Annotated in this window: 127 protein-coding genes (2 of these 127 running past the window's edge); 120 read left to right on the top strand and 7 right to left on the bottom strand. The window is 27.0% G+C overall.

The window, feature by feature from the left end:
- The 51 genes from AC07E4_RS16655 to AC07E4_RS16405 all read left to right on the top strand — a co-directional run.
- Window positions 1–1,533, top strand: partial view of a DUF342 domain-containing protein gene (locus tag AC07E4_RS16655; RefSeq protein ID WP_040329485.1) — the 3' portion only. The gene continues 234 nt to the left of window position 1, outside the view; 1,533 of the gene's 1,767 nt are visible here — the last part of the coding sequence; the start codon falls outside the window, past its left edge; it ends in the stop codon at window positions 1,531–1,533.
- 11 nt (window positions 1,534–1,544) lie between these two features.
- Window positions 1,545–1,991 (top strand): chemotaxis protein CheW, encoded by a 447-nt coding sequence (locus tag AC07E4_RS16650; protein WP_040329512.1) that lies wholly within the window; start codon window positions 1,545–1,547, stop codon window positions 1,989–1,991.
- Window positions 1,992–2,000: 9 nt separating this feature from the next.
- A complete protein-coding gene (locus AC07E4_RS16645; protein ID WP_040329484.1) occupies window positions 2,001–2,489 on the top strand; it encodes a chemotaxis protein CheD in 489 nt (162 codons plus the stop codon).
- A gap of 30 nt (window positions 2,490–2,519) precedes the next feature.
- Window positions 2,520–3,575, top strand: a complete 1,056-nt coding sequence (locus AC07E4_RS16640; RefSeq protein WP_040329483.1) for a protein-glutamate methylesterase/protein-glutamine glutaminase — start codon at window positions 2,520–2,522, stop codon at window positions 3,573–3,575.
- Window positions 3,576–3,580: 5 nt separating this feature from the next.
- Window positions 3,581–4,345, top strand: a complete 765-nt coding sequence (locus tag AC07E4_RS16635) for a CheR family methyltransferase (RefSeq protein WP_040329482.1) — start codon at window positions 3,581–3,583, stop codon at window positions 4,343–4,345.
- 11 nt (window positions 4,346–4,356) lie between these two features.
- A complete protein-coding gene (locus tag AC07E4_RS16630) occupies window positions 4,357–6,774 on the top strand; it encodes a chemotaxis protein CheA (RefSeq protein WP_040329480.1) in 2,418 nt (805 codons plus the stop codon).
- 14 nt (window positions 6,775–6,788) lie between these two features.
- A complete protein-coding gene (locus AC07E4_RS16625) occupies window positions 6,789–7,403 on the top strand; it encodes a chemotaxis protein CheC (protein ID WP_040329479.1) in 615 nt (204 codons plus the stop codon).
- Window positions 7,396–7,755 carry a response regulator gene (locus AC07E4_RS16620; protein WP_040329478.1) on the top strand — a complete coding sequence of 120 codons (360 nt, stop codon included), beginning with the start codon at window positions 7,396–7,398 and terminating at the stop codon, window positions 7,753–7,755. The genes AC07E4_RS16625 and AC07E4_RS16620 overlap by 8 nt, the downstream gene beginning before the upstream one ends.
- 11 nt (window positions 7,756–7,766) lie before the next feature.
- The gene (locus AC07E4_RS16615) at window positions 7,767–8,165 is read left to right on the top strand and encodes a chemotaxis protein CheW (protein WP_040329476.1); all 399 of its coding nucleotides are present in this window, start codon (window positions 7,767–7,769) and stop codon (window positions 8,163–8,165) included.
- A 31-nt stretch (window positions 8,166–8,196) separates the two neighbouring features.
- On the top strand, window positions 8,197–9,192 hold the full coding sequence (fliM, locus tag AC07E4_RS16610) for a flagellar motor switch protein FliM (RefSeq protein WP_040329474.1): 996 nt from the start codon (window positions 8,197–8,199) through the stop codon (window positions 9,190–9,192).
- Window positions 9,185–10,351 (top strand): flagellar motor switch phosphatase FliY, encoded by a 1,167-nt coding sequence (gene fliY / locus AC07E4_RS16605; RefSeq protein WP_478217010.1) that lies wholly within the window; start codon window positions 9,185–9,187, stop codon window positions 10,349–10,351. Before fliM ends, fliY begins: the two co-directional genes overlap by 8 nt.
- A 757-nt stretch (window positions 10,352–11,108) precedes the next feature.
- On the top strand, window positions 11,109–11,378 hold the full coding sequence (gene flgM / locus AC07E4_RS16600) for a flagellar biosynthesis anti-sigma factor FlgM (RefSeq protein WP_040329471.1): 270 nt from the start codon (window positions 11,109–11,111) through the stop codon (window positions 11,376–11,378).
- An 8-nt stretch (window positions 11,379–11,386) separates the two neighbouring features.
- On the top strand, window positions 11,387–11,803 hold the full coding sequence (locus tag AC07E4_RS16595) for a flagellar protein FlgN (protein ID WP_478217009.1): 417 nt from the start codon (window positions 11,387–11,389) through the stop codon (window positions 11,801–11,803).
- Window positions 11,804–11,815: 12 nt separating this feature from the next.
- The gene (gene flgK / locus AC07E4_RS16590; RefSeq protein ID WP_040329467.1) at window positions 11,816–13,339 is read left to right on the top strand and encodes a flagellar hook-associated protein FlgK; all 1,524 of its coding nucleotides are present in this window, start codon (window positions 11,816–11,818) and stop codon (window positions 13,337–13,339) included.
- Between the two features lie 12 nt (window positions 13,340–13,351).
- Window positions 13,352–14,542, top strand: coding sequence for a flagellar hook-associated protein FlgL (gene flgL / locus AC07E4_RS16585; RefSeq protein WP_478217008.1), 1,191 nt, complete (start codon window positions 13,352–13,354; stop codon window positions 14,540–14,542).
- A 23-nt stretch (window positions 14,543–14,565) separates the two neighbouring features.
- Window positions 14,566–14,994 carry a flagellar assembly protein FliW gene (gene fliW / locus AC07E4_RS16580; RefSeq protein WP_478217007.1) on the top strand — a complete coding sequence of 143 codons (429 nt, stop codon included), beginning with the start codon at window positions 14,566–14,568 and terminating at the stop codon, window positions 14,992–14,994.
- A gap of 2 nt (window positions 14,995–14,996) precedes the next feature.
- Window positions 14,997–15,212: a carbon storage regulator CsrA gene (csrA, locus tag AC07E4_RS16575; protein ID WP_040329463.1), complete on the top strand. Its 216-nt coding sequence runs from the start codon at window positions 14,997–14,999 to the stop codon at window positions 15,210–15,212.
- 17 nt (window positions 15,213–15,229) lie between these two features.
- The gene (locus AC07E4_RS16570) at window positions 15,230–15,625 is read left to right on the top strand and encodes a flagellar protein FlaG (RefSeq protein ID WP_478217006.1); all 396 of its coding nucleotides are present in this window, start codon (window positions 15,230–15,232) and stop codon (window positions 15,623–15,625) included.
- A gap of 17 nt (window positions 15,626–15,642) precedes the next feature.
- A complete protein-coding gene (fliS, locus tag AC07E4_RS16565) occupies window positions 15,643–16,032 on the top strand; it encodes a flagellar export chaperone FliS (protein ID WP_478217005.1) in 390 nt (129 codons plus the stop codon).
- A gap of 442 nt (window positions 16,033–16,474) precedes the next feature.
- Complete coding sequence (gene fliD / locus AC07E4_RS16560; RefSeq protein WP_478217004.1) at window positions 16,475–17,959, top strand: flagellar filament capping protein FliD; 1,485 nt, start codon at window positions 16,475–16,477, stop codon at window positions 17,957–17,959.
- A 5-nt stretch (window positions 17,960–17,964) separates the two neighbouring features.
- A complete protein-coding gene (gene fliT, locus AC07E4_RS16555) occupies window positions 17,965–18,315 on the top strand; it encodes a flagellar protein FliT (RefSeq protein WP_040329457.1) in 351 nt (116 codons plus the stop codon).
- A gap of 552 nt (window positions 18,316–18,867) precedes the next feature.
- Window positions 18,868–19,695 carry a flagellin N-terminal helical domain-containing protein gene (locus tag AC07E4_RS16550; RefSeq protein ID WP_478217003.1) on the top strand — a complete coding sequence of 276 codons (828 nt, stop codon included), beginning with the start codon at window positions 18,868–18,870 and terminating at the stop codon, window positions 19,693–19,695.
- A gap of 85 nt (window positions 19,696–19,780) precedes the next feature.
- Window positions 19,781–20,167, top strand: a complete 387-nt coding sequence (gene flgB, locus AC07E4_RS16545; RefSeq protein WP_478217002.1) for a flagellar basal body rod protein FlgB — start codon at window positions 19,781–19,783, stop codon at window positions 20,165–20,167.
- Window positions 20,168–20,171: 4 nt separating this feature from the next.
- Window positions 20,172–20,603, top strand: a complete 432-nt coding sequence (gene flgC, locus AC07E4_RS16540; protein WP_040329454.1) for a flagellar basal body rod protein FlgC — start codon at window positions 20,172–20,174, stop codon at window positions 20,601–20,603.
- A 10-nt stretch (window positions 20,604–20,613) separates the two neighbouring features.
- Window positions 20,614–20,934 carry a flagellar hook-basal body complex protein FliE gene (fliE, locus tag AC07E4_RS16535; RefSeq protein ID WP_040329452.1) on the top strand — a complete coding sequence of 107 codons (321 nt, stop codon included), beginning with the start codon at window positions 20,614–20,616 and terminating at the stop codon, window positions 20,932–20,934.
- A 15-nt stretch (window positions 20,935–20,949) separates the two neighbouring features.
- Complete coding sequence (gene fliF / locus AC07E4_RS16530) at window positions 20,950–22,524, top strand: flagellar basal-body MS-ring/collar protein FliF (RefSeq protein ID WP_040329451.1); 1,575 nt, start codon at window positions 20,950–20,952, stop codon at window positions 22,522–22,524.
- 6 nt (window positions 22,525–22,530) lie between these two features.
- The gene (fliG, locus tag AC07E4_RS16525; RefSeq protein ID WP_040329449.1) at window positions 22,531–23,547 is read left to right on the top strand and encodes a flagellar motor switch protein FliG; all 1,017 of its coding nucleotides are present in this window, start codon (window positions 22,531–22,533) and stop codon (window positions 23,545–23,547) included.
- Window positions 23,531–24,286, top strand: coding sequence for a DivIVA domain-containing protein (locus tag AC07E4_RS16520; protein WP_040329447.1), 756 nt, complete (start codon window positions 23,531–23,533; stop codon window positions 24,284–24,286). Before fliG ends, AC07E4_RS16520 begins: the two co-directional genes overlap by 17 nt.
- A gap of 18 nt (window positions 24,287–24,304) precedes the next feature.
- Window positions 24,305–25,618, top strand: a complete 1,314-nt coding sequence (gene fliI / locus AC07E4_RS16515; protein ID WP_478217001.1) for a flagellar protein export ATPase FliI — start codon at window positions 24,305–24,307, stop codon at window positions 25,616–25,618.
- A 12-nt stretch (window positions 25,619–25,630) separates the two neighbouring features.
- Window positions 25,631–26,059: a flagellar export protein FliJ gene (gene fliJ / locus AC07E4_RS16510; protein ID WP_040329445.1), complete on the top strand. Its 429-nt coding sequence runs from the start codon at window positions 25,631–25,633 to the stop codon at window positions 26,057–26,059.
- A 13-nt stretch (window positions 26,060–26,072) separates the two neighbouring features.
- The gene (locus AC07E4_RS16505; RefSeq protein ID WP_478217000.1) at window positions 26,073–27,335 is read left to right on the top strand and encodes a flagellar hook-length control protein FliK; all 1,263 of its coding nucleotides are present in this window, start codon (window positions 26,073–26,075) and stop codon (window positions 27,333–27,335) included.
- Between the two features lie 22 nt (window positions 27,336–27,357).
- The gene (locus AC07E4_RS16500; protein WP_478216999.1) at window positions 27,358–28,188 is read left to right on the top strand and encodes a flagellar hook assembly protein FlgD; all 831 of its coding nucleotides are present in this window, start codon (window positions 27,358–27,360) and stop codon (window positions 28,186–28,188) included.
- Window positions 28,189–28,217: 29 nt separating this feature from the next.
- On the top strand, window positions 28,218–28,610 hold the full coding sequence (locus AC07E4_RS16495) for a TIGR02530 family flagellar biosynthesis protein (protein WP_478216998.1): 393 nt from the start codon (window positions 28,218–28,220) through the stop codon (window positions 28,608–28,610).
- An 80-nt stretch (window positions 28,611–28,690) separates the two neighbouring features.
- Window positions 28,691–29,704, top strand: a complete 1,014-nt coding sequence (locus tag AC07E4_RS16490) for a flagellar hook-basal body complex protein (protein ID WP_478216997.1) — start codon at window positions 28,691–28,693, stop codon at window positions 29,702–29,704.
- Window positions 29,705–29,921: 217 nt separating this feature from the next.
- Window positions 29,922–30,113, top strand: coding sequence for a flagellar FlbD family protein (locus AC07E4_RS16485; RefSeq protein ID WP_040329440.1), 192 nt, complete (start codon window positions 29,922–29,924; stop codon window positions 30,111–30,113).
- Between the two features lie 12 nt (window positions 30,114–30,125).
- Entirely contained in the window at window positions 30,126–30,926 is an 801-nt protein-coding gene (locus tag AC07E4_RS16480; protein ID WP_478216996.1) for a motility protein A, read from the top strand.
- On the top strand, window positions 30,926–31,654 hold the full coding sequence (locus AC07E4_RS16475) for an OmpA/MotB family protein (protein ID WP_040329438.1): 729 nt from the start codon (window positions 30,926–30,928) through the stop codon (window positions 31,652–31,654). The genes AC07E4_RS16480 and AC07E4_RS16475 overlap by 1 nt, the downstream gene beginning before the upstream one ends.
- 4 nt (window positions 31,655–31,658) lie before the next feature.
- The gene (locus AC07E4_RS16470) at window positions 31,659–32,171 is read left to right on the top strand and encodes a flagellar basal body-associated FliL family protein (RefSeq protein ID WP_430829722.1); all 513 of its coding nucleotides are present in this window, start codon (window positions 31,659–31,661) and stop codon (window positions 32,169–32,171) included.
- 9 nt (window positions 32,172–32,180) lie between these two features.
- Window positions 32,181–32,525 carry a flagellar biosynthetic protein FliO gene (gene fliO / locus AC07E4_RS16465; protein ID WP_040329437.1) on the top strand — a complete coding sequence of 115 codons (345 nt, stop codon included), beginning with the start codon at window positions 32,181–32,183 and terminating at the stop codon, window positions 32,523–32,525.
- Window positions 32,526–32,546: 21 nt separating this feature from the next.
- Window positions 32,547–33,371 carry a flagellar type III secretion system pore protein FliP gene (gene fliP, locus AC07E4_RS16460; protein WP_040329436.1) on the top strand — a complete coding sequence of 275 codons (825 nt, stop codon included), beginning with the start codon at window positions 32,547–32,549 and terminating at the stop codon, window positions 33,369–33,371.
- Window positions 33,372–33,387: 16 nt separating this feature from the next.
- A complete protein-coding gene (gene fliQ, locus AC07E4_RS16455) occupies window positions 33,388–33,651 on the top strand; it encodes a flagellar biosynthesis protein FliQ (RefSeq protein WP_040329434.1) in 264 nt (87 codons plus the stop codon).
- Between the two features lie 17 nt (window positions 33,652–33,668).
- Window positions 33,669–35,510 (top strand): fused FliR family export protein/FlhB family type III secretion system protein, encoded by a 1,842-nt coding sequence (locus AC07E4_RS16450; protein ID WP_074432717.1) that lies wholly within the window; start codon window positions 33,669–33,671, stop codon window positions 35,508–35,510.
- 123 nt (window positions 35,511–35,633) lie between these two features.
- A complete protein-coding gene (flhA, locus tag AC07E4_RS16445; RefSeq protein ID WP_040329432.1) occupies window positions 35,634–37,700 on the top strand; it encodes a flagellar biosynthesis protein FlhA in 2,067 nt (688 codons plus the stop codon).
- A complete protein-coding gene (flhF, locus tag AC07E4_RS16440) occupies window positions 37,697–38,875 on the top strand; it encodes a flagellar biosynthesis GTPase FlhF (RefSeq protein ID WP_040329431.1) in 1,179 nt (392 codons plus the stop codon). Before flhA ends, flhF begins: the two co-directional genes overlap by 4 nt.
- Window positions 38,869–39,738: a MinD/ParA family protein gene (locus AC07E4_RS16435; RefSeq protein ID WP_040329429.1), complete on the top strand. Its 870-nt coding sequence runs from the start codon at window positions 38,869–38,871 to the stop codon at window positions 39,736–39,738. The genes flhF and AC07E4_RS16435 overlap by 7 nt, the downstream gene beginning before the upstream one ends.
- 11 nt (window positions 39,739–39,749) lie before the next feature.
- Window positions 39,750–40,409 carry a flagellar brake protein gene (locus AC07E4_RS16430; protein ID WP_040329427.1) on the top strand — a complete coding sequence of 220 codons (660 nt, stop codon included), beginning with the start codon at window positions 39,750–39,752 and terminating at the stop codon, window positions 40,407–40,409.
- Window positions 40,406–41,131 (top strand): FliA/WhiG family RNA polymerase sigma factor, encoded by a 726-nt coding sequence (locus AC07E4_RS16425; RefSeq protein WP_040329425.1) that lies wholly within the window; start codon window positions 40,406–40,408, stop codon window positions 41,129–41,131. Before AC07E4_RS16430 ends, AC07E4_RS16425 begins: the two co-directional genes overlap by 4 nt.
- Before the next feature lie 11 nt (window positions 41,132–41,142).
- Window positions 41,143–41,646, top strand: coding sequence for a hypothetical protein (locus tag AC07E4_RS16420; RefSeq protein ID WP_051540423.1), 504 nt, complete (start codon window positions 41,143–41,145; stop codon window positions 41,644–41,646).
- A gap of 77 nt (window positions 41,647–41,723) precedes the next feature.
- A complete protein-coding gene (locus tag AC07E4_RS16415) occupies window positions 41,724–41,849 on the top strand; it encodes a hypothetical protein (RefSeq protein ID WP_278245519.1) in 126 nt (41 codons plus the stop codon).
- Complete coding sequence (locus AC07E4_RS16410; protein WP_040329423.1) at window positions 41,846–42,619, top strand: flagellar hook-basal body complex protein; 774 nt, start codon at window positions 41,846–41,848, stop codon at window positions 42,617–42,619. The genes AC07E4_RS16415 and AC07E4_RS16410 overlap by 4 nt, the downstream gene beginning before the upstream one ends.
- 13 nt (window positions 42,620–42,632) lie before the next feature.
- Complete coding sequence (locus AC07E4_RS16405; RefSeq protein WP_430829726.1) at window positions 42,633–43,418, top strand: flagellar hook-basal body complex protein; 786 nt, start codon at window positions 42,633–42,635, stop codon at window positions 43,416–43,418.
- Window positions 43,419–43,467: 49 nt separating this feature from the next.
- On the opposite strand, the gene AC07E4_RS16400 is transcribed toward AC07E4_RS16405, so the two are convergent.
- Window positions 43,468–45,102 (bottom strand): putative manganese-dependent inorganic diphosphatase, encoded by a 1,635-nt coding sequence (locus AC07E4_RS16400; RefSeq protein WP_040329420.1) that lies wholly within the window; start codon window positions 45,100–45,102, stop codon window positions 43,468–43,470.
- A gap of 737 nt (window positions 45,103–45,839) precedes the next feature.
- On the opposite strand from AC07E4_RS16400, the gene AC07E4_RS16395 reads away from it, so the two are divergent.
- Window positions 45,840–48,386 (top strand): cation-translocating P-type ATPase, encoded by a 2,547-nt coding sequence (locus AC07E4_RS16395; RefSeq protein ID WP_430829727.1) that lies wholly within the window; start codon window positions 45,840–45,842, stop codon window positions 48,384–48,386.
- A 41-nt stretch (window positions 48,387–48,427) separates the two neighbouring features.
- Here AC07E4_RS16395 and AC07E4_RS16390 read toward each other — a convergent pair whose 3' ends face one another.
- Complete coding sequence (locus AC07E4_RS16390) at window positions 48,428–48,856, bottom strand: hypothetical protein (protein WP_478216995.1); 429 nt, start codon at window positions 48,854–48,856, stop codon at window positions 48,428–48,430.
- A gap of 661 nt (window positions 48,857–49,517) precedes the next feature.
- On the opposite strand from AC07E4_RS16390, the gene AC07E4_RS16385 reads away from it, so the two are divergent.
- Together AC07E4_RS16385 and AC07E4_RS16380 are read left to right on the top strand one after the other, a co-directional pair.
- A complete protein-coding gene (locus tag AC07E4_RS16385; RefSeq protein WP_478216994.1) occupies window positions 49,518–51,809 on the top strand; it encodes an AAA family ATPase in 2,292 nt (763 codons plus the stop codon).
- Entirely contained in the window at window positions 51,799–51,972 is a 174-nt protein-coding gene (locus tag AC07E4_RS16380) for a hypothetical protein (protein ID WP_158644498.1), read from the top strand. The genes AC07E4_RS16385 and AC07E4_RS16380 overlap by 11 nt, the downstream gene beginning before the upstream one ends.
- Before the next feature lie 68 nt (window positions 51,973–52,040).
- Here the strand turns inward: AC07E4_RS16380 and ychF are convergent, their stop codons facing one another.
- Entirely contained in the window at window positions 52,041–53,138 is a 1,098-nt protein-coding gene (gene ychF / locus AC07E4_RS16375) for a redox-regulated ATPase YchF (RefSeq protein ID WP_478216993.1), read from the bottom strand.
- Between the two features lie 828 nt (window positions 53,139–53,966).
- Here ychF and rsmH point away from each other — a divergent pair.
- The 25 genes from rsmH to AC07E4_RS16250 all read left to right on the top strand — a co-directional run bounded on the left by rsmH (window position 53,967) and on the right by AC07E4_RS16250 (window position 77,023).
- Window positions 53,967–54,890 (top strand): 16S rRNA (cytosine(1402)-N(4))-methyltransferase RsmH, encoded by a 924-nt coding sequence (rsmH, locus tag AC07E4_RS16370; protein ID WP_040329412.1) that lies wholly within the window; start codon window positions 53,967–53,969, stop codon window positions 54,888–54,890.
- 27 nt (window positions 54,891–54,917) lie between these two features.
- The gene (locus AC07E4_RS16365; protein ID WP_051540422.1) at window positions 54,918–55,418 is read left to right on the top strand and encodes an FtsB family cell division protein; all 501 of its coding nucleotides are present in this window, start codon (window positions 54,918–54,920) and stop codon (window positions 55,416–55,418) included.
- A 238-nt stretch (window positions 55,419–55,656) separates the two neighbouring features.
- Window positions 55,657–57,846 carry a stage V sporulation protein D gene (locus AC07E4_RS16360; RefSeq protein WP_478216992.1) on the top strand — a complete coding sequence of 730 codons (2,190 nt, stop codon included), beginning with the start codon at window positions 55,657–55,659 and terminating at the stop codon, window positions 57,844–57,846.
- A 249-nt stretch (window positions 57,847–58,095) separates the two neighbouring features.
- Window positions 58,096–59,544: a UDP-N-acetylmuramoyl-L-alanyl-D-glutamate--2,6-diaminopimelate ligase gene (locus AC07E4_RS16355; RefSeq protein ID WP_478216991.1), complete on the top strand. Its 1,449-nt coding sequence runs from the start codon at window positions 58,096–58,098 to the stop codon at window positions 59,542–59,544.
- Window positions 59,545–59,547: 3 nt separating this feature from the next.
- Complete coding sequence (locus AC07E4_RS16350; RefSeq protein WP_478216990.1) at window positions 59,548–60,936, top strand: UDP-N-acetylmuramoyl-tripeptide--D-alanyl-D-alanine ligase; 1,389 nt, start codon at window positions 59,548–59,550, stop codon at window positions 60,934–60,936.
- Complete coding sequence (gene mraY, locus AC07E4_RS16345) at window positions 60,937–61,890, top strand: phospho-N-acetylmuramoyl-pentapeptide-transferase (protein WP_040329408.1); 954 nt, start codon at window positions 60,937–60,939, stop codon at window positions 61,888–61,890.
- A gap of 113 nt (window positions 61,891–62,003) precedes the next feature.
- Window positions 62,004–63,116 carry a stage V sporulation protein E gene (gene spoVE / locus AC07E4_RS16340; RefSeq protein ID WP_040329407.1) on the top strand — a complete coding sequence of 371 codons (1,113 nt, stop codon included), beginning with the start codon at window positions 62,004–62,006 and terminating at the stop codon, window positions 63,114–63,116.
- 436 nt (window positions 63,117–63,552) lie between these two features.
- Window positions 63,553–64,341 (top strand): cell division protein FtsQ/DivIB, encoded by a 789-nt coding sequence (locus tag AC07E4_RS16335; RefSeq protein WP_040329406.1) that lies wholly within the window; start codon window positions 63,553–63,555, stop codon window positions 64,339–64,341.
- A gap of 19 nt (window positions 64,342–64,360) precedes the next feature.
- Window positions 64,361–65,077: a DUF881 domain-containing protein gene (locus tag AC07E4_RS16330; RefSeq protein ID WP_040329404.1), complete on the top strand. Its 717-nt coding sequence runs from the start codon at window positions 64,361–64,363 to the stop codon at window positions 65,075–65,077.
- A gap of 21 nt (window positions 65,078–65,098) precedes the next feature.
- Window positions 65,099–65,440 (top strand): small basic family protein, encoded by a 342-nt coding sequence (locus AC07E4_RS16325; protein ID WP_040329403.1) that lies wholly within the window; start codon window positions 65,099–65,101, stop codon window positions 65,438–65,440.
- Window positions 65,441–65,450: 10 nt separating this feature from the next.
- Complete coding sequence (locus AC07E4_RS16320; RefSeq protein ID WP_478216989.1) at window positions 65,451–66,152, top strand: DUF881 domain-containing protein; 702 nt, start codon at window positions 65,451–65,453, stop codon at window positions 66,150–66,152.
- Window positions 66,153–66,265: 113 nt separating this feature from the next.
- Window positions 66,266–66,937, top strand: a complete 672-nt coding sequence (locus tag AC07E4_RS16315) for a YggS family pyridoxal phosphate-dependent enzyme (RefSeq protein WP_478216988.1) — start codon at window positions 66,266–66,268, stop codon at window positions 66,935–66,937.
- A gap of 15 nt (window positions 66,938–66,952) precedes the next feature.
- Entirely contained in the window at window positions 66,953–67,420 is a 468-nt protein-coding gene (locus tag AC07E4_RS16310) for a cell division protein SepF (protein WP_040329400.1), read from the top strand.
- 11 nt (window positions 67,421–67,431) lie between these two features.
- Complete coding sequence (locus tag AC07E4_RS16305; RefSeq protein ID WP_040329398.1) at window positions 67,432–67,707, top strand: YggT family protein; 276 nt, start codon at window positions 67,432–67,434, stop codon at window positions 67,705–67,707.
- A 3-nt stretch (window positions 67,708–67,710) separates the two neighbouring features.
- Window positions 67,711–68,487, top strand: coding sequence for a YlmH family RNA-binding protein (locus tag AC07E4_RS16300; protein WP_430829735.1), 777 nt, complete (start codon window positions 67,711–67,713; stop codon window positions 68,485–68,487).
- Window positions 68,488–68,502: 15 nt separating this feature from the next.
- Window positions 68,503–69,090 carry a DivIVA domain-containing protein gene (locus AC07E4_RS16295; protein WP_040329395.1) on the top strand — a complete coding sequence of 196 codons (588 nt, stop codon included), beginning with the start codon at window positions 68,503–68,505 and terminating at the stop codon, window positions 69,088–69,090.
- Window positions 69,091–69,269: 179 nt separating this feature from the next.
- Window positions 69,270–70,358 (top strand): 3-dehydroquinate synthase, encoded by a 1,089-nt coding sequence (gene aroB / locus AC07E4_RS16290; RefSeq protein WP_040329394.1) that lies wholly within the window; start codon window positions 69,270–69,272, stop codon window positions 70,356–70,358.
- Complete coding sequence (locus tag AC07E4_RS16285) at window positions 70,359–71,051, top strand: 5'-methylthioadenosine/adenosylhomocysteine nucleosidase (protein ID WP_040329393.1); 693 nt, start codon at window positions 70,359–70,361, stop codon at window positions 71,049–71,051.
- A 10-nt stretch (window positions 71,052–71,061) separates the two neighbouring features.
- Window positions 71,062–71,853: a 3-deoxy-7-phosphoheptulonate synthase gene (gene aroF, locus AC07E4_RS16280; RefSeq protein WP_040329392.1), complete on the top strand. Its 792-nt coding sequence runs from the start codon at window positions 71,062–71,064 to the stop codon at window positions 71,851–71,853.
- 9 nt (window positions 71,854–71,862) lie between these two features.
- Window positions 71,863–73,176 carry a 3-phosphoshikimate 1-carboxyvinyltransferase gene (gene aroA, locus AC07E4_RS16275; protein ID WP_040329390.1) on the top strand — a complete coding sequence of 438 codons (1,314 nt, stop codon included), beginning with the start codon at window positions 71,863–71,865 and terminating at the stop codon, window positions 73,174–73,176.
- Window positions 73,177–73,260: 84 nt separating this feature from the next.
- Window positions 73,261–73,872, top strand: a complete 612-nt coding sequence (locus AC07E4_RS16270; RefSeq protein ID WP_040329388.1) for a TraR/DksA C4-type zinc finger protein — start codon at window positions 73,261–73,263, stop codon at window positions 73,870–73,872.
- A gap of 79 nt (window positions 73,873–73,951) precedes the next feature.
- Window positions 73,952–74,404 (top strand): signal peptidase II, encoded by a 453-nt coding sequence (gene lspA, locus AC07E4_RS16265; protein WP_040329386.1) that lies wholly within the window; start codon window positions 73,952–73,954, stop codon window positions 74,402–74,404.
- A complete protein-coding gene (locus AC07E4_RS16260) occupies window positions 74,404–75,321 on the top strand; it encodes an RluA family pseudouridine synthase (protein WP_040329385.1) in 918 nt (305 codons plus the stop codon). The genes lspA and AC07E4_RS16260 overlap by 1 nt, the downstream gene beginning before the upstream one ends.
- A 21-nt stretch (window positions 75,322–75,342) precedes the next feature.
- A complete protein-coding gene (gene pyrR, locus AC07E4_RS16255; protein ID WP_040329384.1) occupies window positions 75,343–75,879 on the top strand; it encodes a bifunctional pyr operon transcriptional regulator/uracil phosphoribosyltransferase PyrR in 537 nt (178 codons plus the stop codon).
- A 28-nt stretch (window positions 75,880–75,907) separates the two neighbouring features.
- Window positions 75,908–77,023, top strand: coding sequence for a THUMP domain-containing class I SAM-dependent RNA methyltransferase (locus tag AC07E4_RS16250; RefSeq protein WP_040329383.1), 1,116 nt, complete (start codon window positions 75,908–75,910; stop codon window positions 77,021–77,023).
- Window positions 77,024–77,051: 28 nt separating this feature from the next.
- Here the strand turns inward: AC07E4_RS16250 and AC07E4_RS16245 are convergent, their stop codons facing one another.
- Complete coding sequence (locus tag AC07E4_RS16245) at window positions 77,052–78,800, bottom strand: Rqc2 family fibronectin-binding protein (RefSeq protein ID WP_430829737.1); 1,749 nt, start codon at window positions 78,798–78,800, stop codon at window positions 77,052–77,054.
- A 387-nt stretch (window positions 78,801–79,187) separates the two neighbouring features.
- On the opposite strand from AC07E4_RS16245, the gene dapF reads away from it, so the two are divergent.
- A complete protein-coding gene (dapF, locus tag AC07E4_RS16240) occupies window positions 79,188–80,009 on the top strand; it encodes a diaminopimelate epimerase (protein WP_040329380.1) in 822 nt (273 codons plus the stop codon).
- A 180-nt stretch (window positions 80,010–80,189) separates the two neighbouring features.
- Here the strand turns inward: dapF and AC07E4_RS16235 are convergent, their stop codons facing one another.
- Window positions 80,190–80,828 (bottom strand): SdpI family protein, encoded by a 639-nt coding sequence (locus tag AC07E4_RS16235; RefSeq protein WP_430829738.1) that lies wholly within the window; start codon window positions 80,826–80,828, stop codon window positions 80,190–80,192.
- Entirely contained in the window at window positions 80,825–81,103 is a 279-nt protein-coding gene (locus AC07E4_RS16230) for an autorepressor SdpR family transcription factor (RefSeq protein WP_040329378.1), read from the bottom strand. Before AC07E4_RS16230 ends, AC07E4_RS16235 begins: the two co-directional genes overlap by 4 nt.
- A gap of 351 nt (window positions 81,104–81,454) precedes the next feature.
- Here AC07E4_RS16230 and AC07E4_RS16225 point away from each other — a divergent pair, with 351 nt between their 5' ends.
- From AC07E4_RS16225 to AC07E4_RS16045, 37 genes are all read left to right on the top strand, one after another.
- Window positions 81,455–82,957: a GspE/PulE family protein gene (locus tag AC07E4_RS16225; protein WP_430829739.1), complete on the top strand. Its 1,503-nt coding sequence runs from the start codon at window positions 81,455–81,457 to the stop codon at window positions 82,955–82,957.
- 4 nt (window positions 82,958–82,961) lie between these two features.
- Window positions 82,962–84,161 (top strand): type II secretion system F family protein, encoded by a 1,200-nt coding sequence (locus AC07E4_RS16220; protein ID WP_040329376.1) that lies wholly within the window; start codon window positions 82,962–82,964, stop codon window positions 84,159–84,161.
- Between the two features lie 32 nt (window positions 84,162–84,193).
- Window positions 84,194–84,640, top strand: a complete 447-nt coding sequence (locus AC07E4_RS16215; RefSeq protein ID WP_430829741.1) for a hypothetical protein — start codon at window positions 84,194–84,196, stop codon at window positions 84,638–84,640.
- A complete protein-coding gene (locus tag AC07E4_RS16210; RefSeq protein WP_040329373.1) occupies window positions 84,621–85,061 on the top strand; it encodes a hypothetical protein in 441 nt (146 codons plus the stop codon). Before AC07E4_RS16215 ends, AC07E4_RS16210 begins: the two co-directional genes overlap by 20 nt.
- Window positions 85,009–85,554 carry a hypothetical protein gene (locus AC07E4_RS16205; protein ID WP_478216987.1) on the top strand — a complete coding sequence of 182 codons (546 nt, stop codon included), beginning with the start codon at window positions 85,009–85,011 and terminating at the stop codon, window positions 85,552–85,554. The genes AC07E4_RS16210 and AC07E4_RS16205 overlap by 53 nt, the downstream gene beginning before the upstream one ends.
- 20 nt (window positions 85,555–85,574) lie before the next feature.
- Entirely contained in the window at window positions 85,575–85,922 is a 348-nt protein-coding gene (locus AC07E4_RS16200) for a hypothetical protein (protein ID WP_478216986.1), read from the top strand.
- Between the two features lie 36 nt (window positions 85,923–85,958).
- Window positions 85,959–86,666 carry a hypothetical protein gene (locus AC07E4_RS16195; protein WP_040329369.1) on the top strand — a complete coding sequence of 236 codons (708 nt, stop codon included), beginning with the start codon at window positions 85,959–85,961 and terminating at the stop codon, window positions 86,664–86,666.
- Between the two features lie 16 nt (window positions 86,667–86,682).
- A complete protein-coding gene (locus AC07E4_RS16190) occupies window positions 86,683–87,117 on the top strand; it encodes a hypothetical protein (protein WP_430829744.1) in 435 nt (144 codons plus the stop codon).
- On the top strand, window positions 87,111–87,491 hold the full coding sequence (locus tag AC07E4_RS16185; RefSeq protein WP_040329366.1) for a hypothetical protein: 381 nt from the start codon (window positions 87,111–87,113) through the stop codon (window positions 87,489–87,491). Before AC07E4_RS16190 ends, AC07E4_RS16185 begins: the two co-directional genes overlap by 7 nt.
- Window positions 87,492–87,503: 12 nt before the next feature.
- The gene (locus AC07E4_RS16180; protein WP_040329364.1) at window positions 87,504–88,010 is read left to right on the top strand and encodes a shikimate kinase; all 507 of its coding nucleotides are present in this window, start codon (window positions 87,504–87,506) and stop codon (window positions 88,008–88,010) included.
- A 113-nt stretch (window positions 88,011–88,123) separates the two neighbouring features.
- The gene (gene aroQ, locus AC07E4_RS16175; RefSeq protein WP_040329362.1) at window positions 88,124–88,561 is read left to right on the top strand and encodes a type II 3-dehydroquinate dehydratase; all 438 of its coding nucleotides are present in this window, start codon (window positions 88,124–88,126) and stop codon (window positions 88,559–88,561) included.
- 117 nt (window positions 88,562–88,678) lie between these two features.
- On the top strand, window positions 88,679–89,749 hold the full coding sequence (locus tag AC07E4_RS16170; protein WP_430829745.1) for a M24 family metallopeptidase: 1,071 nt from the start codon (window positions 88,679–88,681) through the stop codon (window positions 89,747–89,749).
- Window positions 89,750–89,829: 80 nt separating this feature from the next.
- Window positions 89,830–90,387 (top strand): elongation factor P, encoded by a 558-nt coding sequence (efp, locus tag AC07E4_RS16165; protein ID WP_040329360.1) that lies wholly within the window; start codon window positions 89,830–89,832, stop codon window positions 90,385–90,387.
- Window positions 90,388–90,561: 174 nt separating this feature from the next.
- Window positions 90,562–91,479 carry a stage III sporulation protein AA gene (spoIIIAA, locus tag AC07E4_RS16160; RefSeq protein WP_423219654.1) on the top strand — a complete coding sequence of 306 codons (918 nt, stop codon included), beginning with the start codon at window positions 90,562–90,564 and terminating at the stop codon, window positions 91,477–91,479.
- Entirely contained in the window at window positions 91,476–91,994 is a 519-nt protein-coding gene (gene spoIIIAB / locus AC07E4_RS16155) for a stage III sporulation protein SpoIIIAB (RefSeq protein WP_040329357.1), read from the top strand. Before spoIIIAA ends, spoIIIAB begins: the two co-directional genes overlap by 4 nt.
- 12 nt (window positions 91,995–92,006) lie before the next feature.
- A complete protein-coding gene (spoIIIAC, locus tag AC07E4_RS16150; RefSeq protein ID WP_040329355.1) occupies window positions 92,007–92,204 on the top strand; it encodes a stage III sporulation protein AC in 198 nt (65 codons plus the stop codon).
- Window positions 92,205–92,215: 11 nt separating this feature from the next.
- Window positions 92,216–92,599, top strand: coding sequence for a stage III sporulation protein AD (gene spoIIIAD / locus AC07E4_RS16145; RefSeq protein ID WP_040329353.1), 384 nt, complete (start codon window positions 92,216–92,218; stop codon window positions 92,597–92,599).
- Window positions 92,600–92,621: 22 nt separating this feature from the next.
- Entirely contained in the window at window positions 92,622–93,794 is a 1,173-nt protein-coding gene (gene spoIIIAE / locus AC07E4_RS16140; protein ID WP_040329352.1) for a stage III sporulation protein AE, read from the top strand.
- A 77-nt stretch (window positions 93,795–93,871) separates the two neighbouring features.
- A complete protein-coding gene (gene spoIIIAF / locus AC07E4_RS16135; RefSeq protein WP_040329351.1) occupies window positions 93,872–94,453 on the top strand; it encodes a stage III sporulation protein AF in 582 nt (193 codons plus the stop codon).
- 39 nt (window positions 94,454–94,492) lie between these two features.
- On the top strand, window positions 94,493–95,194 hold the full coding sequence (gene spoIIIAG, locus AC07E4_RS16130; protein WP_040329349.1) for a stage III sporulation protein AG: 702 nt from the start codon (window positions 94,493–94,495) through the stop codon (window positions 95,192–95,194).
- A 41-nt stretch (window positions 95,195–95,235) separates the two neighbouring features.
- Window positions 95,236–95,763: a SpoIIIAH-like family protein gene (locus AC07E4_RS16125; protein ID WP_040329347.1), complete on the top strand. Its 528-nt coding sequence runs from the start codon at window positions 95,236–95,238 to the stop codon at window positions 95,761–95,763.
- A gap of 75 nt (window positions 95,764–95,838) precedes the next feature.
- Window positions 95,839–96,240 (top strand): Asp23/Gls24 family envelope stress response protein, encoded by a 402-nt coding sequence (locus tag AC07E4_RS16120; RefSeq protein ID WP_040329346.1) that lies wholly within the window; start codon window positions 95,839–95,841, stop codon window positions 96,238–96,240.
- Between the two features lie 285 nt (window positions 96,241–96,525).
- Complete coding sequence (gene nusB / locus AC07E4_RS16115; RefSeq protein WP_040329344.1) at window positions 96,526–96,930, top strand: transcription antitermination factor NusB; 405 nt, start codon at window positions 96,526–96,528, stop codon at window positions 96,928–96,930.
- Between the two features lie 32 nt (window positions 96,931–96,962).
- Window positions 96,963–97,808: a bifunctional 5,10-methylenetetrahydrofolate dehydrogenase/5,10-methenyltetrahydrofolate cyclohydrolase gene (locus tag AC07E4_RS16110; protein WP_430829746.1), complete on the top strand. Its 846-nt coding sequence runs from the start codon at window positions 96,963–96,965 to the stop codon at window positions 97,806–97,808.
- Entirely contained in the window at window positions 97,801–99,006 is a 1,206-nt protein-coding gene (xseA, locus tag AC07E4_RS16105) for an exodeoxyribonuclease VII large subunit (RefSeq protein ID WP_430829747.1), read from the top strand. The genes AC07E4_RS16110 and xseA overlap by 8 nt, the downstream gene beginning before the upstream one ends.
- A complete protein-coding gene (locus tag AC07E4_RS16100) occupies window positions 99,006–99,224 on the top strand; it encodes an exodeoxyribonuclease VII small subunit (RefSeq protein WP_040329340.1) in 219 nt (72 codons plus the stop codon). Before xseA ends, AC07E4_RS16100 begins: the two co-directional genes overlap by 1 nt.
- A gap of 24 nt (window positions 99,225–99,248) precedes the next feature.
- Window positions 99,249–100,115 (top strand): polyprenyl synthetase family protein, encoded by an 867-nt coding sequence (locus AC07E4_RS16095; protein ID WP_478216985.1) that lies wholly within the window; start codon window positions 99,249–99,251, stop codon window positions 100,113–100,115.
- Between the two features lie 373 nt (window positions 100,116–100,488).
- Complete coding sequence (dxs, locus tag AC07E4_RS16090; protein WP_040329337.1) at window positions 100,489–102,357, top strand: 1-deoxy-D-xylulose-5-phosphate synthase; 1,869 nt, start codon at window positions 100,489–100,491, stop codon at window positions 102,355–102,357.
- 414 nt (window positions 102,358–102,771) lie between these two features.
- Window positions 102,772–103,599, top strand: a complete 828-nt coding sequence (locus AC07E4_RS16085; RefSeq protein ID WP_040329336.1) for a TlyA family RNA methyltransferase — start codon at window positions 102,772–102,774, stop codon at window positions 103,597–103,599.
- Complete coding sequence (locus AC07E4_RS16080; RefSeq protein WP_040329335.1) at window positions 103,596–104,450, top strand: NAD(+)/NADH kinase; 855 nt, start codon at window positions 103,596–103,598, stop codon at window positions 104,448–104,450. The genes AC07E4_RS16085 and AC07E4_RS16080 overlap by 4 nt, the downstream gene beginning before the upstream one ends.
- Window positions 104,447–104,899, top strand: coding sequence for an arginine repressor (locus AC07E4_RS16075; protein ID WP_040329334.1), 453 nt, complete (start codon window positions 104,447–104,449; stop codon window positions 104,897–104,899). The genes AC07E4_RS16080 and AC07E4_RS16075 overlap by 4 nt, the downstream gene beginning before the upstream one ends.
- A gap of 12 nt (window positions 104,900–104,911) precedes the next feature.
- Window positions 104,912–106,606 (top strand): DNA repair protein RecN, encoded by a 1,695-nt coding sequence (gene recN / locus AC07E4_RS16070; RefSeq protein ID WP_040329333.1) that lies wholly within the window; start codon window positions 104,912–104,914, stop codon window positions 106,604–106,606.
- 409 nt (window positions 106,607–107,015) lie between these two features.
- A complete protein-coding gene (gene spoIVB / locus AC07E4_RS16065; protein ID WP_081771021.1) occupies window positions 107,016–108,203 on the top strand; it encodes a SpoIVB peptidase in 1,188 nt (395 codons plus the stop codon).
- Window positions 108,204–108,385: 182 nt separating this feature from the next.
- Complete coding sequence (spo0A, locus tag AC07E4_RS16060; protein ID WP_040329330.1) at window positions 108,386–109,201, top strand: sporulation transcription factor Spo0A; 816 nt, start codon at window positions 108,386–108,388, stop codon at window positions 109,199–109,201.
- A gap of 220 nt (window positions 109,202–109,421) precedes the next feature.
- Complete coding sequence (locus AC07E4_RS16055) at window positions 109,422–110,411, top strand: tyrosine-type recombinase/integrase (protein ID WP_478216984.1); 990 nt, start codon at window positions 109,422–109,424, stop codon at window positions 110,409–110,411.
- A gap of 825 nt (window positions 110,412–111,236) precedes the next feature.
- Window positions 111,237–111,437: a hypothetical protein gene (locus AC07E4_RS16050; RefSeq protein WP_478216983.1), complete on the top strand. Its 201-nt coding sequence runs from the start codon at window positions 111,237–111,239 to the stop codon at window positions 111,435–111,437.
- Between the two features lie 86 nt (window positions 111,438–111,523).
- The gene (locus tag AC07E4_RS16045; RefSeq protein WP_478216982.1) at window positions 111,524–113,140 is read left to right on the top strand and encodes a GmrSD restriction endonuclease domain-containing protein; all 1,617 of its coding nucleotides are present in this window, start codon (window positions 111,524–111,526) and stop codon (window positions 113,138–113,140) included.
- Between the two features lie 96 nt (window positions 113,141–113,236).
- Here the strand turns inward: AC07E4_RS16045 and AC07E4_RS16040 are convergent, their stop codons facing one another.
- Window positions 113,237–113,449, bottom strand: coding sequence for a helix-turn-helix domain-containing protein (locus tag AC07E4_RS16040; protein WP_478216981.1), 213 nt, complete (start codon window positions 113,447–113,449; stop codon window positions 113,237–113,239).
- Window positions 113,450–113,752: 303 nt separating this feature from the next.
- Here AC07E4_RS16040 and AC07E4_RS16035 point away from each other — a divergent pair, with 303 nt between their 5' ends.
- The 3 genes from AC07E4_RS16035 to AC07E4_RS16025 all read left to right on the top strand — a co-directional run.
- Window positions 113,753–114,130, top strand: coding sequence for a hypothetical protein (locus AC07E4_RS16035; RefSeq protein WP_478216980.1), 378 nt, complete (start codon window positions 113,753–113,755; stop codon window positions 114,128–114,130).
- A gap of 416 nt (window positions 114,131–114,546) precedes the next feature.
- On the top strand, window positions 114,547–114,894 hold the full coding sequence (locus AC07E4_RS16030; protein ID WP_478216979.1) for a hypothetical protein: 348 nt from the start codon (window positions 114,547–114,549) through the stop codon (window positions 114,892–114,894).
- A gap of 206 nt (window positions 114,895–115,100) precedes the next feature.
- Window positions 115,101–115,343, top strand: partial view of a hypothetical protein gene (locus AC07E4_RS16025; protein WP_478216978.1) — the start only. The gene runs 3,144 nt beyond the window's last position; 243 of the gene's 3,387 nt are visible here — the first part of the coding sequence; the start codon lies at window positions 115,101–115,103; its stop codon lies off the right edge, out of view.

Genomic DNA, 115,343 nt, shown 5'->3' with positions numbered 1-115,343 from the left:
TCAGAAGATAAAATGGAAGCATGTATAACTATTAAAGAAGAAAAATCTTATAAATATAAGATAAGAGAGTCTTCATTTGCTCCTGTTTTTGTTCCAGCTCTTGAAATAGAAGCAGAAGTTACAGCACCTAGATATACAGAAATCGAATTATTGTCACAATTATCTAAAATGGGAATCATTTATGGTCTTGACAATGATAATATAAGATGGTGTTGTAACAATGATATGGTTGAAAATGTAATCATAGCAAAGGGAAAGAAATGTGTGGAGCCAATAGATGATAAAGTAACATTATTTTTTGACGACAATAAAGAAGGAAAGCTTATAGAAGATGAACAAGGTAATGTGGATTTCAAATCTATAGGTAATGTTGCAAATGTTAAGACGGGTGAACTAATAGGTCAATTAGAAATTGGTAAAAATGGAGAAATTGGATTTAATGTTTATGGACAAGTAGTGAAGCCACATAGAAAAAAGGAAAAAAGAATATTTGCAAAAGATGGATGTAGAATACTTGACAATAAAGTTTATGCAACAATTGATGGTAGACCTAATATTAGAGGAACTGTATTTTCGGTAGAAAAAGTATTAAAAATATCTGGAGATGTAGATATATCGAAAGGCAATGTAAGTTTTATAGGTGATGTTATAGTAAGTGGTGATGTAAAAGAAGATATGAAAGTAGAAAGTGGAAACAATATATTAGTTAATGGTAACACTTTGATTGCAACTTTGATTGCAGAAGGTGACATAGAAATAAATGGTAATGTTATATCGACTAATATATGTGGTGGAAATTTTAGTGCTGAATATATAATTTATGTTGATAAGTTAGAAAAATTTTATCAAGTTATAAGTAATATTTATGAAAATTTAATAAAAATAAATCACAGAAATCTTTTAACAACACATATAAATGAAAAAGAATTAATAAATGCAATTATAGATTCTAGATTTAAGAATTTTAACATGGATTTAAAAATTTTAATAAATATGATGGAAAAACAATATGATGTTGAGAATGAGTTTTATAGATTAATTAAATCAAAGATGTACACCACATATTTTTCAAGTTTTGAAAGTATTGATGAAATAAAAAAAGCAGTTTCACTATTAGAAAAAAGGCTATATGATATAAAATCAAAGAATAAAAGAAAATCTGATTTGTATGTAAATTATGTTCAAAATAGCACCATTAGTATGTCAGGGTCAATATATGTTAATGGACAAGGTATTTATAAATCAGAAGTCACTGCACTTGATAGTATCTACTTTTTAAAGAACAGTAGCATAATGAGAGGTGGAGTATTAGTTGCAGAAAATGAAATAAAGGCTAAAATAGTTGGAACACCTAATGCTGTTCAAAATATATTAAAGGTGAAAAAACATGGACATATATATGTTGATAATGCATACTATAATACAAAATTTATTGTAGGTAATAAAATTTATGTGCTTGAAGAAAATAGCAGAGATGTCCACGTTTATTTGGATAAAGATGGTGAAATATGTGTAGAAAAATTAAAAATATAGAGGGTGAATGCATGAGTAATGAAATAAAGATGTTGGTCTTTATGATAGGAGATCAATTTTATTCTGGAGATATTATGGAAGTGGAAAGAATATTAAATTATGAAGAATTAGCAGAATTGCCAGATTCTCCACAGTTTTTAAAAGGAATAATGAATTATGAAGGAAATATTCTACCAGTTATATCACTATCAGAAAAATTTAATAGATTTACAAATGAGAAAAGTAATGACTCAAAAATAATAGTAACAAGAGATGGCGATAGAAAGATAGGAATTATAGTTGATTCTGTGTCAGAAGTAAAGTCAGTTAAAGAAGAAGTGATAGAAGAATCACCAGAAATGGTAGCAGATATTTCAAAAAGATATATAAAGGGATTTATAAAGGAAAAAGATAGAATAATAATATTTTTATCACTTTCAACTATATTATCAGAAGATGAAAAAGAACTTGTGTATTAAGGTGAAAATATGGAATGTAAAAATATAAAAATTGGTATAGGCGATTTAAATATAGCAAAAGATCCAGACACGTTAATGACTATTGGACTTGGTTCTTGTATTGGGATAGCTTTATTTGATAAACGTACTAAAATAGGTGGACTTGCACATATAATGCTACCAGACAGTACTAAGTTTACAAAAGTGACAAATGAACTAAAATTTGCTGATTTAGCAATACCTATTCTTATAAAGAAAATGACACAAGCAGGAGCAAATAAAAGCTTAATAAAAGCTAAAATTGCTGGTGGAGCATCTATGTTTAGTTTTTCAGATAAAAGCATGAATATGGATGTAGGAGAAAGAAATATAAAAGCCGTAAGAGAAGTTTTAAAACAGAACAATATATCTATAGAAGCAGAAGATGTAGGTGGAAATAAAGGTAGGACAATTACATTAAGTACTGTAAATGGTATGTTACAGATTAAAACTATTGGGCTAGGCATTAAAGAAATTTAAACTATAATTTTTTATGGAGAGTGATGCTTTATGAATACTAAGTTGAAAGTTATAGTTGTTGATGATTCCGCACTTATGAGAAAAATAATATCTGACATGATAAATTCAGAAAGTGATATGGAAGTTGTAGCAACTGCTAGAAATGGACAAGATCTTTTAAAAAAACTAGATGAAGTAAATGCAGATATTATAACATTAGATATTGAAATGCCTATAATGGATGGGATTACTACACTTAAGAAGTTAAAAGAAAAAAGAGTAGATTCAAAAGTCATTATGCTTAGTTCATTAACAAAAGATGGTGCGGAAATCACTATGGATTGTCTTCAATTAGGTGCTTTTGATTTTGTATGTAAGCCTTCAGGATCTATATCACTAGACATAGATATAGTAAAAGAAGATTTAATAGATAAAATTAGAAATGGAAAAAAAACATTAAAAAGTTCATTTGCAATGAAAAATAGAACAAAACCTTCGTTTGTAGAGAGAACAAAAAGAAGTGAAGTTAAAAGGATTAGTAAAATAAGTGCAGTTGCAATTGGGGCTTCTACTGGAGGACCTAAAGCGTTATACACTGTTATTACAGCATTACCTAAAAATCTTGATGTTCCAGTATTTGTCGTTCAACATATGCCAGTAGGATTTACTAAAGCATTTGCTGAAAGATTAGATAGATCAAGTGGGTTAAAGGTTGTGGAAGCAGAACATGGCATGCATATTGAAAAAAATGTTGTTTATGTAGCTAAAGCAGGATACCATATGGAAGTTGAAAGAAATAGTATTAAACTTGTTGACAGTGCTCCTGTTTGTGGAGTAAAGCCAGCAGTAGATAATTTATTTATTTCATGTGCAAAAGTATATGGAAATGGACTTTTAAGTGTGGTATTAACAGGAATGGGAAGAGATGGTTCTAATGGAACTATTGAAATTAAGAATAAAGGTGGCTATACAATATCAGAAGATGAATCTACATGCGTAATATATGGAATGCCGAAAGCTGCATTTGAAACAAACAAAGTAGATGAAGTACTGCCATTACACCATATTTCAAGTAGAATAGCTAAGATAGTTAGAGGAGTTGAATAAGAGTAATGGATTTTAAACCGTTAGAGGCATGGGTAAAAAAAGAAATAGGAATAGATTTAACAGCATATAAATCAAATCAATTGCATAGAAGAATTCAAAGTTTAATGACAAGAGTTGGAGTAAGTACAATTGATGAGTATATAAAGCTACTAAAAAGTGATTTAGGCCAAAGGGAAAAATTTATAGATTACTTAACTATAAATGTTACAGAGTTTTTTAGAAATCCTGAGATATTTAATGAATTTAAAGATGTTATAAAGAGTGATTTTCAATATAATACTCCTTTAAAAATTTGGAGTGCTGCTTGTTCCATAGGAGCTGAACCATATACTTTAGCAATGATATTAGATGAAATGTCACCAGGTGTAAATCATAAAATTTTAGCTACTGATTTAGATAATACCATACTAAATAAAGCTAAAAAGGGTCAATATAATTCTTTAGAAATAAAAACTGTGCCACAACAATTGCTTAAAAAATATTTTGCAAATGATGGTGGAGTGTACAATATAGATAATAAATTAAAAAAGAATATAACTTTTAAAAAACATGATTTAATTTTAGATAACTATGAAAATAATTTTGATATAATAGTTTGTAGAAATGTAGTTATATATTTCAATCAAGATGTAAAAGACAAAATATATGAAAAATTTAGCAAGTCCTTAAAAAAAGGAGGGATACTTTTTGTAGGTGCTACAGAGAGTATATATAATTACAAAGCATTTAACTTTGAAAAAGTATCTACTTTTATTTATAGGAAGCTTTAAGGAGGAATAATATGGATACGTCTCAATACCTTTCAATGTTTTTAGAAGAGTCAATGGATAATCTTCAAACTTTAAATGAAAGTCTCCTTATTTTAGAACAAGAGCCAAATGATAAAGAAATATTAGATCAAATATTTAGGGTGGCTCACACTATTAAAGGCATGGCTGCAACTATGGGTTATAGCACTATGGCAGAACTTACTCATAAAATGGAAGATGTATTATCTAAATTTAGAGAAGGAGAACTTAGTGTTACTCCAAAAGTTGTAACAGTATTATTTAAATGCTTGGATACCTTAGAAAATATGGTTAATACTATTTCAGATGGTGATGAGTTAGATATGGATGTATCAGAAATAGTAGAACACTTAGAAGGAATTTCACAAAGTGAAGTATCAGAAGAGGAATCTGACACTAAAGAATTTGTTGAAGATGAAGAAATTGAAAATAATGCATTAGAAGAGAATGTTGTTAATTTTAACGAATATGATTTAAATGTTATAAAACAAGCTGAAGATAGTGGGTTTAATGCATTTAATATTCATATCAAATTAGATGAGGGTACTATATTAAAGTCAGCTAGAACATTTATAATAGTACAAAAATTAGAAGAATATGGAGAGATAATAAAAGCTTATCCTACTTTAGAAGATTTAGAAAATGAAAATTTTGATTTAGATATAAATTTTGCATATGTAACTAAAGAATGTAAAGAAAAGATACAAAAATCACTGGAAGATATTTCAGAAGTTAAAAATGTAGATGTTTTTGAAATAGCTAAAAGTAGAGCAAATCTAGTATCTCAAAATTGCAATTTAAATGAATATGACTTAGATGTTATAAAACAAGCTAGACAGAACGGATATAATCCTTATAATATAAATATAGAACTAGATGAAGGAACTTTATTAAAGTCAGCTAGAGTATTCATTATAATGCAAAAACTAGAAGAATATGGAGAAATTTTAAAATCTAATCCAGTACTTGAAGATTTGGAAAATGAAAATTTTGATTTAGATATAAATTTTGTTTATTTAACTCAAAAAAGTTCTGAAGAAATTGAAAATGCAATTAAGTCAATTTCAGAAATTAGCTTAGTATCGGTAACAGAAATAGATGAAAAATCTGCAAGTAGTAAGCCAAAAGAAAACAAAATTAAAGAAAATGCTAATAATAAAGAAGTAAAAAAAGAAGAGATAAAACCTAAAGAAATAAAAAAGAATTCTAGTGAAAAACCAAAAACTGAAAAGAAAAAAGCAAATGAGAAAAATGGTTCAGAAAAACATCCAAAGGGAAGAACTGTTGGACAATCTGTTAGAGTTGATTTAGAGAGACTTGATAAATTTATGAATATGGTTTCTGAGCTAGTTATTCATAGAACAAGATTAGAACAAATAAGTTCAAATCATAAAATACCTGAACTAAATGAAACTTTGGAACAAGTGGCTAGAAGTACATCTGATTTACAAGACTTAGTAATGAAAATTAGAATGTTATCTTTAGATACTGTATTCAATAGATTCCCAAGAATGATAAGAGATTTATCTATAGAACTTGGAAAAGAATTTGATTTTGAAATACAAGGACAAGATACAGAGCTTGATAGAACCGTAATAGAAGAAATAGGTGAACCATTAATCCACTTATTAAGAAATGCTGCAGATCATGGAATTGAAAGTCCAGAAGAAAGAATTAAACAAGGAAAAGATCCTCGTGGTAAGATAAAACTTATTGCGTATTCAGAAGGTACTAAAGCGGTAATAAAAGTTGAAGATGATGGTGCTGGACTAAAAGTAGATAAAATTAGAGCTAAAGCTGAAAGAGTAGGTATAAATACTGAAGGAATGACTGAAAGTGATATTAAAAATTTAATATTTAGTCAAGGTTTTAGTACTAACGAAGTAGTTACAGACGTTTCTGGTAGAGGCGTAGGAATGGATGTTGTAAAAACAAAAATTTCTACACTAGGTGGATCGGTAGAAGCTATAAGTGAAGAAGGTAAAGGAACTAGCTTTATAATTAGACTTCCACTAACATTACAAATTATCCAAGCTTTACTAGTAAAGGTTGGAACAGAAACTATGGCTATATCTTTAGGATATATAGATAGAGTTATAGAATATAAAGATGAAATGACTAAGAAGACTAATAATAAAGAAGTAATTATATATAACGATAATATAATTAACCTTATAAGAGTAAATGAAAAATTAGGTTTAGAAGAAGTAAATCATGGAAAAAAATATGTAGTAATAGCTAAAATTGGAGAAAAAGAAGTTGGATTACTTGTAGATTCTCTATTAGGACAACAAGAGATAGTTATTAAATCTTTTGGAAAAACATTAAAGAATACTGATGAATATATAGGAGCTACAATCTTAGGAGATGGACTAGTAACACTAATATTGGATGTTGCAGCCTTAATATAAGGAGGTGTTAAGACTTGGAATATAGCAAATTTAGTGATATTGAGTTAGATGCTCTAAGAGAAGTCGGAAATATTGGAATAGGAAATTCAGCAACAGCACTATCTAAACTTTTAAATAAAAAAATCGATATAACTTTTCCTAAGGTTAATCTAATTAGATACGAAGAATTATTTGAAAGTGATTGTGAAAGTTGTGTTTATGCAGTTGTTACAAGAGTTTTAGGTGAAGCTCCTGGAAATATGCTTTTCATAATAGAAGAACAATCTCTAATAAATATAGTTGGTAGTCTTTGTGGAAGTTATAATGATGAAATAAATGAACTTGGAATTTCAGTTTTAGGCGAAATAGGAAATATAATCTCAGGTACGTATATAAATGCAATAGCATCGCTTACCAATTTACAACTATCATTGTCTGTTCCAGCAATAGCATCAGACATGATATGTGCAATTTTAACTACAACGTTTATGGAAGCTGGACAGTATGGAGATTATGTTTTAGATATTGAAACGGAATTTGTTCAAGAAAATGAAACTTTGAATGGGCATTTTTATTATGTTCCGATGCCTGGTTCACTAGAAAAAATACTAAAATCTTTAGGAATAATGGAGGGAAATTTAAATGGCTAAAGTATTAATAGTTGATGATGCAACGTTTATGAGAATGATGATAAAGGATATATTAGAAAAGAATGGATTTACAGTTGTGGGAGAAGCACCTAACGGTATTAAAGCAGTTGAAATTTATAAAGCAGAAAAACCAGATGTAGTTACTATGGATATAACAATGCCTGATATGGATGGTATTGAAGCAGTTAAAGCTATCAAAGCTTTTGATCCAGCAGCTAAAATAATAATGTGTAGTGCGATGGGTCAACAAAGCATGGTAATGGATGCCATAAAGGCAGGTGCAAAAGATTTTATAGTTAAGCCGTTCCAAGCAGATAGGGTTTTAGAAGCTATAAATAAAGTAATTGGATAGGGGGAATTGTGATGCAAGTTGTTGTATTTAAGATTGGGGATGAACAATTTGCTGTTGAAACTAGCAAAGTTCAAAGCATAAGTGATATGACTAATATTACAATGGTACCCAAAGCTCCAAGCCATATAAAAGGACTTATAAATTTAAGAGGAATAATAATAACAATATTAGATATCAATTTAATATTGGATATGAATCCTAGTTATGCAGAGGAACAAAACATTATAATCTTAAACTTAGAAGATGAATCAGTTGGCATAACTGTTGATTCTGTAGATGAAGTTTTAGACATAGAAGATAGTTCCGTAGAAAGAGCTTTAGGAGAAAAGGAAAAGATATTTATCAAAGGGGTAATAAACTTAAAAGATAGAATTATAACTTTATTAGACTTTGATAAAATTAATATATAAAAATCTACGTATATAGGAATGAGGTAGAGTAATGTCAGAAGTATTGTCTCAAAGCGAAATAGATGCTCTTTTGCTTGCTTTATCTTCTGGGGACTTAGAGGCAGAATCATTAGAAACCAAAGAAGAAAAAGTAAAGGCTAAGCCTTACGATTTCAGAAGGCCTCAAAAGTTTACTAAAGATCATATAAGAACTTTGGAGCTTGTTCATGATAATTACAGTAGAATAATTTCTAATTATTTAACTGCACAGCTTAGAAGTAATATAAAGGTTAGGGTAGAGAGTGTTCAGCAAATAACTTATGAAGAGTTCATACACTCTGTACCTAATCCGACAGTGCTTACACTTTTTAAAATGCCACCATTAAGTGGGGATATATTACTTGAAACAAATGCAGAGTTTGTTCTTAGAATGTATGATGTTTTAGCAGGAGGTTCAGGTTATAAGAAGCCTAAATTAAAAGAACTTACAGAAATAGAAAAAAATCTTATAAAGGTTTTAAATGCTGGGTTAATTTCTAATTTAAAACTTGCATGGGAAGATATATTAGATGTTGAACCAGAGATAAATGATATAGAAACAAATCCAGCGTTAAATCAAACATTAGCACCTAATGAACCAGTTGCACTTATAACATTTACTGTTGAAATGCTTAATACATCTATGCTTATGAATATATGTATTCCATATTTAAGTATAGAAAAAGTATTAGATAAATTAGTTACAAGATATTGGTTTAGTGATGAAGATGAGGATGTTAATAGAGAATCCAAAACTAAAGTAAGAAAGAATTTAGATTCAATTAATGTAGAAGTATCATCTGTTATAGGTAGAGCTGAAATTACAGTAGAAGATTTTTTAATGTTAAATGTAGGAGATGTTATAAAGCTTAATAGTGCTATAGATGATTCAGTAGAAGTTTATGTAGAAAAACAATTAACGTACATGGCTAAACCAGGATTAAGTGGAAAGCATAGAGCAGTTCAAGTATTAGAATTTATAGGTGAGGATGTGAATAAGTATGAATAACGAATTTCTATCTCAAGAAGAAATAGATTCTCTTTTAAATGGTGGAGATTCATCTTCTACAGAGGAAATAAGTGAAGATAGAGAAGTTTTTAGTGATATAGAAAAAGATCTTCTTGGTGAAGTTGGAAATATTTCAATGGGATCAGCGGCTACAGCGCTTTCTACTATTATTGGAAGAAAAGTTAACATAACTACACCAACAATACAAGTAAGTTCATTAAAAAAAGTAAAGGATAGTTTTGAAACACCTAATGTTGTTTTAGATGTTCAATATACTAGTGGTATAGTAGGCGGAAATCTACTTATTATGAAAATAAGTGATGCAGCTGTAATTGCCAATTTGATGATGGGCGGAGATGGAAAAGTTGAGGGAAGTCTAGAACTTTCTGAAATTGAAATTAGTGCAGTTTCAGAAGCGATGAATCAAATGATAGGTTCCTCAGCAACTTCTATGGCAACTATGTTTAGAAGAGAAGTAAACATATCTCCTCCAGTTTCAAGTATATGTGAAGAGAAAACTATACCAATATCGGAAGAAATAAATGATGATGAAGATGTAGCATTTATTTCTTTCAGAATGAATATAGATGAGTTGGTTGATAGTAATATAATGCAGGTTTTACCATTAGTTACTGCTCAAAAAATAGTTTCTATAATGATGGGGACAGAAGATTCAGAACCTCAAGCACCTGTGGAGGAAGCTCCAAAGGCGCAAGTGGCACAAACTACTTATGAGGAGCCAAAAACTGAACCAGCAAGAAGTATAGAATCACAAGTTTCGAACAGTAATTATGATTATCAGTATGAGCCTAAACCAATAGAAGATAGAGTGGAACCAGTTCAAGTTAAAGAGGCAAGTTTTTCACAGTTGCAACCAAAACAAACTATGAATTTACCTCATAACATAGATTTAATAATGGATGTTCCGTTAGAAGTTTCGGTAGTACTTGGTAGAACAAGAAAAAATATTAGAGATATTTTAGATTTAAGTGCAGGGTCGCTAATTGAGTTAGATTCTTTAGCAGAAGAACCGGTAGATGTACTAGTAAATGGCAAGAAAATAGCTTATGGAGAAGTTGTCGTTGTTGACGAAAATTTTGGCATAAAAATTACTGGTATAGTAAGTGGTGAAGAGAGAATTAAGAGTTTGGGAAGATAAAAAAAGGAGCATTTCAATGCTTCTTTTTTTATGAAACAGATTCAATATAAAAAAGATGGAAAATGCAATTATTCTTATCAACATTGAGAAATAGTAATTTAAAGTATAGTACAAAATGAACAATTAACAATGAATGGTAAAATTGAAGTCTCAGTTTTTTTAAAATCAATTTATATAATAAGTTGCTAAGCAAATTAGTTAAAACATATATTGAAAAATATTCCAATTAATATTTAGAATTACTATTAAAACTATGATTATTAAGAATATTATAATGGGGAATTTATTCTCCAAAATGAACTTTTTATGGATAAGTATTATATTAATTTTATTTGAAGTACAAATAAAATATTGTAGCGGGGATTTTAATCCCCGGAAAAGTTCTATAATTGGTGATTAGTTTAAAATGCAATTATGCAAATAACTTCCAAGCCTATAATTATCATTTGATAAAGAGATTGCTTTGAATTTGAACTTGGAACCCTATATGATTAATAAATATAAAATATGCATATAATTTATACAATAAGATTAAGTAGTCTTAAAAATTAAATCTTTTTTTTCTGTATGTTTTTTCTATAAACTTTTAAAAAATAGAAACGATATATTAATTAGAATAAGAGGTGTGTGGAAATATAATATTTAGATTTTTTAGCAAAATTTTCATAAGTAATGTTATTATATTATAGTAAGGAAAGTTTACAAATTTTTATATTATATTTTAAAAATATTAAAGTAAGGTAGGAGAGAGTGTGGTATGAAAGTAAATAATGTATCTAATAGAATGATGATAAATCCATATAATAATATAAATAAAAGTAGGAATATATCAAAACAAAATCCTATGAAAGACAGTTGTGAAATTTCTAATATAGGAAAGAAATTAAACAATATGTCACTAGATACGGTAGAGGGAAATTCTGAGGCAAAGGTTGAAAAAATAAAAAATCAAATTAATAATGGAACTTATAAAATTGATAGCAAATTAGTTGCAGAAAAAATGATTGAAGCTATGAAAGGAAGATAATATTATTAATGGTTGTAGAATTAAAAGAAATTTTAATAAAAGAAAAGCAAGTTACAGATGAAATGATAACATTACTAGAAAAGCAACATGAATTAATAGTTAATGAAAAAGCATTTGCATTAGAATCAATTATAGATGAAATTGAAGAAGCTAATAAAAATATTGCAATAATAGAAATGCAAAGAAGAAAACTTTGCAAGGATAAAAAAATTACAGAGGTTATAAGTGAAGTTAAAGATAAAGAATTAGAAAAATGCTATGATGATTGCATAATGAGCTTAGAAATTGCAACAATGCAAAAAGATACAAATAGCTTGCTTTTAAAACAAGCTCTTGTATATACTAATTCAATGATAAATATGATGAAACCACAAGAGAAAGCATATAGCAATACTTACAATTCATATGGAAAGGTAAGAAGATAAAGAGGTGTAAAAATGTCAGGATTATTTGGAACAATGCACGTATCGAAACTTGGAATGTTTGCACAACAATCAGCGTTAAATACAACATCACATAATATAGCAAATCAAGCAACACCAGGTTATTCAAGACAACACGTTGTGCTTAAAACTGCAAGACCAATAACACTTACAGGACCAGGACAAATTGGAACTGGTGTTAATGTTGTAGCAATAGAAAGGACACGAGACATATTTTTAGATCATCAAGTTAGAAGAGAGACAAGCAATCTTGCAAGCTCAACAGCAAAAGAAAAATATCTATCTAAACTTGAAGGCATATATAATGAACCAAGTGATAGTGGAATATCTAAACTTTTGTCAGAGTATTTTGATGCATGGCAAACATTATCATTAAATCCAGAAAAATTAGAAGCAAAACAAGTAGTTGTTCAAACAGGAAAACAACTTACAGAATTTTTAAATCATACAAGTAAGCAAATTGATGGGGCTTTTTCAAATTTAGAAGATGAGAAAAAAGATGTAGTAACTCAAGTTAACACAATATTAGATCAGTTAAATGAAGTAAATGAGCAAATAAAAAAAGTTACATTGATGGGAAATAACCCAAATGACTTGTTAGATAGTAGAGATTTACTATTAGATGAACTAAGTACTAAATTTGGAATTGATGTAAAAGCTGATGGAAATTTAAATGGAATAGAAATTAAGCCACTTGGTGGAGGGCCTAATTTAATACAAGATACAGATAAAGATAAAAAATATCATTTAGAGTATGTAAAAGATAAAGATGATGAGCAAGGTAAGTTTCAATTTGTGGAAGTGGATAAGGACGGCAAAAAAATAGGTGCTGGTATAGATTTTGAGCCAGATGGAGGTACTATAAAAGGGCTTCAGAGTGTAGAAGATACAATAAATGCTAATAAAGCAGAATTAGATAACTTGGCAAAAATGTTAGCATATTCAGTAAATGCTATACATAGTGAAGGTGGAGCTAATAAAGGTGATTTTTTTGTAACAACTGATGGTAAAGATGTAACGGCTGCCAATATAGTTGTAAATGATGCTTTACTTAAAAATCCAGCAAATGTAAATACTGCAACTGAAGATGATGTAGCAGATGGTAAAAGGGCTTTAGCAATAGCTCAATTAAGGAACATAAAGTTCTCCATTCTAAAAGATGACAATACTGTTATGAATTATAATGAATTTAAAGCAGCAAATAAATTTGGAACAAGTACAGATAAAAAGATTATTAATACTTTTGAGGGAGATAAAAAAGGGGCTACTACAGAGGGATATTTTAAAAGTAGTATGAATGGTTTAGGAGTTATAACTCAAAAGGCTAAAAAAGAAATTGAAAATCAAACCATATTACTAAGGAGCTTATTAGAGAGAAGAAGTTCTGTATCAGGAGTTTCACAAGATGAAGAAACTATAAATTTAATTCAATTCCAACATGCATATCAAGCAAATGCTAAGATGATTTCAACAGTTGATGAATTATTAGATGTAGTAATAAATGGACTAAAAAAATAGTGAGGTGATAGCATGAGAATAACTACAAGTATGATGACAAACACTTTTTTAGGTGATATGAATGTAAATTTAAATAACATGAGTAATAGACAAAAGCAATTAAATACTGGAAAAGAATTTAGTAAACCATCAGATTCTCCATATAAAGCTGCTCGTTCTATGCAAATGTATAGTGAGATATATTCTAATGAGCAATACAATACAAATATTTCACATACTGTGAATTGGCTAGATACAACAGATACGGCAATGAACAGCTTAGGAAATGCATTGACAAGAATAAGAGAACTTATGGTTTCCGCAGGAAATGGTTCTTATGGAGAAGATGAATTAAAATCTATAAAAGATGAGATAAGTGAAAAAACAAATGAAATATCACAAATTTTAAATACTTCTTTTGATGGTAAATATATATTTGGTGGAACAAAAGGAGAGAAACCCTCATCAGTAAATGATAAAGGTGAAATTGTAGCAAAGGATCAAGGTGATACATTAAAAGTTGAAATATCTCAAGGTGTCGTAATTGATTATAGTATAAATGCAGATGAAATTTTAAATTTTCAACATGAAGTTTTAAAGGAAAAGCTTCCTGATGGAACAGGTGGAAGTATAATAAAATTGGACAAGAATGGAAATACACTAAGGATAAATTCTACAACGTCTAATTTAATAGATAATGCAAATAATAATGTTTTATATGATGGTAAACCTATTAGTGTAGATAGCGAAGGAAATTTAAAGGGTCATGATGGAACTGTTTTAAAAGTAGATAAAAGCAATGGAAAATTGCAAAAAGAAGATGGAACATATATTAGTCCAGAAATTAAAATAGATAATAAAATTGAAGTGATTAAATCAAAAGAAACAGGTGAATTAGGAAAATTATTAAGTGATATTACCAATTCATTAGAATCAGGTGATGCATCTAATGTTACAGGTGAATATTTGTCAAAGCTTGATAGTGCTATTAGCAATGTTTTAAGTGTTCGTTCAAAGGTTGGTACTCTTCAAAATAGAATGGAAGGTGCTGAAACTATAAATAAATCTCAAAATACAAATTTAAAGGAAATATTATCACACAATGAAGATATAGATTGGGTAGAAAAAAGTATGGAGATGGCTACAGTGCAAACTATTTATATGGCATCACTTCAATCTTCAGCTAGAATATTACAAAATAGTCTTTTAGACTATGTAAGATAAACATAGATTAAGGAGAATAAGTTATGAAGCTTAATACAAAATATCATGGAGTTATAGATTATAATGAAGATGATGTTATAAGTTTTGAAAGTGGAATTTTAGGATTTGAAAATTTAAAAAAATATATAATATTTTCTTTAAAAGATAATGAAGATTTTAAGATTATTCATTCTATAGAAGATGAAGGTGTTGGTTTAGTACTTATGTCTCCATTTTTAATAAGAAGTGATTATGAATTTGAATTAAACGAGAACATTCTAAAAAGCTTACAAATTGAAAATGAAAGTGATGTTATGGTTTATACGACGGTGACGTTAAATTCAGATTTAAAGAAAATAACAACTAATTTAAAAGCTCCTATAATTATTAATGTATGTAAAAACACAGGGAAACAAATAATAGTAGATAATAAGGATTACCTAGTAAAAGAACAAATATTTAAGGAGAATTAATTATGTTAGTTGTAAGCAGAAAAAAAGGTGAATCTATACTTATAGGGGAAGATATTGAAGTTACTGTAGTAAAGTTAGACAATGGCTCAGTAAAGTTATCTATAAATGCACCGAAAGATGTTACAATCCTAAGAAGGGAATTGAAGGAAGAGGTAACTATAGAAAATAAAAATGCAGTTTCAAGCAATACTTTCATTTTGCCTAAATTAAAAAAATAATAGTGAGGTGAAAGTTTATGGAAGTTAAAGCAATACAACCTAAAATCAACAAGGAAGTAGATTTAGGTTACAGCCCTTCTATAAAAAATGTTTCTACAGAAAATATTGAGGGATCTTCTAGTAAAGTTATTGGGAAAACAAGTGAAAGTAAAAATGAGGGTTTTGAGAGTTCAAAGGATGAGTATAGAGAAGAGGATATAAAAAAGGCGGTAGATGAACTTAATAAAGTTTTTAATAATGACAAATCATATATAGAATATGAGCAACATAAAGTTTTTAAAAATACTTTTATAGTGAAAATAATAGATAAGGAAACTAAGGAAACTATAAAGGAAATACCGCCTAAAAAAATATTAGATATGATAGCATCACTGTGTGAAATTGCAGGAGTTATCGTAGATGAAAAAGCATAGAAGAGGTGGAGTAAAAAGTGAACAACTATATCAATGGATATAATGCTTATAAAAACAACAGTGTAAATTATGCATCGAAAGAACAATTATTATTAATGCTTTTAGATGGAGCTGTTAAATACTCTAAAATAGGTAAACAAGCTATAATAGATGGAGATGTTAAGAAGAGACATGAAAATCTAGTTAAAACTCAAGATATTTTTTATGAGCTTATAATATCTCTAGATAGAAGTACAAACTTAGAATGGATAGATGGATTAGCTGGCGTATATGAGTTTATAAACTCAAGACTAATGGAAGCTAACATAAAATGTGATGCAGCTATAATGGATGAAGTAATACCACTAATAGAAGACATTAGAAGCATGTGGTATGAAGCTCATAAAATAAGCTCAAAACAAAAATAAAATAAATTAAAATCAAATATGAACAATTAAAAATTAATTATGAACAATAAATAATAAAACTGAAGTATAAGTTTTTTAGAATGAATTTTTATAATAATTTACTTTGCAAATTATTTAGAGACTATATAGAAATTTAATTTAAAAAAATCGTCGAAGTAATAGTGATATTTAATATTAAACCTATGATTAGTAGAGGTATTATAATGGGGAATTTATTCTCCACAATTAACTTTTTATGGATAAATATTGTATTGATTTTATTTGAAATACAAATAAAATATTGTAGTGAGGATTTCAATCCCCGTGATATTCAGCATCATTGTTACTTCTTACTTGATTCAAAATACAAAAATAGGAACAACTTGTAATTCTAGAATTAGCATTTAATAAAGAAATTAAATTAAAATAGCTCTATAGATAATATTAAAGGATGGTGGTACAAATGAGATTAACAGGATTAGCTACTGGAATGGATACAGATGCTACTATAAAAGAAATGCTTAAACCACAACAAACTAAGATAGATAATATGAAAAAAGATCAAGAAATAGTTCAGTGGCAACAAGAGATATATAGAGACATAATAAAAGAAACAAATAACCTTATGAGTAAATACTTTGATGTATTAAATAAAGATAACTACTTATTAGGTTCTTCATCATTAACAACAACAAAAGTTACATCAAGCAACCCACTACTAAACATGACAGCAAGCGCAGATGCAAAAGAGGGAACTTATAAAATAGAAGTTGAAAGTCTTGCTACGGCTTCTAAAGTGCAGAGTACAGTAAAAAATAAAGATGGAATGAAAACTAAACTCTCAGAAGGAAGTTTTGAAATCACTATACCAGGTGTTAATGAGGGCAATGCAGTAACAATAGATATTAAAGCAGATAGTACTGCTGCGGATTTGGCTAAACAAATATCAGATAAAACAAATGGAGAAATAAAACTTTCATATAGTGAATTGACAGAAAGTTTTACATTAGAAACAAAAAAGACAGGAAGCAAGGCAGAGTTTACTATAAAAGATGATAAGAATATTTTAGAACAGATTGGTTTTAAAGATGTAAGTAAAAATTTTAAAAATGGAGAAATAGCTAAAGTTAAAATTACAGAACCAAGTATGACTTCTGGGGTGACTATTGAAAGAGATGAAAATAAATTTTCACTTGATGGTATAAATTTTGACATTAATGGAATGGAAGTGGGGAAAACAGAAACCATTACAGTTTCTAAAAGCAATGATGAGGCAGTTAAGAAGATTAAGTCTTTTGTTGAGGATTATAATAAGCTTGTAGATAAGGTTAATAAGTTAAACACAGAGAAGAGAAATTATAGTTATAAACCACTTACAGATGCAGAGAAGAAGGATATGACTGATGATCAAATTGCTAAGTGGGAAGCAAAGGCTAAGCAGGGTATATTAAAAGGTGATAACTATCTAAACAATATGCTAAGTGATTTAAGAACTTCTATGTTTGGAAAATCAGGAGATACATTATTTAGTATAGGTATAAGTACAACTACTTCTTATAATGATGGTGGAAAGTTAGAGTTTGATGAAGAAAAGTTTTTAAAGAAGCTTAATGAAGATCCAGAAAAAACTATGGACACATTCAAAAATGGAATGAATAGATTAGATGAGACTTTAAAAAATTATACAAGTACTAATAATGTAAGGGTAAATGGTAAAGATGCAAAGAGAAGAGGTCTTTTAGTAGAAAAAGCTGGTTATGAGGGAACAACTACTGTTACAAATAACATACTTACTAAAAAGATTAGGGAAAAACAAGAATTAATAGATACACAAATCAAAAAGATGTCTACAATGGAAACTAATTATTATAAAAAGTTTTCAAATTTAGAAACAGTTATGAATAAGTTAAATTCACAATTAGGTTATCTTACTCAGATGATGGGTTAAAAAGAATGAGTAATGATTTAGTAAAGCTTTTAGAAGATTATAGTAACTTAAGTGAAAGTATTATAGAAATTTTATCTAAAAATATTGATGAGGCAGATTATTCTAATATAGATGACTTAGTAACTAAGCGACAATTTATAATAAATAAATTGCAAAGTTATAATAAAGAAGATATAAAAGAATGTGTAAAAAAGTTAAATTTATTAGATGATGAACTTAAAATAAATGAACTTTTCAATTCAAGAAGAAATGAGTTGAAAAGTAAAATGAAAGAGTTATCATTAGGTAAAAGTGCTAATAGTATGTATAACCAAGAATTTTATTCTACTTTTAGATTGTTTTATGAAAGAGCATAAAAAAATTTCACTATTATGAATAAAACATGAAAAAATCATAATAAATCAAAAAAATGGGTGAAGCAAAGTGAAATTTGTATTATAATTAGTAAATAAGATGTTTTTTAATGAAAAGGAAATTTGTAATACAATGTTTGTAAATAAAAAAATCTGCATAGACATCTATTGCAGATTTTTTTATGGCATAAATAGTAAAGGTTTATGGCAAAAATTACATATAAATTCTATTGACATAATAGGTCAAATTCCAATATCATATATAGTATATTATGTAGAAAAATGATGAAAAAGGGACAGATATAATTTTTTTATGAACTGTATTCTAAAAGAAAATGTATAAAATAATTGGTAAATTTTAATAGTGAAAATAGGAAATGTTAACTAATTGTTAAGTTTTTAAAAATGTTGAAATGATACTTTATAAAAGATAGAATTAAGTTATAAATATATAAAAACAAAATACAAAAAAAGTAAAAACGTGCAAATTTTTATATAGATTTTAAAAATAATATAGAAAATGTTACTAAATAATAAATATGGAGATGATATTAAATGAGATTAAATCAAAACATACCATCCTTAAATGTGTATACGGAATACTGTAAGAATTTAAATAAACAAAGCAATGCTATGAATAGAATACATTCAGGACTTAAAGTTGCTACAGCAAAAGATGATCCTAATAAACTTGCATCTAGTGAACATATGAAAATCCAAATGAGATCACTTCAAATGGCATCTAGAAACACTCAAGATACAATTAGTATGCTTGAAACAGTAGATGGAGCAGCAAATAATATATCACAATCATTGGTAAGAATGAAAGAACTTGTGGTACAAGCTGGTGGAACTGCTTCACCAGAAGATAAAGCAATTATACAACAAGAATTAGACATGATTTCTGAGTCAATAAATGATATAGCTAATTCTACAGAATTTAATGGAAAGAAAATTATGACAGGAGCTGAAAAAATTAAAGCTCAAATAGGTAGTGAGGTAGGAGAAACTACTGAAATTAATATGTTTGATTTTACGTCAAGGGGATTGGGAATAAAAATTGAAGATTTAAAGGTTGAAAAACCAGAAGATATAGATGCTTCACTTGAAATGATTGAAAAGTCTATAAATACAAATACTAGTTATAGAAGTAAATTAGGTGCTATAGCAAATAGACTAGATAGTAATGTAAATATAGTTGAAGAAAACTCGCTAAAAATACAAAATGCAGAAAGTAAGTTAACAGGTGCAGATATTGCAGAAGAAATGGTAGAACTTACAAGTAAAACTGTACTTGTAAATGCAGGAATATCTTTAATGGCACAATCTAACAAATTGCCACAAGATGTCTTAAGTGCTATTCAAAATATAGGGAAAAAGTAAATTCTTTGTTGTAAATTATTACTTATAGTATTAAAATTAATATGAATTAAATTCATATTATAACACTTTAGAAAGGAGGAGTTTGATGAGTGGTATAGATAGTGCTACATATAGCCTTATAAAGAGGGGGATGGATGTAACAACCTTAAGTGGAAAAGTTATAAATAACAACATTAGTAATGTTAATACAAAAAACTATAAGAGACAGTATGTTAACTTTGATGAAGCGCTTCAAAATGAAACATCAAAGGATTTAATGAGAAAAACAAATTCAAAGCATTTAGGAATTTCATCTACTGATATAGAAGTAAAAAGAGACAAGGCTTCAAGTATGAGAGAAGATGGAAATAATGTAGACATAGAAAGTGAAATGACTAGTGCTGCATCTAATAGTTTAATGTATGATGCTCTTGTTAAAGAAGCTAACTCAAGGTTTAATATGCGTAGCTCAGTTATAAAAGGAGGGAATTAAATAAATGGAAGCATTTAGAGGAATGAGAATAAGTGCTAGTGGTCTTTCAGCAGAACGTTTAAGAATGGATACTATAACATCTAATATAGTAAATGCAAACACCACTAGAGGTAAAGATGGAAAACCATATGTAAGAAAGATAGCTGTATTTCAAGAAAACTTAGATAATGAAATTAATAAGTCTACAGGAAAAGTAGAAGCGAGGCCTTTAGGAATTAAAGCTGTTGGAATTCAAGAAGATGAATCGCCATTAAAAAGAGTGTATGATCCAACTCATCCTGATGCAGATGAACAAGGGTATGTTACAAGGCCAAATGTTAATATTTTAAATGAAACAGTAGATTTAATTGCTGCGTCAAGAGCCTATGAAGGTAATATAACAGCATTGAACACTCAAAAAAGTATGATATCTAAGACATTAGAAATAGGAAGATAAGGAGGAGTATATGGAGATTATTAATAATTTTGTACCAGATAGAAGTGTTTTTACTAATGGTATAAAGAACACTTTAAATGTGAATCAAGAAAACGAAAGTCAAAAAGTTAATAAAAGCAACTTTTCAGAAACTTTAAAATCTGCATTGAAAGATGTAAATGAATCGCAAATAACTGCAGAAAGTAAAACTATGGGATTTATACAAGGAGACACTGACTTACATGACGCTTTAGTTGCAACTGAAGAAGCAAGGTTATCGCTAGAACTTGCTGTTCAAGTAAGGAATAAGATTATAAATGCTTATGAAGAGTTTAACAAAATGCAAGTATAGTGAGGAGTGTATACAATGAGTAAGCTATCTGATGGCTTAAATAAGCAAAAAGAAAAATTAAAAGAAATGAGCAAGGCTAAAAAGATAGCTCTAGCCATAATAACCTCCGTTGCCTTAATAAGTATAATTACTATAGCAGTAGTTGCTCTTAAGCCTAAGTATACGGTGTTGTTTTCAAAGATGACAACAGAAGATTCAGGGGCAATTATAGGGAAATTAGATGAGAAAGGTGCAAAATATAAAATAGAAGGAGATTCTATTTTAGTGGAACAAAAAGATGTAGATAAGCTTAGAATGGAAGTATTATCAGAAGTTTCTTTAAAAGAAGGAAGCAATGGCTTTGAACTTTTTGATGAAAAAAATTCAACAGCTTCAACAGATAGAGAAGCAAAGATTATGTACCAAAGAGCATTATCGGGAGAATTAGAAAGAACTATTAAAGCTTTCGAGGAAGTAGAAAGTGCAAAAGTAAATTTAGTTATACCAGATAAATCAGCTTTTATTACCACACCAACACCATCATCAGCATCGGTTACTCTTTTAATGAAAAAGGGAAAAGAACTTAGTGAAGATCAAGTAAGAGCAATAGTTTCTTTAATATCTGGAAGTGTAGAAAATTTACCAAAAGAAAATATATCAGTTGTATCTGATAATTTTAAACTTTTAACTGAGGGATTATATGATGAAAAAGGAAATAGTACTTCCAATAATTCAAGTGATAAGCAGTTAGCAATTAAAAAACAGATAGAAGAAGAATACAAAGATAAAATAATGAATGTATTAGAACCTATATATAAAGATAAAGTTAAGGTTTCAGTTAATACAGCATTAAACTTTGATGCAATAGAACAAAATACTTTAAAGTATGAACCAGAAGGAACAGTAGTGAGTAAACATGATATTACAACGACAGAAGGAAGTGCAGAGAATACTTCAGGAAGTCCTGTAGATAATAATATGAATGAAACTCAAGAAAATGAAACTGCTACTAATGGTACAACTCATAAAGAAAATACTACAAACTATGAGTTATCTAAAAAGGAAGAAACAATTATTAAGGCACCAGGTGCAGTAGAAAAAGTAACTGCAGCGGTAGTAGTTGATGGAGCAATTGATAATCAAACTAAAAATTCTATAAGAAGTTTAGTAAGTGAAGCTATAAGTTTAGATACTAAACGTGGTGATGCAGTTACTGTAGAATCTTTAGAGTTTGATAATACGGAAAAAGAGCAAGCAGAAAAAGAATTAGAAGAAATGAAAAAAGCTGAAGAAGCAGCAAAAAGAAAAAAATTAATATCTATGATAGTTGCAGGAGCAGCAGCATTTATAATACTAATGATAGTACTTCGTGCAATAAAGAAATCTAGAGCGGTGGAAGAAGAGGATGAATTTGATGAAGATGAAGATTCAAACTTTGACATAATAATTGGAGATAAACCACAAGCAAAAGATATATTTGAAGATTTAAATTTAGAAGCAGATAGTGAAAATGAACATGTTGCAAGTGAAGTTAAAAAATATGCAAGTAGTAAACCAGAGCAAGTTGCAGATATCATTAAATCATGGATAGCTGAAGATGAAAGGAGATAGGTATATATGGCAAAGGTTGAAAAACTTAGTGGCGTTGAAAAAGCTGCAATATTGTTCATAACCTTAGGACCTGAGGCATCTTCAGGTATTATAAAAAAATTACCAGAAAAATATATTCAAAAAATAACCTACGAAATTGCAAATATGAGCACTGTTTCAGGAAGTCAAAGAAAAGCTATATTAGATGAATTTCTAGAAATGAATAAAGCCAAGGATTATATAGTAGAAGGTGGACTTGAATATGCTAGGAATCTTTTAGCCAAGGCATTAGGCACTCAAAGGGCATCTGAAATCTTAGATAAGGTTACAGAAGCAACACAACAATATAGACCTTTCGCAATAGCAAGAAAAGCAGATGCAAGTCAACTTATGAATGTTATATGTAATGAACATCCACAAACAATTGCATTGATACTTTGTTATCTTCAAGCAGATAAGGCCGGTCAGATAATGTCAGAACTTCCTGCGGAGTTGCAAGCAGAGGTTGCATATAGAGTGGCAACAATGAATACAATTTATCCAGTTGTAATAAAAGAAATTGAAGGTGTTTTAAATGATAAACTTTCAAATGTAATTCACAATAGTGAAAACAGTGTTGTTGGAGGTGTTCCATCACTTGTTAATATACTTAACCAAGTAGATAGAAGCACAGAAAAGAATATAACAGAAGCATTAGAACATGAAGATGCAGAACTTGCTGAAAAAGTTAAAGAGTCTATGTTTGTATTCGAAGATATTATTACTCTTGGAGACCCAGTTATTCAAAGAATTTTACGTGAAGTTGACAATAAAGAATTATGTCTTGCACTTAAAGGTTGTTCAGAAGAAGTGGCAACAGCTATATTTAAGAATCAATCTAAGAGGGCGGCTGCAACTTTAAAAGAAGATATGGAATTCTTAGGACCAGTAAGACTTGTTGAAGTTGAAAAAGCACAACAAAAAATTGTTGGTATAATAAGAAGGTTAGAAGATGCAGGAGAAATTCAAATAGCGAGAGGTGGAGAAGATGCAATCATCTTATAATGTAATAAAAAATGATTATGTTATGTCAGAGGGAAAGCAAGAAATTTCCACGAAGGTTAAAATAGATTTAGAAGATATTGAAGAAACTTCAAATTCTGAAGAAAATCAAAATGATATGCTTTTAAGCTTTCAAAATATGGCAGATGATATTATAAAAAATGCTAAAGTTAAAAGCAATATGATTTTAGTAGAAGCTACTGAAAATGCAAAAAATCTAGAAGAACAAGCTAAAGTAGAAGGTTATGAAAAAGGGTATAATGAAGGTTATGAAAAAGGTTATAGCGTAGGATATAATGAAGGTTATGAAAAATCCAAAGCAGACGGTCAAGCTATAATAGATAATGCATTGAATGTATTAGAAGATGCAAAAAAAGAATATATAAAATATGTAGAAGAAAAAGAAATAGATTTTAGAAATCTTATAATTAACTGTATCAAAGAAACTTTAAAAAGAGAAGTTAAAGATGAAGATGCACTTAATAACATGATATATGATGTTATGGAAAAAGAAAAAAATGAAGATTATTTTACAATAAGATGTAATAAAAACTATAAGGAAAGTCTAGAGAGTGAAAAGCAAAATATGGCTAGTAAGTTAGCATTCCAAGGTGATATATTTATTGTAGAGGACAATTCATTAGAGGATGGTAGTGCAATTATTGAAAAGAAAAATGGTACAAGTTATATAAGTATAGATAATATTATTGAAAAGCTTAGTGAATTAATAATGGAAAGATGATTATAAAGTGGTGATTATTTGTTATCCTTAGATTTTAAGAAGATTAATGAAAAAATACAAAATTCAAACTACGTGTATTGTCAAGGTATAGTAGCCAATGTTATAGGATTAACTGTAGAAGTAAAAGGAATTAAAGCTTTTGTTGGTGAGGTTTGTTTAGTTTATAATACTGTAAATGAAATTATAAGAACAGAAGTTACAGGATTTAAAGGTGAAAATGTAATACTTATGCCATTAGGAGAACTAAAAGGAATTGCACCAGGATGTAAAGTTGTGCCTACAGGAAAGTTATTAAGTGCAAAATGTAGTGATGATCTTTTAGGAAAAGTATTAGATGGACTTGGAAATCCATTAAATGAAGAAGAAATAAGAAATTACACTAATTATCCATTAGAAGCTATGCCGCCAGATCCTTTAAAAAGAAGAAGAATAAAAGAAGTACTACCTACAGGGATTAGAGCAATAGATGGCTTTTTAACTTGTGGAGAAGGGCAAAGAATCGGTATTTTTGCTGGTAGTGGAGTTGGAAAAAGTACAACACTTGGAATGATAGCTAGAGAAGCAAAAGCAGAAATAAATGTAATTTGTCTTATTGGAGAAAGAGGTAGAGAGGTTTTAGATTTTATAGAAAAGGATTTAGGCGAAGAAGGATTGAAAAAATCTGTTGTAGTTTGTGCAACATCTGATCAACCAGCACTCGTAAGGCTTAAAGGGGCTTTTACAGCAACGGCAATAGCAGAATATTTTAGAGACAAAGGTAAAAAAGTAATATTAATGATGGATTCAGTAACACGTTTTGCAATGGCACAAAGAGAAGTTGGACTTGCGATAGGTGAGCCACCAGCAACAAAGGGATATACACCTTCTGTATTTGCGATGCTTCCAAAACTACTAGAACGTAGTGGTATGTCTGACAAGGGCTCTATAACAGCATTTTATACAGTACTAGTAGATGGGGATGACTTTAATGAACCAATTGCAGATGCGGTTAGAGGTATATTAGATGGACATATAGTTTTATCTAGAGCATTAGCGGCTAAAAACCATTATCCGGCTATAGATGTGTTAAGTAGTGTTAGTAGACTTATGTCTGAAATTGCAGAAGCTAATCATAAAAAGGCAGCATCTAATGCAAGAGATTTATTAGCAACTTATAAAGATACAGAGGATTTAATTAATTTAGGTGCATATGTAACTGGAAGCAATGCAAAAGTAGATTTAGCAATAAAATATAATGAACTTATAATAAGTTATTTAAAGCAAGGTATAAGTGAAAAATCTCAGTTCAATGAAAGTATAGAGTTTTTAGAGAATACTTTTACAAATATATAAAAGAGGTGTTTTATGCATTATAAATTTAGACTTCAAAAGCTATTAGATATGAGACAAGAAAAAGAAGATGAAAAAAAAAGAGAGCTTATGAAAGCAATGTCTCATAAACAGCAAATTGAAAATAAAATAAAACAATTTGAAGAAAGTTATGATGAATATAGACAAATACCTTTAGAAAAATCAATAGTAGAAAAAAAAATAACACAAAGATATTTAAATTCGCTAACATCTTTAATAGAAGAAAATAAAAAAGAACTAAAAAAGCATGAGAAAATTACAGAAGAAAAAAGAATAGAACTTGTAAGTGCACAAGTTGAAAGAAAAACTGTAGAAATTTTAAAAGAAAAAGACTATGAAAGAGCAGTAAAGGAAGCTGCACTTAAAGAGCAAAATCAAATAGACGAATTTGCATTATATGGGTATGTAAGAAAAGAGAGGTAAAGGAGGGAAGAATGTGGAACTAAATTTAAGAGCAATAGATTTGAATGCTTCATTAAATATTAATGAAAATCAAAATTCAAGAAAATCTGATGAAAAATCTGTAAAATCTGGGGCATTTGATGAAATATTAAATAAGAAAAATGAAGAAAAGGATGAAGTGAAAAAAGATTACAAAAATCCTACTACAAAATATGAAGATTCAAAAAAAACTGCTAATAATAAAAATAGTGATAATAATAAAAGCAATAAAATAGAAAAAAAAGATATAAAAGATATAGTTGAAGAAGAAATAGAAAACCTTGATGAAAAAACTGTAGAAGAGTTAAAGGGATTATTTGAACATTTAATATTAATGGGAAATTTAGATATAAATAATTTCCAAATTGATAATGAAAAGTTGAAAAATATGATCTCAGAATTTATATCGTCTAATGAAGATATAACATCAATGTTAGAAAATAAAAATTTATCAGATGTATTGAAAGAATTACTAAGTGAGTTAACTAATGTATCAAAAGATGAAAAAATAGATATTAGAGATATATTAGAAAAGATAAACAATACTATAACAGAAGAAAAAAATTCAACTAATCTATCTAATAACAAGGTTAAACCTACAGTAGTTGAATTACAAAATGACTACAAAACTAGTTTTAAAGATGCAATGAATAATAGTAAAGAAGATTCTAAACAAAGTTTAAATCAAAATCTTTCAAAGGAAGATCAATTATTAGAAAAGCTTAGTGGAAATAAGAAAGATGAAAACATAATAAACAAATTTAACTTTAATAATGTTTTTACAAATAGTGAAGTTTCTACTGAATCAGTTCAAAATAGTAATGTGGTTATAAACAAAATGACTTTTAATGAAGATATTATAAAGTCTATAAAATACATGAATATTAATGATATACAAGATTTAACTGTTAAAATAAATCCAAAACAATTAGGTGAAATAGTAATAAGCTTAACTATGGAAGGTGATTCCATGAAGGCACAATTAAAGTCAGCTAATAAAGAAACTTTTGCAATGTTAAATGCAAATGTAAAAGAAATAGTGGATAAACTTAATGGTGAATCTATAAAAATAAGTCAAGTTGAAGTTCAAGTATATAATGAGGACACTACTTATTTTAGTGGTGAAGAAAACAGAAGGAATAACTTCAACAATGAAAATAAGAAACAAAATAATAATGAAAAATCACTGAAAGAAATTTCAGAAGAAATTTCAGAAGAAAAATTGGGAACTAATGATAATTTAAATATGTTAGTTTAATAATAAGGGAAGGAGGAACAAGATGGAATCTATAAACAGTAATGCATATATGAAATCTTTACAATTAGAAAACAAGAAATCAAAAGAAAACTCAAAAAACACTTCTAATAGTTCTACTATGCATACATTAGAAGAAACTAGATCAAGTGCATTACAAAATGCTACTGATAGAGGAACTGCAATTATTCAACCAGGTTCAGAAATGGATAAAAATTCATTTTTAAGAATATTAGCAGCAGAGTTATCTAATCAAGATCCAACACAGCCACAAGATAACACACAATATGTAACTCAAATGGCGCAGTTTGCAAGCTTAGAACAAATGTCTAACTTAAACACTACAATGAGGCTTTCTGCAGCACAAGGGCTAAGTGGAAAATATGTAGCATTAAATGCAACCAACTCAAAGGGTGAGCAAGAATTTGGTCTTGTACAATCTGTATATAAAAGTGGATCTGGTGTTTATGTAACTGTTTTAACTTCTGATGGAGAAATAAAGAGTTTTAACTATGACAAAGTTTTAGAAGTTATGGAAGCTCAGGATAATACATTAGATTATATTAATTTTATAAATGCATCAAACTTAATTGGTAAAGATGTAGAACTTTGGGATGAAGCAGTTGATGGTGAAAAACCAGATGATGATAAAGAAGATGGTGAAACTGAAAAACCAGATGCAAAAAGACCATATGGTACTGTAAAAGAAGTATTTAGAGATAAAGATGGTGTAAAAATAAGAGTACATCTAAAAGATGAAGATGGTAATTTAAAATATGAAGATGGTAAACCAGTAATAAAGGATTACGCATTTGACCATATTATGAATATTAGAGATACAAATACTAAAAAATAGAATTTAGACGTAAATTGAGAGGTTTTAAAATGGGTTATAGAATTATAAATGGAGTTTTGTATCCCGTAGGCGATTTTAGTGAATTACATAAAAAAAGTGACACTAAAAATTTAGCTAAGGATAGCAAAAGTTTTAAAGAAATATTACAATCTGAAAAAATAAAAAGCCAAGGATTTACTTTATCAAATCACTGTGCACAAAGGCTTAAAGAGAGAAATATAGAGATAAACTCTGAATTTTTAAGTAAAGTAAATGAAGGTATAAATAGAGCCAGTGAAAAGGGAAGTAGGGAGTCATTAATTCTTTATAAAGATATAGCCTTAATAGCAAGTATAAAAAATAGAACTATAATAACAGCAATGAATAGACAAGAAGAAGATGTAAGTGTAATAACAAATATTGATTCAGTAGTTTTATTATAAATTTTAAGGCTGGACCTATAAGGAAGCCTTCTATCTTAACGAATGACAGAGTTAAGATACATTAAGAGGAGGAAATATAAATGATAAAATCAATGTACTCAGGAATTTCAGGAATGAATGCACAACAAAAGAAACTAGATGTAATAGGTAACAACATAGCAAACTCAGGAACTACATCTTTTAAATCATCAAGCGTAACTTTCCAAGATACTATGAGAGAAACAATAGGAAGAGGTAGTGGACCAGTTTTAACACTTGGAGGAAGTAACCCTAAACAAATAGGTATGGGTGTTCAGCTTCAAAGCATTAATGTTAATACTGGACAAGGAAGTTTAAATCCTACAGGAAGACCACTTGACAATGCTATTGATGGAAATGGATATTTTATTGTTGGTAAAGGTGAAATAACAGATAAAATAGGAATTGACGTAGCCGATGGAACTATTGGTGCTAATGATGCCGATGGAACTATGGAAGTTTACTATACAAGAGATGGTGAATTTAAAAGAGATAGCATGGGAAACTTAGTAACACCAAGTGGATATAGAGTTATGGGTTATTCAATAGGTGAGAGTATAGTACATGAAGATGGAAAAACAACTGTTAATTTTGTTGATGTTAATGATAAAGATAATCCAGTAAAAGCAAAGGAAGATGGTGGATTAATTCCTTTAGTAATTCCAGAAACTATAACTAAAGAAGGCAAAGAGGTTAGAATTCAAGGATATACTATTGAAAAAGATGGATTAATTAAGGCCACTTTAGAAGATGGAACTACTACAGCTATAGGACAAGTAGCTATGGCATCTTTTGTTAACGATAGTGGATTAGAGTCAGTTGGACAAAATATGGCAGTGCCAGGTGCAAACTCAGGTGAGCCTATAGTAAGACCAGGAAAAGGACATGATGGTGAGAGAAAAGGTGCTGAAAAGGCATATGGAGATATTATAAATGGAATGCTTGAAATGTCTAATGTTGATTTAGCTGTAGAGTTTACAGAAATGATAGTTGCTAGTCGTTCTTTCCAAGCTTGTAGTAAGGTTATAACAACAGGAGATGAAATTCTTCAAGAACTTGTTAATTTAAAAAGATAATTTAAATACTTAATAAAGTTACTTCTAAATTTACATCTAAATATAAAAATAAAAAATGTCCAACCTGTCGTAGTACAGGTTGGATAAATATAAACTATATAAAGTATAAATACATAAATAAATATACTAAGTGATTTTATAAATTAAAATATTACATTGAATATCATACAGAGTAGTTTGTATTTATATAAATTAAAATAAGAAAAGGGTGATGCTAGTGGTTGAAGTTACAACTTTAAATGGCAAAGAAGTTGTTATAAATTGTGATCTTATTGAAAAAATAGAGTCTGTACCGGAAACAGTTATTACCTTGAGTAATGGAAAAGTTTATTTAGTAAAAGAAGAACGAAAGGAAGTTATACAAAGGATAATAAACTATAAAAGAAAAATATTTACAGGAAACTTTTAGGAGGGCATAACAATGAAGAAAAATGATATGCTTACGTTAATTGGATTTATAGTGGCATGGGGACTAGTTGCTTACGGAATTGTAGTAGGTGGAGGAGCATTAAAGTTATACGTAGATTTACCTTCAATAGCAATAACTGGTGGAGGTTCTATAGGTGCATTACTTATATCCTATCCAATGAAAGACATAAAAATTTTAGGTAAAGTTTTTATGGAAGCTTTTAAAGAAGATACTACATCAAAAAAAGATATAGTTGTATTGTTTACAACATTATCAAGAAAAGCTAGAAAAGAAGGATTATTATCATTAGAAGATGATATATCAGGAATTGAAGATCCATTTACAAAAAAAGCACTTAGTATGGTTGTAGATGGAGTAGAACCAGAAGCTATAAAAGAAATTATGGCACTAGAAATAGATCAATTATCTGTAAGACATGGTCAAGGTTCAGCAATGTTAAAATCACTAGGTGCATATGCTCCAGCAATGGGTATGACTGGTACACTTATAGGTCTTATACAAATGCTTGGAAATATGACCGATTCTGATGCATTAGCAAAAGGAATGGGAGCTGCACTTATAACAACATTTTATGGTTCATTAATAGCAAATATTATGGCGATTCCAGTTGCACAAAAATTGGATCTTAAAACAGAATTAGAAGTTGGTAATATGGAAATGATAGTTGAAGGTGTAATTGCTATACAATCTGGAGCAAATCCTAGAGTTATAGAAGATAAATTAGTAGCATACTTATCACCAACAGAAAAGGAAGCATTTAAAGCAGAAGCTGGTGCTGCAGGGGCAGAGTAATGGCAAAAAAGAAGAAAGATGATATAAAAACCGATGCATGGCTAGCTACATTCTCAGATACCATGACATTACTTTTAACTTTCTTTGTTATGTTATATGCTATGTCTACGGTAAGTGAGGATAAATTAAAGCAAATATCAAGTTCTTTCCAATTAATGTTTACAGGACAAGTGTCACAAAACATATTGAATTTTAATGAAGCTTCAGGTGAAGTTCCGGTGGTTGGACAACCAGAAATAACAGAAGGCGAAAGAGAAAATATGGAAGACACTAAGGACAAAGTATATCAAGAGGTTTTAGAATTAATAAAACAAAATAATATGGAAAAGGAAATAGATGTTTATGAAGATGAAAAAGGTATAAACATTCAAATGAAAGAAACTGTACTTTTTGATTCAGGTAAAGCGGAACTAGTTCCAGCTAGCAAAAATATATTAGAAAAAGTAAATACTATTATAGCTGGTATAAATAATAAAATAATTATAGAAGGACACACTGATAATGTGCCAATAAGTAGCTCCATATATCCAAGCAATTGGCATTTATCATCAGCAAGATCATTAAGTGTACTACAATATTTTATAAATGAAAAAGGAAATAAAAATCCAGAAAGATTTACAGCTACTGCTTATGGCGAATATAGTCCATTAGTTCCCAATGATAGTGATGCAAATAGAGCTAAAAATAGAAGAGTAAACATAATTATTGTTACTGATAAAAAGGAGTAGAGGTATGGCTAAAGAGAAAAAAGAAAAAAAGAAAAAAGAAAAAAATGTTGAAAATGGAGAAAAGAAAAATAGCAATATTTTAAAAGTTATATTAATAGTTTTATTAGTATTTATATTAGTTGGAGGGGCTGCTTTTGCTGGATATTTTGTTGCAAGCAAAAATACTCCAAAACAAATTATAGAAGTTGAAGCTAGTGGTCAATTAAAAACAGAAGCTTATTATGATTTAGATGAGTTTTTAGTTAATTTATCAGATGAAGGAAAAGCTAGATATTTAAAAATAAAAATTTCTTTAGGATATGATGAAGAAAATTCAAAACTTCTTCCAGAAATAGAAAAAAGAAAAGCAGCTATAAGAGATTCAATAACAAATACTCTTAGAACTAAAAAGACAACTGATTTAGGAACAGTAGATGGAGAAACAAAACTTAAAGAAGAATTAATTCAAAGAATTGATGAATTATTAACACAAGGTCAATTACACAATATTTATTTCTCAGAAATATTAATTCAATAGGCAATAAGTATGAATGGTCAATTTTTTAAGAGTTTTATACAACTTATAATATTTTTACCATTAATAATAACACTAATATATCTACTTGGAAGACTAGGAAGTAAGTTTAATGTAACGTCTCCAAGTAGATGTATGAAGATTATTGAGAAGCTTCCATTATCAAAAGAGGCTTCAATTTTAATAGTAGAGATAGGAAAAAAGACATATTTAGTAAGTGCAACATCTAATAATATAGAATTATTAAGAGAAATTGATAAAAGTGAAATAGAAGAGTGTAAAATTCAATATAATGAAGACTTAAAAAAATATGCTAATATTTTCAATATAAAAGGATTTAAAAATAAGAACAAATAAGAATCCAAAAGAGGAAATTATATGGAAAAAACAAAAATAATATACAATAAAAAGAAATACATTATGGCGATTTTTATAGGCATATTAATTTCTTTTGTAGGTTTTAAAATAGCATTTGCAGCACCAAGTGATAGTTTTATTCCAATTCCAAATATAAATATAGATTTTGGAGAAGGTGCAGGAAAGGTAGATTTTGTAGATAACTTAAAAATATTACTATTACTTACAGTTTTAACTGTATTACCATCAATAATAATAATGACTACAGGATTTGTGAGAATAGTTACAGTTTTATCTATATTAAAAAATGCTATTGGGGTACAACAATCCGTACCAAGTAAAGTTATAATAGGTCTTGCACTGTTTTTAACTTTCTTTGTAATGACACCAACATTTAATAAAGTAAATGATGAAGCTATAAAACCATACATGGAAAGTAAAATTACAACAGAACAGGCATATACAAATACAATAACGCCTATGAAAGAGTTTATGCTTAAACAAACTCGTACTAAAGATTTACAAATGTTTATAGAGGTTGGCGATATAAAAGTTAAAACAGAAAAAGATAAAAATAATGTAGAAGTTCCAGTATATAAAGATGTTCCACTTTATGCAATTATGCCTGCATTTATGATAAGTGAATTAAGAACTGCTTTTGAAATAGGATTTTTATTATTTTTACCATTCCTAGTAATAGACATAGTAACCTCTAGTGTACTTATGGCAATGGGAATGTTTATGTTATCGCCAGTTATGATTTCATTACCATTTAAGTTATTATTATTTGTGTTAGTAGATGGTTGGAACTTAATTTCACAATCACTGATACATAGCTTTAAATAAAGGGAGGTAAGGTTTTATGTCAGAAACGTTAGTTATATCACTTATGAGAGAACTAATAAGAGTGAGTCTTATGATAGCAGGACCAATGCTTATTGTAGCTACAGTAGTAGGACTTATTATAAGTATTTTTCAGGCTACAACTCAAATACAAGAGCAAACCTTGACCTTTGTACCTAAAATAATAGCTGTTGCATTAGTAGGAGTGCTTATGGCAGGATTTACAGGAAATGTAATAATGTCATTTACTCGTAAAATATTTTCAATTATAGCTAATATATAGGCTTAGGTGGGATAATTTTGATAGAATCAGTAAATTTACAAGAATTTTTAGTATTTATCTTGATATTTGCAAGACTTACATCTTTTGTGCTTTATGTACCATTTTTTTTCCCAAATGGTGTACCACAAAGATATAAGATTGGATTATCATTGATACTTACATTTATATTAGTACCTATAGTAGGAAGAAATATAGTAGCAATTAATGACATATTTACTTTTTCAGTATTAATAGGAAAAGAAATTTTAATTGGTTTATTATTAGGTTTTATAACAACAGTAGTATTTTATATGGCACAAATGGCAGGACAATTTTTAGATTTTCATGTATCTTTTTCAATGTCAGCTGCATTTGACCCACTATCAAGTGAATCGGTAACAATACTTGGAAGATTTTTTTATATGTTATGTCTTATAGTCTTTGTATTAGTTGATGGACATCATTTAGTAATAACAGCATTAGTGGAAAGCTTTAACTTAGTTAAGGTGGGCACCTTTGTAATAAAGCCAGAAATATTTACATATATGATACATGTAATAATAGAGTTTTTTGCAATAGGGTTTAAAATGGCGTTACCTATTATATTAGTAATAATAATTACTGATTTTACATTAGGATTAGTTGCTAGGGTTATGCCACAACTTAATATTATGATGTTAGGTATACCTATAAAAATAATGTTGGGACTTTTAACTGTATCTTTAGCAATACCAGTATTTATGAATCTTTTCATAGATAACTTTGACAAAATGTTAGAAGCTATACGGGGATTATTTAACATTATGCCATGTATACTTATATTCTTTGCTAATGAAAACGGTGATAAGACTGAAGAAGCTACACCTAAAAAGAAAAGTGATGCTAGAAAAAAAGGTCAAGTAGCTAAAAGTAAGGAGTTTACATCAGCCATAGGACTTTTGGGTATAACAGCTGTTTTGATGTTCTTATTAGAATATATATTAAACAATTTGAAAGAAATTTTAATAATGTTTTTTTCAAATTATGCTACGTTAAACTTAGATCCTAATAACACTATTATGATAATAAAAACAGTAGTTTTAAGACTGATAATGATATTTTTACCAGTTGCGTTACCAATAATGGTGATAGGAATTGTTGCTAATGTTATACAAGTTGGAAAAATGTTTACAACAGATCCATTGAAGCCAAAATTTGAAAAAATAAATCCTATAAGTGGATTTAAAAGAATGTTTTCTATGAAAGCTGTTGTAGATTTATTAAAAAATCTTGTAATAATATGTATTATCGGATATGTTGGATATAAGTTTATACTATCTAATTATAATAATATCTTAAATTTTGCAAATTTAAGATTAGCAGCAACAATTTCAAGTTTTGGAGATTTAATAATAGAAATCTTTAAGAAGATAAGTTTAGTACTATTTATAATTGGGGTAGCAGATTATGTATATCAATTATATCAATTTAAAAAAGATTTAAGAATGACAAAACAAGAGGTTAAAGAAGAATTTAAACAACAAGAAGGAGATCCAGTAGTAAAAGGAAAAAGAAAGCAAAAGCAAAGAGAAATGTCTATGCGTAGAATGATGCAAAATATTCCAGATGCTACAGTGGTAATAACAAACCCTACACATATAGCTATAGCACTTAAATATACTGAAAACAGTGGTGAAGCTCCAATGGTCGTTGGAAAAGGAGCAGATAATGTAGCTATAAAAATTAAAGAAATAGCAAAAGAAAATGATGTTCCAATAATTGAGAATAAGGAACTAGCAAGACTTATATATAAAGAAGTCGATATTGATATGGAAATTCCATACAATATGTATCAAGCTGTAGCAGAGATTTTAGCTGTAGTTTATAAATTAAAAAAGTAAATTAGGTTACAAATGAAGAATTTTTAATATGAAATTAGAAATATGAATAATAGTTTAAAGAATAAGTAAAAATATTATGTTTTAATATTAAGCCTAATATAAACTAAAGTAGAGGATGATGATATGGCAGCTTTTAAAAATATAGAATTTAAAAAGAATATAGATATTATTATAGCTTTTGGAGTTATTGGAATTGTACTTATGATGGTAATTCCACTTCCATCAGTTATACTAGATGTTCTTTTAGCAATAAATATAACTGTGTCAGTTATTATTATGTTAATAACAATGTTTACAACAAGTATATTACAATTGTCAGTATTTCCAACATTGTTACTTATAACAACATTATTTAGACTTGCACTAAATATGTCATCAACAAGACTTATATTAGGAAAAGGATATGCAGGGGCAATAATAGAAACCTTTGGTGAGTTCGTTGTTGGTGGAAATTATGTAGTTGGAGTAATTATGTTCTTGATTATCATAATTGTACAGTTTGTAGTTATTACTAATGGTGCTGGTAGGGTATCAGAAGTATCAGCAAGATTTACACTAGATGCTATGCCAGGTAAACAAATGAGTATAGATGCAGATTTAAATGCAGGTATGATTTCAGAAGAAGACGCAAGAATTAGAAGAGGAAACTTGCAAAAGGAAGCAGATTTCTATGGAGCTATGGATGGTGCATCTAAGTTCGTAAAAGGAGATGCCATAGCTGGTATAATAATAACACTAATAAATATTATTGCAGGTATAGTAATTGGTGCAATGATGAATGGTCTTTCCATAGGAGAAGCAGCAAGTAAGTATACAATTCTTACAATAGGAGATGGTCTTGTATCACAAATACCAGCATTACTAATATCTACAGCGTCAGGTATATTAGTAACTCGTTCAGGTAGTGACGAGAACTTTGGTAAACAATTAGGTGGACAACTTACAACATTTCCTATAGTAATAGCTATGGCAGCAATTATTCTAGTTGTTTTATCTTTTATACCTGGAATGCCTACACTTGTATTTTGGGCACTTGCTGCATTAACAGGATATAGTGCATATTTACTGTTAAAAGATGAAAAAGCAAAAGTAAAACAAGAGATAGAAATAGAAGAACAAGAGATAATAGAAACAGAAAAAAGGGAACCTGAAAATGTTATGACTTTAATTTCAGTAGAACCTTTAGAAATAGAAATAGGTTATGGATTAATACCACTTGCAGATGATGCAGCAGGAGGAGATTTAGTTCAAAGGATAGCTTCAGTAAGGCGTCAATGTGCTATAGAGATGGGAATAGTTGTACAACCCATTAGAATTAGAGATAATTTAAGATTAAATAGCAATGAGTATGTAATAAAAATTAGAGGTACTGTTATAGAAAAAGCAGAATTGATGCCAAATATGTTTTTATGTATGGATCCGTCTGGTGGAAGCATAGGAATGGAAGGCATAAGAACTGTTGAACCAACTTTTGGTATACCAGCAATTTGGATAAATAAAGACCAAAGAGAAGAGGCAGAAATTAAAGGATTAACAGTAGTAGATCCAACAACAGTTATGATAACTCATTTAACAGAGACTATAAAGAGTCATTCATATGAATTATTAGGAAGACAAGAGACAAAAATGATTATAGATTCTGTAAAGGAAAAATACAGTACTGTTGTAGAAGAACTTATACCAGATTTAATGACTATTGGAGAAGTTCAAAAGGTATTACAAAGCTTATTAAAAGAAAAAGTATCTATTAAAGATATGGTTACAATATTAGAATCATTAGCTGATAATGCTAGAAATACACAAGATATAGAGGTATTAACTGAATATGTAAGATTTGCATTGTCAAGAAATATATGCAGTGAACTTATAGAATCAGAAAAAGTAATAACTGTAGTTACGGTAGATCCTAACTTAGAAAATTTAATTGCAAATAGTATACAAAAATCACCACAGGGTTCATTCCCAACTATAAATCCAGATGTTACTACTAAAATATTTGCAGCTATAAAAGAATTACTTGATATTACATATTTTAATAATAATATACCAGTAATATTAGTATCACCTAAGATAAGGCCGGCTTTTAGAAAATTAATAGAAATGGTTTTCCCTCAAATTGTTGTATTATCTTTAAATGAAATACCTAATGATATAGATATTAAAGCCGAAGGAGTTGTTTCAGTACAATGATAATAAAAAAATATATAGGTGAAAGTGCAAATGAAGCAATAAGCAAGGTTAAACAAGAACTTGGGAAAGATGCAGTTATAATTAGTCAAAGGAAAATTAAGAAAAAAGGAATTAAAGGTTTATTTTCTAAAAAACTTATTGAAGTTACAGCAGCAATAGAGTCTAGTAGTGAGTCATCAGCACCTAAAACATATAGTGTAGCAAAACAAAAGCTAGTGGAAGATGAAACAAATATAGAACAAAATTTAATAGAAGCATTGTTAAAAAATAGTGAGTCAAATAAAGAACCAATAAGAAAACAGGATAACATTAGTAGAGAAACTAATTTAATGTCATCTAATAAAAACCAAGATTTACTTTTTAATGAAGTTAAAGAAATGAAAAATATGATTAATAATTTAGTTAACAGCACTAATGCAGAAGTAAATAAAGTAGAAGAGTTTTTAGAAGAACAGGACATATGTAAAGAGATAAGAAATGAACTACTGGAAAAGACAAAAGATATTAATGATGAAAAAGAAAGATTAGAAGAGATTAAAGAATTAATAACTAAAAAAATAAAAATAGAGCCAATAGAAATGAATGAAAATATAGTGTTTGTTGGTCCCACAGGAGTAGGAAAGACAACCACTATAGCAAAACTTGCTGGTAGACTTGCATTAATTGAAAAGAAAAAAGTAGGGTTAATAACAATAGATACTTATAGAATTGGTGCAGTTGAACAGTTAAAAACTTATGCTGAGATAATGAATATACCATTTAAAGTTGTTTTTAATTTAAAAGATATGGAAATTGCAATAAATTCTATGGACGATTGTGATGTTGTATTAATTGATACTACAGGAAGAAGTAGTAAAAATACAATGCAAATCTCAGAATTAAGGGCATATGTAGAAAAAGCTAATTCTAAAAATATAAATTTGGTTTTAAGTTCAACAATAAAAGATAAAGATGTAAAAATAATAAATGAAGCATATAAAGTATTAAATTTTAATAAGGTTATAATAACAAAACTAGATGAAACATCTACTTATGGTTCTATTGTAAATATATTAAAGGAAGTAGAAGTTCCTATTAGTTTTATAACAACAGGACAAAATGTTCCAGAAGATATTGAATGTCCTAAAAAAGATAATCTTGTAAACTTGATAATGGGAGAGAGTAGTGTATGTTAGACCAAGCATCAAAATTAAGGCAATTAGCAAATGAAAATACAGTGAGTAACAAATTTGAAAAAATCGGTACTAAAGTAATAACTATAACTTCAGGAAAAGGTGGAGTTGGAAAAAGTAATATAGTAGTAAACCTAGCTATTATATTACAAAAAATGGGGAAAAAAGTTTTAATATTTGATGCAGATATAGGAATGGGAAATGATGATGTATTAATGGGCTGTTTTCCACGATATAGTGTGTTTGATATCATATTTAATGATAAAAACATAGAAGAGGTAATAATAGATGGTCCAATGGGAATTAAATTATTACCTGGTGGATCAGCACTTTCAAGAGTAGAAGATTTAACAGACATACAAAGGCAAAAATTTTTAAATCAGTTAGAAAGTATACAAGGATTTGATTATATACTTATGGATACAGGAGCGGGTATTAATAAAAGTATTCTTGCATTTATATCATGTAGTGATGAACTTTTAATAGTTACGACACCAGAACCAACATCACTTACAGATGCATATAGTTTAATAAAGGCTATAAATAAGTTCGAAATAAAGAAAGAAGCTAAAATTATAGTTAATAGAGTTATAGAGATACAAGATGGTACGGTAACATTTTCTAAATTAAAAAATGCAGCAAACAAGTTTTTAGATATAGATTTAGAATTTTTAGGTATGATCACGGAAGATACAAAACTTATAAAATCTGTAAGAAAGCAAGTTCCGGTTTGTATAGAATATCCTAAGGCTGAATCTACAAAAGATATAGAAGATATTGCAAAAAAAATAGAAGGATATCTTATAAAAGAAAACAATGGAAATATACAAAAGTTATTTAAAAGAATTTTTAATATTTTTTCGTAGGGGGATATATAATGAGTAATATAAAATTTCATCCAAATACAAAGTTAGAAATAATTACGGAAGATGGATATGCCAAAACTATAATTCAAGATGTAGAAGATGAAAACATTGCGATTTTAATACCTACAATAAATAGCACTTATGTTGCAATGAGACAAGGTGAAAAGTATGAGGCAATTTATAATGATAAAAAAGGTGGAGTTTATAAATTCAAATTTGATGTTGAAGGTCGCAAGTATGATAAAGTTCCACTTATAGTTTTAGGTGAACCTTATGATATAAAGAAAATTCAAAGAAGAAAATATGTAAGAATAAGCTATACAGGAATTATAAATTATTATCTTTTAAAGACATATCCTAAAAAAGAACTTATGAGTTATGATATTCTAGATTTTAAAGTTGGCTATACAGTTGATTTAAGTGGTGGCGGAATAAGGATGAGAATGTCGGAAAAACCAGATTTAGATGACTATATGATAATTAATTTAAATTTAAATGAAGAAATTATAATTTTAGGTAAAGTAGTTAGAATAGAAGAAGATGGAAATGGAAAATATCTATGTGGAATAGACTTTCTTGAAATTGAAGAAACTGAAAGAGAGAAAGTAATAAGATATATTTTTATGGAAATGAGACGAATGCTTAAAACTTCTGGAGGTGAAGCTCTTTGAATACTCTAAAAAATGAAAATGCACATATAGTAGAGCAATATATACCACTTGTAAAATATATTGCATCTAGAATAATTATGGGTAAAACTAAATATGTAGAATATGAAGATTTAGTAAGTTATGGCATGATAGGACTTATGGATGCTTTTAATAAATTTGATGAAAGCAAAGGAATGAAGTTTTCTACTTATGCAGCAATAAGAATAAAAGGATCTATGATAGATGAACTAAGAAAAAATAGCCCCATTTCTAAAGGGGCTATGGATAAACTTAATAAATATAATGAAGCAGTAGAAACACTTCAAAATAAATTATTAAGAGAGCCACTTCAAAGTGAAATAGCAAAAGAAATGGAAATAACAGTATCAGAGCTTAGTAAAATAGAGAACTATATAAATTATATTTCGGTGGTATCTTTAGAAAGTTTAATGTTTAGTGATGATGATGATATAGCACTTATCGGAAAAATTGAAGATAAGAAAGTTATTGGACCAGAAAAATCACTAGAAAAGAAAGAATTGTTAGAATATCTGTCTAATGCAATAGACCTTTTGAGAGAAAAAGATAGATTAATAATTACATTATACTATTATGAAAAACTTACTTTAAAAGAGATAGGAAAGATTTTAGAGGTTTCTGAATCAAGAGTTTGTCAACTTCATAGTAAAGCTATAATTAATTTAAGAAAAATGCTTAAAAAAATGAAGTATGATATCAATTAGAGGTGTTAACTGTGTTAATTGTATTACTCATAATAGGGATAACTATTATAGTGTTTAGTTTAAAATCTATGAAAAAAGAAAGTGGATTTTCACAAATATTGAGTTATGAAGAGAAAAAAATAGATGAGGTTGATGTAAGAATAGGGAAGCTTAGAAGAGAATTTAGTGAAACAATTTTAGACCTTCAACTTGAAATAGAGGAATTAAAAGAAGAAATATCGAATTTTAAAAGTAAAGGAAACGTGATTTATAACGATAATAATTTAAAAGAACAAGATGTTATAAATGAAATATCTATACATAATATAAACAAAAATGATAGAAATTATGAATTAGATAATAATAATATGGAAAAAATCTATCATACATATAATGAAGAATTTGAAAAAAATAGTGTAAAAATTGAACAAATAAGAGAACTTTGTAAGAAAAATATATCAGTTGAGGAAATAGCTGAAAAGTTGGAAATGGGAAAGGGGGAAGTATTATTAATAAAAGAATTATATATAAAATAGATTTAATAAAAAACTCCCTAAAAGATAAAAAAATTATATTAGGTATAGGTATAGGTATACTTATAGGTTCACTTTTAATGGGCATATCAAAGCTAACTTATAATTTAAGTGATGCTCAAATCGAGATAAGAGCTCGTAAAATGGGAATGGAATACAAAGATCAAATGAAGGTTAAAATTGAAGATAACGAGGTGAAAAAATGATAAGATCATTATATACAGCAGCATCGGGACTTATAACTAGTGAAGCAAAACAAAATGTTATTATGAATAATATGGCCAATGTAAATACAACAGGATATAAATCAGAAAAATTATCTATAAAAAGTTTTGATGAAGTTATGATTTCTAATAAAGATAAAAGATTTAATAATAAAAATTATAAAACAGATATAGGAACTTTATCAAATGGAGCTGAAATAAATGGCAAATTCACTAATTTTGAACAAGGATTTATTAAAGATACGAATAGTTCAAAGGATTTTGCATTAAATGGAAGCGGTTTTTTTACAGTACGTCAAAGAGATAATAACCAAATTGCATATACTAGAGATGGACATTTTTCAGTAGATAATGAAGGATATTTAATAACTCAAGGTGGAGATTATGTACTTGGTAGAAATTCTAGAACTGGAGCTGTAGAACAAATAAGAATTGGAAATGGCGAAATAACAGCTGATAAATTAGGTAACATTCAAATTAATGGTAATCTAAATTATCAATTTGAAATAGCTGATTTTCAAAACTATGATAATTTAGAAAAAAGTGGACATAACTTATACAAGACTAATGAAGCTCCAACTAGATCTAATGCGTTTGTTATTCAAAATGGGTTAGAACAATCAAATGTAAATACAGTAGATGAGATGGCGGACATGATGACCACAATGAGAGGATTTGAAAGTACAATAAAGGTATTAAAAACTTTAGATGAATCTTTAGGAAAAGCAGTTAATGAAATAGCAAGAAAATAGGGTGGTGAAGTGAATGTATACAGCGTTATATACTAATAGAAGTACTATGGCAGCACAACAAAAAAAATTAGATATTATATCAAATAATATTGGAAATGTTAATACAACTGGATATAAAAGATTAAATGTTCAATTTGAAGATTTATATCAAGATAGTTTAAATAGAAAAGGCTATCCAATTACTGAAGGTGGAAATAACTTAACTTATGGAACTGGTGTAAAAGCTGGAAAAGTTATAAGACAAGTTAATCAAGGAAGTTTGAGAGAAACAGGAAAATCATCTAATTTAGCTATAGATGGAGAAGGCTTTTTTAAGGTTTATATGGCTGATGGTAAAGAGGCATATACAAGAGCAGGAAGCTTTAATGTAGATGCAAGTGGAAACTTAGTAGATGCAAATGGTAATAGAATAAGCATAGTTAATGCTGCAGGACAAGAAATAAATAAGCCAGGTGGACCAATTAATTTAAAAAATGGAGAGTTTACAATAAATAAAGATGGTAGTATTACTCAAAAAATTAATGGTGATATTGTAGAATTAGGATCAATTAAAACATATAAAGCTGTAGGTGATAGTTCATTTATGTCAGTAGGCGAAAGTTTATTTGTACCATTAGAGGGTACAACAATATATGAAACAACGGACAGAAACATACTACAAGGATATTTAGAAAACTCAAATGTTGATATGGCAGAAGAAATGAGTGAGATGATATTAACACAAAGAGCTTTCCAATTAGGATCTACAGGAATGAAGACTGCAGATGAAATGTGGGGAATGATTAATAATATAAGATAATATATATTACAAAAAAGGAGCTTATCTAGCTCCTTTTTTGTATTTATATTTACATATCTATAGCTTCTGTAATTGGTGGTATAACTTGTTTCTTTCTAGAAACAACACCATCCAAATATACTTCATTATTTTCAAGTGTAGTTTTAAATGCTGCTGTAAATAAATCTTTATTTCCAGATACTAAGAATAATGATCCACCGTTAAAGATATCTGTAATCATTATAGTTATCATTTCAAGATTTTTTTCAGAGGCCATAGTATCCATTAAGCTTAAAATATCAGATTTTATATCTTTAAAACCATCTATATAAGTTGTTGTAACTTGTGCTACACCTATTTTCTTTTCACCAATAGTGAATGTTTTATAATCTTGACCTAAAATATCTTCAGCAGATTTACCTTCAAGAGAAGTAGCTGCTTTAAACATTTCATTTGCAAATGCCTCAATATCTATATCAGCAATTTGAGCAAGTCTCTTAAGAATTATCTCATCAACTAAAGTTGCAGTTGGTGATTTTAATAAAAGTGTATCTGAAATTATTGCACCACATAAGATTCCTGCAATTTGCTTGCTAGGTCTAATGCCATTTTCAAAGTAAATAGAAGCAACGATTGTTGAAGTACTTCCAACTGGCTCATTTCTAAAGTATATAGGTAGTCCAGTTTGAACATCTGCTATTCTATGGTGATCTATTATCTCCATAACTTCAGCATCGCTTAATCCATCTACAGATTGTGCAGTCTCATTATGATCCATTAATATAACTTTTTTCTTAGTTTGATTAATTAAATGATAACGAGAAATAGTTCCAATAACTTTACCTTCTTCATTAATTACAGGATAGCTTCTGTATCTAGTTTCAAGCATTATATCTTTTATTTCATCAACAAAATCTGTAACTTCAAAAGAAATTAAGTTATTTTTACTCATAACGTAACTTACAGGTATGCTTTGAGTTATAAGTCTTGAAGTTGTAAATGTATCATATGGAGTAACTATAACAGTACAACCAACTTCTTTAGCTTTATCTAGTATTCCAGGAAGAGGTTCTCTATTTCCAGTTATAATCATTAAAGAAACTTCTTTGTTTACTACAAAGTTTTGGATATCTTCTCTATCACCACAAATAACTATATCATTTTTTTCAATTATAGTCTTTTCATCATTTGGTGACATGTTTGCAACAGCTATTTTACCTTCAAAAGTTTTATTTTCTTCATGTAAATATTCAACTTTTGCAGATAAAGTATCTAATATGTTATCAATAGAAGTTCCGCTTTTGGCAAGTATGTAATTATCCCATATATCTAAATAGCTAGATGCTAAGTTTGAAACAGATGTAATACCAATTAATCTTTCATTTTCATCTACTACAGGTAGAGTTTTAGTATTATTCTTTTTCATTATAGTCCATGCCATTTTTAATGAAATATCAGGTGATATAGGTGCAACTGTATCTATATCTAAATCAGCAACTTGAGTTTTTACTGTTTTAATAAAATCTGGTGCTTCCACTCCAAAATAATTAAGGATAAATTGAGTTTCGTTGTTAACTTCGCCTAATCTTATCGCCTTTGCAGGAGTTTTTTGCGTTTTATTTTTAAATTCTGCATAGGCAAGTGCAGAACATATAGAATCTGAATCAGGGTTTTTGTGTCCTGTTATATAAATTGTATTTTTCAAATTTATATCCTCCTTAAAAAATAATCTTTGTCAAGGCATCAAAAATAAAATAACATGAAATAATAAAATTATTTTAATTACTGGAAGTAATATATAGATTTAAAATTCATATATTAGTTCTAGTATGACAAAAAATAAATTAAATATAACAAGTTATTTTTATAGATACCTATAAAACAGTATATATGTATTTTAAAACGATAATTTATTAATGTAAAGTAAAAATATTTATTACCATTAAAATTTAGAGCTTATTTCATATAATTGGGATTAAATACATATATTTTAAAGTAAGAAATTATAAACATTTCTTAAAACTTTTTATACAAGAGTATAATACAAATTTATAGGAACTCAACTTCAAAAATTAACGTTTTAGTTGAGAATTTTGACTCTAAGTTTTAATCTATATTTTAAAATTGACAATTGATAGTAGAAAGTTAAGGTGAAAATTGGATTCAAAATTTAAAAGAATGATTTTTATTAAATTTGCAGAGCAAATTATTTGAAAACAACATAAAAACTTAGTTTTTATGTATTTATATTTTAAATATTAGGAATGAAATGAATAATATTAACCATCGCTATTCACTTTTCACTCTTACTTTTTACTTGGTTTTCAATATGATAATGGAATAAACTGTAAGGATGGCAGTATTATTTGATAAAGCTATTATTTTGAATTTGAACTTGAAACCCTATATTTGTATTATGCAAGAATAAAAGGAGGGATATGATTGTATGATAAAGAATTAAGAGGACTTACAAATGAAGAAGTAGAGAAAAAAATAAAACAATTTGGATTAAATGTTTTAGAGAATAAGCAAAAAGTTTCTGCCATAAAAATATTCTTAAGTCAATTTAATGATTTTATAATTTGGGTGTTAATAGGCGCAACAATAATATCAGGTTTTATGGGAGATTTGGCAGATGCAATAACCATACTTATAATAGTATTTATGAATGCTATATTAGGTTTTGTACAAGAATACAAAACAGAAAAGTCATTAGAAGCATTAAAAGAAATGGCATCTCCAACAGCTAAGGTAATAAGAAATGGGGCTATTGAGGTTGTAAACTCAATGTATTTAGTACCAGGAGATTTAATTGTATTAGAAAGCGGAGATAAGGTACAAGCTGATGCTTGTCTTATTGAAGATAACTCTTTTATGGTAGATGAGTCATTATTAACAGGTGAATCAGTAGGTGTCTATAAAAATTCAAAAGAAAAAAGTGCAAATAATATTTTTATGGGAACTACAGTATTAACTGGAAAAGGTGTGGCAAAAGTAATTTGCACTGGTATGGATACTGAAATGGGAAAAATAGCACATATGCTAAATAGCATAGAGACAGAAAAATCAGTGCTAAGTGAAAAATTAGACTCATTAGGTAAAATATTAGTTGCAGTTTGTATTGTTATATGTGCAATAGTTACTATACTAGGAATTGTAAGAGGACAAGACCCATATACAATGTTTTTGTGTGGAGTTACATTAGCTGTAGCTGCAATACCAGAAGGACTTGCTGCTATAGTTACAGTAGCATTAGCTTTAGGTGTATCAAGAATGCTTCAAAGAAAAGCACTTGTAAGAAAATTACCGGCAGTTGAAACGTTGGGATGTACTTCAGTAATATGCACAGATAAAACAGGAACTCTTACAGAAAATAAAATGATAGTAAAAAAAGTATATTTTAATGAAAAAATAAGAGATGAATTTAATGATATAAATGATTTAATTATAAAAACCTTTGTTTATTGTAATGATTGTGATTACAATTTTAAAGATATAAACTTAGAAAAATGTTTAATTGGTGATCCAACAGAAACAGCACTAATAAAAGCATTTTTCAATGAACCAAAAACTTTACAAAGGTTTATATCTAAAGCTAAGAGAACTTATGAAATACCATTTAATTCTACAAGAAAAATGATGTCAGTTGTAGTTGAAGAAAACGGAAAAGAAACTTGTTATGTTAAAGGTGCACCAGAAATGGTAATGAAAAAATGCACACATATATTAGTAAGGGGAAAAGTAGAACCATTAACTATTAATCATAAAAGAACAGTAGAAAAAGCTATAGATCAAATGTCATATGATGCATTAAGATGTATTGCTGGTGCATATAAAACTGAAAATATAGTAAAAAATGATAACTCATTGGAAAGTGGATTAGTACTTGTAGGTATAGCTGGAATTATAGATCCTCCAAGAAAGGAAGCTAGAGATTCTGTAATAGAATGTAAGTTAGCGGGAATAAAGCCAATAATGATTACAGGTGACCATAAAAATACTGCATATGCAATAGGTAAAGACTTAGAAATATGTGGGGATTTAAATGAAGTTATTACAGGCGAAGAACTAGACAAGCTTTCAGATAATGATTTAAAAGCAAATATAGATAGATATAGAGTATTTGCAAGAGTAAGTCCTAAACACAAACTTAGAATAGTAAAAATGTTTAAGAAAAAGGGTCATATAGTTGCAATGAGTGGTGATGGTGTAAATGATGCACCAGCAGTAAAAGAGGCTGATATAGGAATTGCAATGGGAATATCAGGAACAGATGTTACAAAAGAAGCAGCAGCTATGATTTTATTAGATGATAATTATTCTACTATAGTTGCAGCTGTAGAAGAAGGTAGAAAGATTTATGATAATATAAGAAAATTTATAAGATATTTATTATCATGTAACTTAGGTGAAGTTTTAACAATGTTTTTATCATCATTATTTTATTTAGAATCTCCATTATTACCAATACAAATATTATTTGTAAATTTAGTTACAGATGGACTTCCAGCTATAGCGTTAGGTGTTGATCCAGGAGATAGTGATATAATGATGCAAAAACCTAGAAAGAGAGATGAAAGCATATTTGCAGGAGGATTAAAGGAAAAAATACTATTAAGAGGTACTTTAATTGGAATATGCACAGTAATGGCTTTTATTGCAGGAAAGTATTATAGAATGGATTTAGAAGTATGTAGAACGATTGCACTAGGTACACTTATAATGTCTCAACTTGTGCATGTATTTGAATGTAGATCAGAAAGATATTCATTATTTGAAATAAATCCTTTTACTAATATGTATTTACTAGGGGCTGTTTTAGTTTCCTTTTTATCATTAGTATGTATTATTTACATACCAGTATTTCAAAATATATTCCACACTGTTGCATTAAACTTAGGACAATGGCTTATTATAGCTTTTTTCTCAGGAACAATTGCTATGGTTAATAGCTTATACATTTATATAGGACATAAAAAAAGAAGATAATAAAAATAAAGTAGGAGATTTTAAAATAAAAATCTCCTACTTTATTTATATCTTCTATCAACTTTAGTCTTTTGAAGTTTCTTTGGTATTTCACCATTTGATGGAACTAATTCAGACCTATTTGTCATATTAACAATGTTGACAACAGATAAATATTCTTGATATTTCTTCCTTTTCTTCTTCTTTTTATCAGGTTTTAAACCTTGAACTATTACAGAATGTCCTTGTGAAAGGTTCATAAAAGTAGGCTTTTTAAACCATTTCTTTTTCTTGTAGTAACAAGTACTAACACCAGAAGATGATACTGGTTTAACAACAATTAAAGCTGTTAAAGTTCTTATAATACCTAAAAAGCTTTTTTCCTCAACTTTTACAGATAATACTCTTCCTTGAATTTGAGTAAGTCTGTCACCATATCTATTTAAGTAAGCATTAGTATAACTTTGAGATAACTTATCTTTAAATCCCATAAAAAATAACTCCTTTTCAGTAAAAATCTATAAATTCATAATAAAAGTGATTAAATTTTTATAATAAAAATTTAACTCACTAAAATAACAATGATAAAAATATTATATCGAAACTTTAAGTAATTCACAAGTTTAAATTAAAAATTCTATACAACATATAAGTATACAATAGATTAAGCTTAAATACTATAGATAAATATGAATGCAATTAAAGCTTAGATAAGAATACAAGTTGAAAAATGAAATTAGTCTTATTCTAATTTAGAAAGAGCAATTTAAAGTGTTGCACAAATAACGATGAACAATTAAAGATAAAACTGAAGTATCAGTTTTAAAAATCAATTCTTATAAAAATTTCTCACTCTTCACTCTTACTTTTTATTTGGTTCCCAACATTATAATAGAATAAACTGTAAACTTAATAGTATCATTTGATGAAAATATTAATTTGAACTTGTAACCCTATAAATGTATTTGTAATATTAAAAAATATTAAAATAAAATATATATATAGCATATTAAATTACAATAAAATATATACATAAAATATAGAACATAAATTATAAGTATAATAAATTATTTTTTAAATTTATAAATTTGTTCCAAAAGTTTCCTGTTAAGAATAGTAATATAATAAGCGATTTATTCATGGGAGGTTATGATGAGAAGAAAGTTGACTCCAAAAGAAGTGGTTTTTAAATTTGATATGGAAAAAGTTAAGTTAAAGGATAGCATTGATATGCTACCACAATATGATATAGCATATAATAAGATAAAAACTGCAATAGAGATAAAGAATCAAGGGTATAATGTATATTTAATAGATGATTATTCAAAAAGTAATGTTGAAAGTATAATGAAATACGTAAATGAAATATTAAAAAGCGAAGAAGCACCTAAAGATATATGTTATGTTATAAAGGATGATATAAAAAAACCTATACCTCTACTTGTAGCTAATGGAAAAGGAAAAGTTTTTAAAGAATTATTAGAGCATATACAAAATACAATTGCAGATAAAACATTTGAATTTTATACAAGTTCAATAAGTAAAGAAAAAGAACAATTAGTGGGTAAAATTCAGAAAAAAAGAAGTGATATGTTATGTGAACTTATAAGTATATCAAAAAACAGTGGATTTGATATAAGAACAAGTGAAGAGGGGTTTACATTTATTCCTTTAAGCGAAGAAAAAGAAATGACAGAAGATGAATATGACAAACTAGATGAGCAAGAAAAAGAAGATATGATAACAAAAGTAAATGAACTTAAAATAAAAACTAAAGAAATACTAGAAGATTTAAAAGATATTGAATCTCATGAATTAGAAAAAGTAAAAGAGATTATGGAAGAATATTTATATGGAATAATGAAAATAGAAGAAGAAGAATGTATAAAAATATTAGATCAAGATGTGGAAGCACAAAATTATTTAATATATATTATAGAGAAAATGTTAGAAGAATTATTGGAAAATTATAATATAGATTATGATGAAGATGAAGATAAAATAAATGAAATAATATTTAAATATATGATAAATGTTATAGTAGATAACTCAGATAAAAAATCTCCACCAGTTATATTTGAGGAAGATCCAAGTTTAAATAATTTACTTGGAAGTATAGAGTATGAAAATCATAATGGAGTATATATATCTGATGTATCCTTAATTAAAGCAGGAAGTTTTTTAAAAGCTAATGGAGGATGTCTTATTATAAGAATTAATAGTCTTTTAAGTAATCCACAATCATATTACTATTTAAAAAAGGTATTATTAAGTGAAAAGGTTGATTTGGATTATAATAAAGGATATCTTGAATTATTAGCTTTAGGTGGATTAAAACCAGAACCTATTAAAGCTGTAACAAAAGTTATTTTGATAGGTAATTATGAGTTTTATGATGTGCTTTACAATAATGATGAAGAATTTAAAAAGATATTTAAAATTAGAGCTGAATGCAATCCACTAATAGGGTTAGATAAAATGTCTAAAGAAGCATTATTAAGGGAAATAATGGATTGTTGTGAGCAAAATAATGTAGGGGAAATTACTACAGAGGCTATAAGTGAAATAGGAAAGTATTTATGTAGAAAATGTGAAAGTAGAGATAAAATGTATTTTGATACAGAAATAATAAAAGATTTAATTTTGTTAGCTAAGAATGATTCAGAAAGAAATAAAAAGGACAAAATTGATTGTGAGGAAATAATAAAAATAGCATACAATGAAGAAATAATGGAAAAAGAAGTTATGAATAGTTACAAAGAGAAGCGAAATTTAATTAAAGTTGATAGTAGTGAAGTTGGTCAAGTAAATGGGTTGTCAGTTATAGATATAGGATATATAAGTTTTGGAAGACCTATTAGAATAACATGTAATTGTTATAAGGGAAATGGCACAATAATTCATGCTCAAAGAGAAGGAAATCTAAGTGGGAAAATTCATGATAAAGCAATAAGTATTTTAAATGGTTATATAAACAATTTAGTTGGTGGTTATAAAAAGATACCAGTTGATTTTCACTTGAATTTTGAACAAATATATGGAATTGTTGATGGTGATAGTGCATCAGTTGGTGAAGTGCTTTGCATGTTATCATCTATAACTAAAATTCCAGTTAAACAAAATATAGCTGTAACAGGATCAATTAATCAATTTGGAGAAATACAACCTATAGGTGGAGTTAATGAAAAAATTGAAGGATTTTTTAAAGTATGTAAAAATGTAGATTCCATAAAAAATAAAGGAGTATTAATACCTTTCTCAAATAAAAATGATTTAGTGCTCTCTAAAGAAGTTGAAGAAGCTATACAAAATGGAGATTTTAATATTTACACTATGGAATCTATAGATGATGCTATAAAGGTTCTTATGGATAAGAGCTCCATAAATATAGATAAAGTTAAGGAATCTATGCAAAAGGAGTTTTTAAAATACAATGAAAAATAATCACTCTAATAATATGGATATAACTGTTAGAGTTAACAATATGAAAGTGAAAGCTAAAATGGGAAAAAAGCCAACAGTTACGATAAAAGATTTAAAACATGATAAAAAATATAAAATTAATTTGTATAAGTTAAAAAAGTTTAAAAAATTTCTAGATAAATAAAGAAATGGAAAGGTATTAATACCTTTCTATTTCTTTTTTAGTTTTATATTATATTTTTCTTATAAAGATTAAACGTTAAATCTAAAGTTAACAACATCTCCATCTTGCATTATATAATCTTTACCTTCAAGTCTAAAGAATCCTTTTTCTTTAGCAGCAGGTTCAGAACCACATTCTACAAGTTTATCATAAGATACAACTTCTGCTCTTATAAATCCTCTTTCTATATCACTATGGATTTTACCAGCAGCAGCAGGTGCTTTTGTTCCGTTTTTTATAGTCCAAGCTCTAACTTCTTGAACACCAGCAGTTAAATAACTCATAAGTCCTAATAATTTATAACTAGCTCTTATAAGTTTATCAAGTCCTGACTCTTCAAGACCATACTCTGCAAGCATAGAAAGCTTTTCATCATCTTCAAGAGTTGAAAGTTCTTCTTCAAGTCTTGCACATATAACCATAGCTTCAGAATGTTCAGCTTCAGCATATGCTTTTACCTTTTTTACTAAATCATTTTCTAAGTTACCGCTCATTAAATCATCTTCACTTATGTTACATGCATATAACACTGGTTTAGATGTTATAAGGAATAAACTTTTTACAAATTCGCTTTCATCTTCAGAAACCTCAAGTGTTCTAACTGGTTTATTTTCTTCAAGATGTTTTTTTATTCTTTCCATTAATTCATACTCTAATTTAGCATTTTTATCTCCAGAACGAACTAATTTTAATGATTTTTCCATTCTTCTATCTAATACTTCTAAATCTGAAAATATTAATTCAAGGTTTATTGTTTCAATATCTCTTATTGGATCAACAGAACCATCTACGTGAACTATATTTTCATCTTCAAAACATCTAACAACATGAACTATAGATGCAACTTCTCTTATATGAGATAAAAATTTATTTCCAAGTCCTTCACCTTTACTAGCGCCTCTAACAAGTCCAGCTATATCATAAAATTCAATTGCAGTATAAACTTTTCTTTTAGTGTTGTACATTTTTTCAAGTACATCTAATCTTTTATCGGGAACGCTAACTACACCTACATTTGGTTCAATTGTACAAAATGGATAATTAGCAGACTCTGCTCCAGCTTTAGTTATAGCATTGAAAAGAGTACTTTTTCCTACGTTTGGTAATCCTACTATTCCTAATTTCATATGTAAAATCTATCCTTTCTTTAACTACACATTTAATAATAAATAATATATATTGTTTAAAACTTATTACAATAACAAATTAATACTTAAAATTGATTAAGTATTAATTTGTTTAACACAAAGTATATTATTTTTCTACATTTAAACTCTTTTAAAATTATACTCTAGAACAAAATTTATTTCAACAAAAGGTAAACAATATAAATTTAAAAAAATATTGTAAAGAAAATACAATAAAAATATGGAAAATATAAAATACAATTAAAATGGATATTTTTACATTTTTTTTAATCTCATATGCGAAAAAAACAAGTATATGGCAAAAAATAAATTTTAAAACTTTGAAGATTTTAAAGGAATTTATATGTACTCATAGAATAAATTATGATATAAATATTTAATAGAGTTAAATTTTTTTCTTTTCTTTTCGATGAATATATTAATTGTTATTTATCAATTGAGAATGACATAAATAACAAAATTATTGTCTCAAAATTACTATTTATCATATTAAAACTATTAATTGGTGATAATAAGGTATTGATATTAACATTATTAAAAAGCAAATAAAGAAATAATATTGCATAACAAATATATACTTTAAATTTTATTTTAAAGTATATAAAAGTGAATAAATAAAAACAATATAGATAATGTATTATAAAACATAAAAGAGTAAGAAACTAGTGTTTTAAATATAAAAAAATACTATAAGTAGACGATATAATAAATGATATCTTTTACAATTAGTTAGTATTAAGTAAATTAAGTTAGTTTTAAACATAAGAAAAGCTTACCTTTAGAAAAAATTTAAAAGGAGATATTACAATGGAATTTAAACATGTTTCAGTTTTATTAAATGAATGTATAGATGGACTAAACATAAAAGAAGATGGCATATACGTTGACTGTACATTAGGAGGAGCAGGTCACTCAAGTGAAATATTAAAAAAACTTTCAAGTAAAGGAAGGCTTATTGGAATAGATCAAGATGAAGATGCTTTAAAAGCAGCAAATGAAAAGCTAAAGGATTATGACAATGTAACTTATGTTCATAATAATTTTTACAATATAAAAGAAATATTAGAAAGTTTAAATATAGAAAAAGTTGACGGAGTATTAATGGATTTAGGTGTATCATCATATCAGTTAGATAATGCAGAAAGAGGATTTAGCTATATGAAAGATGCTCCTTTAGATATGAGAATGAATAGAGAAAGCGAATTTTCAGCTTACAATGTTGTAAATGATTATAGTGAAGAAGAACTTGCTGATGTTATAAAAAGTTTTGGAGAAGAAAAATTTGCTAAAAGAATAGCCAATTTTATAGTAAATAGAAGACCTATAAATACAACTTTACAATTAGCTGATATAGTAATAGCAGCTATACCTTCAAAATATAAAAGAGACGGTGGACATCCAGCTAAAAGAACATTTCAAGCAATAAGGATTGAAGTTAATAAAGAACTTATGATATTAAATAAAGCAATAGAAGATTCTGTAGAAATGTTAAACAAGAATGGAAGAATAGCAATAATAACATTCCACTCTTTGGAAGATAGAATTGTAAAAAATAAGTTTAGAGAATTAAACGATCCTTGTGAATGTCCTAAAGAATTACCAATGTGTGTATGTAATAAAAAACCAAAAATAAAATTAATAACAAGAAAGCCTATAGAACCATGTGATGAAGAAAGAGAAAATAATTCAAGAAGTAAAAGTTCAAAATTAAGAATTGCAGAGAAAATTTAGTTCTAAAAATACTATAGGGGGAGTAAAATGGTAGTAGAAAAAAACAATAACACTATATCTGGAAGTAATGCATTAAAATCCAATGTAGCAGTAGAAAAAAAAGTTAGACACCAAAACCCTGACAAAAATAATAGGGGAAAAGTAGACAAGCAAAGAATTGTAAAAAACAAATTGTGCTTCATTAGAAATATGGCAATAGGTTTTGTAGTTATAACTGCAGTTTTATTTCGATATTCTATTATTTATAACAATCAAATAAAAATTAATAATATTAAAACTGAGATTCATAATGTAAAAGCAGAAAATGAATCTATGAAAGTTCAATTATTAAAATTAAATAATTTAAGTTATATAGAAGATATAGCTATAAATAAATTAAAAATGGTAAAACCTGATGCGCAAAAAGCTATGTATGTTGGTTTAACTAATGTCATAGATAATAATGCTGAAAAACCAAGTTCTAAAAGTGATACTAACAAATCAAACTCTAATAGTATTATATCGAAAATAAAGAAAATATTATTTTAAAAATCTATAGTAAAAGAAGATGAGGCTCTATGAACAATTATTATATAATTTTATAGGGCCTTAATTATATTCTTAAAAATTGCCATAAAAAACGATGAAAGCTAAGATGAATTAAACATATAGAAAAAATTAATATTATCTACAAGTATAAAAATAAAAAAATGAAAATATTTGTAATGAGAGAGGATAAAAAATATGTTTAACGAATAATCATTATCGAATTTATGGGGGAATGATTATGGAAAAATCAGAATTAAGAGACTGGATAAAAGCAAGACGAAGAATAGTATTTCTTATTTCAATAGCTTTTATAGGGTTTATAGCTTTATCGTTTAGACTTAGCTATATTATGATAAATAAGAGCAATGAATACAAAAGCAAGGGAATTGTTCAATGGACTAATGATGTGAGAGTAAATGCAAAAAGAGGAAGAATATTAGATAGAGATGGAAATGAACTTGCAGTAAGTGCAAATGTATATAGAGTAGATTTAGATTTAAATGCACTTAGAAAATCATTAGAAGAACAAAAATTAACTATGGAAGATATAGCTAAAGATGTATCAGAAATATTAGAAATGGACAAAGAAAAGGTTTTAAAAATAATCACCCAAAGATTGCCAAATGGTAAGCAAATGGGAAGTGCTATTTTAAAAAGAAGAGTTGAAAAAGAAACAGTAGACAAAATAAATCTGTATAAAGAAAAAAAAGGATTAGTAGGTTTTGTAGTAACACCAGATACGAAAAGATATTATCCACATAATAATTTTGCATCACATATTTTAGGGCATACAAATTCTGATGGCGATGGACTTACTGGAATAGAATTATATTATAATAGATATTTATCAGGAGTTCCAGGAATAAAAGTAGATGAATTAAATGCGAAAACAAGTAACATACCTTATAGTATATCTGACTATTCAAAACCTGTAGATGGTAGGGATGTAATATTAACATTAGACGAGAATATTCAATTTTTTGCTGATAAAGCTGCGCAGCAAGCATTAAATGATAATAGTGCTAAGGCAGTATCGGTAGTTGTTATGAATCCTAACAATGGTGAAATATTAGCACTTGCGAATAAACCAGATTATAATTTAAACACACCTTGGCAAGAAGGATTAAGTGATGAAGAAACACAAAAATTATGGAGAAATAGAGCTGTAAGTGATACATTTGAACCAGGATCAATTTTTAAAGTTGTAACGGCTGTTGCAGCATTAGAAACAGGAAACGTTAAAGAAAAGGATAGTTTTAATTGTGGAGGTTCTTTGACAATTGGTGGTAGAAATATACACTGCTGGAAAAGATCTGGACATGGTCAACTTGACTTTGAAGGTATAATAAAGAATTCTTGTAACGTAGGATTTATGACGCTGGGTGAAAGACTTGGAAAAGATAATTTATACAAGTATATTAAAAAATTTGAATTTGGACAAAAAACAGGAGTAGACTTACCAGGAGAGGCATCAGGAATTATAAAAACACCAGACAATATGACAACCGTTGACGTTGCAACAATTTCTTTTGGGCAAAGTAATACATTATCAATAATGCAATATATGAAAGCTTTCAATTCCATTGCAAATGGAGGGAATTTAATAACACCTCATGTTATGAAAGAAATTGTACATTATGATGAAAATGGAAAAAAAGTTGTAGATAAAAGTTATGATGGGAAAGTAGAAAAAAATGTTTTTAAAGAAGAAACAATGAAAGAGATGAGAGAACATTTAGAACAAACTGTTTCAAATGGTGGAGGTTCTAAGGCATATGTTGAAGGATATAAAATTGGTGGTAAAACTGGAACAGCTCAAAAAGTTCAAAATGGAGTTTATGCTAGTGGCAAATATATAGCATCTTTTGCAGGAATGATGCCAGCGGATAATCCTAAAGTTACAGTTTTTGTATCAATTGATGAGCCAGATCCATCTTTATATTATGCAGGTCAAATAGCTGCACCTGTGGGTAAAATGATATTTACAGATTTAGCAAATTATTTATCATTAGATCCAGAGTATAGTATAGATTCAGAAAAAGGTAAATTAAAGGATGTATCAATACCAGAAATCAGAGGATTAAAAAAGGAAGATGCATTTAAAATTTTAAAAGATAGTAATTTAAAATATAGATTAGATGGAGATGGTGGTTATATAAAGGATATAAATCCTAAGCCTGGATATGTAGTTAAAGAAAATACAGAAATAATTATAGAACTAGGTGACGAGGGAAATGAGGGAGATATTGTAGTAGTTCCAGATCTTACTAAATTCAGTATTGAAGATGCAAAAAAAATACTAACAGATCTTGGACTAAAGTTCGAATTTCAAGGTGAGGGTGCTATAACTGATCAAAGTATTTCAAAAGGGAAAACTGCACAAAAAGGTACTACAATAACGATTCATTTGGCACCTAGCACAGAATAGGATCTGGATTTGTAAATAAAAATAGATCAAATTTTATTGATAACCTTGTATATATGGTGTATAAATATATATGTTAGTAAATTTATATGGTAGCATACAAGAAGTGTGTATGCTACCTATTGCCATGCTATAGATAAATAAAAATTAAATCCAATTAAAAAAGATAAATTTATTATCTAAGTAGTTATTGAAAGTTAAAAATATAAATTTTACATATAAACATACATAAGGGTTGAAGGAGTTGTAAATATGGAAATATCAAAGCTTTTAAATAATATAGAATTTAAAATTTTAAAAGGCGATGAAAACTGCTGTATAAAAAATATCCAATATGATTCAAGAAAAATTTCGAAAGATGACATGTTCTTCTGTATAGAAGGGTTTAATGTAGATGGTCATAAGTATATAGATTCTGCTATAAATAATGGAGCTTTAGCGATTGTTGTTCAAAAGGACATAGATATAAAAAATGAAAATGTTATTGTTATAAAAGTTGAGGATACTAGAAAAGCATTAGCTGTTGCAGCATCTAATTATTATGACAATCCTAGTGAAAAATTAAAAATAATAGGAATAACAGGGACTAATGGGAAAACCACATCTACATTTATGATGAAATCTATATTAGAAAAATGTGGATACAAAGTAGGTTTAATAGGAACTATAGCAAATTATATAGGTGCGGAAAAGCTAAAAAGTGAAAGGACAACTCCAGAGTCATTAGAACTTCAAGCACTATTTAACAAAATGGTAAAAAATGACGTTACACATTGTATTATGGAAGTTTCTTCACATTCATTAGAATTAGATAGAGTTTATAATGTGAACTTTAGTGAAGGTATTTTTACTAATTTGACACAAGACCATTTAGATTTTCATAAAACTTTCGAGAATTATTTCAATGCAAAATTAAAATTATTTAAAAAAAGTAATACTTCCATAGTTAACATAGATGATAAATATGGGAAAACTGTAGTGGAGAAATTAGGAAGTGAAGTATTAACATATTCTATAGATGAAAACTCAACATTTAAGGCTGAAAATTTAAGATTACATTCAAGAGGAATGGAGTTTACAGTTAATATAAATGGAAAAGATGAGAAAATAGAACTTAGTGTTCCAGGAAAATACAATGTTTATAATGCATTAGGATCAATAATAGCAGCATTAGAAGAAGGGGCTACAGTAGAAAATATTAGAGAAGGATTGAAAAATATACAAGTTCCAGGAAGATGTGAAATAGTTACATTAAATCATAACTTAGGATACGATGTTATAGTGGATTATGCGCATACACCAGATGGACTAGAAAATGTTTTAAAATCAGTTAGAGAATTAGCTAAAGGAAGATTAATTTCTGTATTTGGATGTGGCGGTGATAGAGATAAAACTAAGAGACCTATAATGGGGAAAATAGGATCAGAACTTAGTGATATAGCAATATTAACATCAGATAATCCAAGAAGTGAAGAACCATTACAAATAATAGATGACGTTAAAGCAGGAATAAAAAAAGATAATTATATAATTATTGAAAATAGAAGAGATGCTATAAAACATGCTATGAAAATTGCAAATGAGAATGATATTATAGTAGTTGCTGGAAAAGGTCATGAAGATTATCAAGTGTTAAAAGATAAAACAATTCATTTTGACGAAAGAGAAGTTATAGAAGAGATTATAAAGGAGTTGGAGTAATTCATGGAACACTTATCTATTAATGAAATTATAGATGCGACAAAAGGAAGTTTAGTTTTAAAAGGAACTACAGAAAGTTTTAATAATGTAACTATAGACAGTAGAAAAATTAAAAAAGGTGATATTTTCTTTGCATTAAAAGGTGAAAATTTTGATGGGCATGATTATTTAGAAAACTGTGCTAAAAGTGGTGCTGAACTTTTAATAATTCATAAAGAAAATTTTAAAAAAGAGAATATAAATGAAAATACTTCAATAATATTAGTTAAGGACACAAGAGAAGCTTTAAAAGATTTAGCTGAATATTACAGAAGAAAACTAGATATAAAAGTTGTTGGAATAACTGGATCTACAGGGAAAACTTCAACTAAAGATTTAATTGCTGCAGTATTACAGGAAAAATATAAGGTTTTTAAAACTAAAGGGAATTTTAATAATGAAGTAGGTCTTCCACTTATGGTTTTTGAATTAGATAAATCTTATGAAGTAGCTGTATTAGAACTTGGTATGAGCAATTTAGATGAAATTCATAGGCTTTCTAAAGTTGCAAGACCAGATATAGCAGTTATAACGAATGTAGGTATATCACATATTGAAAATTTAAAAACTAGAGAAAATATATTAAAAGCAAAAATGGAAATAACTGATTTCTTTACAAATGAAAATTTACTTATAGTTAATGGCGATAATGATTTATTATCACAAGTAGAAAGTCATGAATATAAAATTGAAAAAATTGGTATAGAAAGTGATTATAATTTTAAAGCTTGTGACATAATTATAGGTGAAGAAAATATAAAGTTTAAGATTTTAGAAAATAATTTACAAATTGATGAGAATTTTGAGGTTAATGCCTTAGGAAAACATAATGTTTTAAATTCACTATTAGCTATTGCTGTAGGAAAAAAATTAAATATGAATTATAAACAAATAAATAAAGGATTTAAGAATTTGGAAGCTACATCAATGAGGTTAGACATAGTAAAATGTGATAATTTTACTATAGTAAATGACGCATACAATGCTAGTCCTGATTCTATGGAAGCTGCTATTGATGTACTTATGAATTTAAATGGTTCAAGAAAGTTTGCGGTATTAGGTACAATGAAAGAATTAGGTAATGAAGCTCCTTCTGCTCATGAGAAAATAGGAAAATATGCAAAAGATAAAAAGGTTGATTTCTTAATTACTACTGGAGAATTTTCAAATGATTTTAAAGTTGGATTTGGAAGTGAGAATTTCTATAGCTTTGAAAATAAAGAAGATATAATAAACTTCTTAAATAACAATATAAGAGAAAATGATATTGTTTTAGTAAAAGCTTCAAGATCAATGAAATTTGAAAGTATTGTAAATGAAATCAAAGATTTAAAAATTAAGGAGGGGATATAGATGAGTAAAGTTATATATTCAGTATTAATAGCATTTTTAATTTCTTTACTTTTATCACCACTACTAATCCCATTATTAACAAAGTTTAAATTTGGACAGAGTATAAGAGAAGAAGGACCTAAAAGCCATTTGAAAAAAGCTGGTACACCAACTATGGGCGGACTAATATTTATAATAGCAACAATAATAACTATGCTTATAATACTTAAGAATGTAGAACCAGAAGCAACAATAGCACTTATTTCATTAGTAGGATTTGGTGTAGTAGGAATGCTTGATGATGGACTTAAAATAATTCATAAACATAATGAAGGATTAAAAGCGTATCAAAAAATGATATTATTAGTAGCTTTTTCAATATTTCTTGGATACTATTCATCAAGAACTATTGGAACAGATATAATAATTCCTTTTATTGGTAAAACTATTGATTTAGGACCTTTATTTATCCCATTTATAGTTTTATATTTCACAACTGCTACAAATGCAGTTAATTTAACAGATGGACTAGATGGATTAGCAACATCAATAACACTTTTAGTAATGACATTCTTTGCATTAGTTAGCTTTGGACTAGGTTATTATAATTTAGCAATATTCTGTGGAGTTTTAGCTGGTGCATTACTTGGGTTCTTAAGATACAATTCTTACCCGGCACAAATTTTTATGGGTGATACTGGATCTTTAGCACTAGGTGGAGCGTTAGGTGCAATTGCAATGGTATTAAAATTAGAATTTTTATTACTAATAGTTGGCGGAATTTATGCAGTAGAAGTTTTGTCAGTAGTAATTCAAGTTACATCTTTTAAATTAACTGGTAAAAGAGTATTTAAGATGTCACCATTACATCATCATTTTGAACTATGTGGATGGCATGAAAGTAAGATAGTAGCAGTATTTTCTATAATTACAGTGGCATTATGTTTAATAGGATTCTTATCAATTACACCTTAAAATCATATTAACTTAATTACGTATAACAATATATACAAATTGAGGAGCTACAGTTTAAAATTATCCTCAAATAATTATTTTAATATGAGTAAAATAGTATTGGGGGAAAAAATATGAGAAAAACCAAGAAACGACTAGGGGAAATTGATTTTGTACTTTTTGCTATAATTTTGACATTAACATCATTTGGTGTGTTGATGGTATATAGTGCGAGTTCTTATTCTGCAGCATTTAATAGTAATAATGCAGAGTTCTATCTTTGGAAGCAACTTAGTTGGGCGGTTATAGGAACTATAGCAATGATTATAACTATGAACATAGATTATCACATATATAAAAAACATACAGGAAAGTTAATGATTTTAACCATAATACTATTATTGCTAGTTTTTCTATTTCCACCAATAAATGGTGCGAGAAGATGGATAAGTTTAGGACCACTTGGTAATTTACAACCATCAGAAATAGCCAAATATGTTGTGGTATTATTTCTAGCTATGTATATAGATAGAAAAGGTGAAAAGATTAAAGAATTTAAACAGGGGTTATTTCCTTGTCTAGCTGTAACATGTGTTTATGCAGGATTAATTTTAGCAGAAAAAAATCTTAGTATTACAATGATAACTATTTTAGTTGCTACTACAATGTTAATAGTGGCAGGAATAGATTTGAAAAAAGTTTTTGCACTTGGAACAGTAGTTGTTTTGGGCGGAATTACAGGAATAATTCTTGAACCATATAGAGCTAGAAGAATAACAGGGTTTTTAAATCCATGGGAATCAGCTCAAGGTGATGGTTATCAACTTATACAATCATTACTAGCATTAGGTTCAGGAGGTCTTACAGGTGTAGGAATAGGACAATCAAGGCAAAAATGCTTTTATATACCTGAACCTCATACAGACTTTATATTTGCCATTATAGGTGAAGAACTGGGATTTTTAGGATGTTTATTTGTAATTGTATTATTTGTAATGTTTTTATGGAGAGGATTAGTTACAATATTACGTTCTAAAGATGTCTATGCAATGATGTTATCAACAGGAATAGTAGCCATAATAACATTCCAAGCATTAATAAATATAGCTGTTGTTACAGTATCTATGCCAACAACAGGAGTTCCATTGCCATTTATAAGTTATGGGGGTTCTTCATTAGTTATAAACATGGCAGCCATGGGAATACTTTTAAATATTACAAGACAGAACAATTATCAAGGAATATAATTAAATATAAATCTATATAAAATGAAACCTTTCTAAATTTAAAATAGAGAGGTTTTATTTATTTAAATAATAAATATAAAAAATACTAATACTAAGTTATATTTAAACTTTCATTTATTTAAAATATATAGTAAGATGATGTAATATAGCTTTGAATTATCATATATTTTAAATAAAGATAATGTTTTTAATTGGTATGTTAATTGATGGTAAATGTTTTGAATAAAAAGCATATAAAAATATAAATTTAAAGGAGAAAATTTTACAAATAGAATTTAAAAATACCCATAAATATTGTAATATATAGTTAAGGAGAATTTTATGTAAAATGTGTATATTAAAAATTATATAATAAGGTTTTAATTTTATTTTACTAAAAGATAGAATTTATTTATAATATTGATATACAAATAAATTTTAGGATGAGTGTGGAATAATGGTAAATGGAAATAAAAGTTCTATTTTAGAAAATAAAGAACAATTATTAATTAAAAAGAAAAGAACCAAAGCAAGAAAACGAATGATGGCTTGTATAATAATACTAGTAAGTGTGCTAGTAACATTATGCTTAAAGCTCACCATATTTAATGTTACATCATTACAAATTATTGGTAACAAAAATGTAACAAAAGAAGAAATAATAGCTTCGTCTCATATTGCAGTAGGTTCTAATATTTTTACTATAAAAACTAAAAATGCTATCAATAATATACTGAAAAATCCATATATAGTAAATGTAAAAGTAAAGAGAAAACTTCCAAATAAAATAAAAGTAGAAATTAGTGAAAGAAAGGCAACTTTTTATACTAATTTTAATAAAGAATTTTATATTATAGACAATGAAGGAAGAATACTGGAGAAAACTTCAGAAATAAAAAACAATAATTTAATTGAAGTAAAAGATTTAGACATTAGTAAGAGTAAGGTTGGAGAATTAATAACTTTTGAAAATGAAGATAGAATTAATCTGTTAAATGAATTATGTGATGAAATATATAATTACAACGAGAAAGAAGAGAGAAAAATAACATCTATTGAATTATCAAATTTTATAGATATTAAACTTTACTGTAGTAGTGACTTATATATAAAAATAGGAACTCAAGAAGATATAAATAATAAACTTATGAAGGCTTTGAACATACTAAAAAGTGATCAATTAAAAGGAATGAAAGGGTATGTTGATGTAAGTTTTAATGGAAACCCTGTAATATATAAAAAATAATAGGAGGATAAAAGTAAAGGTGAAAAAAATAACTAACCAACTTATAGTAGGAAGCATATGTATGGTATTGGCTTTTTTAATCACTGTTCAAATAAAAACTGTTAATAAACGAAATGTAGTAAATGATCAGTCACAAAATAATGGTGAAATTCTTGTAGAAAATGAGCATTTAAAAAAGCAAAAAGAGGACTTGCAAAAGCAAGTTGATGCATTAACACAAAAGTCAAAAGAATTTGAAGAAGCAGCAGCAGGAAAAAGTGAAGAAAGTACATTGATATTAGAAGAATTGCAACAAAGTAGGTTGCAGACTGGTAGTGTGGATGTAAGTGGTGAGGGAATAATTATATATATAAACCCTAAAAGTAATATGTTTAATAATAATATAGAAGCTATGCCTGTAAATGATATAGAACTATTAGGAATAGTAAATGAATTAAATGCAGCAGATGCAGAAGCTATATCTATAAATGATATAAGACTTACAGCAAGAAGTGGAATAAGAAATGCGGGAAGTAAGAGTATAGTTATAAATAATGAAAGAATATCTCCAACATCACGTATAGTAATAAAAGCAATTGGAAGTAAAAAGCTTTTAGAACAAGCTATAAATTTTCCAGGTGCTATACCAAGTACTCTTCAAAAAATATGTGATATAAATTACGAATTAAAGGATGAGGTTCTTATAAAGAAAAATAGTACCAATCAAAAATTTGATTATTTAGAAGAAGCTGAATAAGAATAAATAAGAGGTGATTAAATGATAGTATTTATAGGATTAGCTCTAGGAATAATATTGGGTGTTATATTTAATATAAATATACCAGTAAAGTTTTCGCCTTATATATCTGTAGCAATATTTGCTTGTATAGATTCAGTATTTGGGGCGTTAAGAGCAATTTTAAATAAGAACTTTAAAGGAGATATATTTATATCGGGTTTTTTTGGAAATGCACTTTTGGCAGGAATAATGGTTTACTTAGGAGAAAAATTAGGAATTCCTATATATCTAGCTGCACTTGTAGTATTTTCAGGAAGAATTTTCAACAATTTTGCTATAATAAGAAGATTACTTATGGACAAAGCTAAATTCCATAATTGAGGTGATTTAGGTGCGAAATAATGAAGCTACTATATTCATATTCATAGGATCCATAATTGTAGGAGTTTTAATTTCTATGAATATTGAAATAGGAGAAAATAGCAAATATTTAGATATGGAACAATATGAAGCTGCATATAACGAGAAGGCTACACTACACAGAGATATAATTGCACTTCAAAATCAAATGGATGAATTAAATGATAAAATAGAAAAGTATGAACAAGGATCTAAACATAATTATGAAGTGTTTAAAGAAATTGATAAGGAATTAGAAAATAATAGAGTGGTTTTAGGAACTACAAAAGTTAAAGGTGAAGGCATAAAAATTACATTAAATGACTCACCGCAAATGGAAAATAAAAATTCAATTATACATGATGCTGATATAGTTAAGGTTATAAATGAACTTAGAAATGCAGGGGCTGAGGCTATTGCTGTTAATGATCATAGAGTTATTTATAATACATATGGATTGTGTGCAGGATCCAATATTGATTTAAATGGAATAAAAATAGTAGCACCTTTTTATATAACTGCAATCGGTAATAAAAATGTTATTGAAAATTATATTGAAACTCAAGAAAATCACATAAAAGCATTACAAAGAAGAAATTGTTATGTAGAAATAGAAACATCATCTAATGTAGAAATACCAGGATATAATGGAATAATTACTTCTAAATATTTAAAAGATGCCACAGGAAAATGATATTAAAAAATATTTAAAATAAGAGGATTTTATATTTAAATGCAGAATATATTAAACAAGTTATTTTAAATTATTAATTATATATAAAGCCTATAGTTAAAGGAGGTTTGAAAATGTCAATTGCAGAAAATTATAACATAATAAAAAAAGAACTTCCATCAGAAATTAAATTAATAGCAGTATCTAAAACAAAAACTGTTGAAGATATTAAAAAAGTTTATGATGTGGGATGTAGAGATTTTGGTGAAAATAAAGTTCAAGAACTTTTAAATAAATACGATAAATTACCAGAAGATATAAAATGGCATTTAATAGGACATTTACAAACAAATAAAGTAAAGTATTTACCTAATTTAGTATATTTAATACATTCTTTAGATAGTATAAAACTTTTGAATGAAATAGAAAAGCAATTTTCTAAATGTAACAAAGTTGCAGATGTATTGATTCAAATAAACATTGGTAAAGAAGAAGCAAAAACAGGATTAAACATAGAAGATTTAGATAAATTAATATCTGAAGTTGAAAAATGTAACTTTGTGAAAGTTAAGGGTTTAATGGCCACTATTCCTAAAGGCAATGAAGAAAGTTGTAGATATTATTTTAAAAAAATGAAAGAGATATTTGATAATCTCACAAATAAAGAATTTAAAAATATATCTATGGAGTATTTATCCATTGGGATGAGTGGAGATTATGAATATGCAATAGAAGAAGGAAGCAATATGATTAGATTAGGATCTAAGATATTTGGTAAAAGAAACTATGATTTAAATAATAATTAGGAGGTAATTTAAAAAATGGAAGGAAAAATATGGGATAAAGTTACTAATGCATTAGGCATAGGAGTACAAGATGATATAGATGATGAATTTGATGAGGTTGCTGCAACAGAGGAACCAGTGGAAGAGTATTCTGAACTAGACATAGAGAATTTTGGAACAAATAAGAAGCAAAATAAAATAGTAAATATACACACAGCAACTGCAGCAAAAGTAGTTATAATAAAACCACAAAATTATGATGAAGCTAAATCAATTGTAGATAACTTAAAGAGCAGAAAAATTGTTCTTGTTAATATAAATGGTATAGAACAAAAAATAGGTCAAAGAATTTTAGACTTCTTAATAGGGGGAGTATATTCTCTAGAAGGAGATTTACAACAAGTAGAAAAAGGTGTGTTTATACTTTGTCCATCTAATGTAGAAGTTACAAATGATTTAAAAAATGAATTATCTAGTAAAGGCCTTTTTGGTTTACAAAGATAGTGGAGGTTTAAATGACAACACTTTTAATAAATATAGTAACAATGTTTTTTGAAGTAATAAAATTTGCTATTCTTATAGAAGTTTTATTAAGTTGGGTTCCAAATGGAAGAAATAGCAAAGTGTGGGACATTGTTAGAATGGTAACTAGACCAATTATGGAACCTTGTGAAAAATTAAATGATATGATTTTTAAAGGATTTGTTTTGGATTTTTCACCAATTATTGCTTACTTTTTAATTTATCTTATAGAACAAATAATAATTACTGTACTTTTTAAGATATTTTAAATTATGATTACGAAAGATAGTTTTTTTAGATATTTTAAAGATTTTGATAAAGATATTATAAGTAAGCTTTATGATAAAGTTATATTAGCACAAAAGACAAATACAGTAATCTACTTTAAGTTTTTTACATATTGTAGTCTTTATGAAAAATTAAAAAGCATTGAGAATAATTTAGATTTAAAAGTGTATTGTGATGGAGGTTTTGAAGAGTTTGATAGAGCAATGATTTCACTTTGCAATTATGAAACTTATGAATACTTTCCAATAAATATAATAAGAATAAAAAATAAATCTAAGTTTAAAGAACTAAAGCACAAGGATTATTTAGGTTCCATTATGGCGTTAGGAATAAAACGTGAACTTTTAGGGGATTTAATAGTTAAAGATAACTATGCATATGTTCCAGTAGTTGAAGATATATCAGAGTTTATAAAAAACAATTTAAGTAGCATAGGAAAATGTCCTTGTGAGGTTACTATCTTAGATGATAGGTTGAAAGATGTACCTAAGGTAGAGTATGAAGAAAAATCTATTATTGTTACATCTTTAAGATTAGATAATATTATAAGTTCTTTATGTAATATTTCCAGAAGCAATGCATTGGAAATGTTAGATGGTGGAAAAATTCTTGTAAATTATATACAAGAAAATAAAAAAGATAAAAATATAGTAGAAAATGATATAATAACTGTTAGAGGTTATGGTAAGTTTAAAATAGGAAATATTATTAATAAAACAAAAAGTGATAGGACAAAGCTTTCTATAAAAAAGTACAAATAATTAGAGGTGAAAGATATGAAGTTAACTGCAATGGACATTAATAACAAAGAGTTCAAGAGAGTTATGAGAGGATATAGTCCAGATGAAGTAGATGAATTTCTAGAAAAGATAGCAGAAGATTATGAAGCAGTTTACAAAGAAAATGCAACACTAAAAGAGAAAATATCAGTTTTTCAAGATAAGTTAGAGCATTATTCTAAAATAGAGAGTACAATACAAAGTACTTTATTATTAGCTCAAAATGCAGCAGAACAAGCTAAAACTACTGCTGAAAATGAGGCTACTTTAATAATTAAGAATGCAAATGAAACTGGTAAGAAGATTTTAGATAAAGCACATAATGATGTTCTTCAAGTAAATGATGATTTTGACAAAACAAAACAAGAGTTTTTGAAATTTAGAACAAAATTTAGAAACTTTATGACAAGTCAAATTGAGATGTTTGAAACTTTAGAGAGAGATTTTGATAAAAATTACAACATTTCAACAACTATAGATGAAGCCTTAGAAGAAACACCTAAGGAAATAGAAATGAATACTGAAGAAATCGCTTATGATTTAGAAGAGTTACAAGAAATAAAAAGTTTTTTTGCAAATGAGTAACATTATAGACTTTTAAGGTAAATTTACTTTGAAAGTCTTTTTGAATTATATGGAACATTTTTCAATGTAGAATTTTATTGATTTTAGATAACAATAATATAAAGTCTCAATAAAGATTTATTTAAAGAGATTATTTATGTATAATATAATGTAGATATTATAATTTAAAGGAGAAAGTTATGAAGGAAATCTCTGTAAATAGTAATAATAAAGTATATAAAGTATATATGGATAATGATATAAATAAAATATTTTTAGCATTTGAAGAAAATAAAGTAAGGAAAAATGGTAAAATATTTATAATAACAGATGATAATGTTTATTCAATATACGAAGAAAAGATTAAGAAACTAATGAAAAATTTAAACTATAATATTTTCATAATGCAACATGGAGAAGAAAACAAGAGTTATAATACTATATCTAAAATATATGAATTTTTATTGCAAAATGAATGTGATAGAAAGGATTTATTAGTAGCTTTTGGTGGTGGGATAGTAGGCGATATTACTGGTTATGTAGCAGCAACATATATGAGAGGATTAAAGTATGTATCCGTACCTACAACCCTTATTTCACAAGTAGATAGCTCTGTTGGTGGTAAAGTTGCATATAATTTTAATAATGTAAAAAACCTTATAGGAACTTTCTATGACCCTAGTTTTGTATTTATATCTGTTTCATTTTTAAAAACTTTAAGTAAAAGGGAATTTATAAATGGAATGGGAGAAGTAATGAAATATTGCATCATAAAAGATGCTAATCTTTTTAAATATATAAAAACTAATATGAAAGCAATATTAGAACTTGAAAATGATAAATTAATCTATATAGTTAAAGAATGTATAAAAATAAAGGCAGACGTAGTAGAGAGTGATTATAATGACCTAGGATATAGAAATATATTAAATTTTGGACATACAATAGGTCATGCAATAGAAATAGATTCAAATTACGAAGTATCACATGGAGAAGCTGTGTCACTTGGTACACTTGCAGCTATAAAGCTTTCAGAAATGAAGTTTTTTATAGATTCTAATATATATAAAGAAATAAAGAAAATGTACTCAAAGTTGGGTATGAAAATAAATTATGATATAGTTGATAAAGATAAGTTTTTGAAAACTATAAAGCATGATAAAAAAATTGAAAATAATAAAATTAAATTTACACTTCTAGAGGATATTGAAAATTGTCAAACAAAAGTAGATATTACAGAAGATGAAATAGAAAAAGCAATAAATGAAAGTATAGGGAGGAATTTATAAATGATAATAGGAATAATAGGAGCAATGAGTGAAGAAGTACAAGGATTAAAGGATGAAATGATTCTTGAAAGTAAAAATACTAAGGCTATGATGGAGTTCCATAAAGGTAGAATTTACGAAAAAGAAGTTGTAATAGTTACTAGTGGTATAGGAAAAGTAAATGCAGCTATATGTACTCAAATTTTAGTAGATGATTATAATGTAGATGCAGTTATAAATGTTGGAATAGCTGGTGGAACAGGAATGAATATATATCCAGGAGATATAGTTATAGCATCAGATTTAGTTCAACATGATATGGATGTTTCTGCTTTTGGAGATGAAATAGGACAAATACCAAGATTAGATGTTTATGACTTTAAATGTGATAAAGAGTTAGTAAGTCTTTGCACAAAAGCTTGTGAACAGTTAAAAGAAGTAAATCATTGTGTAGGTAGAATAGTATCAGGTGATCAATTTATTAATGATGTAGAAAAAATAAAATGGCTTAACACTAAATTTAATGCATTAGCTTGTGAAATGGAAGGTGCAAGTATAGCACATGCGGCTTATTTAAATCATGTTCCATTTGTGGTTATAAGATCTATATCAGATAATGCAAATAATGGAGCACATATAGATTATGAAAAATTTAAGGATATAGCAGTAAAAAATTCAAATAATATTTTAAGATATATGCTAAAGTCAATGTAGGTGATATTTAATGATAGTAGAGAAAAACTCTGGAGAAAATATAACTGTTAAAGTAAAAAATGCAGTTATTGGTGGAGAAAATAAGGTTGTAATATCTGGTCCTTGTTCTGTTGAAGATTATGACACTATGATGGAAATTGGAGAAAACTTAAAAAATATAGGTGTAGATATTTTAAGAGGTGGAGCTTTTAAACCGCGTACATCTCCATATGATTTTCAAGGTTTGAAATTTGATGGCGTAAAAATTCTAAGTGAAGTAGGTAGAGAATTTAATATGCCAGTAGTTACTGAAATTATGGATGCTAGAGATATTGAGCCATGTCTTAAATATATAGACATGATTCAAATAGGGTCTAGAAATATGTATAATTATACGTTGTTAAAGGAACTTGGAAATTATGATGTGCCTATACTTTTAAAAAGAGGAATGAGTGCAACTATAAGTGAGTGGTTAAATGCAGCTGAATATATTATGAGTAGTGGAAATAGCAATGTTATATTATGTGAAAGAGGAATTAGAACTTTTGAAACATATACAAGAAATACATTAGATTTAAATAGTGTTGCTGCAATTAAAGATAAATATAGATTGCCAATAATAGTAGATCCAAGTCATGGTACTGGAAGAAGAGAACTTGTAAGTACAATGGCATTAGCCGGAATAGTTGCTGGTGGTGATGGCCTTTTAATAGAGAGTCATATAAATCCTGATAAAGCAATTTCTGATGCAAAACAAACTGTAAATATAGATACTGTTAAAGGTATAATTGAAAAGGTTAAAAAATTACAGGATATAATATAGGAGATTTTTATGGATTTACATATAAAAGGTGGTAATAAAACTTTTAATATAGAAACATCAATACCAGGTGATAAATCAATAGGACATAGATCTCTTATTATAGGTGCTATTCCTAAGGGTAAATATAAAATATATAATTTTTCATTTAGTGAAGATTGTAATACAACTTTAGATACAATTAAAAAATTAGGTGTAGATGTAAAAGAAATTTTAGAAGAAGATAAGAAAGTCTTAAATGTTTTTTCGCCGGGATATGAAAATTTTAATAGAAATATATTGGAAATAAATGCCAACAATTCTGGAACTACAGCAAGGTTAATTTTAGGATTGTTATCTGGTACAAATGTAAATACAGTTATAACTGGAGATGATTCCTTAAGTAAAAGACCTATGAATAGGGTTTTGAATCCACTTATATCAATGGGAGCAAAATTTGAATGTAGCAATGGCTATTTGCCAATAAAAATTAATAACAATAATGGCATTAATGGTATAAAGTATGAAATGCCAGTTGATTCAGCACAAGTAAAATCAGCTATATTAATAGCAGGATTTTTTTCAAAGGATAAAACTATAGTTATAGAAAAAAATAAAACTAGAAATCATACAGAAAAAATGTTTAAATACTTAGGTAGTAACATAAAGGTTAATGAGAATAAGATAACTATAAGTAATTCAAAGCTTATATCTAAAGATATATATGTACCTGGTGATCCATCTACTGCAGCTTTTCTAATAGTTGCAACAATAATATCTAAAGATTCAAGTATTTTAATAAAGGATGTATTATTAAATAAAGGAAGACTTAAATATGTAGAAATTCTTAAAAATATGGGTGCAAATATAGAGATAATAGAAAAAGGCTTTAGAAATGAAGAGCCTATAGGAGACATAGTTGCTTTTAGTAGTAATCTAAGTGGAATTACAATAGAACATAGTGAGATAGCTAGCATAATTGATGAAATTCCTATATTAAGTGTTGCAGCAGCATTTGCAAATGGAGAAACAATTTTTGAAAATGTTGAAGAACTTAAATACAAAGAAAGCAATAGAATAAATGCAATGGAAATTAATTTAGCTAAAGCAAATATAAAAACTTCACTAGATAATGATTATAATTTTAAAGTAATAGGCAATAATCAAGATATTGAAAGTGATGTAAAATTTGATTCTTATAATGATCATAGAATAGCGTTAGCTTCTTTAGTATTAGCTATTAAAAACAAAGGAAATACATTAATTAAAAATTATGAATGTACTAATATATCATTTCCAAATTCACTAAAATATTTTAAGTCTATTATAAATATAGAAGAAATGTAAAAAAGACAGTGTAATAAATTTTAATTAAAAACAAACAATAATTAAGAAAAGTAAAGTTCATAATCTTTCTAAGGAGTGAGTGAAATGGATAATGCTAAACTTAATTATTTTAAAACTAGACTGTTAAATGAGAAAAGTAAAATTGAAAAAGTTATAGAAGAGAGAAATCCTAAAAGTGAAGTTAACACTAATGTACAAATGGCAAATGAATTATCTGTTTATGATGATCACACAGGTGACAGTGCTGGTGACTTATTAGACACAACAATAGATATTTCATTAAGTCAAAATGAAAAAACTATATTAAATAAAATAGACAATTCATTAAAGAAAATCGAAAATGGAACTTATGGATTATGTGATAAATGTGGTAAAAAAATATCTAATATGAGATTGGAATTTATGCCATATGCTGAAAATTGCATAGAATGTCAAAATGAAATAAACAATGTAATTGAAGTAGAAGAGCATAGCCTAAACAGGCTTGAAGCTTTAAGACAAAGTGAACAGCCATCATACTATGCATATAAAATTCCAGATCATAACGTATATAAATTCAATAATGGATTTGAAAATATTGCTGGATTTACAGACATAGATGAAGTATATGATGAATTTTATTACGATGACAATTATTATGTAGATCCAATAGATTCTATAAGTAATGAACAGTATAAAAATCAATTACCATATTAAAATAGAAAATAATTGAAATAAAATAATAAATATAGGAAACTATATTTATTATTTTATTAAAAGTTAGGGGGAACCTAAAATGGGATTAGAAATAATAATTATATTTATAGGTTTTTTTGCAGACAGAATAACAAAACTTTTAGCGTTAAAAAGCCTTAAAGGAAATGAAGGAATAACAATAATTAAAGATTTTTTTGCTTTTGAATACTTAGAAAATCGTGGAGCAGCTTTTGGAATTATGCAAAATAAAATTTGGTTACTAGTTATAGTTACTACTATAGTAGTTGGTGGGATTTTATATTACTTAATAAAGCATAAACCTAAATTTAAACTTACAAGAATAGCATTTTCTATGATAATAGCAGGAGCATTAGGAAATTTTTATGATAGAGTTGTATATAAATATGTTGTAGATTTTATTTCAGTACATTATCAAGATGTATACTATTTTCCAACATTTAATGTAGCTGATATATGTGTAACTTTAGGAACTATAGCTATAATATATTGTATAATAAAGGACGAAATTTAATGGAAAAAATGATTTTAGTAGTAGATGAAAAAAATATAGATAAAAGATTAGATTTATTTATAACAGATAATATAGAAGGAAAATCGAGATCTTATGTTCAAGGATTAATAGATGAAAAAAATGTAACTGTAAATGGAAAAGTAAAAAAGAGCAACTATAAATTAAAATTGAATGATGAAATTGAAATAGAAATTCCAGAACCAATAGAGCTAAAAGTAGAAAAAGAAAACATACCAATAGACATAGTTTATGAAGATAATGATGTGATTATAGTAAATAAAGACAAGGATATGGTTGTTCATCCAGCACCAGGAAATTATACAGGAACATTAGTAAATGCACTTATGTATCATTGTAATGATTTATCAGGTATAAATGGAGTTTTAAGACCAGGTATAGTACATAGGATAGACAAAGATACATCAGGAATACTTGTTATAGCTAAAAATGACAATTCTCATAATGAACTTGCAAAGCAATTTAAAGATCATAGTATAACAAGGACTTATTATGCATTAGTAGAAGGTAAATTAAAAAGCGATACAGGAAGTATAGATGCACCAATAGGGAGACATCCAGTAGACAGAATAAAAATGGCAGTGGTTAAGGATGGAAAAAGAGCAGTAACACATTATGAAGTAATAGAAAAATTTAATCATTATACTTTAGTTAAGTGTAATTTGGAAACAGGTAGGACTCATCAAATTAGAGTTCATATGGCTCACATTGGACATCCTTTAGTAGGAGATGAGATTTACGGATTTAAAAAACAAAAATTTAAATTGCAAGGTCAAGTATTGCATGCTAAGGATTTAGGTTTTATACACCCAACTACAAAAGAATATGTTGAATTTTCATCTAAGCTACCAATTTATTTTGAAGATTTATTAAATAATTTAAGAAATACAGATTCATAAATATTGAAGGAGGAGAAAAAATTGGAAGTAAAATCAATACTTTTAGATGATACCGCTATAAAAAGAACATTAACGAGAATTTCTCATGAAATAATAGAAAAAAATAAAGGTGTAGAAAATATAGTATTAGTTGGAATAAAAACAAGAGGAGTACCTCTAGCTAATAGAGTAGCAGAATTAATAGAAAAATTTGAAGGAAAAAAAGTACCAGTTGGAATGTTGGATGTTACTTTATACAGAGATGATTTAAGTGAAATATCAAGTGAACCTAAAGTTAACACTAAACATATTGATATAGAAATAGAAAATAAAAAAATAATATTAGTAGATGATGTATTATATACAGGTAGAACTGCAAGAGCTGCATTAGATGCCATTATAGATGCTGGAAGACCAGAAATGATACAATTAGCAGTATTAATAGATAGAGGACATAGAGAATTACCAATAAGGGCAGATTATGTAGGAAAAAATATTCCAACATCTAAAAAAGAAATAATATCTGTTAATCTTAAAGAAATAGATGGAGAAGATTCAGTAAATATAGTAGAAAATTAAACAAAAAGAATTGGAGATAAAAAAATATATGATGTATGATATAATTGCCACTACGACTTTTGGATTAGAAGCGATTACAGCTAGAGAATTAAAAGATTTAGGATATGAAGATTTAAAAGTTGAAAATGGTAAAGTAACATTTGAAGGTGATGAGATGGACATAGCAATTTGTAATATTCATCTTAGAACTGCAGAAAGAGTTTTTATAAAAATGGCTGAATTTAAAGCTACAAGTTTCGAAGAATTATTTCAAGGAACATTAGCTGTAGATTGGGGAAGTTTAATACCTAAAGATGGAAAGATGCATGTTATAGGAAAATCAGTAAAATCATTATTACATAGTGTTCCAGATTGTCAAAGTATAGTAAAAAAAGCAGTAGTAGAAAGTATGAAAAAGACATATAACACAGATTGGTTTACTGAAGATGGTCCAGTGTATAAGATAGAGGTTGCAATTCTTAAAGATATTGTTACACTATCAATAGATACTTCAGGTGTAGGATTACATAAAAGAGGTTATAGAGAAAATGCTGGTCATGCACCACTAAAAGAAACTTTAGCAGCAGCTATGGTTTTAATATCAAAATATGACGGAAGTAGATTATTGCTAGATCCATTTTGTGGTTCAGGAACTATTGCAATAGAAGCTGCTATGATAGCTAAAAATATAGCACCAGGAGTTAATAGACGTTTTGAAAGTGAAACATGGCCTACTTTCCCAAGTGATATTTGGGAACAGGTAAGGGAAGGTGCTAAAAGATCACAACACAATAAGAAAGAAGTTGAAATTTTAGCATCAGATATAGATGGAAGAGTATTGAGAACAGCTATGGATAATGCAAGAAAAGCAGGAGTTGATGATGTAGTTAAATTTCAAAAACTTCCAATGCAAAGTATAAGTTCCAAGAAAAAAAGAGGAATGATAATAACTAATCCACCATATGGTGAAAGATTATTGGATGAAAATGAAGTAAGAACACTTTATAAAGAGTTTTCTTCAGTTTATCATAAATTAGATGACTGGTCATGTTATGTGCTTACATCATTTGAGGATTTTCAAAGATGCTTTGGTAGAAAAGCTGATAAAAATAGAAAATTATATAATGGTAGGTTGCAATGTTATTATTATCAATATAATATATAAAAAATAAGAAGTATGTTAATCATACTTCTTATTTTTGTTCAATTTCAGGAACTTTAGGTGTAACATATATAGTTTTATTAGTATAATAAATTACCATTCCAGGTTTAGCACCAGAAGGTTTCTTTACATTTTTTACTTCAGTATAATCTACAGGAATATTTGAAGAAGTTTTACCTTTACTATAATAACCAGCTAAATTAGCAGCTTCTAATAAAGTAGAATCACTGACTTCTCCATTACATTTTATAATTACATGAGAACCAGGAATATTTTTAGTATGAAGCCATATATCATTTTTAGATGCAAACTTCAAAGTTAAGTAATCATTTTGAATATTATTTTTACCAACATAAATATCTATATTATCACTAGATAGAAAATGCATTGGTTTAGATGGCTTATTCTTTTTCGTATTTTTAGAAGATTTTTTAAATGCTATATAGCCTGTTTCAACAAGTTCAGATTTTATATCTTCAATTTCATGATAGTTGTCAACGTTAAGTATATTTGCCATAACTGACTCTAAGTAAGAAAGTTCTTCTTTAGCAATCTTAATTTGTATTAATGCATTTTCTTCAGATTTTTTTAGTTTATTATACTTTTTAAAGTAAATTTGAACATTTTCAGAAGGCGTTTTATTTTCATTTATAGGAATGTCAATATATTCTTCATTTTCACTATAATAATTTAAAACTTTTACAGACTTATCACCTTTTTTTATTGAGTAAATATTTGCAGTTAAAAGTTCACCATAAAGATTCAATTTTTGTTTTTCTTTACAATCATCTAGAGTTTTTTCAAGTATAGATACTTTTTTATTTACCCTATCTATATTAGTGTGTACAATTCTTTGAAGATCATGACTTCTATTATTTAGACGATCACTTTTATCTTTTTCAAAATAAAATGATTCAATAAGAACAGAAGGTGAATTAAATTCTTTTAGTTCAAAATTTTCATTTTTAAGAGAAAGTAAATCTGTACAATAGAAATCTTTTAAAATACTATTTTTACTATAAGAAACATAGTTAAAGTTAACATCTTTTATAGTATTAAAAGTTTTTATAATAAAGTCATAAAGTCCATCTAAGTTATTTAAAGAAAAGTCTATATTATTACTTTGTAATCTAAATAATAACTCTTTTGAAAAGTTAGAGCTTATACCGGTAAATATATTTGAAAAAAATTTATTGTCTAATTCTTTTTCACTATAAACATCCATTACTTTTTTAGTGAAAGCTTCTTTGTTAAAAGAAAATGTATTTAGTTTTAGTGATTCAGGTGGAAATTTATATGGAACACCTGAGTATAAAACTCTATAAGTATTTATGTCTGGGGTAATATGTTTTATACTGTCCATAACTAAATTGTCACGTTTTCTTACAAGAGAAATATTACTATGACGTCCCATAATTTCTACAATAAGAGAGTATTCACTATTAAATCCTAGCTCATCAGTACTTTCAAATTCTAAAATAACTAATCTATCACTTTGCACTTGTTTTATATCTTTTAATGTTGCAGTGTTTAAATATTTTCTTAAAACCATACAAAACATAGGTGCTTTTAAAGGGTTTTCTTTATTTGTATTTGTTAAATGAATTCTAGAGTAATTAGAGCTAGCACTGATTAAAAGTTTTTGGCTTTTTCTATTTTTCTTTAGGGTTAATATTATTTCATCTTTTTCAGGTTGATTTACTTTTTCTACTCTAGCATCTATTAATTCATCTTTTAATTCATTAATTAAACTATATAAGTAAATTCCATCTAATGCCATGTGAATCATCCTTTCCTATGGAATTTTAAAGTGTGATTATAGTACTAAACCACACAATGCCAATTTATTATAGTATAACATTAATATAAACATAAACAAATATAGTAGAAAAAATAAAAGATACAAACTATAATAATGTGTATAGAAGAAAATAAAACTTTAAGTTATTCATGTTTCAATTGAGAATTTATTCTCCAAAAGGAACTTTTTATGTATAAGTATTATGATTATTTTATTTGAAGTGCAAATATAATATTGTAGCGACACCATCATTATTAATTGGTTCCAAATGTTGTGATGGATATAAAAGGCAAATCTGGAATTGTCATTTGATAAAGATACTATTTTAAATTTGAGATTAGAACCCTATAGAGTGGAGGAAGATATATGAAATTTATAAAGATGCAGGGTGCAGGAAATGATTTTGTTGTTTTAGAGGATATAGAAAATAAATGTACTGATTTAAATAGTTTAGCGAAAAAACTTTGTGATAGAAGATTTGGAATAGGTGCAGATGGAATTTTAGTTCTAAGAAAGTGTAAAGAAGCAGATGTTGAAATGATAATAATAAATGCAGATGGTTCTTATGCTTCTATGTGTGGAAATGGAATTAGATGTTTTGCAAAGTTTGCTTATGAAAATGGTTATGTAACAAAAGAAAATATGACTATAAAAACAGGTGATGGGATAAAAGGGGCAGAATTAATTTTTAATAATGACAAAGAAATAACAGGAGTTAAAATTAATATGGGAATGCCATCTTTTAATTCTATAGATTTTAAATGTACATTAAACACAGAGATAATAAATTATGATATAACAGCTAATAACAAAAGTTATAAAATAAATACTTTACTTATGGGGGTTCCACATACAGTTATAATTGGAAACCTTGATGAGTATGATATAAATGAAGGAAAAGAAATAGAAAAATATGAAATATTTAAAGAAGGAACAAATGTTAACTTTTGTGAAATTATTGATAGAAACAATATAAGTGTAAAAACATGGGAAAGAGGTGCTGGACCAACATTAGCATGTGGAACAGGAAGTTGTGCATCAGTTGTAATATCCAATAAATTAGGATTTATAGATAAAGCTTGTAAGGTTACTATACCAGGAGGAGAGCTTTTTATAGAAATTAAAGAATGTGGAGTTATGATGACTGGACCTGCAGAAAATGTATTTGAGGGGAATGTTGAAGTATAATTATAAGATACGGTTAAGTTGAAATAAAATAATAAAAGAGAAGGTTCAATAACTAAAATTACTGAACTTTCTCTTTTATCATTTGTTATCATATTTAAATTTTAAAATTAAGGTCTATATATAACATATGTTTAAACCTGCAATTAATGGATTTAGTAATAGTGTTAGGTATTATTATTGCTAATTTTTACTTTTATAAAAAAATATATAACTCATAACACAAGGTACAAGTGAACAAAGTAAAATTGCAAAAATAATAAAACCAAGCAAAACATTACCTGAAAATATAAAAGGTGCTATCATAATTATAAGTCCTGATATTACATATAATTTACCACTTAATCTATGAGTTTTTCTCCATACATCATCATTACTAAGTGTCCAAGGTGTTCTTATACCAAAGAAAAATGTGCTTTTACATTTAGGTAAATAATTTCCTAGAATAATAAATAGCATACCTACAATTAATGGAATTATTTTGTCAACAGGTATATCATATCCTAATGATGCAAAAATAGTTACAAAACTGAGTAAACATAAGAATAGAACTAAGAAAAATACTATAACATCATATTGCTTTTCATATTTTAGATAATTTTTACTTCTAGGATCAATTTTAGGTAAAAATTTAAGTCCTAAGAAAGATAGTAAAGATAAGATAGGACCTAAAAAGATAAATGGTCTACTTCCATAATTGTCTATATCACCATTAACATTCCAATGTATAGGTATAGAATCTGGCAATTTATTATAAATCGCTACACAGAAAATAAATGTAACTAAAATTAAGCCAAAAGATAACATGTCTTTCTTCTTCATTTTTTAGTACCTTCCTCTTTCATTGTTAAGTTTATAAACCAATTCATTAAATCTTCAAACACAGAAGTATTTAATGAATAATAAATGAATTGACCTTTTCTCTCATCGTGAACTAAATCTGCTTGCTTTAAAATAGAAAGGTGATGAGAAATACTAGGTTTTGATATATCGAAGTAATTAGCAATGTCACCTGCAGTCATATCTTCAGATTTTAAAAGATCTAAAATTTTTCTTCTAGTTGGATCTGACAATGCTTTAAATACATCATTAAACAAAAAAATTCCTCCTTATTAAGAGACTATCTTTAAAATTTCAAAATGTCATATTAAGAAAAAATACATATTAAGTTTTAACATCTATTTTAAATTAAAATACAATAGGTTAAACCTTAAAATTTAAATTCTTAATTTAAAGAAAAATAATTACATTTTTAAACTATTAAATTTACTAAAAAAACTCTATTATATTTACATTATACAATATATGTTACACCTATAATAGACAAATTTAATTTAATTGAAATTATAGATACTAAAAAGTTAACATAAAATTAACTTCAATTTGAAATAAATCCATATAAAATTTGAAAAAATGGCAATTATTATAAATAAGTAGAGGTGATATAAATGAACTTTCAAAAGTTTGATATTGAAAATTGTGGGATAAATGTAATATCAAAAGATTTAGCATTAAGGTACAATTTAATTCCTTATAAAATGGATGAAAGTAATATATATTTATTTGTTTCTAGTAAATTAAGTAAAGAAATTATAGAAGAAATAGAATTTATAACATCCAGAAATGTAAGGGAGAATTTTCTAGATGAAATTAGCATATTAAATTTAATAAAATTCTATTACAATAAGGAAAGTTTAAAGAAAAATATAACTAAATTAAAAAGTAAAAAGCAAATAGAAAAAAGTAATATGAACTTTATAGATATACATACGAAAAAGGATGATTCACCAGCAGTTTTTATATTAAATTCCATAATTAAAGAAGCAATAACGAAAAATGCAAGTGACATACATATAGAACCATTTAAAAATAGTGTATTAGTAAGAATAAGAATAAATGGTGATCTTATAAAAATTGAGGAATTTCCAATAGAGATTTATGAAAATATAATTTATAGAATAAAAATACTTGCATCTATGGATATAAGTATAAAAAATAATCCACAAGATGGTAAGATAAGATTTAAATTTAATGGCGAAGAATTTGATCTTAGAATATCATCACTGCCAATAATATATGGTGAGAAATTTGTAATAAGAATACTTTATAAAAATAATATGAAGTACTCTCTAGAAAATATAGGCTTTGAAAATGAAGATGTAAAAACAATACGAAAAGTATTAAAGGCTAATAGTGGTATGATACTACTTACAGGGCCTACTGGCAGTGGAAAAACTACCACATTATATTCTATGATTCTAGAAATGGATAGAGATAGAAAAAATATAGTTACCGTTGAGAATCCTATAGAATATGAAATAGAAAAAGTAAATCAAGTTAATATAAATCCTAATATAGGTTTAACATTTAGTAAAAGTTTAAGAAATATTCTTAGGCAAGACCCAGATGTAATTATGGTTGGAGAAATTATTGATGAAGAAGCTGCACAAATTGCAATAACTGCATCCTTAACAGGGCATTTAATTTTGTCTACTATGCATTGCAATGATACATCATCATCAATAATAAGATTAATTGATATGAATGTACCAAAGTATTTAGTAGTAGATTCTGTTGGGCTTGTTATATCTCAAAGATTAGTTAAAAAATTATGTAATAATTGCAAAAAAACATATATGGCTACTAAAGAGGAAGTTAAAGACTTAGAAATAGAAAATGAAGAAATATTATTTTCAGCAGTGGGATGTGATAAGTGCAATTATACAGGATATGATGGAAGAGTTATGGTTTATGAGTTAGTTCTAATACAAGACAGTCATAAAAATATAATTATGAATTATGATGATATAAATGAATTAAGAAAATATAGTTTTAATGACAAAGGAAATTCATTAAAGGAAAAACTAAAAAAATTAGTTTTAAAGGGTGAAACAACTTATGAGCAATATATAGGTAACTTAAAATTAAACTATATGTCAAAGAGAGGATAATTTTATGGAGTATAAATATTTGGCTGTAAATAGAAATGGAAGTATCAAAAAAGGATATGAGTATGCAGAAAATAATTTAGAACTTTTAAGATTATTAAAAAGAAAAAAATTACTATGCATAAAGTATTCAAAAGTCAATAAGATTTTTTCAAGAAGAAGTGTAAATATTGTTTCATATAAAGATATTGCTATGTTTTGCAAATATATGTGTATAGCATTAGAAACTAAGCTAAGTTTTATTGAAGGTCTAGATTTAATAATATCTAGAATTAATAATAAACCTATAAGAAAAAGTTTGAAAATAATTAAAGAAGATATGGGAAAAGGTGAAAGTTTATATAGAGCTATGATGAAACATAGAAATATATATCCAAATAATTTAATAAACATGATTAAGATAGGAGAAGATAGCGGAAATTTAAAAAACATATTTAATAATATGGAAAGCTATTATCTACAAAAATCTAGATTAAGGAAAAAGTTTTTTACATCATTTATTTATCCAGCATTTGTACTTATAGTTGGAATAAGTATACAAATTGTATTTATGACCACGATACTTCCTAAATTTATAAATCAATTCAATATTGATTTAACTCAATTACCAAGCATTACAAAATTTTATTTGAATACTAGTGAATATATATCCGTAAATAAATTTAAAAGTTTAGTACAAATATTCATAATAGTAGCATTAGTTTTAATGCTGAAAACAAATAAAAAATTAAGAGAAAACATAACTAGATTTAAATTTAAAATTCCTTTATTAAGAAAGATACTTATAAAAAAAATTAGACAAGAATTTAGCAGTAGTATGTCTATGCTTCTAAACAGTGGAATTAATTTAGTTGAAAGTTATGATATTACAACAAGTACAATAAGCAATAAATATATAAAAAAAATTTTATATGAAGGATTAAATAAATTAATAACAGGGGAAACACTTTCAAATTCACTTAAATCTACAGAAATATTTGAAAAATTTTTTATTGAAGTTGTAGCCATAGGAGAAGAAGGTGGAAGATTAAATGAAAGCTTCAATACTTTAAAAGATATTTTAACAGAGGATATGGAAAGTTTTTTAGTTAAAGTTACAGAAATAACGCAACCAACAATAATAGTAATAGTAGGAATATTGATAACCACAATGATAGTTGCTATGTTAATACCTATGTTAAATATGATTGAGTTTATGGCTTTATAAATTTAAAAAAGTAAATAAAAGGCGTGATAAGTTTGAAAAAACATGGTGCAATTCTTATGGAGAAAGTTGTAGAGTTATCAATAATATTAATAATAGTTACAATATCGCTACTTTCATATAAGGCACTAAAAATATATAAAAGCAAATTAGATTTAGAGTATTCAGCAAATGAATTAATTGACATTTTAAATGTAGCCAGAAGCTATAGTAGAAATAATAATTGTGAGACAAGACTTGAATTACAATATGACAATAATAAAAATATCCAAAATATTTATTTTATAAGCAATACAAAAATTATTAAAGACTTTAAGTTAAAAGAGGGAATAAAAATAAATGAGAGTAGCTTTAAAAATATAATAATAGATAAGACAGGATACATAACCAAAGCAACAACAATATTGTTGCAAGATGAAAAAGGAAAGGAAAAGGAAATATCTATAATGGTAGGTACAAGTTATGTCAATCTTAAAAAATAAGCGAGGATATATAATTATAGAAGCAGTAGTTGCTATGAGTATAGTCCTTATTTTAATAACGTTAATTCTACAAACTATAATTGTTAATAGAAATATTGAAAATAAAATTAAAACTAAAAATGATATATGTAAATACATTCAAAAGTCAGAAAAAATTATAATATATAATACAGAATTTCAAGAGATAGAGTCGTTATTAGATAAGAAGATATATTTAAATGAACGTGATTTAAACAACTATTCAGAAGGTGGAATTTTAAAAATAGCATCTAAGTATGACAAGGAAAATTCAATTTTACAAATAAATTTAAAAAAAGAAGATGATTATGTAAAAGTAAAAATAAATGGAATTTCAAAAGGTGAGATAGTTGAAAGTTGTACATTTTATAAAGGATTGTATGAAAAGAAAAGAAAAATATAGGATGCAAAGAAATAAGGGATATATTTTATTAGAGAGTTTAATTGGGATATCATTAGGAATAATTATACTTACAATACTAATTAGTACATTTAAACTTTGTGATAAATTATTTTATGAAAAAATTAAATATAAAAGAAATATGGTAGACATAGAAGAGTGTTTACATTTCATTGAACATGAAACCATGGAAAATGTTATTAAAATAGAAATAATAGACAATAATATAATTATACACAAAGAAATAGAAGAAAAGGATAAAAATGGGATCAAAAGCAAATATAAAATTACTAAGCTTATAAAACAAATAGATAATAATTTATTTGTTTTAAACAAAGAAGGATGGAATACTCCAGAAGATACAACTTATAAAAACTATATAATAAGAAACATAAAAAATTTTAAAACAAAAAAAGTTGGTGATTTGTTTTGGGTAGAAATAGAAAGCAATGAAGGAATAAAGTATGAGAGGTGGTATTCATTAGAAAAAAGTTAGAATATAAAAACGGATATGTAATGATATCGGTTATTATATTAACGGCTATAATAATGATTTTAAGTACATACATGGTTGGAAAAAATCAAACTGTATTAGAATATTTTAAATCTAATAATAAGTACTTAATTACACAAAAAGAGGAAGAAGAGACAAAGGAAATTATATTAAGTAAATTATATAATAAGTTAAAAAATACAAGTGATGAAGAAGATGAAGATTTTATGGTTGAATTCAACAATAGCACAGGTATTTACTCAAAGGATAGTAAAAAGGTAACAGTTAAGTTTTTAAATAAATTTAAAAGAATTAAAATTTACAATTATAACGTTATAAAAGAAGGCGGAAAAATTTACTTTGAAAATTGAAAAAAATTATTGCTAAAATAATTGAAAGGAGTAAAAATGGGAATCTTCATATATGGTGATAATAAAAATATTAAGGGATTAGAATATAATAAAAAATTATTTAATAAAGTAAAATTTAAAAGAGAATATAAAAGTAATGAAGAAATTGAAGAGCTGTATTTGAAAAATAAAAAAATAATCTTAAACATAGAAGGGCAAGAACTTTTTATAAAAATAATAAAAGTACCTAAAGTGAAGAAAAAATATTTAAGAGATGTAATCCAAAATGAAGTATTGATAAGATACGGAGAAGATATAATTTATAATTATGATGTGCTAGAAGAAAAAACAAATTGCTTTAAAATTGTTTTGTACTGTGCACACGAAAGTAGTATAAGATCATTGCAAATCAATACTGTAAAGAATGGAAATTTAATTAAAATAGATTTTACTCAAAATAATATAATTAATTACTATTCAAAAATGATTTTAAAAGAAACGTATATGTTAATTATACAATATAGAGATTATATATATTTTTTGAAAGTATATAAAAATAAATTAATCTTTAATAAGGTTATACAAACTAAAAAATATAATGAAAATCATATAGAAATGGAAATAGATAATTTTTTGGATTGTAATATAAAATATAAAAATATATACTATTCAAATTTAGAAAACTTTAAAGAGAAATTAAAGGAGTTAAATGCAACACAACTTTTAAATATAGATATGAATACATTTTTAAAATATATTATATAACAAAAGGGTGAAAAAAATGATAGAAAAGTCTTTTGTAATGATTTCTAAAAAGAAAAAATATGAGATTAATCAAACTTATAAAAAGAAATTAATTATATATGTAGTATTATTAATTTTCATAAATTCATTTTTAGGTGTAAAAAATTTAGAGGCAGATAAATATAATAAAAAATTAAGTCAAGCCACTAATGTAAATGCAGAAAATAAAATAACAAAAGATACAAGTACTACAGATATGCTGAAAAAATTTAATAATAAGTTTCAACCAGAAAGATTAAACATAGAAAACATATTAGTAAATAAAGATAGTGTAGAAATGTTAATAAGAGTAGAAAATAAAAAAGAATGTTTAGACATTATTAGAAGATTAGAAAAAATATATAAAATAAATTCTATATCTCCAATCATTGAAGAAAATGATAAAAAATTAATAAAGGTGATATTATGCTAAAAAATAATACTATAGTTTTAAAAATAATTATTATATTTTTTTTACTTATTAGTGTATTTAATGTAAAATTATATGTAGATAATTATGTGAAATTAAAAGATGAAAGTGTTACAGTGACAAATACGATAGAAAAAACATATGGTTTTGTAGATGCTCTAGAGATATTATATTCTTATGAAAATTTAAATATAGATAATATAGAGGTGGAAAATGATAGATGTATTTATACTATTTCATTCAATGGTCAATATGATGAACTTTTATCTATATTAGAATATTTGATAGGTTTTGATGAAGTTATATCTATAGATAACATAAATATAAAGAATATGAAGGATGTAACATTTAATATAGAGTTTATAAAAAATAAATAGTAAGGAAAAAATATGAGAAATATAATTTTAATAGGAATGAGTTTAAGTGGAAAAACAACTTTAGCTTATGAAATAAGTAAGAAATTAAATTGTAACTTTATAGATACAGATAAGCTTATAGAAGAAGAAAATAAAATTACTATAAATGAAATCTTTAAAGTTAAAGGAGAAAAATTTTTTAGAGATTTAGAATCAGGTGTTATAGAAAAAATTAAATATGTTGATAATAGTATTATAAGCACTGGTGGTGGAATGCCTATATATAATAGAAATATAGATAAATTAAAAAATATAGGTATTGTAGTATATTTAAGAGTGCCTTTAGAAATATTACTAAAAAGAGCAAAAAATGTGGAGAATAGACCTTTAATAAAAGGGAATTATAAAGATAAAGTAAAAAAAATATATAATTCTAGAGTTAAGGTATATGAAAGTGCAGATATAATAATTGATCTAGGCAATAACTTAGAAGAAAATTTGGATAATATTATTAATATGATTGAAAAATTAAACAAATAAAATGTGAATAAATTTATTGGAATTTTATTCAATGTTTACAATTGCAAAGGGTGACTATTTTTGATAAAATACTATTGTTAGATTTTTTTATTGCAATAAGGTGGTTTTGTATTGTGAAAATTTTAGTTATTAATGGTCCAAATCTTAATTTATTAAGTATTAGAGAAACTAGCATTTATGGCGAGTTATCTTTAAATGATATCAATGAACTTATTTTAGATAAGTTTAAAAACACAAAAGATTTGACAATTGATTTTTATCAAAACAATTGTGAAGGGGAAATTATAAATAAATTACATAGTGCAATAGGTGTATATGATGGTGTTGTTATAAATCCAGGAGCATACTCTCATTACAGTATTGCTATTTTAGATGCAATAAAAGCGTATAACATCATAACTATCGAAGTTCATATTAGCAACATTTATAAAAGAGAAGAATATAGACGTAAAAGTGTCATAAGTGAAGGATGCTATGGCGTTATTAGTGGGCTAGGGTATTATGGGTACATCGCGGCAATAGATAGTATACTAAATGTATTAAAAAGATAAAATATTATCCGAATTATTACTAACTCCTTAGAAATTTTATAAATATATATCTTATATATTAAAATAATTATTTATAGCTAATATTTCTTCTAAGAAATAGGGAAAGGTGAGATTATTATGTTTAGTAAAAGAATAGAAACATTAAGAAAAGTTATGGCAGAAAGAGGCTTAGACGCTGTCTTACTACAAGGTGATGTTAATAGAAACTATATGAGTGGATTTAAAGGTGATGAAAGCTATTCAATAATAACTATGGATAAAGCTATATTTATTACTGATTCTAGATTTACAGAGCAAGCAACTCAAGAAGTTAAAGATTATGAAGTACGTGAATATCAAAGACCTTTTGAAGCTTTTTTAGATAAAATTGTTAAAGAGTTTAATATAAAAAAATTAGGATTTGAAGAAAATGTATTAACTTATGAATTATATAATTCATATAAAGAAGTAGTGAGCTGTGAGTTAATACCTCTTAATGGTGTTCTTGAAACATTAAGAGAAATCAAATGTGAAAAAGAAATAGAAATTATGAGAAAAGCTCAAAATATTGCCGACAAAGGTTTTGAACATATACTAAAATTCATAAAACCAGGAATGACTGAAAGAGAAATAGGTTTAGAATTAGAATTCTATATGAGAAAATTAGGAGCAACTGGACTTTCATTTCCTTCTATAGTTGCATCTGGAGTAAGATCATCACTTCCTCATGGAATGGCAACAGAAAAAGTGGTTGAAAATGGAGACTTCTTGACATTAGATTTCGGTGTAGTGTATGATGGATATTGTTCTGACATGACTAGAACTATAGTTATAGGGGAACCAAATGAAAAAATGAAAGAAATATATAATGTAGTTTTAAAAGCACAAGAAGCTGCATTAAAAGCTGTTAAACCAGGAATATCTTGTTATGATTTAGATAAAATAGCAAGAGACATAATAACAGAAGCAGGCTATGGTGAATACTTTGGTCATGGTCTTGGTCATGGCGTTGGTAGAGTAGTTCACGAGCTTCCAATGGTTAATTTCAGAAGTAAAGAAATATTAAAACCAGGAATGGTTATAACAGATGAACCAGGAATTTATATTCCAAACTTTGGTGGAGTAAGAATAGAAGATATAATATTAGTAACAGAAGATGGTTACGAAGTATTTTCAAAATCACCAAAAGAATTAATATGTTTAAAATAATTTATGCTAATTTTATTGCTTATGGTTATACTAAAATATAACAATAGGTATAACATTTATTATATTAGGAGGTAACACTAATGATTTCAGCAGGAGATTTAAGAAAAGGAACTACTTTTGAAGAGAATGGACAAGTTTATACAGTTATAGATTTCCTACACGTTAAGCCGGGAAAAGGAGCTGCGTTTGTTAGAACTAAACTAAGAAACGTTATAACTGGGGGAGTAACAGATACAACTTACAACCCAACAGCTAAATTACAAGAAGCAGTAATTGAAAGAAAAGAAATGCAATATTTATATTCAGATGGAGAATTATATTATTTCATGGATCAAGAAACTTTTGAACAAATTCCACTAAACCATGAAAAAGTTGAAGATGCTATAAAATTCTTAAAAGAAAATATGTTTGCAATCATAAAATTCTACAAAGGAGAAGCATTCTCTGTAGAAGCGCCAAACTTTGTTGAGCTAGTAATAACTCACACAGAGCCAGCAGTAAAAGGAAACACTGCAACAAATGTAATGAAACCAGCAACTGTAGAAACAGGAGCAATAGTTCCAGTACCTTTATTCGTAAATGAAGGAGAAACTATAAGAATAGATACAAGATCTGGAGAGTATATGGAAAGAGTTTAATCTACATATGCTAGGTTTGTTTGATTTAGTATAGCAAGCCTTAAGATAAGCATAGTAATAACAAAACTGTTATTACTATGCTTATTTTTTTTGTACATATAAAATAAAGTTTTGAAATTTTGTAATAATTTTACGTAGTCCTAAATATTAATGGAATATGAAAGGATGATAAAAATGACAAGAGATATACTTGAAATTTTACCTAAGAATATAAGAATGATAGTTGAAAATAATACTAAGTTAGATGAATTACAAGAGATAAGAATAAAAATAGACAAGCCAATATATCTATATATAAATAATATAGAAAAAAAATATGAGTACAAGCCTTGTGCAGAAGATATAAAATTTATATTACAAAAAATAAGTAGTTATTCTATATATGCATTTGAAAACGAAATAAAACATGGATATATAACTATAAGAGGTGGACATAGAGTAGGGTTGTGTGGAACCATAGTAACAGAAAAAAATGTGGTAAAAACAATAAAAAATATAACATCAATAAATATACGGGTTGCTAAGGAAGTTGTAAATTGTTCTAAGTATTTAATCCCTTATATTGTTAGAAATAAAGAAATACTTAATACAATAATTATTTCTCCACCAAAATGTGGGAAGACAACAATACTTAGAGATCTTTGCAGAATTATTTCTGATGGGGATGGTATAAATTTAAAAGGTAAAAACATAACTGTTATAGATGAAAGAAGTGAAATAGCAGCATGTTTTAAGGGGATACCACAGATGAATGTAGGAAATAGAACAGATGTATTGGATAGTTGTCCTAAAAGTGAAGGCATAATTATGGCAATAAGAAGTATGTCGCCAGAAGTAATAATTTGTGATGAGATTGGAACACATAGTGATATGGAAAGCATAATAGCAGCATTAAATTCAGGTGTAAATCTTATAACAACTATACATGGATTTGATATAGAAGATTTATATAAAAGACCTGTATTTAAAGAAGTAATGGAAAATGCTGTTTTTAAAAGAGCAATTGTACTTAGTAATAGAAAAGGTATAGGAACAATAGAATATATTTATGACTTTGAAAAATGCAAAGAAATAAAGGAGGTTTGTAGGTGATAAAGTTTATAGGAGCAGGTATAGTTTTAATAACTTCTTCTCTAATAGGATATCTTTATGGTGAAAATTTAAAAAAAAGAGTAAATAACTTAAAAGAATTTGAAAGATCAATGTATCACTTGAAAAATGAAATAAGTTATAGTCATTCGTTATTATATCAAGCATTTTCAACTGTAGCAGAAAGAAGTAAAGAACCTGTAAATAAAGTGTTCATACACATATCGAAAAGTTTAGAAGAAGGTGTTTGTGATAGCGTTTATGATGCTTTTTATAAGGCTTTTGAGAAATATAAACAAGAATTATTATTTTTGAAAGAAGATGTTGATATATTCTTAAATTTATCTAAAACCTTAGGAGAGATAAATTTAGATAGCCAAGAAGATATGTTTGAATTGTCCATAATGAATTTGAAGAAAAACATAGAAAATGGAGAAGAAAAATTAAAAAAGAATTTAAAAATGTACAGATATTTAGGTTTTACTATAGGAGCTATGATTACAATAATATTTATTTAGGGGGGCAGTAAAATGTTAGATTTTGGATTGATTTTAAAAATAGGAGCAATGGGGATGATTACTATAATATTAGACAAAGTTCTTAAAAGTGGAGGAAGAGATGATTATGCAACTATTGTTAACTTTGCAGGCATAGTAATAATACTAATGATGGTTGTAACACTTGTAGTAAAATTATTTTCATCAATACAAACATTAGTTAATTTTTAAGGGAGGGCATTATGGAAATATTGCAAATAGTAGGATTTGCTTTTGCAGCTCTCTTTATGGCACAAACATTAAAACATAATAGAAGTGATATAGCACTATTAGTAAGTACTTCAGCAGGAATAATTATTTTTATATTTGTGATTAGTAAATTAAACATAGTTATAAGCTTTTTACAAACTATAGCTAATAAAGCTAATATTGATGCTATTTATTTAGATGTTATTTTCAAAATTTTAGCAATTGCATATTTAGCATCCTTTTGCAGTGAAGTGTGTAAGGATGCAGGAGAAGGTAGTATAGCATCTAAAGTAGAATTTGCAGGAAAAATATTAATACTTACTTTGGCTATGCCAATTCTAATGGGTGTTTTACAAACTATATTAAAGATGTTGTAAAAGTGAAAAAAGAGGTATATGTATGAAAAAGTTTCTATTCATATTAATTTTAATATTATTTATACCAGTTCATGTACAAGCTGTACAAAATGGTGATAGTAATATAAATAGTAATGTTGAAATGACAGAAGAAGAAAAACAAAAGATAGAATCACTGTACGATTATATATCAAATATTCAAAATGATTATGAGATATTAAGAAATTTAAATCCAAGAGAATTTGTAGATAGTTATATAAAAAATGGAGATGGTGGTTTATCTATAAAAGATATTTCAAAGTATTTTTTAATGTATGCATTTAAAGAAGTTGTAGCTTCATTTAAACTTGTAGGCTCATTGATTATAGTTGCTATAGTATGTGCACTTTTAAATAATTTGCAGCAAGCATTTAAAGTTGACAACATATCGAATATTGCACACTTTGCATGTTACTCGCTCATGATAATAATTATAGCAAAAGGATTTTTTATAGGTATAGATGTTGCAAGAAATGCAATTAAAGAAATGAGTGATTTTATAACAGCACTATTTCCGGTTTTAATGATGTTACTTGCTAGTATGGGGGGATTATCTGAGGCAATGCTAATGGATCCTATAATTATGGGTATATGTAGCATAGGAGCAAAATTTTACTCTCTAGTCTTAATTCCATTAATAACAATGAGTTTTGTATTAAGTTTTGTAAATAATATTTGTGATGATTACAAAATAAGTAATTTAACTAATTTAATAAAAAAATCAGCTATATGGATACAAGGTATATTTTTAACGGTATTTATAGGGACTATAACAATAAGAAGTATAGCAGCTAAAAGTATAGATGTAGTTACTATGAAAACAGCTAAATTTGCAGTAGATAATTTTATCCCAGTAGTAGGAAAAACTTTATCAGATGCAATCTCAACAGTAGCAGGATATACGATGCTTTTGAAAAATGCTATAAGTACTGTTGGGTTGATAGTAGTACTTATAATAGTTTTGATGCCAATAATAAAGATACTAATAATGGCTTTAATTTATAAACTTACAGCAGCAGTTTTAGAACCAATAAGTGATAAAAAAATAGTATCAGTTATAGACTCAGCAGGTAGTTCCTTAATAACTATAAGTTCATGTGTAATAAGTGTAAGTATAATGTTTTTTATAATGATATCAATTGTGGCGGTTGCGGGGAAAAGTTCATTACTTATATAAAAAGAGATATTGAATTTAATCTTATTGGTACAAGCTATTAAGAATCTAACAAATTAAATAGAAAAAGGATGAGTTTTATGATAGAGGGGTTAAGAAATTTTATAATAATTTTAAGTAGTGCAGTGTTTTTTATTACTGCAGTACAAATGATACTTCCGGATAATTCTATGAAAAAATATTGCAAATTTGTATTAGGGCTTGTCTTAGTGGTTATAATGCTTAATCCGATAGTTAAACTATTTAATTCGGAAATAAATATTTATGATGAAATAGAAAAATCAACAGGGTATATCTTTGACAAGGAATATGAAGTAGATTATGAAAAGTACAAAGATATAAATATAAAAAATACAATTCAGAATTTTGAAAAAAACATGGAAAAGCAATGTATAGAGGATTTGCAAACAAAATATAGTGATAAAAAATTTACAGCAAGTGTAAAAGCATCTTTTGATGAAGAAAAGAAAATTTTCAATATTGAAAGTATAGAAGTTGCTTTGTGTGATAGTATTGTTCCTAAAATAAAAAAAATAGAAATAGGAAATGATAAGGCTATGACTGTAGATAACACAAATGATGAGACATCAAATGAAATAAAAAAGTATATAAGTAACAAATATAATGTATCAGAAGAGAGTGTATTGGTTTGTAGAAAATAAAATTAAGTAAAGATAAGAATTTAGTAAGGGGGTAGAAATGTGGATTTTAAGAAAATAAAAGAACAATTATTTAGTAATACAAAAGATAAAAGTAAAGAATGTATAAATGATGAAAAAGAAGATAATAATAAAACTAAAGAAAAATCAAATGGTAGAATTTATAACCTATCAGTATTATTGATAATTGGAATTATGTTGCTTATTATAGGAAGCTTTTTTAGTAAAAATACAAAACAAGCATCTATTCCAAATGACCTCAATGATTCTAAAAATATTAATAATGTTATGGTTACAGATAAAAATAATAATGAAAAAGCAGTTAATAGTTCAGTGAAAGAAAATCTTTCATATAAAGAAAAAATTCAAGGTGAACTTATTGAAATTTTACAAAAGATTGATGGAGTTGGAAAAGTTGAAGCAATGATTTATTTTGAAGGTGGAGAAGAACAAATACCAGCATTTAATGTTAATGATTCTAAAAGTAATACAGAAGAAAAAGATACAACTGGAGGACAAAGAAACATTACACAAGAAAATGGGGGAAGTACAGTAGTTATGGAGAGTGATGGATCTAAAACATCTCCACTCATAGTTAAAACATATAATCCTAAAATAACAGGAGTATGTGTAGTTGCACAAGGTGCATCAGATCAAATAACTGAACTTAGAGTGCGTCAAGCAGTTACAAATTTATTTGGTTTAAATGAAAGTGAAGTTCAGGTATATCCTATGAAAGATTAGCATATAATTAGTTAGAAATAAAAATTTTGGGGGGAATAAATATGAATAAAAAACAGACTCTAATCATTTCTACATTATTATTAGTTGTAGTATTATGTGGATATGCTGCTACTAAAGTAAACTCACCTTTATATGTAAATGACAACGAGGTTATAGGAGAAAAAACAGCTTTAAAGAACAACAAAACAAGTTTAAAAAATGAAAAGACAAAATCAACAAGTAGCACTAGTTATTTTACAGAAGCTAAGCTAAGCAGAGAACAATCAAGAAATAAAGCAACTCAATCATTAAAAAGCTTACTAGATAATGAAAATACACCAAAAGAACAAAAACAACAAGCTGCAGAAGAATATAAAACTTTAGCTTTAAGAGGAGATAAAGAAACTAACATAGAATTAGCATTAAAATCTCAAGGCTTTGAAGATGCAGTGTGTGAATTAGGCGATAAAAAAGCTAATATAGTTCTAAAAAATCAAAAAGAATTAAGTGACCAACAATTAAGACAAATAAAGGACATAGTAATAAGCAAAGCAAATATAAAAGACGTTCAAATAAAGGTAATAGAATAATGTTTGTAATCTAATTCTTTATCTGATATAATAAATCTAACAACTTTTACCTACGAGAAATAAGGGGGTACTAATATGGAAGAAAACAAACAATTTGAAGAAGTAAATGAAGAAATTGGAATTGTAAGAATATCTGATGAAGTTGTAAGTATTATAGCTGGATTAGCAGCATCTGAGATAAATGGCATTATAGAAATGAGTTCAAAGACAGGTGAAATAACGCAGTTATTTCCAATGAAAAAAAATGTATCTAAAGGCGTTAAAGTAACACTTGAACAAGATAGTGCTATGATAGATCTACATGTGGTTGTTGAGTATGGTGTTAATATATCTGAAATATCTTATAAAGTTCAAAATAATGTAAAAAGAACTGTAGAATCAATGACAGGATTAAATGTTTCTGCCGTTAATATATACATTCAAAACGTTATACTCCCTAAACCAGATAAAGAAGAAAAAAAAGAACAAGAAGTTTAATAAAAAGAAGCCTTCAATGTACGTTGAAAGGCTTCTTATTATTTTTATATAATTAAAATTAAAACTTAATTTCACAAATAGGTATATTTTATGATATAATTATTTTCGTTTGAAAATAATTGAATAATATATTGTCATATTAACAATAATTAAAAAAGAACTTAAATTACATATTAATTTTAATTGATAAATATTATTTCGAATGAAAAAGTATTATTTTAGTATAATAACAAATATTAATCATATTGAAGCCATGAGATATGGCTTATATATAGGAGGAAATTTATGAATAGAAGAAAAACTAGGGAAATAGCTATGAAGCTATTATTTGAAATGTCAATTAGCAAAGATAATTATATGGAGACTATAAATAATTTTAAAGAAAACACTGATACTAAAATAGATGATGTAGATTTTGAGTATTTAATAAGAATGCTAAAAACTGTTGAAGAAAATAAAGAAAAAATAGATGAAATTATATCTAAAAATCTAGTTAAATGGACTATAGAAAGAATTTCTAAAATAAATTTAGCAATTTTAAGATTAGCTACAGCAGAAATATTATTTGAAGAAGATATACCAGAGAAGGTTTCTATGAATGAAGGAATAGAACTTTCAAAGAAATATGGAGAAGATAACTCTTCAGCCTTTATTAATGGAGTATTAAACAGTATAATAAAGAATATATAGTATATATTGTATTAATAAAAGGGGGGATTTCAATGGGCATTAAAATAGACGGAAAAGAAATCGCTAAAGCTCATAGAGAAGAAATAAAAAGAAATATTGAGGAAAAGGTTGCTAAAGGTGTTAGAAAACCATCCATGGTAGCAGTATTAGTAGGAAATGATGGGGGATCAATTTCCTATATGAAAAATCAACAAAAACTTAGTGAATCTTTAGGCGTTAAATACACTTCAATAATATTGGAAGAAAGTATAACAGAAGAAGAACTTTTAAATGAAATAAAAAACTTAAATGAAGATAAGAATGTTGATGGAATAATACTTCAATTACCATTACCAAAGAAATTTAATGAAAAACTAATAACTTCTTCAATAAATTATGAAAAAGATATTGATGGACTTACAGATGTTAATATTGGAAAGCTATATAAAGGTGAAAAATGTTTTATACCATGTACAGCTAAAAGTGTTATAGAAATAATAAAATCTGTAGAAAATAACATAGAAGGAAAAAAGGCAGTTATCATAGGTAGAAGTAATATAGTTGGTAAACCAGCAGCACAACTTCTATTAAATGAAAATGCAACAGTTACAATATGTCACTCAAGAACTAAAAACTTAAGTGAAGTATGCAAAGATGCAGATATTTTAGTATCTGCAATTGGAAGACCAGCTTTTGTTACAAAGAATTTTGTAAAAGAAGGAGCAATTGTTATTGATGTAGGAACAACAATGGTAGAGGGGAAAATTAAAGGTGATGTACTTTATGATGAAGTTATAGATATAGCATCACTTGTTACACCAGTGCCAGGTGGAGTTGGAGCTATGACAACAACAATGCTTATAAAAAATACATGTGAGGCATGGGAGAAGAATGTATAGTAAAATAATAACAGTATCCACTTTAAACAATTATATAAAAAAGACATTAGATAATGATTTTATACTTAGAAATGCAAATGTAAAAGGTGAATTATCCAATGTTAAAATTCATAGTAGTGGACACATTTATTTTTCACTAAAAGATAATTCTTCAAAAATAAACTGCGTTATGTTTAAAAGTAATGCAAATTCATTAACATTCATACCAGAAAATGGTATGAATGTTCTTGTTAATGGGAGAATATCTGTTTATGAAAAAGAAGGTGTTTATCAATTATATTGTGATGGTATGGAAATTGATGGGGTTGGAAATTTATATATAGAATTCGAAAAGCTTAAGAGAAAATTAGAAGAAGAAGGATTATTTGACTTTGAAAATAAAATAGACATACCTATGTTTCCAAGAAAAATAGGTGTCATAACATCTAGTACAGGTGCAGCAATAAGAGATATAATAAATGTTACAAGAAGAAGAAATGATAAAGTAGATATTTTAATATATCCATCATTAGTACAAGGAATTAATGCTAAATATGATATAGTTAAAGGAATAGAAAAATTAAATTCTATTACTGATATTGATGTTATAATATTGGCAAGAGGTGGAGGGTCTATAGAAGAATTATGGGCGTTTAATGAAGAGATTGTAGCAAGAGCTATTGCAAAATCTAAAAAACCTATAGTTACGGGAATAGGACATGAAACAGACTTTACTATAAGTGATTTTGTTAGTGACAAGAGAGCATCAACACCATCACAAGCAGCAGAAATAGTAGTGCCAACAATAGAAGAATTAAATGAAAGATTATTAAATATAAGAGGAATGCTTACAAACAACATAAAATCTGAAATGTTGAAAAATAAAAAAAATTTAGAAATGTACGAAAAAGTACTTGAACTAAATAGCCCTAAAAATTTTTTAGTTAATCAATACAATATTATAGATAATAAAAAAGAAATATTAGGGCATAAAATGAAAAAGATATTGGAATATCAACTAAGAGAAGTGCAAAAAAACTATGAACTTTTAGGAGCACATAATCCATTAAATATATTAAATAAAGGATACTCTCTTATATATGATAATGAAAAACATGTAATATCTTCAATAAATGAATTAAAAGATGAAAAAAAGGTAAAGATTTTACTAAAGGATGGAAAAGGAACCTTTAAAATAGAAAGGATGAATGAAGAGTAATGCCAAGAAAAAAAGAAAGTTACGAAGATAAACTTTTAAAGCTTACTGATATTATAAATGTAATGGAAGATGGAGATCTTACATTAGATGAATCTATGAAAAAATATGAAGATGGTATAAAATTATGCAATGAACTTTATAAACTTCTTAATGCTTATGAAGGAAAGATAAAAGTACTATCTGAAGACAAAGAAGAAGAGTTTGAAATAGTAGAGTAATATGAGATTAGTGAGGAATTAATTATGAAAAATAATGATTTTAAAGTTTTAATAGAAAATTATATATTGGATTATTTTAATTCGAAACCTAGTGAAATTAAAGAGTATTTAAAGCCAATGGTATATAGTTTGACTATAGGTGGAAAGAGAATAAGACCAATTCTTTTACTTTTGACATATAGTTTATACAAAGAAGATACTTCAGAGGCACTTCCATTTGCTACAGCAATGGAAATGATACATACATATTCATTAATACATGATGATTTACCAAGTATGGATAATGATGATTTAAGAAGAGGAAAGCCAACTAATCATAAAGTCTTTGGAGAAGCTAGAGCAGTTTTAGCTGGTGATGCACTTTTAAATGAAGCTATGATATTAATGTTTAATGAATGTATGAATGCTGAAATGAGAAAAATAAAAGCTTCTAATATAATAGCTAAATCTGCTGGAGCAGAAGGAATGATATTAGGGCAAATCATAGATATTGAAAGTGAAGGAAAAAGCATATCGGAAGAAATGCTACTTATGATGCATAAAAATAAAACGGGTAAACTTATAAAAGCATCTATATTGGCAGGTGCAACACTTGGAGAAGCAAGTTCTGATGAACTAAAAATTCTTGAAAAGTATGGAGAAAATTTAGGGTTAGCTTTTCAAATTAAAGATGACATATTAGATTATACTGGTGATGAAAAAATTGCTGGAAAAAGTTTAAGTGATAAAGACAACTTAAAAACAAACTTTATAACAATGTGTGGAATGGATGAATGTAAGAAACAGTGTATTAAATTAACAAATGAATGTATAGAGTTATTAAACTCTCTAAAAGGGGATACAACGGAGTTGAAAGAACTTACAGAATTTTTACTGGTTAGAAATTATTAGTAAGTACAAAGCAAAATTATATAGTAGATAGGATGTTTGAAAAATTTTGAACTTATTTTATGACTAATGTGTCCAAAATGATAGTGATGACTTTAAAAAAATATCAATTTTGATATTTTAATATGATATGATATAATTTTACTTGCAAATAGCAAAATAAAAACTAAAATATACATTTATAATAAAGTTTAAAGTGATTTAATCGATAAATAAATAATTATTTTATTGTATAAATATATACTTTTATACAAATTTATATATTTATATATGAAATGGGATATATGATGGGAAAATTACTATTTATATAAAATTATAGATAATATATTTTTTATGGTTACAAAAATAATATATTTTGTAAAAGAGGATAATGAAAATGACAAAATACTTACATGATTATAAGGATTTTAATAGTATTAGGTACATGAATTTAGTAGAGCTAAATGAATTTGCGGGAGAAATTAGAGAGTTTTTAATAGATAAAGTTTCACAAACTGGAGGACATTTAGCATCAAACTTAGGAATAGTTGAGCTAACTATTAGTTTATTTAATGTATTTGACTTTAATAGTGACAAAGTAATTTGGGATGTAGGACATCAAAGTTATGTTCATAAAATATTAACTGGAAGAAAAGGTGACTTTGACACATTAAGATCATTTAATGGATTAAGTGGATTTCCTAAAAGGGAAGAAAGTATATATGATTTCTTTAATACAGGACATAGTAGTACATCTATATCTGCAGCAGTTGGTATGGCTCGTGCAAGAGACCTAAAAAAAGAAAACTCAAATGTTATTGCTGTCATTGGAGATGGTGCTTTAACAGGTGGAATGGCTATGGAAGCGTTAAATGATGTGGGAGATAAAAAAACAAAAGTCATAATTATATTAAATGATAATGAAATGTCCATATCTAAAAATGTAGGGGGAGTATCTTCTTACTTAAGTGAAATAAGGCTTGATAATGGTTATAATAGACTTAAAAATGACGTAACCAACAAGCTTGAGAAAATACCAAACGTTGGTAAAGGAATGGTAAATTCCATACATAAAATTAAAGATGGCATAAAACAAATTTTAGTACCAGGAATGTTTTTTGAAGACATGGGAATAAAATATTTAGGTCCTATAGATGGTCATAATATAAAGGAAATGAGTAAAGTTTTAAAAATGGCTAAAGAATATAATGGACCTGTAATTATACATGCTATAACTAAAAAAGGTAAAGGCTATACTTTTGCAGAAAAATTTCCAAATAAATTTCATGGTGTAGGTCCATTTAATTGTGATAATGGAAAGATGAATGGAAGTAGTAGCAAAAGCTACTCTTCAATGTTTGGAGATACAATGGTTGATATTGCAAAACAAATGCCAGAGGTTGTTTCAATTACAGCTGCAATGCCAGAAGGTACTGGTCTTGGAGAGTTTTCTAAGAAGTTTCCAAAAAGGTTTTTTGATGTTGGTATAGCAGAACAACACGCAGTCACTATGGCAGCAGGTATGGCAGTTTCAGGATTGAAACCTGTATTTGCAGTTTATTCAACTTTCCTTCAAAGAGCATATGACCAAATAGTACATGATGTAGCACTTCAAAATCTACCGGTTGTATTTGCTATAGATAGAGCAGGAATAGTAGGGCAAGATGGAGAAACACATCAAGGTATTTTTGATTTATCATATTTGTCACATATACCAAATATGACAATTATGAGTCCTAAATGTGTTGATGAACTTAAAGAAATGCTAAAATTTGCAGTGAATGCAAATTATCCGATTGCTATAAGATATCCAAGAGGTGGAGACAATCCTAATGTTCATTTATCATCAATGAAAGCTATAGAAAAAGGTAAATGGGAAGTGTTGCAAGAACCTAAAGGGAAAATAGCAGTTATAGCAACTGGAAAAATGGTTCAAAGTGCAGTTTTAGTAAGAGAAAAGCTATTAAATGAAAATATAGATATTACTGTTGTAAATGCGTGTTTTATAAAGCCTATAGATACTAAATTAATAGAAGATTTAATAGAAAATGGCTTTGAAAAAATAGTAACAATCGAAGATAATGTTATTAATGGGGGTCTTGGAACACTTGTTTTACAACACGTAAATAAAATTAATAATAATATAAAAGTTATTAATTTAGGATTTAACGATGAATTTATACCACATGGAAATGTAGATATTTTATATAAAACATATGGATTAGATTCTAATGGAATTTATAACAAAATAAAAAATGAATTGTAAACTATAGAGTTATAAACTAAAATTTAGTTTATAACTCTATATAGGGTTTTAAAGTTAAAAATTAAGTTGTTTATATTTTAATTAAGAATTAACGATGAAAAATTCATTCTCTAAAGTAAACTTTTTATGGAGAAAAATATTATATTAATTTTATTTGAAGTACAAATAAAACATTGTATTAATTTTATTTGAAGTACAAATAAAACATTGTAGCTGAGATTTCAATACCCGGTGATATTCACCATTATTGTTAACTGTTAATTGGTTACAAATATAAATATAAATATAAACATAGTAATAAAATTCAATACCGCTAACATAATTTGATAAAGAAATTATTTTTAATTTGAACTTGGAACCCTATAGATAAAAAAATAAAGATGAACATATTTAGAGTTACATAAAGGAGTTTATATGAGTGATACTTTAATAAGGGTAGATGTATTAGTATGTGATAAAGGATTTGCTACATCTAGAGAAAAAGCAAAAGAATATATAAGTGAAGGTAAAATTTATATAAATGGAAAAAAGGAAACAAAAGCTGGAAAAAAAGTAGATGAAAATTCAGAGATAGAATTTAAAGGTGAAGTTATTCCATATGTAAGTAGAGGTGGACTAAAACTAGAAAAAGCAATAAAACAGTTTGAAATTGAACTAAAAGATAAAATTTGCTTAGATATAGGAGCTTCAACTGGAGGATTTACACACTGTATGCTAGAAAATGGAGCATCTAAAGTGTATGCTATAGATGTAGGACATGATCAATTAGTTAGAGAGTTAAGAGAAAATCCTAAAGTTATATCAATGGAAGGTGTAAATATAAGATATGTAACTAATGATGATATAGGAGAACTATGTGATTTTGCTTCAATAGATGTATCTTTTATATCTTTAGAAAAAGTTATTCCAGCTGTTTCAGAACTTTTGAATGAAAATGGAACAGTAGTTGCACTTATAAAGCCACAATTTGAAGTTGGTAGGGGAAAAGTAAATAAAAAAGGTGTAGTAAAAAAAGAAGAAGACCATATAAATGTACTACTTAAAATAGTAGCACTTTTAGAAGGTTTAAATTTAAAGGTGGAAAAGTTAGATTATTCACCAATAAAAGGACCAAATGGAAACATTGAATACTTAATTAACTTTAAAAAAAGTAAAAATGAAATAGATAAGAGTTTTGATATATATAAAGTTTCAAATCTAGTAAAAGAAGCACACTCAAGATTATCACTGGAGGAAGTATGAAATTTATAGGTATAAACATAAATTCTACAAAGGATGTAGATGGGAAAATAATGACACAAGTAGAAGGACTTGTGAATAAGTATTTTAAATCTTGCAAAATTAAGAGGTTTTATGATTCAATAGAATTAGACAATGAAGAAAATAGAAAATTAGATTTTGTTATTGCTCTTGGTGGAGATGGAACTATACTAAGAGTTGCAAGAGCAGTAGAAAAGTTTGAAACACCTATTCTTCCTGTAAACATAGGACATTTAGGTTTTTTATCTAGTATAGAATTTTCAGAGATAGAAGAAGCAATAAAAAACATATTAGAAAATAAATATAGTATAAGTAAGAGAATGATGATTAAATGTTCATTGCCTAAAAGAGACAAAGAAATTTATTATTCTGCACTTAATGAAATAGCTATATTAAAAGATACATTAGCAAGTGTTGTAAGCTATGATATATATATTGATGATACATTTTATATAAACTATAAAGCTGATAGTTTAATAATAGCTACACCAACAGGATCAACAGCTTATTCGTTATCAGCAGGTGGACCTATTATTTATCCTACATTGGATGTTATTTCTGTTACACCTATTTGTCCAGTATCAGTAGGAATTAAAACAATAGTGTTACACTCAGAAAATATATTGAGGATTAAAGTTGATTCTCATAATGAGAAGGTTTATTTATCTGTAGATGGACAGTCTGTTATAGAAATAAATAATGGTGAAGAAGTTGTTATAGAAATTCTTCCAAGGAAGTGTAATTTAATAAAATTTGAAGACTATAATTATTTTAAATTATTGCGTAAAAAAATAATTTCGAGGTCTATAGAGTGTGAGGGTGATAATTCGTGAAAAGTTTACGTCATGAAAAAATTTATGAAATAATAAAAAATGAAGATATAGAAACACAAGAGGAATTGGCTGAGAAACTAAGAGAAGAAGGTATAAGCGTAACACAAGCTACAGTATCAAGAGATATTAAAGAATTAAATCTTATAAAAATTTTATCACACAATGGAAGATATAAATATGCTGCATCTACAAAATTAAAAGGATATAGTCCTAATGCCATGGCAACTATGTTTTCTAAAACTGCAATATCAGTTGAAAGAATAGATAATTTTTTAGTTGTAAAAACAATATCAGCATCAGCAGCTTTAGCGGCAGATGCATTAGATTCTTTTGAATTTGATGGTGTAATTGGAACAATAGCTGGAGATAATACAGTTTTAGTAATTACAAGAGGCCAAGGGAAAACAGATGAAGTGTTAAGAGAAATTGAAAATTTGATTCATAGATAGGATGATAGATAGATGTTATTACAATTAAATATAAAGAATTTTGCATTAATAGAGAATTTATCAATCGATTTTGAAAATGGATTTAATGTTCTATCCGGAGAAACTGGAGCAGGAAAATCTATTTTAATAGATGCAATTAACTATGTATTAGGTGGAAAATTTAATAAGAATTTAATAAGGGTTGGAACAGAAAAAACAGTAGTTGAAGCTATATTTACTTTAGAAAATGAAAAAACCAAAGCGATACTAGAAAACTTGGAAATTGATTGTGATGATGTTGTAGTAATAACAAGAGAAAGCTTTAACACAGGCAAATCAATAGCAAAAGTTAATGGGAAAACTTTAATATTATCTAAAGTTAAAATGTTAAGTGAAACTATATTAGATATACATGGACAACATGAAAATCAAAATCTGTTAGATAATTCTAATCACATAATATACGTAGATTCTTTTGGAAGTGAAAATATTGAAAAGCTTTTAATTGAATATGAAAAAATGTATACAGAACTTGCAAACATTGAAAGTAAAATTAGAGAACTAAAAGGAAACAATAACGATAGAGAAAAAAATATGGATTTCATAAAATTTCAAATTGATGAGATAAATGGAGTTAATCCTAAAATTGGAGAAGACGAAGAACTAGAAGAAAAATTTTCTTTTTTATCAAATGCTGAAAAAATAGAGAAAAGTTTAGTTTTATCTTATAACTATTTAAAATTAGGTGGAGATGAAGTACCTTCTTTAATAGACAATTTATCTTATGTTATTAGAGAATTGAGAACTATAGAAAATAATAAAACTGAAATAAAAACTATAGCAGATTCATTAGAAAGCTCATATTATCTTATAGAAGAAAATATTGATGAAATAAGAGTGTTAAAAGACAATATTTATTATGATGAAAAAGAATTAGAATACATAAATTCAAGAATATATCAGTTAGGCGTTTGTAAGAAAAAGTATGGAGAAACTATAGAAGAAGTTTTAAAACATAAGAAGCAATTAGAAGAAAAATATGATGAACTTTCTAATAGTGGAGAAATAATAGAAAAATTAGAACAGAAAAAAGAAGTAATTCAAGAAGAAATGAAAAATAAAGCTTTAGAAATTCATAATATTAGATTAGAAATAAGTGCTGAACTTGAGAAAAAAGTTAAACACGAATTAGATTACATAGGACTTAATAAAAGTGTTTTTAGAATAGATGTTAAACTTACAGAGCAGTTTTATATTAATGGAATGGATAAAGTTCAGTTTAACATAGCTACAAATCCAGGACAACCACTACAGCCCTTAGAAGAGATAGTATCTGGTGGAGAACTATCTAGAATAATGCTAGCACTAAAAACAGTTTTTGTTGATAAGGATGAAATACCAACAGTTATATTTGATGAAATAGACACTGGAATAAGTGGTAGAATAGCACAAAGAGTTGGAGAAAAAATGTATTTAATATCTAAAAATCACCAAGTATTTTGTGTAACTCACCTTCCACAAATTGCAAGTATGGCAGATCATAATTATTTAATAGCTAAAGAATCAACTGAAAATACTACAGTAACAAATGTAAGGAAAATGAGTAAGTGTGATAAAAAATATGAAATAGCAAGAATGATTGGTGGTAGTGAGGTAACTAAGCTTACATTAGAAAATGCAGAAGAAATGATTGAAATGGCTGAGATATTAAAAAGAAATATAGTTTAAAAAAATTTTTAGCAATAATTATTGCTAAATTTTTTTTTATAATAAAACATACATATAAAAAATAAAAAATCATAAAATAATGCTATGACTTTTTTGCAAATTAAAAAAATAATTCTACAATTACATAAATTAAAATTTAAAAACAATAAAAATATGTAAATATAATGAAAATATTACAAAAGGTTAAAAATAATTTAAAATTTAAAAAGATATAAAGAATATACTATAATATAAAGCATTTAATTTAAGACTAAGAAAAGTCTAATAAAATAAATATCATTACAAAAAGTGTATATGAAAATAATACAATTAACTAATTATTTTAACTTTTAAAGAAATATAATATCAACATAATATGAACAGAATGAGGGAAATTTAAAATTATAAAGTTGCAAGGAGGTATAGCATTATGAACAAACATAGAAATACTATATTATCATTTATTACAGCTATAATGCTATTTGTTAGTATAAATATATATAATAATGTATATGACAAGATAGAACTAGCATTTAAGCTAAATAAAGATAATGTTTGTGCATTGGATGAAAGTAATAATGCAAAAGAACATGACATTGATTTAAAAGTAAGTAATATTAATAATGAAAGTATACCTACAAAAAAAGATTTATATGCTACAACTTCCGAAATAAAATTATATCCTGGAGGTCAGCCATTAGGTATAAAATTAAATACAAAAGGTGCTTTAGTAATTGCTATTTCTGATATAGAAACTGAAAAAGGTATAATAAGTCCAGGAGCAAAAGCTGGAATACAAATCGGTGATAGTATATTAAAAATAAACAATGAACAAGTACAAAGCTCTGAAGATGTAGCAACTTACATTAATAGATGCGATGGAGAAGAGGTAAAAATTACAGTTCAAAGAAAAGATGAAGTATTGCAATTAGAATTAAAACCTGTAAAAAGTTTAAATGATGATAAATATAAAATAGGATTGTGGGTTAGAGATTCTACAGCTGGAGTAGGAACATTAACTTTTTATGATGCAAAAAGTAAAAAATTCGGAGCGTTAGGTCATCCAATTACAGATGTAGACACGGGAAATATAATGTCTATTGCTAATGGTGAAATTTTGTCTTCTAATATTGTGTCAGTAAGAAAGGGTACTAAAGGAAATCCAGGAGAATTAAGAGGAATATTTATAGAAGAAGAAACTTCTCTTGGAAAAATTGAAAATAACACAGAATGTGGAATATTTGGTCAAGGTAAAGATACATTAAAAAATCAAGTTTATAGTGAACCTTTACCAGTTGCAAAAAGAGAAGAAATAAAAGTAGGACCGGCAAAAATATTAACAACCGTAGAAGGAACTGAACCTAAATTTTATGATATTGAAATTGAAAAATTATTAACACAAAGTTCTCCAGGATCAAAAAGCATGGTAATAAAGATAACTGATGAAAAATTTTTAGAAGAGGTGGGAGGAATAGTTCAAGGTATGAGTGGAAGTCCTATAATACAAGATGGTAAAATTGTAGGTGCTGTAACTCATGTTTTAATTAATAAACCGGATACTGGTTATGGAGTTTATATAGATTGGATGTTAAAGGATGCAGATATTTTATCAAAATAGATAGATTTTTTCAGTAAAAAATAATAGAATGTATAAGAGAGGGTTCTTATGCATTCTATTATTTTTAATTTAAAAATAAAATTTTTATTTTTTTTAGTTAAAAAAAAGGATTTGAAACACTTTTGTCGAAACTATAAAATGTTAGAAAATGGTAATAAGTGAGAAAAGGGGAGTATAACAATATGGAACAAAATAGTATAAGTGTACTTATAGCAGATGATAATAAGGAATTTTGTAATATTCTTAATGACTATTTATTAAGTCAAAAGGATATAAATGTTGTAGCTATAGCAAAGGATGGGCTAGAAGCGTTAAAACTTATTGAAGAAAAGAAACCTGATTTAGTAGTTTTAGATATAATAATGCCACATTTAGATGGATTAGGAGTTTTAGAAAAATTAAACAGCATGAGTTTAGATCCAATGCCACAAGTTATAGTTTTATCTGCAGTTGGACAAGACAAAATAACACAAAGAGCAATAACATTAGGAGCAACTTATTATGTTGTAAAACCATTTGATATGGATGTATTTACAAAACGTATAAGACAAATGTTCAATAATACAATCAATACAGATGAAAATGTAAAAACAATTGTAGCATCAGAAGTGCCAGCAGTATCTAAAACATTAGAAAGTGGCCCAATAAACCTAGAAACAGAAATTACAAATATTATTCATGAAATAGGCGTGCCAGCTCATATAAAAGGTTATATGTATTTAAGAGAAGCAATTACATTAGTAGTAAATGATATAGACTATTTATCAGCAGTTACTAAAGAATTATATCCAACAATTGCAAAAAAATATAACACTACAGCTTCAAGAGTTGAAAGAGCTATAAGACATGCTATTGAAGTGGCATGGTCAAGAGGACAAGTTGATACAATAAACAAACTATTTGGCTATACAGTACACAATGATAAAGGCAAACCTACTAACTCAGAATTTATAGCAATGGTAGCAGACAAATTAAGATTAAGAAATAGAGTAAGCTAATTAAAGAATTATTAAGGAAATTAGCGTGAAAAGGTATACTTTTGTCGAAATGCTCTAATATTGTTTTGAATAGTATGAAAACAAGGAAAATTTATTATCGATATAAGTATTATAAAATCAATATTTTAAAACCAATAAACATAGTTTGAAACCAATAAACTTCATATAAGAGTTTTAAAAAGACCTTTAATGTAAAAAAATAACATTGGAGGTTTTTTTAATGCTCAAAAATAGAAATATTGATTATGTGATAGATGATTTTATGATTTATTGTGTAAATAAAGATTTAACAAGAAAAACAATTGATAATTATGAGAAATGTTTAAGGTTGTTTGCTAAATATATTCAAGATACTTTCCATGTAACAGAAGTAAGCAAGATAACAGAAGATATGTGTAGGGATTATATAAATTATACGAAAGATCGTGGAAAATATACTTTTACATCAGATGTCAACAGAGAGTATATAAACAATCCTAAAAATCGAGAAGATTATGCAAAAAAAGTTAGTATAACAACAATTAATAACTACATTAGAAATTTAAAAGTATTTTTTAATTTTTTAGAAAATGAAAGAATTATAAAGAAAAATCCAATCACTAAAATTAAACAATTTAAAAATAAAAGAATATCTAAAAGTCAATTGACGGATGTGGAGTTTAAAAGATTATTGCAGAATTTGGATACAACAAAGTTTAGCGAATTTCGGGATTATGTAATAATTCAACTAATAATTGACACAGGAATGAGAATTGGAGAAACTTTAGCAACTAGTGTAGAAAATGTAGATTTAGATAGAAGAGCTATACTTATACCAGCAGAAATTAATAAAGGTCGTAGAGATAGATACGTATTTTATTCAAATTCTATGTCTAGATTGCTTAGAAGGTGGATGCAATATAAAGATAGATATGCTGAATCAGATTTATTATTTTGTACAAATAGAAGCACTCAGTTAGCGATAAGTAATTTTGAAAAAAACTTTAAAAAATATTGCGATAGAGTAGGACTTAAAAATATAACACCTCATGTGCTTCGTAATAACTATGCGAGAAGGTTTTTAATGGCTGGAGGGGATATTTATACTCTTTCAAAATTATTAGGACACAGTAGTGTTACAGTAACGGAAAAGGCATATCTGGACTTAGCAACAGAAGATATAAGAAAAAACTACCAAAGATTTAGTCCTTTGGAAAACATGAGGATGTAATTTTTAAGTAGATATGTTTTATTTATTAAATATTTAATTAGTGGTTATATGTAGCCAGTTAGGTTATACATTAGGGGATTTATGGGTAGTTAGGAAACTGTTATCAAAAGGATTAAACAGTAAATGAAGGTAAAAAAGGTTAAAAAATAAGTAGGTACTCGCAATACCTACTTTGACTAATAATTTTTTATTTAAAGTAATCAAAACTGAATATAGAAAAATCTATAAACTGTTTCTACTTCTATTGTATCAAAAAAAATTAGAATTGCAACAGGTGTGTTTCTTATACCCTTTTTTAAGTAATGGTTTATAGTAGATGAAATGCAGTAACATCTATAAAAACTAGGTTAGTTAAGCCAATGCAGCAAAGTTAACTGTTATATAAAGTGCAAGTGAATTACTAATATTATAGCTTGTAGAAGGTGTTTATGTGACGTAAGGTGAGCAACAACCAATACCCTGAAATAATAGTTGTGGTGGTAGTTTGGCGATATAATTATCGGGTAGAACTTAGTAATATAATACATTTAGGACAAGCTATAAATGGTAAAACTAAGCATTAGCAATATTAGTATTAATAAAACTCAACAATACTCAACCAAGTATTAAAAAATTAATAGTTATCTACTTATGTTCATAATTAATTAATTTTTTTTATGAATATAGGTAGATAACTATATGCCAAAATCTAACAAGCCTAACCAAGTAATAAGATTTTAAAATTATAGTATAGAATAAAGATAGAGTTAGGGTGTAAGAAAAATAGATAAGATTGGGTAAGAACCTATGGCATAATAGAAAATAGGGTAAATGGAGGATAGGACAATGGATAAAGATATTAATAAAGAAAAATTAGAAGAATTAGAAAAAGAGATGAAGGAACTAGAAAAGGATAAGAACAAGAGATGGAAAGGCATAGGAAAACGAAAGGGAAATAATGATAAGAGTGAAACTAAGAACAAGGTAAATAAAAATAAGGAAAAGGATAATTCAGAAGATGGAGAACAATTAAAATTAAATATATAATTGTTATAAAATAAAAATACTTCTACATTTAAGTATATCATATGAAATTATGGATATAATTACAAAAAAAGCGTAGAGGTGATTGAATGCGAGATAATGAAAAAGTGAGTCAATTATTAAAATATGTAGAGAATGGAGAACTGGTATTACCAGATTTTCAAAGAAGTTTTGTATGGAATTCAGAAGACACTAGAGAATTATTAGTATCACTAATAGGCGATTATTTTATAGGATCAATGCTTGTTATTGAAGGTGTAGGTAAGACAGAATCTGATTTTGCATTAAATTTAATAGAAGGTGTGAAGGAAAAAAATAGAAAGGCAGAAATATCTTCATTTGTGCATATAGTCTTGGATGGACAGCAAAGAATTAGCTCTTTGTATTATGCTTTAAATGAACCTAATTTCAATTTAAAAAACAGTAGACATCCAACTAAATTTTATTTTGATGTAGACAAATACATAGATGGAGATATAAATGGGTCTGTTATAGCTGTAAATATAAACAATAAAAGTAAATTGAATACTATAGAAAATAAAAGCAGAATTATACCCTTTTCAAAAATGAAAAATGATGATGCATATATTGTTGATTTATTTAAAATGGATAGCAATTTTAATACTATAACTAACATAGTTAAGGATTTTAATAATAGAGAAATTAATATAGTTAAGTTAAATAAAGACACACCTATGGAAAAAATATTAGAAATTTATGAACGAATAAATAGAACTGGTAAGCAATTATCTATATTTGAATTAATGATAGCTAAAATGTATAAATACGGAATAAATCTTAAAAACTTATTAGAAAAAGCTGAAAGAAAATATGAATTTTTAAGTTCAAAGCACATTAAACCAGAGATGATACTTAAAGTTATGGCTTTAATAAGTATAGGTGAATGTAAAAAGAAGAATATATTTGAATTAGATAATGAAAATTTTGAGCTATATTGGAATGAAGCGTTGGATTCGCTGGACGAAGCTTATTGTAGAATAACAGACTTAAAAAATGGATATGGTGTTTTTAACTATAATAAATGGATGCCCAATACAACAGTCATAGTACCATTAGCAGCAATGCTTAATTTTGTAAAAAAACATAAACTTGAAAAAATAATAAATTATGAAAAAATAGACAAATGGTATTGGTGTACAGTTGTAAATTGTAGATACGACCAAGGGGCAGATTCGAATTCATCGAGTGATTACAGGGCTATTAAAGAATGGATAAAATATAATAAAGTTCCTGAATTTCTTAAAAAAATGGACTATAAAAATGAGATAGATAAATGCGATAATGGTAATTCAGCACTATATAAAAGTATAATGAATTTAATTGTATTGAAAGGTGCATTAGATTTTCAGACGGGAAATGCTCCACAGTTCAATTTTAATAATATACAACAAGATCATATATTTCCTTCATCCCGATATAAAGAGAATAGTATTTTAAATAAGACAATAATATCATCATCTAATCAAAAAAAAGGATACTTAAAACCATCAGATTATTTTTCAGGATTAATAAAAGAAATGGGTGAGGAATATATGGCAAAAATATTAAAAACTCATTTGATATCTGAAAAAGGATTGAAGTGTTTATTAAATGACGATTTAGAAGGATTTATGACTTATAGAAAAGGGGATATATTGAAGGAAATAGATAGATTGCTAGAATATAAAAAAGCTACTGAGGTTTAATTTACCCAGTAGCTTTCATACTTTTTTATCATCCATTCAGATCCCACCTATTTTTAACAAAAAGAATTGAATTTATCGCAAAAAACTAAAAAAGACCTATTCTTGATCTTCATCTTCCATTATCATAAACTCGTCTAATTTACAATCCAATGCTTTTATTATTTTTAACATAGTCTCCAGTTTTATTTGTGTACTTTTATTTTTATAAATCTTAGTAATACTATTAATATCAATTCCAGTTTCTTTGGCTAACCAATATCTTGTCTTGCCTTGTTCCTCAAGTATTTCTTCAAGTCTAAATTTTATCATTTCTTAATACCTCCAATAAGTTATCCACAATTTCTAAATTTCTTTATATTTATTATATCATTATTGTGGATAACTTCAATAGACCGATTAAGTAGTTAACAGATTGTTTACAAATAGACTATTTACAACTAGTGTAGTGAGTGCTATACTAGTAATTGTAAGGGAGAGATTAGAAGATTGTTAGAAAAACAGAGATTAGAAAAAACAGAGATTAGAATGACCCAAATTATTTAAACTAAGGGTGTATTATCTGCATCCTTAGTTTAAAAACACCAAATAAAAAATCGAGAAGGAGAGATTAGAATGAATAAAATAGTAAATTTAGAAGAAATAAGAGAGATGCTAGAAGCAGATGAACAACACATAACATTTGTAGATGAAGTAGATAGAACTGATGATTGGAAAAATAACCTTGTAGAAATCAAAATTGCTGGACATAACGAAATACCTTGCAGAGTGGCAACGTTAAAAGAAGCAGTAGCATTAAATTTAAATTATAAGTTCATAAGAGTAGCAGAAGGCATATATATGCAAGAATATAAAGTAGATCAGGACTATGAATGCTTAGAAAAAATTTACGTAAATATTAGTTGGGCTAAAAGTGTAAGAGAGAAAGAAGTAAAATATCATGTGTATTGCCCTATGTATTGTTTGAATTCAAAAAAAAGTTTGACCATTTAATAGAAATGTATGGACAAGCTGGAAAAGATATGATAGTCTTAAAGGGAACAATAAAACTCAAAAAAAATAAACATAGACATCCGACTGACTATGTTTATATCTTCGTATATTTTTATATCAATATACATTTATATCCGTTTATTGTTTTCTTTTTACATGTTTTCTATTGTTTTAGAAAGTAACCAATACTATTCTAAATGGTATTTAATAACTAGATTACTGTAATATAATAACTATTATCTACAGTAATTCTTTCATTAACTAAATTATATAGTAGGGTTAATGATAAGTCAAGGGTTTTTGTGAAAAAAATTGAGTTCCAACGATTCCGGGTGTTTCATTGTAACTATTAAATTTATAAATATATATTATAAGAATTATTAATAACTTAAAAGAAGGGTAAAAGGTGAGAAAGAATGAACAAAGAAATTAAAATTAAAGTAGCATGTGAGAAAATAATGCAATTAGAAAATGATAGTGTTGAAATTGTAAGAGAAAATGATTTGCAAGGATTTTATCACTTAACACAAACATTTGCAAAACCATATTTAAAAATTGAAAACGATGGAATGGTATTAATTAATAATAGAGAAATATGTAAAGCTGAAGAAATAGAAGATATAGAAAAACATAATTTAGAAAATGGAATTGAAAGCATTACTATTTTTCATCAAAAATTTAATGATGTAAATGAAGATAAAACTGTATGGATTATACGTAAACATATTAATGAAAATAAAATAGATGTTCAAAAGGGATTTTAAACAATAACATAATAAAAGATTAATTTTAATAGAATTTTAAAAACATATAACAGGTTTAGGTGAGGTTGCAACAGTACCTCGCTTTATTCCTATCTATAAAACATATTAAGGGGAATGGCACTTGCTTGGTCTACGACACTCGCTGTGCCGAAGTGGTGCAATTAAAATAATAAATAAAAATAATTTAAAAAAATGGGGAGGAAATTATGGAGAATTTACAGGCATTAAAAGACTTACAAAAGGAAGAGAATGAATTAATAACAATTTATAATCTAAACGGAGAAGTAACGCTTAAAAATCAAGGTGAGTTTGATGAGGATGTATTAGAAACTTTTAAAATAAAAGTAAACAATAACTTCTTATTTAGAATGTTTTTTAATTACAAGGGAATTCAAATAACCGATAAAATTTTTACAGATGATATTATAAAAGTTAATTTACCAAATAAA

The organism is Clostridium amazonense (genome assembly GCF_056431285.1).
This window is presented reverse-complemented; position numbering and strand designations above follow the sequence as displayed.

Excerpts from the sequence above, each read along its gene's own strand:
- flgC (WP_040329454.1), top strand. The coding sequence starts at position 20,172 with ATGGAAGCATTTAGAGGAATGAGAATAAGTGCTAGTGGTCTTTCAGCA.
- AC07E4_RS16300 (WP_430829735.1), top strand. The coding sequence starts at position 67,711 with ATGATTACGAAAGATAGTTTTTTTAGATATTTTAAAGATTTTGATAAA.
- AC07E4_RS16410 (WP_040329423.1), top strand. The coding sequence starts at position 41,846 with ATGATAAGATCATTATATACAGCAGCATCGGGACTTATAACTAGTGAA.
- rsmH (WP_040329412.1), top strand. The coding sequence starts at position 53,967 with ATGGAATTTAAACATGTTTCAGTTTTATTAAATGAATGTATAGATGGA.
- fliW (WP_478217007.1), top strand. The coding sequence starts at position 14,566 with ATGAAGCTTAATACAAAATATCATGGAGTTATAGATTATAATGAAGAT.
- spo0A (WP_040329330.1), top strand. The coding sequence starts at position 108,386 with ATGGAACAAAATAGTATAAGTGTACTTATAGCAGATGATAATAAGGAA.
- fliM (WP_040329474.1), top strand. The coding sequence starts at position 8,197 with ATGTCAGAAGTATTGTCTCAAAGCGAAATAGATGCTCTTTTGCTTGCT.
- AC07E4_RS16390 (WP_478216995.1), bottom strand. The coding sequence starts at position 48,856 with ATGGGATTTAAAGATAAGTTATCTCAAAGTTATACTAATGCTTACTTA.
- AC07E4_RS16040 (WP_478216981.1), bottom strand. The coding sequence starts at position 113,449 with ATGATAAAATTTAGACTTGAAGAAATACTTGAGGAACAAGGCAAGACA.
- AC07E4_RS16245 (WP_430829737.1), bottom strand. The coding sequence starts at position 78,800 with ATGGCATTAGATGGAATTTACTTATATAGTTTAATTAATGAATTAAAA.
- AC07E4_RS16495 (WP_478216998.1), top strand. The coding sequence starts at position 28,218 with ATGGGTTATAGAATTATAAATGGAGTTTTGTATCCCGTAGGCGATTTT.
- AC07E4_RS16100 (WP_040329340.1), top strand. The coding sequence starts at position 99,006 with ATGCCAAGAAAAAAAGAAAGTTACGAAGATAAACTTTTAAAGCTTACT.
- fliJ (WP_040329445.1), top strand. The coding sequence starts at position 25,631 with ATGCATTATAAATTTAGACTTCAAAAGCTATTAGATATGAGACAAGAA.
- fliF (WP_040329451.1), top strand. The coding sequence starts at position 20,950 with ATGAGTAAGCTATCTGATGGCTTAAATAAGCAAAAAGAAAAATTAAAA.
- spoIIIAA (WP_423219654.1), top strand. The coding sequence starts at position 90,562 with ATGACAAGAGATATACTTGAAATTTTACCTAAGAATATAAGAATGATA.
- AC07E4_RS16355 (WP_478216991.1), top strand. The coding sequence starts at position 58,096 with ATGGAAATATCAAAGCTTTTAAATAATATAGAATTTAAAATTTTAAAA.
- flgK (WP_040329467.1), top strand. The coding sequence starts at position 11,816 with ATGTCAGGATTATTTGGAACAATGCACGTATCGAAACTTGGAATGTTT.
- AC07E4_RS16415 (WP_278245519.1), top strand. The coding sequence starts at position 41,724 with ATGGGCATATCAAAGCTAACTTATAATTTAAGTGATGCTCAAATCGAG.
- efp (WP_040329360.1), top strand. The coding sequence starts at position 89,830 with ATGATTTCAGCAGGAGATTTAAGAAAAGGAACTACTTTTGAAGAGAAT.
- flgB (WP_478217002.1), top strand. The coding sequence starts at position 19,781 with ATGAGTGGTATAGATAGTGCTACATATAGCCTTATAAAGAGGGGGATG.
- AC07E4_RS16325 (WP_040329403.1), top strand. The coding sequence starts at position 65,099 with ATGATAGTATTTATAGGATTAGCTCTAGGAATAATATTGGGTGTTATA.
- AC07E4_RS16315 (WP_478216988.1), top strand. The coding sequence starts at position 66,266 with ATGTCAATTGCAGAAAATTATAACATAATAAAAAAAGAACTTCCATCA.
- fliP (WP_040329436.1), top strand. The coding sequence starts at position 32,547 with ATGGAAAAAACAAAAATAATATACAATAAAAAGAAATACATTATGGCG.
- flgL (WP_478217008.1), top strand. The coding sequence starts at position 13,352 with ATGAGAATAACTACAAGTATGATGACAAACACTTTTTTAGGTGATATG.
- AC07E4_RS16570 (WP_478217006.1), top strand. The coding sequence starts at position 15,230 with ATGGAAGTTAAAGCAATACAACCTAAAATCAACAAGGAAGTAGATTTA.
- dxs (WP_040329337.1), top strand. The coding sequence starts at position 100,489 with ATGACAAAATACTTACATGATTATAAGGATTTTAATAGTATTAGGTAC.
- fliT (WP_040329457.1), top strand. The coding sequence starts at position 17,965 with ATGAGTAATGATTTAGTAAAGCTTTTAGAAGATTATAGTAACTTAAGT.
- AC07E4_RS16095 (WP_478216985.1), top strand. The coding sequence starts at position 99,249 with ATGAAAAATAATGATTTTAAAGTTTTAATAGAAAATTATATATTGGAT.
- fliO (WP_040329437.1), top strand. The coding sequence starts at position 32,181 with ATGAATGGTCAATTTTTTAAGAGTTTTATACAACTTATAATATTTTTA.
- AC07E4_RS16475 (WP_040329438.1), top strand. The coding sequence starts at position 30,926 with ATGGCAAAAAAGAAGAAAGATGATATAAAAACCGATGCATGGCTAGCT.
- AC07E4_RS16295 (WP_040329395.1), top strand. The coding sequence starts at position 68,503 with ATGAAGTTAACTGCAATGGACATTAATAACAAAGAGTTCAAGAGAGTT.
- spoIIIAC (WP_040329355.1), top strand. The coding sequence starts at position 92,007 with ATGTTAGATTTTGGATTGATTTTAAAAATAGGAGCAATGGGGATGATT.
- AC07E4_RS16190 (WP_430829744.1), top strand. The coding sequence starts at position 86,683 with ATGATAGAAAAGTCTTTTGTAATGATTTCTAAAAAGAAAAAATATGAG.
- AC07E4_RS16185 (WP_040329366.1), top strand. The coding sequence starts at position 87,111 with ATGCTAAAAAATAATACTATAGTTTTAAAAATAATTATTATATTTTTT.
- AC07E4_RS16210 (WP_040329373.1), top strand. The coding sequence starts at position 84,621 with ATGTCAATCTTAAAAAATAAGCGAGGATATATAATTATAGAAGCAGTA.
- AC07E4_RS16385 (WP_478216994.1), top strand. The coding sequence starts at position 49,518 with ATGAGAAGAAAGTTGACTCCAAAAGAAGTGGTTTTTAAATTTGATATG.
- aroF (WP_040329392.1), top strand. The coding sequence starts at position 71,062 with ATGATAGTAGAGAAAAACTCTGGAGAAAATATAACTGTTAAAGTAAAA.
- AC07E4_RS16500 (WP_478216999.1), top strand. The coding sequence starts at position 27,358 with ATGGAATCTATAAACAGTAATGCATATATGAAATCTTTACAATTAGAA.
- AC07E4_RS16250 (WP_040329383.1), top strand. The coding sequence starts at position 75,908 with ATGATGTATGATATAATTGCCACTACGACTTTTGGATTAGAAGCGATT.
- aroA (WP_040329390.1), top strand. The coding sequence starts at position 71,863 with ATGGATTTACATATAAAAGGTGGTAATAAAACTTTTAATATAGAAACA.
- AC07E4_RS16235 (WP_430829738.1), bottom strand. The coding sequence starts at position 80,828 with ATGAAGAAGAAAGACATGTTATCTTTTGGCTTAATTTTAGTTACATTT.
- flgM (WP_040329471.1), top strand. The coding sequence starts at position 11,109 with ATGAAAGTAAATAATGTATCTAATAGAATGATGATAAATCCATATAAT.
- AC07E4_RS16035 (WP_478216980.1), top strand. The coding sequence starts at position 113,753 with ATGAATAAAATAGTAAATTTAGAAGAAATAAGAGAGATGCTAGAAGCA.
- AC07E4_RS16080 (WP_040329335.1), top strand. The coding sequence starts at position 103,596 with ATGAAATTTATAGGTATAAACATAAATTCTACAAAGGATGTAGATGGG.
- AC07E4_RS16305 (WP_040329398.1), top strand. The coding sequence starts at position 67,432 with ATGACAACACTTTTAATAAATATAGTAACAATGTTTTTTGAAGTAATA.
- AC07E4_RS16550 (WP_478217003.1), top strand. The coding sequence starts at position 18,868 with ATGAGATTAAATCAAAACATACCATCCTTAAATGTGTATACGGAATAC.
- AC07E4_RS16640 (WP_040329483.1), top strand. The coding sequence starts at position 2,520 with ATGAATACTAAGTTGAAAGTTATAGTTGTTGATGATTCCGCACTTATG.
- AC07E4_RS16595 (WP_478217009.1), top strand. The coding sequence starts at position 11,387 with ATGGTTGTAGAATTAAAAGAAATTTTAATAAAAGAAAAGCAAGTTACA.
- AC07E4_RS16120 (WP_040329346.1), top strand. The coding sequence starts at position 95,839 with ATGGAAGAAAACAAACAATTTGAAGAAGTAAATGAAGAAATTGGAATT.
- flhF (WP_040329431.1), top strand. The coding sequence starts at position 37,697 with ATGATAATAAAAAAATATATAGGTGAAAGTGCAAATGAAGCAATAAGC.
- spoIIIAE (WP_040329352.1), top strand. The coding sequence starts at position 92,622 with ATGAAAAAGTTTCTATTCATATTAATTTTAATATTATTTATACCAGTT.
- AC07E4_RS16430 (WP_040329427.1), top strand. The coding sequence starts at position 39,750 with ATGAGTAATATAAAATTTCATCCAAATACAAAGTTAGAAATAATTACG.
- spoIVB (WP_081771021.1), top strand. The coding sequence starts at position 107,016 with ATGAACAAACATAGAAATACTATATTATCATTTATTACAGCTATAATG.
- AC07E4_RS16055 (WP_478216984.1), top strand. The coding sequence starts at position 109,422 with ATGCTCAAAAATAGAAATATTGATTATGTGATAGATGATTTTATGATT.
- AC07E4_RS16085 (WP_040329336.1), top strand. The coding sequence starts at position 102,772 with ATGAGTGATACTTTAATAAGGGTAGATGTATTAGTATGTGATAAAGGA.
- fliG (WP_040329449.1), top strand. The coding sequence starts at position 22,531 with ATGGCAAAGGTTGAAAAACTTAGTGGCGTTGAAAAAGCTGCAATATTG.
- AC07E4_RS16520 (WP_040329447.1), top strand. The coding sequence starts at position 23,531 with ATGCAATCATCTTATAATGTAATAAAAAATGATTATGTTATGTCAGAG.
- aroB (WP_040329394.1), top strand. The coding sequence starts at position 69,270 with ATGAAGGAAATCTCTGTAAATAGTAATAATAAAGTATATAAAGTATAT.
- fliQ (WP_040329434.1), top strand. The coding sequence starts at position 33,388 with ATGTCAGAAACGTTAGTTATATCACTTATGAGAGAACTAATAAGAGTG.
- flhA (WP_040329432.1), top strand. The coding sequence starts at position 35,634 with ATGGCAGCTTTTAAAAATATAGAATTTAAAAAGAATATAGATATTATT.
- AC07E4_RS16490 (WP_478216997.1), top strand. The coding sequence starts at position 28,691 with ATGATAAAATCAATGTACTCAGGAATTTCAGGAATGAATGCACAACAA.
- spoVE (WP_040329407.1), top strand. The coding sequence starts at position 62,004 with ATGAGAAAAACCAAGAAACGACTAGGGGAAATTGATTTTGTACTTTTT.
- AC07E4_RS16180 (WP_040329364.1), top strand. The coding sequence starts at position 87,504 with ATGAGAAATATAATTTTAATAGGAATGAGTTTAAGTGGAAAAACAACT.
- AC07E4_RS16630 (WP_040329480.1), top strand. The coding sequence starts at position 4,357 with ATGGATACGTCTCAATACCTTTCAATGTTTTTAGAAGAGTCAATGGAT.
- recN (WP_040329333.1), top strand. The coding sequence starts at position 104,912 with ATGTTATTACAATTAAATATAAAGAATTTTGCATTAATAGAGAATTTA.
- AC07E4_RS16125 (WP_040329347.1), top strand. The coding sequence starts at position 95,236 with ATGAATAAAAAACAGACTCTAATCATTTCTACATTATTATTAGTTGTA.
- dapF (WP_040329380.1), top strand. The coding sequence starts at position 79,188 with ATGAAATTTATAAAGATGCAGGGTGCAGGAAATGATTTTGTTGTTTTA.
- lspA (WP_040329386.1), top strand. The coding sequence starts at position 73,952 with ATGGGATTAGAAATAATAATTATATTTATAGGTTTTTTTGCAGACAGA.
- AC07E4_RS16050 (WP_478216983.1), top strand. The coding sequence starts at position 111,237 with ATGGATAAAGATATTAATAAAGAAAAATTAGAAGAATTAGAAAAAGAG.
- AC07E4_RS16435 (WP_040329429.1), top strand. The coding sequence starts at position 38,869 with ATGTTAGACCAAGCATCAAAATTAAGGCAATTAGCAAATGAAAATACA.
- AC07E4_RS16650 (WP_040329512.1), top strand. The coding sequence starts at position 1,545 with ATGAGTAATGAAATAAAGATGTTGGTCTTTATGATAGGAGATCAATTT.
- ychF (WP_478216993.1), bottom strand. The coding sequence starts at position 53,138 with ATGAAATTAGGAATAGTAGGATTACCAAACGTAGGAAAAAGTACTCTT.
- AC07E4_RS16310 (WP_040329400.1), top strand. The coding sequence starts at position 66,953 with ATGGAAGGAAAAATATGGGATAAAGTTACTAATGCATTAGGCATAGGA.
- AC07E4_RS16170 (WP_430829745.1), top strand. The coding sequence starts at position 88,679 with ATGTTTAGTAAAAGAATAGAAACATTAAGAAAAGTTATGGCAGAAAGA.
- spoIIIAD (WP_040329353.1), top strand. The coding sequence starts at position 92,216 with ATGGAAATATTGCAAATAGTAGGATTTGCTTTTGCAGCTCTCTTTATG.
- AC07E4_RS16350 (WP_478216990.1), top strand. The coding sequence starts at position 59,548 with ATGGAACACTTATCTATTAATGAAATTATAGATGCGACAAAAGGAAGT.
- AC07E4_RS16620 (WP_040329478.1), top strand. The coding sequence starts at position 7,396 with ATGGCTAAAGTATTAATAGTTGATGATGCAACGTTTATGAGAATGATG.
- mraY (WP_040329408.1), top strand. The coding sequence starts at position 60,937 with ATGAGTAAAGTTATATATTCAGTATTAATAGCATTTTTAATTTCTTTA.
- AC07E4_RS16365 (WP_051540422.1), top strand. The coding sequence starts at position 54,918 with ATGGTAGTAGAAAAAAACAATAACACTATATCTGGAAGTAATGCATTA.
- AC07E4_RS16470 (WP_430829722.1), top strand. The coding sequence starts at position 31,659 with ATGGCTAAAGAGAAAAAAGAAAAAAAGAAAAAAGAAAAAAATGTTGAA.
- AC07E4_RS16110 (WP_430829746.1), top strand. The coding sequence starts at position 96,963 with ATGGGCATTAAAATAGACGGAAAAGAAATCGCTAAAGCTCATAGAGAA.
- AC07E4_RS16405 (WP_430829726.1), top strand. The coding sequence starts at position 42,633 with ATGTATACAGCGTTATATACTAATAGAAGTACTATGGCAGCACAACAA.
- fliE (WP_040329452.1), top strand. The coding sequence starts at position 20,614 with ATGGAGATTATTAATAATTTTGTACCAGATAGAAGTGTTTTTACTAAT.
- AC07E4_RS16045 (WP_478216982.1), top strand. The coding sequence starts at position 111,524 with ATGCGAGATAATGAAAAAGTGAGTCAATTATTAAAATATGTAGAGAAT.
- AC07E4_RS16260 (WP_040329385.1), top strand. The coding sequence starts at position 74,404 with ATGGAAAAAATGATTTTAGTAGTAGATGAAAAAAATATAGATAAAAGA.
- csrA (WP_040329463.1), top strand. The coding sequence starts at position 14,997 with ATGTTAGTTGTAAGCAGAAAAAAAGGTGAATCTATACTTATAGGGGAA.
- AC07E4_RS16285 (WP_040329393.1), top strand. The coding sequence starts at position 70,359 with ATGATAATAGGAATAATAGGAGCAATGAGTGAAGAAGTACAAGGATTA.
- AC07E4_RS16480 (WP_478216996.1), top strand. The coding sequence starts at position 30,126 with ATGAAGAAAAATGATATGCTTACGTTAATTGGATTTATAGTGGCATGG.
- AC07E4_RS16380 (WP_158644498.1), top strand. The coding sequence starts at position 51,799 with ATGAAAAATAATCACTCTAATAATATGGATATAACTGTTAGAGTTAAC.
- xseA (WP_430829747.1), top strand. The coding sequence starts at position 97,801 with ATGTATAGTAAAATAATAACAGTATCCACTTTAAACAATTATATAAAA.
- AC07E4_RS16030 (WP_478216979.1), top strand. The coding sequence starts at position 114,547 with ATGAACAAAGAAATTAAAATTAAAGTAGCATGTGAGAAAATAATGCAA.
- AC07E4_RS16645 (WP_040329484.1), top strand. The coding sequence starts at position 2,001 with ATGGAATGTAAAAATATAAAAATTGGTATAGGCGATTTAAATATAGCA.
- spoIIIAF (WP_040329351.1), top strand. The coding sequence starts at position 93,872 with ATGATAGAGGGGTTAAGAAATTTTATAATAATTTTAAGTAGTGCAGTG.
- AC07E4_RS16360 (WP_478216992.1), top strand. The coding sequence starts at position 55,657 with ATGGAAAAATCAGAATTAAGAGACTGGATAAAAGCAAGACGAAGAATA.
- AC07E4_RS16200 (WP_478216986.1), top strand. The coding sequence starts at position 85,575 with ATGATATCGGTTATTATATTAACGGCTATAATAATGATTTTAAGTACA.
- AC07E4_RS16635 (WP_040329482.1), top strand. The coding sequence starts at position 3,581 with ATGGATTTTAAACCGTTAGAGGCATGGGTAAAAAAAGAAATAGGAATA.
- AC07E4_RS16195 (WP_040329369.1), top strand. The coding sequence starts at position 85,959 with ATGGGAATCTTCATATATGGTGATAATAAAAATATTAAGGGATTAGAA.
- fliD (WP_478217004.1), top strand. The coding sequence starts at position 16,475 with ATGAGATTAACAGGATTAGCTACTGGAATGGATACAGATGCTACTATA.
- AC07E4_RS16270 (WP_040329388.1), top strand. The coding sequence starts at position 73,261 with ATGGATAATGCTAAACTTAATTATTTTAAAACTAGACTGTTAAATGAG.
- AC07E4_RS16615 (WP_040329476.1), top strand. The coding sequence starts at position 7,767 with ATGCAAGTTGTTGTATTTAAGATTGGGGATGAACAATTTGCTGTTGAA.
- AC07E4_RS16225 (WP_430829739.1), top strand. The coding sequence starts at position 81,455 with ATGAACTTTCAAAAGTTTGATATTGAAAATTGTGGGATAAATGTAATA.
- AC07E4_RS16220 (WP_040329376.1), top strand. The coding sequence starts at position 82,962 with ATGGAGTATAAATATTTGGCTGTAAATAGAAATGGAAGTATCAAAAAA.
- fliY (WP_478217010.1), top strand. The coding sequence starts at position 9,185 with ATGAATAACGAATTTCTATCTCAAGAAGAAATAGATTCTCTTTTAAAT.
- AC07E4_RS16335 (WP_040329406.1), top strand. The coding sequence starts at position 63,553 with ATGGTAAATGGAAATAAAAGTTCTATTTTAGAAAATAAAGAACAATTA.
- nusB (WP_040329344.1), top strand. The coding sequence starts at position 96,526 with ATGAATAGAAGAAAAACTAGGGAAATAGCTATGAAGCTATTATTTGAA.